Annotated in this window: 86 protein-coding genes and 3 pseudogenes; 47 read left to right on the top strand and 42 right to left on the bottom strand. The window is 41.2% G+C overall.

The features are described 5' to 3' along the window. Positions 1–96: pseudogene (locus ACE01T_RS02245) on the top strand (IS5/IS1182 family transposase); the annotation flags it as partial. 33 nt (positions 97–129) lie between these two features. Then, positions 130–591 (top strand): SRPBCC domain-containing protein, encoded by a 462-nt coding sequence (locus ACE01T_RS02240; protein ID WP_180043362.1) that lies wholly within the window; start codon positions 130–132, stop codon positions 589–591. Positions 592–739: 148 nt separating this feature from the next. Here the strand turns inward: ACE01T_RS02240 and ACE01T_RS02235 are convergent, their stop codons facing one another. Further along, on the bottom strand, positions 740–1273 hold the full coding sequence (locus ACE01T_RS02235; RefSeq protein WP_180043360.1) for a lecithin retinol acyltransferase family protein: 534 nt from the start codon (positions 1271–1273) through the stop codon (positions 740–742). 143 nt (positions 1274–1416) lie between these two features. On the opposite strand from ACE01T_RS02235, the gene ACE01T_RS02230 reads away from it, so the two are divergent. After that, positions 1417–2190, top strand: a complete 774-nt coding sequence (locus tag ACE01T_RS02230; protein ID WP_257221750.1) for a phosphodiester glycosidase family protein — start codon at positions 1417–1419, stop codon at positions 2188–2190. Between the two features lie 17 nt (positions 2191–2207). Here ACE01T_RS02230 and ACE01T_RS02225 read toward each other — a convergent pair whose 3' ends face one another. From ACE01T_RS02225 to putA, 4 genes are all read right to left on the bottom strand, one after another. Beyond that, entirely contained in the window at positions 2208–3452 is a 1245-nt protein-coding gene (locus ACE01T_RS02225; protein WP_180043357.1) for an OmpP1/FadL family transporter, read from the bottom strand. A 284-nt stretch (positions 3453–3736) separates the two neighbouring features. Then, entirely contained in the window at positions 3737–3967 is a 231-nt protein-coding gene (locus ACE01T_RS02220; RefSeq protein ID WP_086196359.1) for a hypothetical protein, read from the bottom strand. Between the two features lie 251 nt (positions 3968–4218). Next, the gene (gene trmA / locus ACE01T_RS02215) at positions 4219–5301 is read right to left on the bottom strand and encodes a tRNA (uridine(54)-C5)-methyltransferase TrmA (protein ID WP_180043356.1); all 1083 of its coding nucleotides are present in this window, start codon (positions 5299–5301) and stop codon (positions 4219–4221) included. A gap of 316 nt (positions 5302–5617) precedes the next feature. Next, positions 5618–9388 (bottom strand): trifunctional transcriptional regulator/proline dehydrogenase/L-glutamate gamma-semialdehyde dehydrogenase, encoded by a 3771-nt coding sequence (gene putA / locus ACE01T_RS02210; RefSeq protein WP_180043354.1) that lies wholly within the window; start codon positions 9386–9388, stop codon positions 5618–5620. A 118-nt stretch (positions 9389–9506) separates the two neighbouring features. Between putA and ACE01T_RS02205 the strand changes: the two genes are divergently transcribed. Beyond that, positions 9507–9992 (top strand): Lrp/AsnC ligand binding domain-containing protein, encoded by a 486-nt coding sequence (locus ACE01T_RS02205; RefSeq protein ID WP_086196356.1) that lies wholly within the window; start codon positions 9507–9509, stop codon positions 9990–9992. 64 nt (positions 9993–10056) lie between these two features. Here the strand turns inward: ACE01T_RS02205 and putP are convergent, their stop codons facing one another. Then, positions 10057–11595 carry a sodium/proline symporter PutP gene (putP, locus tag ACE01T_RS02200; protein WP_180043352.1) on the bottom strand — a complete coding sequence of 513 codons (1539 nt, stop codon included), beginning with the start codon at positions 11593–11595 and terminating at the stop codon, positions 10057–10059. Positions 11596–12056: 461 nt separating this feature from the next. On the opposite strand from putP, the gene aspA reads away from it, so the two are divergent. The 5 genes from aspA to ACE01T_RS02175 all read left to right on the top strand — a co-directional run bounded on the left by aspA (position 12057) and on the right by ACE01T_RS02175 (position 19803). Then, the gene (gene aspA, locus ACE01T_RS02195) at positions 12057–13505 is read left to right on the top strand and encodes an aspartate ammonia-lyase (protein WP_086196355.1); all 1449 of its coding nucleotides are present in this window, start codon (positions 12057–12059) and stop codon (positions 13503–13505) included. Positions 13506–13645: 140 nt separating this feature from the next. Continuing rightward, complete coding sequence (locus ACE01T_RS02190; RefSeq protein ID WP_180043350.1) at positions 13646–14017, top strand: hypothetical protein; 372 nt, start codon at positions 13646–13648, stop codon at positions 14015–14017. Positions 14018–14150: 133 nt separating this feature from the next. Next, positions 14151–17609: a transcription-repair coupling factor gene (gene mfd, locus ACE01T_RS02185; RefSeq protein WP_180081611.1), complete on the top strand. Its 3459-nt coding sequence runs from the start codon at positions 14151–14153 to the stop codon at positions 17607–17609. A gap of 233 nt (positions 17610–17842) precedes the next feature. Continuing rightward, the gene (locus ACE01T_RS02180) at positions 17843–18277 is read left to right on the top strand and encodes an HIT domain-containing protein (RefSeq protein WP_086196353.1); all 435 of its coding nucleotides are present in this window, start codon (positions 17843–17845) and stop codon (positions 18275–18277) included. A gap of 65 nt (positions 18278–18342) precedes the next feature. Beyond that, entirely contained in the window at positions 18343–19803 is a 1461-nt protein-coding gene (locus tag ACE01T_RS02175; RefSeq protein WP_180043345.1) for an adenylate/guanylate cyclase domain-containing protein, read from the top strand. 71 nt (positions 19804–19874) lie between these two features. Here ACE01T_RS02175 and fdx read toward each other — a convergent pair whose 3' ends face one another. From fdx to ACE01T_RS02135, 8 genes are all read right to left on the bottom strand, one after another. Further along, positions 19875–20213, bottom strand: a complete 339-nt coding sequence (gene fdx, locus ACE01T_RS02170) for an ISC system 2Fe-2S type ferredoxin (protein WP_086174266.1) — start codon at positions 20211–20213, stop codon at positions 19875–19877. Between the two features lie 13 nt (positions 20214–20226). Next, a complete protein-coding gene (gene hscA / locus ACE01T_RS02165; RefSeq protein ID WP_180043343.1) occupies positions 20227–22089 on the bottom strand; it encodes a Fe-S protein assembly chaperone HscA in 1863 nt (620 codons plus the stop codon). A gap of 48 nt (positions 22090–22137) precedes the next feature. Next, on the bottom strand, positions 22138–22653 hold the full coding sequence (gene hscB / locus ACE01T_RS02160) for a Fe-S protein assembly co-chaperone HscB (RefSeq protein ID WP_180043342.1): 516 nt from the start codon (positions 22651–22653) through the stop codon (positions 22138–22140). 105 nt (positions 22654–22758) lie between these two features. Further along, positions 22759–23079: an iron-sulfur cluster assembly protein IscA gene (iscA, locus tag ACE01T_RS02155; RefSeq protein WP_180043340.1), complete on the bottom strand. Its 321-nt coding sequence runs from the start codon at positions 23077–23079 to the stop codon at positions 22759–22761. 38 nt (positions 23080–23117) lie between these two features. Then, the gene (iscU, locus tag ACE01T_RS02150; protein ID WP_180043338.1) at positions 23118–23504 is read right to left on the bottom strand and encodes a Fe-S cluster assembly scaffold IscU; all 387 of its coding nucleotides are present in this window, start codon (positions 23502–23504) and stop codon (positions 23118–23120) included. 105 nt (positions 23505–23609) lie between these two features. Further along, on the bottom strand, positions 23610–24827 hold the full coding sequence (locus tag ACE01T_RS02145) for an IscS subfamily cysteine desulfurase (protein WP_086196348.1): 1218 nt from the start codon (positions 24825–24827) through the stop codon (positions 23610–23612). Position 24828: 1 nt separating this feature from the next. After that, positions 24829–25302, bottom strand: coding sequence for an Rrf2 family transcriptional regulator (locus ACE01T_RS02140; RefSeq protein ID WP_180043337.1), 474 nt, complete (start codon positions 25300–25302; stop codon positions 24829–24831). Between the two features lie 111 nt (positions 25303–25413). Beyond that, positions 25414–26061 carry a hypothetical protein gene (locus ACE01T_RS02135; protein WP_180043335.1) on the bottom strand — a complete coding sequence of 216 codons (648 nt, stop codon included), beginning with the start codon at positions 26059–26061 and terminating at the stop codon, positions 25414–25416. Positions 26062–26251: 190 nt separating this feature from the next. On the opposite strand from ACE01T_RS02135, the gene ACE01T_RS02130 reads away from it, so the two are divergent. From ACE01T_RS02130 to ACE01T_RS02120, 3 genes are all read left to right on the top strand, one after another. Beyond that, positions 26252–26719, top strand: coding sequence for a phasin family protein (locus tag ACE01T_RS02130; protein WP_180043333.1), 468 nt, complete (start codon positions 26252–26254; stop codon positions 26717–26719). 158 nt (positions 26720–26877) lie between these two features. Then, positions 26878–27150, top strand: coding sequence for an HU family DNA-binding protein (locus ACE01T_RS02125; protein ID WP_004651791.1), 273 nt, complete (start codon positions 26878–26880; stop codon positions 27148–27150). A gap of 132 nt (positions 27151–27282) precedes the next feature. Next, positions 27283–29151: a SurA N-terminal domain-containing protein gene (locus tag ACE01T_RS02120; protein WP_180043331.1), complete on the top strand. Its 1869-nt coding sequence runs from the start codon at positions 27283–27285 to the stop codon at positions 29149–29151. Positions 29152–29210: 59 nt separating this feature from the next. Here ACE01T_RS02120 and ACE01T_RS02115 read toward each other — a convergent pair whose 3' ends face one another. Then, complete coding sequence (locus ACE01T_RS02115) at positions 29211–30083, bottom strand: DUF2797 domain-containing protein (RefSeq protein ID WP_395518641.1); 873 nt, start codon at positions 30081–30083, stop codon at positions 29211–29213. Positions 30084–30117: 34 nt separating this feature from the next. Here ACE01T_RS02115 and ACE01T_RS02110 point away from each other — a divergent pair, with 34 nt between their 5' ends. After that, entirely contained in the window at positions 30118–30588 is a 471-nt protein-coding gene (locus ACE01T_RS02110) for a DUF6231 family protein (protein WP_180043327.1), read from the top strand. Between the two features lie 108 nt (positions 30589–30696). Here ACE01T_RS02110 and ACE01T_RS02105 read toward each other — a convergent pair whose 3' ends face one another. The 3 genes from ACE01T_RS02105 to ACE01T_RS02095 are packed head-to-tail and all read right to left on the bottom strand — an operon-like array spanning position 30697 to position 32662. Further along, positions 30697–31314, bottom strand: a complete 618-nt coding sequence (locus tag ACE01T_RS02105; RefSeq protein ID WP_180043325.1) for an OB-fold-containig protein — start codon at positions 31312–31314, stop codon at positions 30697–30699. A gap of 17 nt (positions 31315–31331) precedes the next feature. Further along, positions 31332–31643 carry a Rieske (2Fe-2S) protein gene (locus ACE01T_RS02100; protein ID WP_171521995.1) on the bottom strand — a complete coding sequence of 104 codons (312 nt, stop codon included), beginning with the start codon at positions 31641–31643 and terminating at the stop codon, positions 31332–31334. A 14-nt stretch (positions 31644–31657) separates the two neighbouring features. Beyond that, positions 31658–32662, bottom strand: a complete 1005-nt coding sequence (locus ACE01T_RS02095; protein WP_180043323.1) for an adenosine kinase — start codon at positions 32660–32662, stop codon at positions 31658–31660. A gap of 136 nt (positions 32663–32798) precedes the next feature. Between ACE01T_RS02095 and ACE01T_RS02090 the strand changes: the two genes are divergently transcribed. The 3 genes from ACE01T_RS02090 (at position 32799) to ACE01T_RS02080 (ending at position 37735) form a co-directional block, all read left to right on the top strand. Further along, positions 32799–33248, top strand: coding sequence for a GNAT family N-acetyltransferase (locus ACE01T_RS02090; protein WP_086196340.1), 450 nt, complete (start codon positions 32799–32801; stop codon positions 33246–33248). A gap of 368 nt (positions 33249–33616) precedes the next feature. Further along, a complete protein-coding gene (locus ACE01T_RS02085; protein WP_180043321.1) occupies positions 33617–36556 on the top strand; it encodes an insulinase family protein in 2940 nt (979 codons plus the stop codon). Positions 36557–36580: 24 nt separating this feature from the next. Next, complete coding sequence (locus ACE01T_RS02080) at positions 36581–37735, top strand: phospholipase A (RefSeq protein ID WP_180043319.1); 1155 nt, start codon at positions 36581–36583, stop codon at positions 37733–37735. Between the two features lie 59 nt (positions 37736–37794). On the opposite strand, the gene ACE01T_RS02075 is transcribed toward ACE01T_RS02080, so the two are convergent. The 3 genes from ACE01T_RS02075 to ilvA form a co-directional block, all read right to left on the bottom strand. Further along, positions 37795–39135: a TrkH family potassium uptake protein gene (locus ACE01T_RS02075; RefSeq protein WP_180043410.1), complete on the bottom strand. Its 1341-nt coding sequence runs from the start codon at positions 39133–39135 to the stop codon at positions 37795–37797. A gap of 3 nt (positions 39136–39138) precedes the next feature. Continuing rightward, complete coding sequence (locus ACE01T_RS02070; protein ID WP_395518640.1) at positions 39139–39792, bottom strand: potassium channel family protein; 654 nt, start codon at positions 39790–39792, stop codon at positions 39139–39141. Between the two features lie 276 nt (positions 39793–40068). After that, the gene (ilvA, locus tag ACE01T_RS02065) at positions 40069–41607 is read right to left on the bottom strand and encodes a threonine ammonia-lyase, biosynthetic (RefSeq protein WP_180043412.1); all 1539 of its coding nucleotides are present in this window, start codon (positions 41605–41607) and stop codon (positions 40069–40071) included. A gap of 107 nt (positions 41608–41714) precedes the next feature. Here ilvA and rpiA point away from each other — a divergent pair, with 107 nt between their 5' ends. The 7 genes from rpiA (at position 41715) to ACE01T_RS02030 (ending at position 48965) form a co-directional block, all read left to right on the top strand. Beyond that, entirely contained in the window at positions 41715–42386 is a 672-nt protein-coding gene (gene rpiA, locus ACE01T_RS02060; protein ID WP_166168347.1) for a ribose-5-phosphate isomerase RpiA, read from the top strand. Positions 42387–42490: 104 nt separating this feature from the next. Beyond that, positions 42491–43171: a M48 family metallopeptidase gene (locus ACE01T_RS02055; protein WP_180043414.1), complete on the top strand. Its 681-nt coding sequence runs from the start codon at positions 42491–42493 to the stop codon at positions 43169–43171. Between the two features lie 701 nt (positions 43172–43872). Continuing rightward, the gene (gene argC, locus ACE01T_RS02050) at positions 43873–44928 is read left to right on the top strand and encodes an N-acetyl-gamma-glutamyl-phosphate reductase (protein ID WP_180081603.1); all 1056 of its coding nucleotides are present in this window, start codon (positions 43873–43875) and stop codon (positions 44926–44928) included. A gap of 78 nt (positions 44929–45006) precedes the next feature. Then, a complete protein-coding gene (locus ACE01T_RS02045; RefSeq protein ID WP_086196331.1) occupies positions 45007–45762 on the top strand; it encodes a DUF6776 family protein in 756 nt (251 codons plus the stop codon). A gap of 18 nt (positions 45763–45780) precedes the next feature. Further along, positions 45781–46194: an ATP-dependent Clp protease adapter ClpS gene (gene clpS / locus ACE01T_RS02040; RefSeq protein WP_180043417.1), complete on the top strand. Its 414-nt coding sequence runs from the start codon at positions 45781–45783 to the stop codon at positions 46192–46194. Between the two features lie 9 nt (positions 46195–46203). After that, positions 46204–48480: an ATP-dependent Clp protease ATP-binding subunit ClpA gene (clpA, locus tag ACE01T_RS02035; protein ID WP_180043419.1), complete on the top strand. Its 2277-nt coding sequence runs from the start codon at positions 46204–46206 to the stop codon at positions 48478–48480. A 131-nt stretch (positions 48481–48611) separates the two neighbouring features. Beyond that, positions 48612–48965 carry a YnfA family protein gene (locus ACE01T_RS02030; RefSeq protein WP_180043421.1) on the top strand — a complete coding sequence of 118 codons (354 nt, stop codon included), beginning with the start codon at positions 48612–48614 and terminating at the stop codon, positions 48963–48965. A gap of 25 nt (positions 48966–48990) precedes the next feature. Here the strand turns inward: ACE01T_RS02030 and ACE01T_RS02025 are convergent, their stop codons facing one another. From ACE01T_RS02025 to ACE01T_RS02015, 3 genes are all read right to left on the bottom strand, one after another. After that, complete coding sequence (locus ACE01T_RS02025; RefSeq protein WP_180043423.1) at positions 48991–49461, bottom strand: hypothetical protein; 471 nt, start codon at positions 49459–49461, stop codon at positions 48991–48993. 100 nt (positions 49462–49561) lie between these two features. Further along, the gene (gene argF, locus ACE01T_RS02020; protein WP_180043425.1) at positions 49562–50482 is read right to left on the bottom strand and encodes an ornithine carbamoyltransferase; all 921 of its coding nucleotides are present in this window, start codon (positions 50480–50482) and stop codon (positions 49562–49564) included. Between the two features lie 114 nt (positions 50483–50596). Further along, positions 50597–51247: a TetR/AcrR family transcriptional regulator gene (locus tag ACE01T_RS02015; RefSeq protein WP_086196325.1), complete on the bottom strand. Its 651-nt coding sequence runs from the start codon at positions 51245–51247 to the stop codon at positions 50597–50599. A gap of 336 nt (positions 51248–51583) precedes the next feature. Between ACE01T_RS02015 and prpB the strand changes: the two genes are divergently transcribed. Together prpB and prpC are read left to right on the top strand one after the other, a co-directional pair. Beyond that, the gene (prpB, locus tag ACE01T_RS02010) at positions 51584–52459 is read left to right on the top strand and encodes a methylisocitrate lyase (RefSeq protein ID WP_086174234.1); all 876 of its coding nucleotides are present in this window, start codon (positions 51584–51586) and stop codon (positions 52457–52459) included. A gap of 37 nt (positions 52460–52496) precedes the next feature. Then, the gene (prpC, locus tag ACE01T_RS02005) at positions 52497–53633 is read left to right on the top strand and encodes a bifunctional 2-methylcitrate synthase/citrate synthase (RefSeq protein WP_180043427.1); all 1137 of its coding nucleotides are present in this window, start codon (positions 52497–52499) and stop codon (positions 53631–53633) included. A gap of 33 nt (positions 53634–53666) precedes the next feature. Here the strand turns inward: prpC and ACE01T_RS02000 are convergent, their stop codons facing one another. The 3 genes from ACE01T_RS02000 to ACE01T_RS01990 all read right to left on the bottom strand — a co-directional run bounded on the left by ACE01T_RS02000 (position 53667) and on the right by ACE01T_RS01990 (position 55447). Continuing rightward, positions 53667–54290 carry an aminotransferase gene (locus ACE01T_RS02000; RefSeq protein WP_180043429.1) on the bottom strand — a complete coding sequence of 208 codons (624 nt, stop codon included), beginning with the start codon at positions 54288–54290 and terminating at the stop codon, positions 53667–53669. 2 nt (positions 54291–54292) lie between these two features. After that, positions 54293–54769: a CinA family protein gene (locus tag ACE01T_RS01995; protein ID WP_180043431.1), complete on the bottom strand. Its 477-nt coding sequence runs from the start codon at positions 54767–54769 to the stop codon at positions 54293–54295. A gap of 258 nt (positions 54770–55027) precedes the next feature. Further along, positions 55028–55447, bottom strand: a complete 420-nt coding sequence (locus tag ACE01T_RS01990; protein WP_180043433.1) for a prolipoprotein diacylglyceryl transferase — start codon at positions 55445–55447, stop codon at positions 55028–55030. A gap of 226 nt (positions 55448–55673) precedes the next feature. On the opposite strand from ACE01T_RS01990, the gene pyrG reads away from it, so the two are divergent. The 7 genes from pyrG to ACE01T_RS01955 all read left to right on the top strand — a co-directional run bounded on the left by pyrG (position 55674) and on the right by ACE01T_RS01955 (position 62631). Beyond that, entirely contained in the window at positions 55674–57314 is a 1641-nt protein-coding gene (gene pyrG / locus ACE01T_RS01985; RefSeq protein WP_180043435.1) for a CTP synthase, read from the top strand. A 32-nt stretch (positions 57315–57346) separates the two neighbouring features. Next, on the top strand, positions 57347–58204 hold the full coding sequence (gene kdsA / locus ACE01T_RS01980) for a 3-deoxy-8-phosphooctulonate synthase (protein ID WP_086196319.1): 858 nt from the start codon (positions 57347–57349) through the stop codon (positions 58202–58204). A gap of 60 nt (positions 58205–58264) precedes the next feature. Beyond that, complete coding sequence (eno, locus tag ACE01T_RS01975) at positions 58265–59554, top strand: phosphopyruvate hydratase (protein ID WP_086196318.1); 1290 nt, start codon at positions 58265–58267, stop codon at positions 59552–59554. Positions 59555–59563: 9 nt separating this feature from the next. Continuing rightward, entirely contained in the window at positions 59564–59968 is a 405-nt protein-coding gene (locus ACE01T_RS01970) for a septum formation initiator family protein (protein ID WP_180043436.1), read from the top strand. Beyond that, positions 59958–60656, top strand: a complete 699-nt coding sequence (ispD, locus tag ACE01T_RS01965) for a 2-C-methyl-D-erythritol 4-phosphate cytidylyltransferase (protein ID WP_180043438.1) — start codon at positions 59958–59960, stop codon at positions 60654–60656. The genes ACE01T_RS01970 and ispD overlap by 11 nt, the downstream gene beginning before the upstream one ends. Before the next feature lie 101 nt (positions 60657–60757). Next, positions 60758–61894, top strand: a complete 1137-nt coding sequence (gene rodA / locus ACE01T_RS01960) for a rod shape-determining protein RodA (RefSeq protein WP_180043440.1) — start codon at positions 60758–60760, stop codon at positions 61892–61894. A 62-nt stretch (positions 61895–61956) separates the two neighbouring features. Further along, positions 61957–62631: a DUF6988 family protein gene (locus tag ACE01T_RS01955; RefSeq protein ID WP_180043441.1), complete on the top strand. Its 675-nt coding sequence runs from the start codon at positions 61957–61959 to the stop codon at positions 62629–62631. 46 nt (positions 62632–62677) lie between these two features. Here ACE01T_RS01955 and ACE01T_RS01950 read toward each other — a convergent pair whose 3' ends face one another. From ACE01T_RS01950 to ACE01T_RS01905, 10 genes are all read right to left on the bottom strand, one after another. Continuing rightward, complete coding sequence (locus ACE01T_RS01950; protein ID WP_086196312.1) at positions 62678–62974, bottom strand: cyd operon YbgE family protein; 297 nt, start codon at positions 62972–62974, stop codon at positions 62678–62680. 3 nt (positions 62975–62977) lie between these two features. Next, the gene (gene cydX, locus ACE01T_RS01945; RefSeq protein ID WP_002120988.1) at positions 62978–63079 is read right to left on the bottom strand and encodes a cytochrome bd-I oxidase subunit CydX; all 102 of its coding nucleotides are present in this window, start codon (positions 63077–63079) and stop codon (positions 62978–62980) included. Between the two features lie 24 nt (positions 63080–63103). After that, complete coding sequence (gene cydB, locus ACE01T_RS01940; RefSeq protein WP_086196311.1) at positions 63104–64249, bottom strand: cytochrome d ubiquinol oxidase subunit II; 1146 nt, start codon at positions 64247–64249, stop codon at positions 63104–63106. Further along, positions 64246–65832 carry a cytochrome ubiquinol oxidase subunit I gene (locus tag ACE01T_RS01935; protein ID WP_180043443.1) on the bottom strand — a complete coding sequence of 529 codons (1587 nt, stop codon included), beginning with the start codon at positions 65830–65832 and terminating at the stop codon, positions 64246–64248. Before ACE01T_RS01935 ends, cydB begins: the two co-directional genes overlap by 4 nt. After that, entirely contained in the window at positions 65832–66023 is a 192-nt protein-coding gene (cydP, locus tag ACE01T_RS01930; RefSeq protein WP_086196309.1) for a cytochrome oxidase putative small subunit CydP, read from the bottom strand. The genes ACE01T_RS01935 and cydP overlap by 1 nt, the downstream gene beginning before the upstream one ends. Before the next feature lie 446 nt (positions 66024–66469). Continuing rightward, complete coding sequence (locus ACE01T_RS01925; protein ID WP_180043445.1) at positions 66470–67561, bottom strand: porin; 1092 nt, start codon at positions 67559–67561, stop codon at positions 66470–66472. A 302-nt stretch (positions 67562–67863) separates the two neighbouring features. Beyond that, on the bottom strand, positions 67864–68277 hold the full coding sequence (locus ACE01T_RS01920) for an HIT family protein (RefSeq protein WP_086196307.1): 414 nt from the start codon (positions 68275–68277) through the stop codon (positions 67864–67866). Positions 68278–68309: 32 nt separating this feature from the next. Beyond that, entirely contained in the window at positions 68310–68579 is a 270-nt protein-coding gene (locus ACE01T_RS01915) for a YARHG domain-containing protein (protein WP_180043447.1), read from the bottom strand. Between the two features lie 81 nt (positions 68580–68660). After that, positions 68661–69533 carry an NAD(P)-dependent oxidoreductase gene (locus ACE01T_RS01910; RefSeq protein ID WP_180043449.1) on the bottom strand — a complete coding sequence of 291 codons (873 nt, stop codon included), beginning with the start codon at positions 69531–69533 and terminating at the stop codon, positions 68661–68663. Positions 69534–69543: 10 nt separating this feature from the next. Next, positions 69544–70635: an alpha/beta fold hydrolase gene (locus ACE01T_RS01905; RefSeq protein ID WP_180043451.1), complete on the bottom strand. Its 1092-nt coding sequence runs from the start codon at positions 70633–70635 to the stop codon at positions 69544–69546. Positions 70636–70769: 134 nt separating this feature from the next. On the opposite strand from ACE01T_RS01905, the gene ACE01T_RS01900 reads away from it, so the two are divergent. The 9 genes from ACE01T_RS01900 (at position 70770) to trpB (ending at position 78477) form a co-directional block, all read left to right on the top strand. After that, the gene (locus tag ACE01T_RS01900) at positions 70770–71957 is read left to right on the top strand and encodes an O-succinylhomoserine sulfhydrylase (RefSeq protein ID WP_180043453.1); all 1188 of its coding nucleotides are present in this window, start codon (positions 70770–70772) and stop codon (positions 71955–71957) included. A gap of 40 nt (positions 71958–71997) precedes the next feature. Then, positions 71998–72327, top strand: a complete 330-nt coding sequence (locus ACE01T_RS01895) for a YbaB/EbfC family nucleoid-associated protein (RefSeq protein WP_086196303.1) — start codon at positions 71998–72000, stop codon at positions 72325–72327. Positions 72328–72339: 12 nt separating this feature from the next. After that, positions 72340–72936, top strand: a complete 597-nt coding sequence (recR, locus tag ACE01T_RS01890; protein ID WP_092819481.1) for a recombination mediator RecR — start codon at positions 72340–72342, stop codon at positions 72934–72936. A 226-nt stretch (positions 72937–73162) separates the two neighbouring features. Next, the gene (locus tag ACE01T_RS01885; protein ID WP_166168416.1) at positions 73163–74305 is read left to right on the top strand and encodes a ribonuclease D; all 1143 of its coding nucleotides are present in this window, start codon (positions 73163–73165) and stop codon (positions 74303–74305) included. Positions 74306–74434: 129 nt separating this feature from the next. Further along, positions 74435–74743, top strand: a complete 309-nt coding sequence (locus tag ACE01T_RS01880; RefSeq protein WP_086196300.1) for a YcgL domain-containing protein — start codon at positions 74435–74437, stop codon at positions 74741–74743. A 22-nt stretch (positions 74744–74765) separates the two neighbouring features. Continuing rightward, positions 74766–75149: a hypothetical protein gene (locus tag ACE01T_RS01875; protein WP_086196299.1), complete on the top strand. Its 384-nt coding sequence runs from the start codon at positions 74766–74768 to the stop codon at positions 75147–75149. 21 nt (positions 75150–75170) lie between these two features. Further along, entirely contained in the window at positions 75171–76022 is an 852-nt protein-coding gene (locus ACE01T_RS01870; RefSeq protein ID WP_180044321.1) for an AAA family ATPase, read from the top strand. Positions 76023–76035: 13 nt separating this feature from the next. Then, positions 76036–77223: a vWA domain-containing protein gene (locus ACE01T_RS01865; protein ID WP_395518639.1), complete on the top strand. Its 1188-nt coding sequence runs from the start codon at positions 76036–76038 to the stop codon at positions 77221–77223. A 45-nt stretch (positions 77224–77268) separates the two neighbouring features. Further along, a complete protein-coding gene (trpB, locus tag ACE01T_RS01860; RefSeq protein WP_180044317.1) occupies positions 77269–78477 on the top strand; it encodes a tryptophan synthase subunit beta in 1209 nt (402 codons plus the stop codon). Between the two features lie 161 nt (positions 78478–78638). Here trpB and ACE01T_RS01855 read toward each other — a convergent pair whose 3' ends face one another. From ACE01T_RS01855 to ACE01T_RS01845, 3 genes are all read right to left on the bottom strand, one after another. After that, positions 78639–79070 carry a CBS domain-containing protein gene (locus tag ACE01T_RS01855; protein WP_180044315.1) on the bottom strand — a complete coding sequence of 144 codons (432 nt, stop codon included), beginning with the start codon at positions 79068–79070 and terminating at the stop codon, positions 78639–78641. A gap of 132 nt (positions 79071–79202) precedes the next feature. After that, complete coding sequence (locus ACE01T_RS01850; RefSeq protein WP_180044314.1) at positions 79203–79577, bottom strand: DUF2750 domain-containing protein; 375 nt, start codon at positions 79575–79577, stop codon at positions 79203–79205. A 139-nt stretch (positions 79578–79716) separates the two neighbouring features. Continuing rightward, positions 79717–79950, bottom strand: coding sequence for an SEL1-like repeat protein (locus ACE01T_RS01845; RefSeq protein ID WP_086196293.1), 234 nt, complete (start codon positions 79948–79950; stop codon positions 79717–79719). A 220-nt stretch (positions 79951–80170) separates the two neighbouring features. Here ACE01T_RS01845 and ACE01T_RS01840 point away from each other — a divergent pair, with 220 nt between their 5' ends. Continuing rightward, positions 80171–80530, top strand: coding sequence for a hypothetical protein (locus ACE01T_RS01840; protein WP_086196292.1), 360 nt, complete (start codon positions 80171–80173; stop codon positions 80528–80530). Positions 80531–80638: 108 nt separating this feature from the next. Then, positions 80639–80959, top strand: a complete 321-nt coding sequence (locus tag ACE01T_RS01835) for a hypothetical protein (protein WP_166168437.1) — start codon at positions 80639–80641, stop codon at positions 80957–80959. On the opposite strand, the pseudogene ACE01T_RS01830 reads toward ACE01T_RS01835, so the two are convergent. Together ACE01T_RS01830 and ACE01T_RS01825 are read right to left on the bottom strand one after the other, a co-directional pair. Then, a pseudogene (locus ACE01T_RS01830) lies at positions 80886–82455 on the bottom strand (M16 family metallopeptidase). The gene ACE01T_RS01835 and the pseudogene ACE01T_RS01830 sit on opposite strands and share 74 nt — an antisense overlap. 11 nt (positions 82456–82466) lie before the next feature. Then, positions 82467–83771: pseudogene (locus ACE01T_RS01825) on the bottom strand (M16 family metallopeptidase). 251 nt (positions 83772–84022) lie between these two features. On the opposite strand from ACE01T_RS01825, the gene ftsY reads away from it, so the two are divergent. The 4 genes from ftsY (at position 84023) to ACE01T_RS01805 (ending at position 87660) form a co-directional block, all read left to right on the top strand. Further along, positions 84023–85138, top strand: coding sequence for a signal recognition particle-docking protein FtsY (gene ftsY, locus ACE01T_RS01820; RefSeq protein ID WP_180044312.1), 1116 nt, complete (start codon positions 84023–84025; stop codon positions 85136–85138). 174 nt (positions 85139–85312) lie between these two features. Further along, positions 85313–85999, top strand: coding sequence for a nitroreductase family protein (locus ACE01T_RS01815; protein WP_180044310.1), 687 nt, complete (start codon positions 85313–85315; stop codon positions 85997–85999). 187 nt (positions 86000–86186) lie between these two features. Continuing rightward, positions 86187–86780, top strand: a complete 594-nt coding sequence (locus tag ACE01T_RS01810; protein ID WP_180082833.1) for a nitroreductase family protein — start codon at positions 86187–86189, stop codon at positions 86778–86780. 211 nt (positions 86781–86991) lie between these two features. Beyond that, positions 86992–87660 (top strand): DUF2057 family protein, encoded by a 669-nt coding sequence (locus ACE01T_RS01805; RefSeq protein WP_166168456.1) that lies wholly within the window; start codon positions 86992–86994, stop codon positions 87658–87660. Positions 87661–87987: the final 327 nt, after the last annotated feature.

Below are 87987 nucleotides of genomic sequence, written 5' to 3'. Positions count from 1 at the left end.
CTCTGGAAAAACTGTGAAAAGCACCTAAATACGAGCCTTCAGTTCATTAATTTAGCCTTTTTAAGGCTACTTTTGCATAGAAAATATTCTGGATAGGTTCTAAGAAGAAGAATAAAAAGGAAGAACGCAATGAGCGTAGTCATAGAAACCCAGATGTTAATTCGCAAACCGGTTGCAGAGGTGTTTAATGCCTTTATTGACCCCGAAATCACCAGCAAGTTTTGGTTTACTTCATCTACCGGACACTTGATAGAAAACAGAACGGTAGACTGGTATTGGGAAAAAGATGAAGTGACCCGCAGTGTTTATGTCGAACAGCTGATTCATAATGAACTGATCCAGTTTACTTGGGGAGAACCCAAGAGCACGGTAGATTTTATTTTTGAGAAGTTAACAGAACAAGAGACTTATCTTCGCATTCGCAATTATGATATTTCTCTGCAAGGCTCAGACTTAATTACTTTTGTGATTGAGCAAACAAGCGGTTTCACCACTGTGCTGGATGGCTGTAAGGCTTACCTGGAATATGGAGCGCAGTTAAATCTGGTCAATGACAAGTTTCCGCCATTTGTCGAAATGGGGGTGATTTAAATCTGAATATAAACTGTCATGGATCGGGGGTAAGCCTAGGAGCTACAGATAGAAAAAGCGTCATCCTGCAGCTCACTAAAACATCTCCTGTTCTGGTTGAGGCCACTTGGAATTTTATGGCTGCAATGGAAAAGACAGACCGGTTCGATCACTGCTTGGGATTCTGTTCTTTTAACCATAAATAATGCGGAATCTGTTTTTTTGCTTTATCACGTAACTTTTTCTTGATGTACAACACCAATGCAAAACAGGTGGTGGTGAGGGTCAGCAGCATGCTGTTCATAAAACTCATGAGAGAGCTGACATAACCAATAGTGGTTAAACGGTTCATCATGCGGATGACTTGAGGACTGCTTTCCACACCGGTAATGGCCCAGGTGCATAAATGTTCGCAGTTGTTAATAATCAGATGATACTGGTTTTCGTTCATTCGTGAACGCATACGCCGTACCACTTTGCGGCCGCGAAATTTAGGATTGTTATATTGCTGGATAATAATGGTTTTACCAAAGCTGAATTTTTCCAGTGAGGTAATCTCAATGGGACGTTTCTTAAATAAATGGGCAAAACCTGAATAATGAATAACCCGGCCACGTCCTGCATAAATGCCGTGATGAGAATATCCAAAATGTTTAACGATAAGATGCGTCCCTAAAGGAAATCGTATTTTCTGCTGTTGCATGTAGACGTTTAACCAATAAAGTTACAAATATATTTTAGTGACTTAGTTTACTGCTTCTTTATAAAAGAATCGACTATTTCACTGAGTTGACTAGCTTTTATGACACTACAGCGCATTAAAAATGTCAGGATTCAGCATACCTCATGAGCCATAGCAGCATGAAGAAAATATTGTTAATAAAATGTGCAGTTATCACCTTACTCAGTTTGACCAGTATCACCTATGCAGAGCTTTATACCCGGCGCTGGCAGACTGATATTGTAGATGTAGACATTGTTCAGATTGATCAGCCACAAAACTTGCGCCTGTTTTTAAATGATCGCCAGACCCATCAACCCTTAGGTAAATTTAAAGCTGTGGCAAAACAGCTGAAAGCATGTGAAAAGCTGCTCTTTGCCATGAATGCCGGGATGTATCATGCAGACTATTCTCCGGTCGGGTTATATATTGAAGCAGCTCGGCAACAGAAAAAACTGAACACGGTCAAACAGGCATATGGCAATTTTTATCTGCAACCCAATGGCGTATTGGCCTGGAATCGGCATCACAGCCTGATCGCAAAGACAGAAAGTTATCAAAAGCTCAAGTTTAATGCCGAATACGCGACGCAATCGGGGCCTATGCTGGTGATTGATGGGCAGATTAATCCCCAATTTTTAAAAGATTCAGATTCCTTTAAGATCAGAAATGCTGTCGGGATTAAAGATCAAAGCTTATATTTTGTGATCAGTCGAAATGCGTTGAGTTTTTATCAATTTGCACAATTTTTTCAACAACAGCTTAAAGTGCAAAATGCCTTGTATCTGGACGGCTCAATCTCTAGTGCCTATATTCCGCAGTTAAAACGTTCAGATTCATTGTTTAATCTGGGACCGATGGTGGCCTATATTGATCAACAGAACTGTGCTACTCAATAAATGAAGTTCGCCAGCCATTAAAACCTGTAGCCAATTTTTAAACCATAGCCTATCGCATGGTTGTTGTTAAATTCACCGACCTGTGAAGCTTCAGATACCCCGGGAAGAGGAAGATAATAAGTGCCATCTTGTGCGGTGGCATCACCAAGCCAATAGTATTTGATCCCCCCTGAAATAAAATAGTTGGATTCAGGATTAAACTGAAATCCCAAGCCTATATTTTTGTAACCCTTGGTAGGATTTAAAATTGATCTAGGATTACCCGTGCCTGAATCCCAGCCGAGATCAAAAGCAGCGGACCATTTCGTGGTTAATTGTCGTGCCATGCCTAAGGTCACACTCCATTGGTCTTTTTGATAATCATCCAGATTAAATCCTGCGCTATAACTGCCATTACTAAGGGTCGTGGTGGCAAGTGCCGATAATGCGCCGAACTGGGTAGGACGTATCACAAAATCTTTCCAGTTGACCCATCGTATGTTCGAGTACAGTAAAGTTCCGCTCATGATACTGGTCTGGAAATTCAGATTGACCGATTGTGGGGTAGAAATTTTGGTTTTGGCATTGTCTGTTAGGAGTAGAGGTGTGCCCAAAATGTTTTCTTCTACATTGATTTTATGATTTATTTTCGAGTGATAAGTCAAGGCAGCCTTTAGTGCGAGCTCGGGAAACTGATAGGCAAGACCCGCTTTCCAGCCGAGGCCAGCATCCTGTTTAAATTTGGCGTTATAACCATTAAATTGGGCATATACCAGCCCACGTAGCGCGACATGACCTTCCACGGTTTGATAGGCAGGACCGGCATACAGGTTAATATTTTTGACAGGTTGATAACCTAAAATAAAACTCAGGTTTTGGCTGTCGACATTGACCTGAGTACCTTGCTGGCTCAGTGCGGTATCGGAGAAACTGCCATTGTCTTTTAATGGATAGTGTAAATCTGAACCAAATGGCTGATCATAGAGAATGCCAAAAGAGAAATTTGGAACGAATTGCAGTTTCAGTGCGGCACTCTGGTACTGGAAAGTCTGGGCAATATTATCGGTTGTATTATCAGCACTGTCAGGATTAACCAGATCTGGACGTGAACCTAAGGTATGCCCGGACACTTCAGGATCGGCAGCAGTAATGGAGGCTTCAAAATAATGCCCTGATTCTAGAAAAGGCAACACGGATTGTCCTGATTGATCCATGGTTGCCGCCAGACTATGACTTGAGATTAGGCTGCATAATATTGCCAGTCCAGGATAATACCGTTTCATATATTTTCCTTTTTAGGCTTATTTTTATTTTTTGCTCTTGTTGTTTTTTATCTTGTATTCTTGCTTGCTTTTATTCTTACTTGCTTGGCTGTTCTATCGGTTTGTTAAAATTCTTATTCTAGTAGAGCACTTTTACATTGTGTGGCATAGCAGATTCTGGAAAAATGATGGGAACTATGTTTCGAAGTATTAAAATTTGGCCATAATGGGCTATATAACAATTTTCGGGGGCAAATAAAAAGGCATTTAGTTGACTAAATGCCTTCATATAGAGGGTTTAGACTCTATTGTCGCAGTGGTAGATGCTGTAATTCATTTAACTCTTTTCGGCTATAACCTCTTGAAATTAAAACTTTCTTAATTCCAATGATGACTTTTTCATCTGTTGTTTGAGTTAAAGCCTGGATCAATTGTTCATTTGATTTGCAAGAGCAATCATTTTCAACACACGAGATTTGATTCTTGTGTTCGTTTTGCTGTTGATGAGCAGAAAACAGCTTTTGCCAAAAACTCATAGAGCCTTCATACACAACCTAACATAGATCGAAATATATCCAGTTTTTTGAGGAATACAAGTCTACCAAAGCTATAAAAGAATCAATTGAACCTTTAATTTTCCGATAGTAATTGAACACTTTAACGATATTATGAGATTTTCTATTCAGAATTATTTATAAATGATTTATTTTCAATGAAATATAAATGAAGCTCAATTGAGCTTCATTGATGTAAATATATTTACAAACTTAACAAAGAAATAAATTGTTTAAATTTTTTCCAGTAACACACCCGACTCGACGTGATGGGTATAAGGGAACTGATCAAACAAGGCAAATTTGGTCACTTTATGCGTACTCGATAAAGTCTTTAAATTGTCCTGTAAAGTGTCCGGATTACATGAGATATAAATGATCCGTTCAAAACGCTGTAGCAGTTTTAATGTTTCATCATCAATACCTGCACGCGGTGGATCAACAAATACCGTATCGAAGTCATAGCTGGTGATGTCGATTTCTGCTTCCTGCAAGCGACGGAATTCACGTTCGCCATTATAGGCCTCGGTAAATTCTTCAGCCGATAAACGTGCCACCTGAATATTATCAATCTGGTTTTGTTCAATATTCCACTGCGCCGCGTAGACCGATGATTTGGCCAATTCGGTTGCCAGTACGCGATTGAACTTGGTGGACAGTGGCAGGGTAAAGTTGCCATTGCCACAGTACAATTCCAGTAAGTCTTTATCTGACTGTTTGGCCGCATTGCATGCCCATTCCAGCATTTTTTGGCAGACTTGTGCATTCGGCTGGGTAAAGCTGCTTTCGATTTGCTTATATTGATAAGTACGATCGAATACTTTTAACTCTTCCACCACATAATCATCTGTCAAAATGACACGTTGACCACGGCTACGACCATAAATTTTAATGTTGAGCTTATCAGACAGTGCTTTTGCTGCAACTTCCCATTCTGCATTGAGTGTGCAACGGTAAACCAGTGAAACCAGCATTTCACCTTTTAATGTTGCTAGAAAATGAACTTCAAATAAACGCTTGGATAGAATTTCTGTCGCTTTCAGTTCTTTTAACAGAACAGGCATTAAATCGTTAATGCTTTTATCGGCTATCGGGAATTCGTCAATGCGAATCACCTGTTTTTGATTATCTTCACTGCGTTCAAACATCGCATAAAACATATCGTCGTCAGTATGCCAAATCCGAAATTCTGCGCGCATACGGAAGTTTTGTTCAGGCGACTGAAATACTTCTAAAGAAGGGGGATTAAACTCGGCAAATTGAGCAGAAATACGTGCAATCTTGGCATCAAGTTGTAACTGATAAGCTGAAGTCATATGCAGTAAAAATCACAAACACATTGAAAACAGGGATGGTAACAAAGTTTGCCTAAGATGACTAAACTTATTCCCCAATCAGCAGCAGAAATATAGTGATTGAACTCAAATTCAAATGCGCTTTTTTGATATTAAGAATGATAAAGGCAGATTTTTATTCAAAGGAAAAAATCAGGATGGTTTAAATGATTTCAAAACCAAAAAGAAACCAAGTCAACCAGACCAGGGAGAAGTTGACTTGGCAAAGAGGAAACGATACGTCGTTATAGGGTTAAGCGCTGACGTATATTTTTAAGTTTGGGTTGAGGTTAAGGTTTTAATTTAAGGTCATCAGGCTGGCATTACCTCCTGCGGCTGCGGTATTGATACTGATGGCATGCTCAATCACCAATCGTTCTAAAGGAATATTATGATCCAGCGGTTTTAAATGCGTGATGCCAATAATCGCCCCGGAACGGGCAGCAATTTGAGTTTGCAAGTATTGCAGTTGTGCTTTACTGCCGTGATGCAGTACGGCATCAAAATCAGCGCTTTCAATGTTCTGGATTACGGCAAAACGCTGTTCAATTTCTTTGGGCATTTTAGAAAGATATTTGAGCACAAAGGTATTTTCAGCCAGAACCACAGGCTGGCTGCCAACCGCAAAAATTGCCGCCAATTGCTGAATCTGATCCTGTTCCTGCTCCGCTAAAGACAGCACGCGTTTTCTTGGCAACACTACATATTGATTGCTTTCACCGGTCGGACCTCGCAATTCATAATGATGGCCAGCACAGAATGCAGGGCACGGTTGCAATTGATATTGAGGGAAGGTTTTTTCTGCCCATTGATAAAACACGTCATATAAAGGCTGATGCGCTGGCTGTGTGGCTTGTGCCTGAGTTGCAAATGGTCGAGCCAGTTTTTTCGCAGAGCAGTGCTGCATCAAACGGTACAGATAAATCGGGCCGCCAGCTTTAGGGCCTGTACCGGACAAGCCTTCACCACCAAAAGGCTGAACACCGACCACCGCACCGACAATATTACGGTTGATATACAAATTGCCGACTTCTGCATGTGCAATGACAGTCTGAATGGTCTCATCAATACGGGTATGCAGTCCCATGGTCAGACCATAACCTTTGGCATTGATCTGCTCAAGCAGCTGTTCTAATTGACCATATTTGTAGCGGATCATATGTAAAACTGGACCAAATACTTCACGCTGCAAATCGTCCAGATTCGGCAATTCAATTAAAGTCGGCGGAATAAAAGTCCCTTGTGCTAGGCTTTGATCCTGTTCAGGATTTAACATCAGTTGATGTACGGAATGACCTTTACCACGCATCTGATCAATATGTTTCTGAATATTGTTTTGTGCTTCAAGATCAATTACCGGGCCGATATCGGTTTTTAATAGCGCGGGATTGCCAACACGCAGTTGTTGCATGGCACCTTTCAGCATATGGATAACACTATCGGCATTGTCTTCTTGCACGCAGAGCACACGCAGGGCAGAACAGCGTTGGCCGGCACTATCATAAGCCGAGCTCACCACATCCAGAATCACCTGTTCGGTCAATGCCGACGAGTCAACAATCATGGCATTTTGCCCACCTGTTTCCGCAATCAGTGGAATAGGATGACCTGATGGACTCAGTCTTTGCGCCAGGGTCTTTTGCAAAATTTTGGCGACTTCGGTTGACCCGGTAAACATGATGCCTTGAATACGCGTATCACTGCTTAATTGTGCACCGACTGTTTCACCTTGCCCCGGCAGTAGCTGTAGCACATCTTGAGGAATGCCGGCTTCCCACAAAATCTGAATCGCTTGCGCTGCAATCAGTGGCGTTTGTTCAGCCGGTTTGGCAATGACAGTATTTCCAGTAACCAGTGCCGCTGAGATTTGTCCGGTAAAAATCGCCAAAGGGAAATTCCATGGACTGATACATAATACCGTACCTAAGGGTTGAATCACGGTATCTCGATCCAGATCGATCATTTGCGCTGCGTAATAACGCAGGAAGTCGACTGCTTCGCGAACTTCGGCAATGGCATTGGCATAGGTTTTACCACTTTCACGGCATAACAGAATCATCAGTTCCTGCATGCGTGATTGCATGATATCTGCTGCACGCTGTAGGTAAGCGGCACGTGTGTCTTTAGCGGTATTGCTCCATTCAGCTTGTGCATTCACGGCATGATCTAGGGCTTGATTGACCTGATCAGCGCTTGCTTCCTGTACATGACCCACGATATCTAGATGATCGGCAGGATTGACAATAAGAAGTGACTGCGAACTTGCATCATTTGAGTCATTTTCAAGACCGAGGTTTTTACCCAAAACCTGCGCTTGCCATTGCTGCTGACTCAGGTTGTGTGCAGTCTGGTTGAGGTCGGTCAGGTCATGATCATTGGCTAAATCCAGACCCGCTGAGTTTGGACGGATATCACCGTACAAATCAGGTGCTAGGGGAATAGCCGGGTGCTTCTGACCCACCTGTGATTCTTTGGCTGCATTTTTCAAAATCTCTGCATGCGGATTTTCAATCAGATCTTCAATTTTTAGGCTTTTATCTGCAATGCGGTTGACGAAAGAGGTATTGGCGCCATTTTCCAGTAAACGTCTTACCAGATAAGCCAGTAAGGTTTCATGATTCCCTACAGGGGCATAGATACGGCACGGCACCCCCAGTTTGTTATCTGTTTTATTGCCCACCACCTGTTCATACAGTGGTTCACCCATGCCATGCAGGCACTGGAATTCATATTGGCCACTGTAGTATTGGTTCGGATCGGCCAAATGATAAATGGTTGCAAGAGTCTGGGCATTATGTGTCGCGAACTGCGGGTAAATCTGCTCTGGCGCAGCCAACAGTTTTTTCGCACAGGCAATATAAGACAGGTCGGTATGCACTTTACGGGTAAACACCGGGTAGTCCGTCATGCCTTCAATTTGGGCCTTCTTGATTTCACTGTCCCAGTAAGCACCTTTAACCAAACGGATCATCAGGCGTTTTTGACTGCGTGTGGCTAAGTCCACCACATAGTCCACCACGTAGAAGCAGCGTTTCTGATAGGCCTGAATCACAAAACCAATGCCTTTCCAGTCGGCAAGGCCCGGCTCAAAACATAAACGCTCTAATAGTTCTAAAGAAATTTCCAGACGTTCGGATTCTTCGGCATCAATGTTCAGGCCAATATTGTAGCGTTTTGCCAGTTCTGCCAATTGCAGTACTTTTGGATACAGCTCCTCATGTACGCGATGTATTTGTGCACGCTGATAACGTGGATGCAGGGCGGAAAGCTTGATGGAAATACCCGGGCCGTCATAGACATCTTTGTCTTTGGAGGCCTGACCAATGGCATGGATGGCATTGCTATAATCCTGGAAATAGCGTTCAGCATCATGTTCGGTCAGCGCGGCTTCACCGAGCATGTCATAAGAATAACGGAAACCTTTATCTTCTAGCGGTTCTGCATGTTCTAGCGCTTCCTGAATGGTTTCACCCGTAACAAACTGCTCGCCCATCATCCGCATGGCGACATCCACAGCTTTACGGATAATCCCGCGACCACTACGGGCTAAAAGCCCTGTGAGCACGCTGGATAAAGTCTTTTGTTTTGGGGTTTCCATCAGTTTTCCGGTCAGCATGAGCCCCCAGGCAGCCGCATTGACAAACATCAGGCTGCTTTGCCCTACATGTTCTTTCCAGTTGCCCTGATTGATTTTGTCGCGAATCAGCAAGTCCCGTGTCGCGCTGTCCGGAATTCGCAGCAAGGCTTCAGCCAGACACATCAGGGCAATACCTTCCTGAGAGGAAAGTGAAAACTCTTGCAATAATCCCTGTACGATCCCGGCTTTACCGTTCGAGCTTTTACGTTCCCGTAAGCTATGAGCAAGATCGAATGCCAGATCATAAATACGCTGGTTCAGCTGTTCAGAAATCTGGCTATGTTCCAGTAAATGTTCAACACAGTCAGGTTCAGCACGGCGCCAGGCAGTATTTACCTCAACTTCATAATCATTTTTTTCTTTGAATTCGGTAATATATCCAAAGTGAGGTTTTGTCTGGTCAAAGCGGGTTTCAGTGTCCATTATATTCATGCCAACATCCTGTGACTGCCAAATTTTTGTTGAGTAAAATGCTTTATATAATTTATGATTACAGAAAGAATGCCGAATAACTCACTATAATTTTGGTTCATTTTAGAGAATAATTCTGATGTACAGCCCGATTTTTACCCTGGACCGAACAGATATCAAAATTTTAGATATTCTGCAAAATGATGGCCGGATTTCGAATATAAAACTGGCCGAAGCAGTAAATTTATCCCCGACCGCGGCTTTGGCAAGGGTACAGAAACTGACCAAAGATGGGTTTATTCTGGGCTATGAAGCCAAGCTGAATCCTGACATGCTTAATGCCAGTTTCGTGGTGTTTGTCGAGATTTTACTGGATAAAACTACCCCCAATGTTTTGGAGGAATTTTCTGATGCGATCATGCAATATCCTGAAATTGTGGAATGTCACATGATCAGTGGCGGATTTGATTTTGTTGTGAAAATCCGCTGTGCCAATATGGAAGAATTCCGGAAAATTTCAGGGCAGGTCCTGTGGCGTCTTCCCGGAATTAAAGAGACACGAAGTTATCCGGTGATGGAAGTGATTAAGGAAAGTTCTAAAATTTATCTGAAAAATAAAGGATAAAAATAAAACAAGGGGCTTAATGCCCCTTGAAGTTTATCTGGTGAAAGAAAATATCCTCAAAGCTTTATCCTCCATTCTTAGATTGGGCGGGTAGCCCCTTTTGCAGTTCTGCCATTTCTTTCTTGTACAATTGATCAGCCTGCTCGAAACGCTGAAGTACTTCTTGCGAAGGAGCTTTTTCTAATAAGCTGACCACGACAATGCTCACAAATGACAGAATAAAACCGGGAATAATTTCATATAAACCGGTACTGGCCATGGTGTTTTTCCATAAAATAACGGTTACCGCACCGACAATAATCCCCATAATCGCGCCGTTTAAGGTCATGCGTTTCCAGAACAAGGACAGGATAATCAGCGGACCAAATGCAGCACCGAAACCGGCCCAGGCATAGGCAACCAGTCCTAGAACCTTACTGTTTGGATTGCTTGCCAGAATAATGGCAAGTACGGCAATCGCCAGTACCATCAAGCGTCCAACCCAAACCAGTTCCTTTTGCGAAGCATTTTTGCGTAAGAATGCTTTATACAAATCTTCCGTCAGGGTGCTGGAGCAGACCAGAAGCTGACAGCTCAGGGTACTCATCACCGCAGCTAAAATGGCGGCCAAAATTACGCCTGCAATCCAGGGGTTAAACAGAATTTTGGTCAGTTCCATAAAGATGGTTTCAGGATTCTGGGAAACCACGCCTGCAAGTTCTGCATGATGCTGGAAGTAGGCAATGCCAATAAAACCGGCTCCGACTGCACCCCCTAGACATAGAATCATCCAGCTCATGCCAATACGACGTGCTGCCGGAATGGTCTTGACTGAATCTGCTGCCATAAAACGCACCAGAATATGCGGCTGTCCAAAATAGCCTAAGCCCCACGCCAGTGATGATAAAATGGCGACCGTACTTAATCCTGAAAGCATATTGGTGGCATGCGGGCGAGCCGTTTCAATCATTGTGGCAAACTGCTGGCTATGATCACCGATGGCCATATAGGCCATGATCGGCGTCAGCAGCAGCGCGAAAATCATCAGTCCTGCCTGAAAGGTATCGGTCCAGCTAATCGCTAGAAAGCCACCGATACATACATAGCTGATGGTGGCAATTGCACTGATCCAGAGTGCCGTCGTGTAAGACATGCCAAAAATACTTTCGAATAATCGTGCACCTGCCACCATGCCTGACGCGCAGTAAATGGAGAAAAACACCAGAATCACCAGAGCCGAGATCATCCGTAATATACGCTTGCGATCCCCAAAACGACTGGTGAAATAGTCCGGCAGGGTTAAGGCATTGTTCTGTACTTCGGTATGCACCCGTAAGCGGCCGGCGACCAGCAGCCAGTTCAGCCATGCGCCAATAATCAGGCCAATTGCAATCCAGGCTTCCGACAAGCCTGAAAGATAGATTGCACCGGGTAAGCCCATGAGCAGCCATCCACTCATATCGGAAGCGCCTGCGGAAAGGGCGGTGACCACGCTGCCCAGACTGCGTCCGCCCAGAATGTAATCTGAAAAGTCGGAGGTGGATTTATAGGCATACAGTCCTATACCAACCATGGCAATAATATAAAAAATAAATGTGATGAGGGTGGGGTTAAGTTGACTCATGGGCGCATCCTTATGTCCTTATGAATAACATCTTTCCAAGATGATTTTTTGTGCAGGTTCACTCAGGCGCTGATTCAACCATAAAATTGAAATTACCTTCTGTAACATTTCTAAGGGATTTAATCACGTGTTATGTAGCGGAATGTATTTTTAGATACAATTGATAAAAATTTAATAAAATAAATAACTTATAATTGTGTAACTTAATGTCATTCATCTTGTTCGAATAATTATCTACTGTGAATTAGAAATAACGCTCAAAAATTTTTGCGCTTAATTTTTTAGTGATGAAAATTGGAAGTGCTAATATAGTTACAAATGCTTACATTCGCTACAGAGTCCATGTATTTGGTTAAAGAGCATTGCCAAATAAATATCTTTTTACAATATTTAAAATAGCGTAAAGCCTTAATATTTTTTCAATTGCACAATTCTAGTGCATACATGTGAGTATATTTAAAGTGACAACAGTTCAACCCGACAATACAAGAATAGAGCGTGATTTATTGGGAGCAAAAGAAGTTCCCGCCGAGTGTTATTATGGCATTCATACAGTAAGGGCTCTGGAGAATTTCCAGATTTCTAATCAGAAGGTGGGAAGTCAGCTTCACTTTATCCGTGCTTTGGCACAAGTCAAAAAAGCCTCTGCCCAAGCCAATTTAGAATTTGGCAAAATTTCAGAACAGGTCAGCCAAGCTATACAATTTGCCTGTAATGCCTTAATCGAATCGCCTGAACAATGGAGTGAAGCTTTTCCTTTAGATATTTATCAGGGGGGTGCAGGAACTTCCATTAATATGAACACCAATGAAGTGTTGGCCAATATTGCCTTGGAGCATTTGGGTTTTCATAAGGGGCAATATGAACACATTCATCCGAATGATCATGTGAATAAATCGCAATCCACCAATGATGTCTATCCTACAGCCTTACGTTTAGCGACTTATTATAGTCTGGACAATTTGTTGCTTCAGATTCAAAAAATAGTTGATAGCTTATATATCAAGGCGACAGAGTTTCAATTTGTGGTAAAAATGGGACGTACCCAGCTGCAAGATGCGGTTCCGATGACTTTGGGACAAGAGTTCCGTGCATTTGCTACCTTATTAAAGGAAGATATACGTCTGATTCAACGTACCCGTGAGCTTTTACTGGAAGTGAATCTGGGAGCCACAGCTATTGGAACAGGAGTGAATACACCCCAAGGTTATGCCCATGCAGCGATTCAATCCTTAAACAAAATTACCGGCTTGAATCTGGTGGGTGCAGAAGACTATGTCGAAGCTACCAGCGATTGCGGGGTATTTATTATTTTATCCAGTACCCTGAAACGTCTGGCGGTGAAACTTTCAAAAATCTGTAACGATTTGCGCCTATTAAGTTCGGGGCCTCGTGCAGGTTTGGGGGAAATTCGTTTACCCGAATTACAGGCGGGTTCATCCATTATGCCGGCCAAAATCAATCCGGTGATTCCTGAAGTGGTGAACCAGATTGCCTTTAAGGTCATTGGCAACGATTTAACCGTGACTCTGGCAGCAGAAGCCGGGCAATTACAACTCAATGTCATGGAACCGGTGATTGCTGTTGCAATTAATGAGTCGATTGAACTTCTCACCCAGGCGGTGGTCAGTCTTGACCGTAAATGTATTCAAGGTATTCAGGCCAATGAGCAGGTCTGTTATGACGCTGTAATGCGCAGTGTTGGCATTGTCACTTTGCTGGATCCGATTTTAGGACATGCCAAATGTGATGAAATTGGGAAACAGTGCATTGCTGAAAATAAAACTATTCAGCAGGTGGTTTTGGAAAGGGAATTACTGACTCAAGCACAGCTGGATGAAATTTTTGCTTTTAGTAATCTGGTTTCAGAAGTAAGCTTACAGCATGAACCTTTGGCACAGGTTGGCTAATTGCTGGCTACAAAAATTTAATCATGATCTGAATAAAAAAGATCGCAATTTAAACAGCGATCTTTTTTATGAAAAAATAGGGATGAAGATAATGCAGCTCAGGGTTAAAATAGCTGGGATTTTTTCTATATGCCATGCTCATGCTGAATAAACTTGCTGGACTATTTACAGGTTCAGGACTGCTTAAAAGTTCAAAACCTTCTCCTGAACAGCTGTATCTTCAAGAAAACAATATCCAGTTTGATCCGGAACAAGGCTATATTGTGGACGGAATCGTGGTCAATCAGCTGTCTGAACGTTTGGCTTATTTTTCCAATCGCAAATTGAACAACTTTGATGATTTAAAAACCCTATATTTTACTGCCATTCTGATTAATGAAAAAATTGATCTGGAAATTGCCAGTCAGCGTTTTGTTGCACGTTTGGGTAATACTGAAGAAAACCTGTTACAGTTCAAGCAGATCATTCAGAAACTGAATGATTACTATCGTAATTTCCTGCGCGAAAAATAATTGGACAAAGACTTATGTGCTCGGCATCTAAAAGGATTTAGATGCGATCATTTGCTGTATATAAAAATAACTCAACCAAGAAAAAACCCATGTTAATATACGGTCCATGTCATTTAGACCAAAAGCTATATACATGTTCCAACAAGAAATTTCTCAACTCCATCTGCAACAGTTAAAAGCAGGCGAAAAACGCTGGGTCGGTAATTTACAAGGCTCATCTGCCGCTTTACTCTTCAAAGAAATTGCCACACAAAGCAAGCAATTATTCATTTTGGTGGCCAAAAATAATCAGCATTTGGGACAGTTGGAAAGTGAACTGGAATTTTACGGGATTAAACCGACGATTTTCCCGGATTGGGAAATTTTGCCTTATGACCGTTTGTCTCCCCATCAGGATATTATGTCAGAGCGGCTTTCCATTTTATCCAATATGCCGAAGCAGGGCGTGCTGCTTTTATCTGCATCAACTTTGGCACAGCGTGTTGCACCGGCTTCATGGGTATTGGGCGAACATTTTGATATTCAAGTGGGACAGAAATTTGAACTGGAACAGCAAAAACTGCGTCTGATTCAGGCCGGTTATCATCTGGTCGATACCGTTTATGATCATGGTGAATTTGCTGTGCGTGGCAGCATTATGGATATTTACGCGTCCGGTCAAAGTGCACCCATTCGTATTGATCTGTTTGATGATGAAATTGAAAGCTTAAAGTTTTTTGATCCTGAAACTCAAAGAACAACCCAAACGCTACAACAGTTTTCTGTATTACCTGCCAAGGAGTTTCCGCTTAAAGAAGGACGCGCCACTTTCCGTGACCGTTATGCGGAAAAATTTCCCACAGCAAATCCGAAGAAAAATCCAATCTATCAAGATGCATTAGAAGGTATTGCCTCACCAGGACTGGAGTTTTATTTTCCCTTATTCTTTAGTAAAGAGGCGATGCAAACGCAAAGTACCCTCATGGCGTACTTACCTAAGAATGGCATTGTCATTACAGATAAGCATCTGGAGGAAGGGTTAACCAGTTTCTGGAAAGATGTGCTGCATCGTTATGAAGACCGCCGTCATAATGTCGAGCAGCCTATTTTGCCGCCGGAAGACATCTTTTTGCAGCCGAATCAGGTGCTGGAACAGCTGAATCAGTTTGCCAGAATTATTGCCTCAACAGAAACATTCGCTGAAAAAAGCGGTGTGATTAATTTCAATACGGAAATTCCACCGCGCTTACCAGTAGATCCAAAACAGGAAAAACCGTTTTCTGCGGTTAAAAAATATATTGATGCTGCCAATCATCCAGTCCTGCTGGTGGCTGAAAGTGCTGGCCGTCGTGAAACACTCAAGGATGCCTTGCGTCCAGCGCTGGGAGACATTCCCAATGTTGAAAATTATGCACAATTCAGAAGCTCTTTACATGCTATAGCCATTACCAGTGCACCGTTGGATCGGGGTCTGGTCATTCCTGATCAGCTTACCATCATCTCGGAAAACCAGCTCTATGAACATCGGGTGGTGCAGCGCCGCCGCAAGCGTCAGCAAGAAGTATCCGAAGAATTCCTGATTCGCAGTTTAACTGAACTGAGTATTGGTGCACCTGTGGTGCATATCGATCATGGTGTGGGACGTTATGCTGGCCTAGTCACTTTAAGTATTGACGACCAGGAACATGAATTTTTACAGCTGGATTATGCTGATGCTGCCAAGGTCTATGTTCCGGTCACCAATCTGCATTTAATCAGCCGTTATAGCGGCGGCGATCCGGATTTGGCCCCCTTGCATAAACTGGGAACTGATGCCTGGAGCAAGGCAAAACGTAAAGCGCTGGAGCAAATCCATGATGTTGCTGCTGAACTGCTGCATATTCAGGCACGCCGTCACTCTAAACCCGGTTTTAGCTTTGAACTGGAACAAAGTCCATATATGCAGTTTGCCAGCGGCTTTGCCTATGAAGAAACCTTGGATCAGGCCAATGCCATTGAAGCAACTTTGCACGACATGCAGCTGGCCAAACCGATGGATCGTCTGGTATGTGGCGATGTTGGTTTTGGTAAAACTGAAGTGGCGATGCGGGCAGCATTTGTTGCGGTACAAAACAACAAGCAGGTGGCTGTTTTGGTTCCCACCACCTTGCTGGCACAGCAGCATTATGAATCGTTTAAAGACCGTTTTGCCGACTGGCCGATCCGTATTGAAGTGCTGTCACGGTTTGGTTCAAGCAAATCCCATAGTAAAACCATTGAAGACCTGGCTGATGGTAAAGTCGATATTGTGATTGGTACGCATAAAATTTTGCAGCAGAATATCCAGTTTAAAAATCTGGGCCTGATGATTGTCGATGAAGAGCATCGTTTTGGGGTACGTGATAAAGAACGTATTAAAGCCATGCGTGCAGATGTCGATATGCTGACTCTCACCGCGACGCCAATTCCACGAACTTTAAATATGGCCTTTAGCGGGATGCGCGACCTTTCGATTATCGCTACACCGCCTGCACGTCGTCTGGCTGTGAAAACCTTTGTACAGGAACAGACCAGTGAGTCGGTTAAAGAAGCCATTCTGCGTGAATTGCTGCGCGGTGGACAGGTATATTTCCTGCATAATGAAGTGGATACCATTGAGCGCACTGCTGAAAATATTCGTGAACTGGTGCCTGAGGCCCGGGTGGCGGTTGCTCATGGCCAAATGCGGGAACGTGAACTGGAGCAGGTGATGCAGCAGTTCTATCATAAAGAATACAATGTGCTGGTCTGTTCAACCATTATTGAAACCGGGATTGACGTTCCCAATGCTAATACCATTTTAATTGAACGCGCTGATAAGCTGGGACTTGCCCAGTTGCACCAATTACGGGGCCGTGTCGGACGTTCACACCATCAAGCTTATGCCTACTTGCTGGTACCTTCAATCAAGGGGTTAAAGGGAGATGCAGAGAAACGTCTGGATGCGATTCAGCGCGCATCGAATTTAGGGGCCGGTTTCATGCTGGCGACGGAAGATCTGGAAATTCGTGGAGCTGGCGAGCTTTTAGGTGAGCAACAAAGTGGCTCCATGCAAGCGATTGGTTATAGCCTGTATATGGAAATGCTGGAAAAGGCCACCAAAGCCATCCAAAAAGGCAAAACCCCGAATTTCGATGCACCATTGTCCCTGATTGCGGAAATCAATCTACATATGCCAGCCTTGATTCCAGATGAATATCTGGGAGATGTGCATCAGCGCCTATTGTTCTATAAACGCATCAGTAATACCGATACCCAGGAAAAACTCGATAATATCCGCATGGAGCTGATTGACCGGTTTGGTGTGCCACCGCAGCCAGTGAAGCAGTTATTTGCTGTGCATCAGATTCGTTTGAAAGCTGAGCAGCTGGGCATTACCAAAATTGATATCAGTGCTAACGGTGGTCATATTGAATTTTCACCAGAAACACCAGTACAGGCCATCAGTATTATTCAAATGATGCAAAAACATCCGACCTTTTTCCGCATGGATGGCGGGCAACGCCTGAAAGTCATGGTCATGCTGGAAGATTATCAAAAACGTATCCAATTTATTATCGATTTATTGGACAGTTTATTGAAAGAAATTCATTGATTTGACAGGGAGTGCATAAGATTTATGCACTCGCTTTGCAATTTGTGCAGATTTTAAAAAATCGTGAGATGAAGCGCTTGATTTTTTAAAGAAATTTATTAAATTCGTGAATGTTCATGCGTTCATTGCAAATAGTGGTTTATTTGTAATGAAACACATTGCATAGAATATTCACGCCCCATTGGATGTGATAGTATTAGCCATCATTCTAATTTTGCATAATTTATAAAGATATGTTTAGTTTGCATCCACAACTTGCTCAAGATACTTTTTTTGTAGGCGACTTTCCACTGTCAACATGTCGTTTAATGAATGATATGCAATTTCCGTGGCTCATATTAATTCCACGCGTGCCGGGCGTGAGCGAATTATATGAATTAAGTCAGGCTGACCAGGAACAGTTCCTGCGTGAATCGAGCTGGTTATCGAGTCAGCTTGCACGCGTATTCCGCGCAGACAAAATGAATGTGGCCGCTCTTGGGAATATGGTTCCACAATTGCATTTTCATCATGTCGTGCGCTATCAAAATGACGTGGCTTGGCCAAAACCAGTATGGGGTACTCCAGCTATTCCTTATACCAATGAAGTTCTTGCACATATGCGTCAAACCTTGATGCTCGCATTGCGTGGTCAGGGTGATATGCCATTTGACTGGCGTATGGATTAATTCCAAGCCATTGAAAGCCATAGTATGGAATTTATGGTGTCAAGACTCGAATCAGGAGTGATTGAGTGTCATTAGACGACTGGATTAGAAAAGAACCCAGACAATTTGAGTATTTCCATCGTTTGATGGGATATATGATGTTGTCTTTACTCGTTACTGTCTACCATTACACGGCTTCTGACACCCAATACCAGATTTATATTCCTTTTTTCCTGTTGTTCATTTTTCTGATTACGCCAAGATTATCGACCTGGCTGCAGTATCGTTATAATTCCAATATAAAACGCAGTGTCTTGTTTATTACCGATGTAGTTGTTATTTCGGTTATTTTATCTGCTATTCATTTAAACCTGGTTCTGACTTTCATTTCACTGTTTGTCATTTTATATACCGCAATCACCAACAAGATTTCTTTTTTAGCTGTGTCATTGGCAAGCCTGATTGGAATCGCAAATTTTTATCTGTGTAATATTCTGATTTTTGGTTTTGGTGAGTATTTTGAACAAACCACTGGTGAGTTAACCGTTTTAGGTTTTATCTGTTTAATTACTTTTTTTGGTGTGGGTAGTTTTTATCAAAGCAGCCAGATTCAACATATCAGTAATCGTCGAACCTATTATTACGATCAAATGAATCGTTATATGGAGTTCGCAAATCAGCTGAGCCGATATGCACCTGTGCAGTTGTGGCAATCGATCATGAAAGGTGAGTCGGAAGCCAAAATTGAATACAAACGTAAGAAAATGACCATTTTCTTTTCAGATATTCAAGGTTTTACCGAACTTTCAGAAACGCTTATTCCAGATGATTTGGCATTCCTGCTCAATGACTATTTAAGTCATATGACTGAAATTGCCAAGCAGTATGAAGCGACTGTCGACAAGTTTATGGGTGATGCGATCCTGATTTTCTTTGGTGATCCAATCTCGCAAGGGGTGGAGCAAGATGCCAAAACTTGTCTAGACATGGCAATTGATATGCGTCAACAAATGAAACTGCTGCGTGAACGCTGGATCAAGATGGGCTATCCGGCTTTGCATATCCGTATGGGGATTAGTACTGGTTATTGTCACGTAGGGAACTATGGCGCAGCACATCGTATGGCATATACCATTGTTGGACGTGATGCCAATCTGGCAGCACGGCTGCAAAGTGCGGCAGCAGTCGATGAAATCCTGATTTCAGATGAAACCTATAATTTAATTAAAAATGACTATTTATGTGCGCCGAAAAAACCTATTACGCTTAAAGGGATTCACGGTCCGGTAAAGACCTGGCAAGTTATGGAAAAATATACCTCGCGTAAATTGGATTATCAGCGCTGGTTTGATTATGAGTACAAGGGTTTCCATTTGTTGCTGAATCTGGATGAGGTTCAAAATTATGAATATCCAGAGTTGATCCAAGTTTTGGAAAAGATGATTAAGCGGATTCAAAAACAGCAAAAATTGACCAACTCAGAAGGTATTGTTCGACTCAATCTGGAAGATGTGATTGAAGATGAGAAGGACGAGCAATACCACTAAAAATCATGATTGAGATGATGTTTACAGATAAAAAAACCACGCGATTGCGTGGTTTTTTATGAGCGAAAATCTTAATGATTTTCTGAGGCGTGATTGATGGTATATTTGGGAATTTCGACTTCCAAATCTTCATCGACAATTTTCACTTGGCATGAAAGGCGTGAATCCGGTTCCAGACCCCAGGCACGATCTAGTAAATCTGCTTCTACATCTGTCATTTCTTCGAGGCTGTCAAAACCTTTGCGAACTACGACATGACAGGTGGTACAAGCACAAGACATATCACATGCATGTTCAATCTTGATACCATTTTTTAACAGGCTTTCGCACAGGTTGGCATCCTGTTCAACTTCGAACTCGGCACCATTAGGGCAAATTTGCGCATGTGGAAGAACTTTAATACGTGGCATAATTTTTTCCTGTTTATTGGTCCGAGTTTGACCAGTCATCAAGTTTAGTGCCTTTCAAAGCTGCATCAATATGTTGGTTCATGCGTGCAGCAGCAAAAGCATCACTGTGTATTTTAAGCTGTTCTACAGCTTGTTCAATCGCTTTAATATCGGTGGTTTCGAGTTGAGCCTCAAGTTGAGCTTTGGCTTGATTTAACGATACTAACTGTTCAGCAGTTAATAGCTGGGCATCCACTTTTAGGGCTTGTTCCAGTGCTTCCAGCTCACGTTTTGCTTCAACCTTGGTTTCTTGCAAATGACGAAGATGTTTATCTTCTTCCGCATATTTGAAGCCATCAATCAGTAAGCGTTCGGTATCGGCATCAGATAAACCATAAGAAGGTTTAATGTCGATTTGAGCATGTACACCAGACGTGGTTTCCTTGGCAGCAACAGTTAACAGGCCATCGGCATCAACCTGAAAAGTGACTTCAATACGTGCCTGACCGGCAGTCATTGGCGGAATGCCATGCAAGACAAAGCGACCCAAACTACGGCAGTGTTCCACCAGATCACGTTCACCTTGTACCACATGAATCAACATGGCAGTCTGGCCATCCTGATAAGTAGTGAATTCCTGACGACGAGCCACAGGAATGGCCGTATTGCGTGAGATTAAACGCTCCACCAGACCACCCATGGTTTCCAGACCGAGTGATAAAGGGGTAACGTCTAATAACAATGAACCATCTTTGGAGTTGCCAATGAGCTGATTCGCTGTAATAGAGGCACCAATTGCGACCACCTCGTCCGGGTTGATGGTGCATAGCGGTTCCTGATTGAAGACTTCACGAACAGCCTTTTGCACCGCATAAGAGCGAGTAGAACCACCTACAAGCACGACATTTTTAATGTCATCCAGTTCAAGTTTGGCATCACGCATCACGCGTTTACATACGCTGATGGTTTTGTCTAAAGCAACTTTAATGATGTCTTCAAATGTAGCACGGTCTAAAGTCAGAGCCTGATCTAAAACTTTCAGTTCAACTGACTCGGCATCTGACAAGGCTTCTTTTGCTTTACGTGCAGAAACAATAAAATGTGCATATTCGGCATCATCTAAGGTTTCAATATTCAGTTGTTTTTTAGCCCATTTCACAATTAGGCGATCCAGGTCATCACCACCTAAAGCAGTATGTCCGCCAGTCGCTAAAACTTCGAATACACCTTGGGAAAAACGCAGGATAGATACGTCAAAAGTACCGCCACCCAGGTCATAAATCACATAATTTTGATCGTGAGCGAGATTGGTTTCCTGGTCTAGGCCATAAGCCACAGCCGCAGCAGTAGGCTCATTCAGTAGACGTAAAACATTTAAACCGGCCAGTTGGGCAGCATCACGTGTTGCCTGACGTTGTGCCTCATCAAAATAGGCTGGAACAGTGATTACCGCACCATTCACTTCATTTTTTAAACTGTCTTCAGCACGGTCTTTCAGCTGTTTTAGAATTTCTGCAGAAATCTCGACAGGAGTTTTACGGCCTTGTGCAGTTTCAAAAGCAGGCATCTGATTGTCTTCACCCACCAAAGTGTAAGGGTGCTGGAATTTGATGTCTGTTTTCGAGCGTCCCATAAAACGTTTCACGGAGACAATGGTGTTTTTAGGATCTGTAGTAGTAAACGGCTTGGCTTCATCACCATAATGGGTGGTGTTATGGCTGTAGTGAACAATAGAGGGAAGTAACACTCGGCCTTGTTCGTCGTTCAGAACTTTAGCTTTACCGGAAAGTACTGTGGCAACCAATGAATGCGTAGTACCCAAGTCGATACCAATTGCAATGCGGTGTTCATGCGGTGCACTTGATTGACCGGGTTCTGCAATTTGCAAGAGAGCCATTGTGTTACATCCTTAGAACTAAAAATTAAAAAATAAAATTAAAGCGAATTAAAAATCATCATCTAAATCAAAGCTGTCATCATCCAGAAAACGATCTTCAGCCTTGTCGATGTCAGCCATGACTTTAACAAAGAAACGCAATTTACGAACGGTATCGCGAGCTTCGCCCCAGTCTTCATCTTCATAGTCGATTTTGAATTCACGGACCAAACCGTCAATCCATTGCTGAACTTCATGCTTTAATGAAGTCAGTTCCTCAGCTGATGCAGCTTCATCCAGCTGTTCACGAATTTCCAGTGCAGACTGTAAAAACTCGAAATCTCCAATCGATTGATCCAGATGATAATCTTGTTTTTTAAGACTCAAGAGATAAGCAGCGCGGCTATCAACATTGGATAAAGCCTTAAATGCTTGGTTGATCTCGCTCGATTTAATCAGCGCTTGATCTTTGTCTTCGGCTTTATCTGGATGATATTGTTGCTGCAACTTTAAAAATTCAGTTTTTAACGCTGCCAAATCAATATCGAGTGCTACAGGGAGGTTGAACAGCTCAAAATGATTCATGGGAGATTGGATCCGCGATAGATATGCAAAAGTGACTGCTGTAAATGCAATTAAAACAGTGCATTTTACACTGTTTTAATCACAAAAAGAGAGGGAGTGGTGTGGTTAAACGGTGAAAGATTCACCACAGCCACATTCGCCTTTTTTATTCGGGTTGTTAAATTCGAAGCCTTCATTGAGACCGTTTTTCACGTAGTCCATCTCCATACCTTCAAGATAAACCAGGCTTTTCGGGTCAACAAAAACTTTAACACCAAACTGCTCGAACATCTGGTCATGGGTATCGATTTCATCGACGAATTCGAGTACATAAGCCAAACCAGAACAGCCTGAAGTTTTCACCCCAACGCGAATGCCTTCACCCTTACCGCGATTCTTTAGGTAATTGCTGATATGAGTTGCAGCATTTTCAGTTAAATGGATCATGAAAACTCCGTTAATCTTTGATCAAAAACTCGAAACACTTAAGCTTTTGTTTTTTTGCTGCGATAGTCTTCAACAGCAGCTTTAATCGCGTCTTCAGCCAGTACAGAACAGTGTACTTTTACTGGAGGTAAAGCAAGCTCGTTAGCAATATCAATATTTTTGATCGCCTGAGCTTCGTCCAGAGTTTTACCTTTTAGCCATTCAGTCACAAGCGAGCTAGATGCAATCGCAGAACCACAACCATAAGTTTTAAAGCGTGCTTCTTCAATCACACCGTCATCATTCACCTGAATCTGAAGACGCATGACATCACCACAAGCCGGTGCACCTACCATACCTGTACCAACATTTTCAGCATTTTTGTCTAAAACGCCAACATTACGAGGGTTTTCGTAATGATCAATTACTTTTTCGCTATAAGCCATGATGCTTCTCCAAACCTCGGGGTCAGCCTTAAGATTAATATGGGGATGAAATTACGTTTATCAATGAGATAGCTTTAAATTTTAAAGCTATCTCCATGTCATGAATCAGTGTTCAGCCCATTCAACAGTGGAAAGGTCGATACCTTCTTTATACATATCCCAAAGCGGAGAAAGTTCACGTAATTTCTCAACAGCAGCTTTAGTGATTTCAAGAACGTGATCGATATCCTCTTCAGTGGTATATTTACCGAAGCTGAAACGGATTGAACTGTGAGCAAGTTCGTCAGAAAGACCGAGCGCACGAAGTACGTAAGATGGCTCAAGTGTTGCAGAAGTACATGCTGAACCAGAAGATACAGCTGCATCTTTCAATGCCATCATCAATGATTCGCCTTCAACAAAGTTAAAGCTGACATTCAGATAGTTTGCAACGTTGTAAGTAGGATGACCGTTTAAGAATACTTGTTCCAGACCTTGTAAACCGTTCCATAATTTATCACGGAGGATACGTAAACGGGCTTGTTCAGCTTCCAGATTTTTGCCTGCAAGTTCAAATGCTTCACCCATACCTACGATTTGGTGGGTTGCAAGTGTACCTGAGCGCATACCTCGTTCATGACCGCCACCATGCATTTGCGCTTTAAGGCGTACACGTGGTGACCGACGAACGAATAACGCACCGATACCTTTAGGGCCATAAATTTTGTGAGCAGAGAAACTCATTAAATCAACTTTTAAAGTTGAAAGATCAATCTCTACTTTACCTGCAGCTTGAGCCGCATCAACGTGGAAGAAAATTTTCTTGGCACGGGTAATTTCACCGATAGCTGCAATGTCAGTGATGGTACCAATTTCGTTGTTGACCATCATCAGGGAAACAAGAATGGTATCTGGACGAATAGCTGCTTCAACCATCTCAGGCGTAATTAAACCTGTTTGTGGTTGTGGCTCAAGATAGGTGATTTCAAAACCTTCTTCTTCTAATTCACGGCAAGTATCTAAAATTGCTTTGTGTTCAATTTTACTGGTGATGATGTGTTTGCCTTTAGACGCGTAAAACTGAGCCACACCTTTGAGTGCCAGGTTATCAGATTCTGTGGCACCTGAAGTCCAAACAATCTCGCGTGGATCTGCTTTGACCAAGTTCGCAACTTGTTCACGTGCATATTCTACTTTTTCTTCAGCCTGCCAACCGTAAGCATGAGAACGAGATGCAGCATTACCGAAAGTACCGTCGAAAGTTAAGCACTCCATCATGCGTTCTGCAACTTGAGGGTCTACAGGAGTGGTTGCTGCATAATCAAGATAAATCGGACGTTTCATGTCAAATACCTGTAACCGATAAAAGGGCTGAATCAAATGATGCTGTATTTTGGCGAATGGAAACGGTTTGAACGTTGTCTCGTGCGACCAGGTCAGCAAGGCTGATTTTTGCTAAATAATCGGCAATGTGGTGGGAGAGTTCTTGCCATAAATCATGAGTCAAGCACATTGCACCATTCTGGCAGTTACCTTTATGATCACAACGTGTTGCATCAACTGCTTCGTTTACAGCTTCAATAATTTCTAATACTGTGATTTCTTCAGCGCTACGAGCCAGGTGATAACCACCGTTGGCCCCACGAACACTAGAAACTAAGCCGTGGCGCTTTAATTTCGCAAATAACTGCTCAAGATAAGCAACAGAAATACTTTGACGAGCTGCAATTTCAGCAAGCGTAATCGTTTGTTCAGTTGGCTGCAAAGCTAAATCAAGTAGAGCAGTCACTGCGTAACGACCGCGAGTAGTAAGACGCATGATTCGATACACATATTAAGACTAGATGAGTTGATTTTATGAATCCTGACTAAAATAGTCAAGTTTTTTATTGGTCTTTAAATTATTTTGTTTTATAGGAAAATTATATGTTTAAACAATCCAGTAATTATATACTAATAACGCTACTAATAGCACGATAATTAGACTAAAAGTGACATTCACTCTTTTTTGTTTTTGTTGCATACGTCGAATGCGATTCTTATATTGTTTGACTTCTACCTCTAAGGTATTGATCTTTGAACGTTGCTGGTCAATTTTTTCTAATAGGGGAGCAATACGCTTTTTGGAAGAAATAACTTCCTGTCCATCAGCGGGTTGGCTGAGCCACTGTTTCCAGTCGGATAAAACTTTTGGAAAGCTGAACAGCAAGCTTAAATCTCGAAACTCATCTTTTAAGGTGCTGTCACCATCAATACGCATTTTTTTTATACTGCGGCGATTGGCAAAGACAAATACTTTAATTAAATCCATGAGGGTAGTGCGGATATCCAGATCGACTACTTTCTCGGGAGCTTTGCTGTCAAAGAGTATGCCTTGTTCAGTGAAAACAACATAAAAATCGAAATAAGGCAAATAGCTGTTAATTTTAATGGTGATTTTTTGGTCTATAAATTTTTTAGCCTGCAAGCCAACGACCCGATCATGTTTTAAGATGAAGGTAAAGATTGTTTCTAAGACAATCATGGTCATTGTGAGCAACAAATGCGGTTGATTCTGACCTTGTTGCGATTCACTCATAAAACTTAATCCTTACCTGAAAGGAGCATCCCATGCTCGAAAATGTATTTCAGGACTTATAACAAATATATTAATCTTGCTTTGTAGAACAGTTTAGCAAATCGATCAAGTATTTAATTTGCTATTATAGCTGTATTTTTTGAGTAATTATATTTAAGTTGTATAGAAAGTAGGCTAGGAGATGGCAGGTATGCATAAATCAAAAACAGATCAAGAGATTGATCAACTAAAAAATGAAAATCCTGATAAAACAAAGAATAAATTACGTTCAGGCCGTAAGTCGGGTCTGGATTTTCGTAAATATACTCAACAAATATGGCTTGCGGGTTTGGGTGCTTTTTCACGTGCAGAAGAGGAAGGAAACAAACTCTTTGACTCTTTAGTCAAGGTGGGGGAGGAGCTGGAATCTAAGACCACTGAAATTGCCGATCAAACCGTAGAAAAAGTCTCGGAAAAAGCCAAAGAATCGGTCAATGATACCAAAGATAAGGTTGAAAAATTGCTCGACCATAGTGTTAACCATTCTTTAAACAGAATTGGTTTGGTCACGGTAAAAGATATTCAACATTTAGAAAGTCTCATATTACAATTACATAATAAGGTCGATTGTCTTATTGAAGAAAATAAAATACTCAAGGCACAAATATTAAAAAAATGAAACTTTTTGGCTTTTTCTGCATTTTTCAACAATTTTTTTCGCAATTATTTTCTAGAAAAGCCTATTCAGAGTATTGCGTTTTGCCCCAAAGCATTGATATAAAGGTGTTATGGAATCCTTAGACCTTAAATAAACGATATTAAGAGGACGTAATCTTCATGAATAAATCAGAATTAATCGATGCAATTGCAGAGAAAGGGGGATTGTCTAAGACTGATGCAGGTAAAGCCTTAGATGCAACTATTGCTTCAATTACTGAAGCACTTAAATCTGGTGATACTGTTACACTTGTTGGTTTTGGTACATTTAACGTTAAAGAACGTGCGGCACGTACAGGTCGTAACCCGCAAACTGGTGCAGCTTTAGAAATTAAAGCAAGCAAAGTACCAAGCTTTAAAGCAGGTAAAGGTTTAAAAGATTCTGTAGCTTAATCTTTTTGAAAGCCTATCAACGCGCCCTATATGGCGCGTTTTTTATTAATAATGCCGATTTACAGTCTGAACGCATTCATTCAAAGCAGGTTTTCGGGTAAAATCGCCCACAAATAAAATATTGGAATACTTATGGAATCTTTTCGTAAAGTTATTAAAGGTTGGTTGGGCAAAGCTTTGCTCATTTTGTTTTTGACCCCTTTAGCACTTGTAGGTATTGAAGGATATTTTAGCGGTGGAAAATCTGAAGACACGGCAAAATTGGTCAATGGCCAAGAAATTTCTAAAAAAGAATTAGAATCGCTGAGCAAAACATTTAAAGAACAATACCTGGCTTATGCCAATGGCGACGAAACTTTACTGAATCAATCTTTTATCGAAAATAAGGCGATGGAGAGTCTGGTTGCTCGTACCTTATTATTACAACAAGCGGAAGAGTTGGGTATTTCTTTGAGTGATGCACAAATTGAACAAATGATTGCCCAGCAACCGAGCTTTCAGGAAAGCGGTAAGTTTTCTGAAGCCTTATATTCAAATTATTTACGTTCAGTGGGTATGACCAGTCAGGCTCTGATTGCAAACTTGCGTAAAGACCATGCCTTAAAAATGGTGACGTCAACATTTATGGATTATGCATTGGTGAGCAAGCTTGATATTCAACAAATTGCCAATTTGCAAACTGAACAACGCACCTTGCATCTTGCCAGCATTAAACTGGATGAATACAAGAAAAATATCAAAGTCACACCTCAAGATATTGCTGCTTACTACAACAAGCATCAAAATGCATTTAAGCAGGTAGCCAGTGTGGACGTTGATTATGTTGTGCTCACACCAGCCAATGTTGCACCAGCGAATACTCAAGTGACAGATGCTGAATTGCAGCAAGCTTATAGTGCATTTGTTGATGCACAAAAGAAAAATGCTCAGCCATTGGTAAAACATATTTTAATTACCGTAGATACCCGTTCAGATGCTGAAGCGAAAAAATTGGCCACTGAAGTCGCTGCGAAAATTAAAGCAGGTATGTCTTTTGCCCAAGCGGCGGCACAGTATTCAGATGATACTGAATCGAAGACCAAGGGTGGTGTGGTAGAAGCTTATGCCAAAGGTGTGTTTGGTGATGCATTCGATCTAACTGTTGCTTCTTTAAAACCAGCCCAAGTTTCAGCACCGGTTAAAACCCAGTATGGTTATCATTTAATTGAAACAGAAGCAGCCGCTTTGAAGTTACCTTCATTTGAAACTGAAAAACCACGCCTGTTAGCAGAGTTGCAAAAGAACAAAACTGCGAATTCATTTTCAGATGCTGTAAATAGCCTGAATGAGTTGGTTGTAGGTAGCGATGCGCTGGATGTGGTGGCTCAGGAAGTTAAGGGTGTGACAGTTCAATCTGTGAAAGGTATGACCCTCTCTACACAGCATCCTGTACTGAGTGATGCCAATGTCAAAGTTAAGCTGTTTAATGATGATGTGAAAAATGGTGATCGCAATGCTTCTAGCAGCATTCAAATGGCAAATGGTAATACCGTTTGGGTGAAAGTGCGTAACTATCATGCAGCTGGAGTACAGACTTTGGCTGAAGCAACGCCACGTGTAAAAGCCAAACTGATTGAACAAAAAGCAGTTGATGCAGCTAAAGCGAAAATCCAGACAGCATTGAATAACTTTAAATCGCAACCGGCTGCTAGCGCTTTGGCACAAAGTCAGATTGCTTTTGAAAGTGCCGGTGTATTTACGCGTTCACAAGGTCTAAAACGTGAGATTGAACGTGCGGCATTCAGTGTTCCTACACCGAAAGCAGGAATGTGGTCGGTCACCACAGCTGCATTGCCTAATGAATTGGTGGTAGTGGCTGTGTCAAATGTGAATAAGGCTACTTCGAATGCATTAACCAATGGACAATTGGGTGAATTGTCCAAGCTGTATCAGCAGCTTCGCGGTCAGCAGGAACTGGATGATTACACGCAATATCTAAAATCACATGCGAAGATTAAGTAATCTTAAGTGAAATAAAAAAACCTGCATGAACGCAGGTTTTTTTATGGCTGAATTTAAAGTTATTCAGCACGGATTTTTAGTTCATAGCCTGAATATTTGCGGATATTAATGACACCGGTATCCAAGATTAGATATTGTCCTTTAATGCCCAGTAATTTGCCACGAATAATCGGTGTTTTATCCAGATTGTGCGACTTGATTTTTTCAGGATATTGCTCGACTGGATAGACAAACTCGCGTGGCAGCTCATCTTCCATGACTTCAATCGTTTCATTGAACTCGAGGTTCTGATTAAATTCATCACGAATGGTCTGAATTTTCGGTGCAAATTCTTCCAGTAGCTGTTCACGTACCTCAATTAAATTGAGCGGTTCAGCTTCGCCTTTTAGCAGTTTACGCCAATCGGTTTTGTCCGCCACCTGTGTTCCAAACATAATTTCCAGTTGGCCTGAGAGACGGCGCGAACCCACTTTCATAATGGGTAATGCCTGTGTTGCCCCCTGATCCAGCCAGCGTGTTGGCATTTGTCCAAGACGGGTAATGCCGACTTTTAATGCGCTTGAATTGGCCAGATAAACAATATGGGGCTGGAAACAGACCTCTTTGGCAAAGCTGTCTTCACGGCAAGTCCCGAGGTGATAATGACAGGTTTCCGGTTTCATAATACACATGTCACAAGACGCTTTGGTTTTGAAACATTTAAAGCAATGACCCTGCGAAAAGGATTTGCTGGTTTTGCTACAACAAGATACACAATAGATATTACCGGTCCATTCAATCTCAATTTCTTGGCCTAAATTGAATGGTAGATCAACTTCTGAACGATCTAGAATAAATTTATATTCAACATTTGCCTTGTGTGTATGTTGATCAGTTACACTAAGGTCCTTAAGACCTGCATGCATTTTATGGCAAATGCCTTGTAGTTCCATACAAAATACTCTCTTCAATAATAAGGATGCAGTTATGGCTGAACAAAATGTCATCACTTCAATGCTAGACGATTTATCCAACGAACAGCCTATCCAAACTGCATTATGTATTGGTCAAAATCTTGCGCAATACGACAATAATCAATCAATTCAATGGCACTATTTTAACGTAACTGAGTTTTTAAATCTGCCTTTTACCCGGCGATATGATCTGGGTTTTGTAGTGATGGATTCACAAGAGCTGGCGGTACTTTCTGATGTGCAGAAGTCTCAGCTGTTAGTGAGATTGCGAGACCTGATGGCAAAACGAATTGTTGTGGTGAGCCGGTTGCAAGATGAAAAATTATTGCGCGCTTTGGGCTTTACCCAGCTCATTGATAAAACCCGTCATGACAGTGATTTTGCATTGTGGCAATTCAATATTTTAACGTATAAGCATGTGCCTGACTGGTTTAACTCCAAATTCTGGGCAAATCCTGAAAACTGGAATAAATTTCGCTGGTAATGTATGGACTTTGATTCTTGCAAATCTTAACAGCAGGAGGAGAGAGTTAGTCGCTATGAGCGAATTCTAATGATTTAATGTCCAATTTGACGCTAGGGTAAGCCAAGATTATTGTGAATTTTCCATGTTAAATAAATTATTGGATTTGGAAATTTTTTTAGCAATATAGTGGGACTTCTTTAGACGGATTAAAATAATCTGCGATTGGAATTCCAGTTCGCCAAATTCAGGCTCGACCTGGACATAATGTAATTGACCAAAACTGTCTCGTACCCGTGCTTGTGCGGAAAATCCCGGACGTGCATTGCCACTGGAAATGGTCGCCAAACGTCCCAGCAGACTGACCTGTTGTTTAGTAAGCGTTGGCTTGATGACCTGGTCAAGACAATGAATCATAAATACAGTGAAAAACACCGCAATGATCAGTGCCGGGATCATCAGATAATAAGTAGGCAAGAATGCCTTCTGCTGTGCAAATACACAAAGTTGCAGAAAATAGCCTGCGAAACTGAAGTTCATCAGTAAAAACACCACAATCAGTGTTTTGGAGAATTTGACATTGAGTAGAGGGGAGTCGGTAAGTTTCTTTGGATAAAGGGTTTTTAGAAACTCAGTCGGACGAATATTAAAGTAATAGCCAATGGTTTCTGCCATGCTGAGTAAAATTAAAGCCAGTAAACTTAAATGAAACGGGATTAAGTTATAGTTTTGTAGAAACTCTAGCATGGCAAATTCCATAAGTTTTATTCTTCTTTCAGGTAAATTCCACCATCAGAATGCACATTAATCTTTACTTTTTCAAGTGATTGCCCTAAGCAGGGACCAGAAATACATTCACCGGTTTCAACCAGAAACAGGGCTCCATGAGTGGAGCATTCAATATATTCCTGATCACGGTCTAAAAACTGGTTTTCCAGAAATTCCAGTTCGACCTGTAAGTGAGGGCAGAGATTCTGATAGGCATAGAATGAACCATCACGCTGGGTAATGAAAATCGTGTCACCATTTGGCGTTTCGTATGAACGTGCTTCACGTTCAGGAATCTCTTCCATCATGGCAATTTTAATCATTATGCACATTCCTTGTGGAAGTTATTTAATAATTCTGCATAACTTTCTACACTCAGGCGTGGTCCAAATTGTGAAACCACTTCACTTGAAATCAAGATTGATAATTCAGCAGCCACTTTAAGGTTTAAACCTGCATTGAGTGCATACAGAAACGCACCTGCAAAGGCATCACCGGCGCCATTGGCATCTACCGCGGTTACCTTGCGGCCGGGAACTTTCAGGATTTGCTCAGAATCGGAAATCAAAGCACCTTCAGCTGATAATGTAATGACAGTGTATTTGCTTTTTAATTGCAATTTAGCCAAAGCTGCTTCAATTGAATCAGTTTCCGTATACATTAAAGCTTCATGATAATTACAAAGCAATAAATCGACACCATCATCCAAAAGTTCATCCAGCCCTTGACGTGCATATTGCACCATTGCTGGATCAGAAAGGGTCAAAGCAATTTTTACCCCATGTGCTTTTGCAATTTCACGGGCTTGTTTAACCGCTTGTCTTGCAGTGTCGCTAGTGGATAAATAGCCTTCAATATACAGCCATTTTGCAGTTTTTAAGGGTTCAAAATTGATTTGTGCTTCACTCAGTTCAGCGGTAATACCAAGGTAAGTTTGCATGGTACGTTCAGAATCCGGACTCACCAGAACCATACATGTTCCGGTCACACCTTCACTGACGGATTGTTCTGCAGTTTGAATGCCGGCATCATTTAAGCCTTTCAGGTAAATCTGACCAAGTTCGTCGTTACCCACGCGGCAAGCATAAAAGGCTGTGCTGCCTAAAGCACTAAATGCAACGGTGGTATTTGCAGCAGATCCACCTGATGCTTGACCTTTGTATACTTGCGTTTCTTTTAAATTATTATATAAATTTGCTTGCGTTTCACCATCAGTCAACTGCATAGTGCCTTTTTGCAAATTTTGTTGAATCAGGAAATCGTCAGAGACTTTAAATTCTTGGTCGATTAATGCATTACCAATTGCAAAAAGATCAACAGTTGTCATGTCTTTCATTCACATTTAAATTAAAACGCTAAGTTTACACCAATGCTCATGATTGCTGTAGATTGATGAATAAAATTCAATATAGAGTCAATTTATTCGTTCAAAATACTATATAGGACAGAATAAGGAAGGTTAGATGAATATCACGATTGATAAAGCTGAGCAATTACCTGAACAAATCAAGGAATTAGCCAAGCAGGCACAGAAAGAAGGATTTCAGTTTGTTGATCGATTGATTGAAGAGTTCGAAAGTGGCAAGAACCGGTTTGATCAACCGGGTGAATTTCTGCTGTTGGGCTATGATGATGACAAGCTTGTGGCTTGTGGCGGTTTAAACCAGCAGTGGAATGAAAATGAAATTGATGCGCGTATTGGGCGGGTGCGTCGTTTTTATGTATTACCGAAATACCGCAAGCATGGTGTGGGCAAGCAACTGTTACAACAGCTGGAAAAAGAGGCACGTGCCAACTTTTCAGCATTGTGCCTGAATACAGATACTAAAAATGCAGCGCATTTCTATCAAAAGCAAAACTATGTGTTTGTAGAAAATCATCCTAACTATAGTTATTTCAAATATTTGATCTAGTTTTTATTTTCACTTGTGACACCGTTAAGTCCGTGTAGGTTTGATGGTGTCATAATGAAGTTATTTTTTAAATGCTATTCATTATTCAGATATCAGTCTAAATTGATAATTAAAAATTATTTCAACACAATCCCTTATTTATTGCATTCATCGCTTTGTTTTCCACTATTTTTTGAATACCTGTCTGACCCTCATCTTGAATTCACTTTTGATAAAGTTACATTAAAAAATTCCGAAATCTGATTGAAATATTCCGTGATTTAAAATGGACCAAAATGCTTGGAATTTGGTAACTGTACAAATCCAAATAGTGCAATATTCAGGTATAATCAAAACCATCTTATAAATATTTAAATGTTGGAGATCACATGACTGTAGATGTCACTGAAACCATTTCTCAAACTGTTCATCCTGCGTTTCAGTTGATACGTCAACACCATGTTGAAGCCCTAGATATTCGGGTGTCTGAATATAAGCATAAAGCCACTGGTGCTATACATTATCATCTGGCCAGTGATCTGGATGAAAATGTCTTTCTTGTTGCGTTTCGTACCCAGCCCATGGATTCAAAAGGTGAGGCGCATATTTTAGAACATACTGCGCTTTGTGGTTCGGAAAAATTTCCGGTCCGTGACCCATTCTTTCTGATGATTCGTCGTTCGCTCAATACCTTTATGAATGCGTTTACTTCAGCAGACTGGACCGCCTATCCTTTTGCCACGCAAAATAAAAAAGACTTCCAGAACCTGCTGGAAGTGTATCTGGATGCTGCTTTTGCTGCCAATTTAAACGAACTTGATTTTGCTCAGGAAGGTATTCGCATTGAGCTGGAAAATGGCGAACCGGTTTATAAAGGCGTGGTCTTTAATGAAATGAAAGGGGCAATGAGTTCTCCTTCAGATCAGCTTTATCATCAATTGGCGCATCATTTATTCCCGCATACTACCTATCATTACAATTCCGGTGGCGATCCTAAAAATATTCCGGATTTAACTTACCCTGAGTTGGTTGATTTCTATAAGTCACATTACCATCCAAGTAATGCGGTATTTATGACTTTTGGCAATGAATCGGCTTATTACTTGCAGGAACAATTTGAAACTTTAGCCTTGTCTAAATTTGAAAAAGGTCAAACCTTACATTCAACACCCGAAACCCGTTTAACTGCACCGCTTGAAGTCACAGAAAGTTATGCTGTAGATGCAGAAGACCTGAAGGATAAAACCTATCACGTGATTTCATGGCTGTTGCCGCAAGCCAGTGATATTAAATTACGCTTGGGGATGCGTCTGGTTGAAGGTATTTTGCTGGAAGATTCAGCTTCGCCATTACGTCATTATCTGGAAACCTGTGGTTATGCCCAGTCTACCGGTCCAATTATGGGTGTGGATGATTCCAACTTTGAAATGACCTTCTTTTGTGGCGTACAGGGTTCAAATCCTGAACATGCCCAGGAATTTAAAGACGGTGTGTTTAAGGTTCTTGAAGAAGTTGCTTCGAAACCGGTTGATGCCGAAATGGTGGATGCGATTTTGCATCAAATCGAATTACATCAGCGTGAAATCAATGGCGATGGCATGCCTTACGGTTTAAGCCTGATTTTAAACGGTTTAAGCAGCGTCATTCATCACAGCGATCCGATTCAGGTCTGGGATGTAGACACGGCGATTGAACAGGTCAAAAAAGAACTTAAAGACCCAATGTGGTTGTCCAACCTGATTAAAGAATATCTGCTGGATAATCCGCATCGTGTACAGATGACTTTGCTGCCGGATGCAACCAAGTCGGCAAGAGAAGCTGAAGCGGAAAAAGCGCGTCTGGCTGAAATTGGTGCCCAACTGACGGATGAGCAAAAAGCAGAAATTCTCAAGCAAACCGAAGCATTAAAAGTCCGTCAGGATACGCCGGATGATTTGAACCTATTACCGAAAGTCGGTCTGGAAGACGTTCCTGCGGACTTGCACATCGTACAAGGTCAATTGCGTGAAATTATCAGCAATAATTTAGACACGCCTTTGAATCTGTATCATGCCGGAACCAATGGCATTTACTATCAACAGGTGTTGGTAAAAATTCCAGATCAGGTGGTTCAGTCGCCATATTTCAATTTACTTTCAATTTTGCTGGGTGAAGTCGGTGCGGGTGAATACGACTATCTGGAACTGCAACAACTGCAAACTGCAGTGAGTGGTGGCGTGGGGATGGGGGCATCTCTACGTTCAAAATATGATGATAAAAACAAGATTAGCGCATGGCTTACGTTGACTACCAAATCGCTGGTGAATAATTTTGAAGCTATCCGCCTGTTGAAACTGGCATTTGAACAACTACGTTTTGATGAAAAAGACCGTATTATTGAATTATTGCAACAGCGTAAAACCCGTTGGAATTCACGTATTTCCGGTTCGGGTCATAGTTATGCCATGCAAATTGCCGGACGTAACCACAGTGCTTTAGCACAACGTGACTATCAAAATACCGGTCTGGGTGCGCTGAACTGGTTAGGTGATTTGGTAAGTAAAATTGAAAGCGATGAAGCTGCTTATGATGCATTAATTGCAGAATTAAAAGCCATTCATCGTTTACTTTTACAGGCACCAAAACAATTCTTGTTGGTGTGTGAAGAACATCAGTCCGATCGTTTGATTGAAGAAGTGCAAGACGTTTGGGACAAGTTAGCTGTTGATAAAACTCCGGTAGAATTAACTCAAATCATCACAGAAAATAGCAATCATGACGAAGCCTGGCTGATTCAAGCCAATGTTCAATTCTGTGCTGCTGCTTATGCTGCAGTAGAGGTTTCTCATCCAGATGCTGCACCTCTCATGGTATTGGCTGCTTATTTGCGTAATGGCTTCTTGCACAGTGCGATTCGTGAAAAAGGCGGGGCGTACGGCGGTGGAGCAAGCTACGATGGTAATGCCTGTTCGTTCCGTTTTTATAGCTATCGTGATCCACGTTTGGCAGAAACTTTTAAAGATTTTGATGCCAGTATTAACTGGTTGCTGAATAGTGAACACAAACCGCATCAACTTGAAGAAGCAATCTTGGGCTTAATTGCAAGCATGGATAAACCGGGTTCTCCTGCCGGGGAAGCCATTACTGCCTGCTATGCATTATTGCATGCACGTACACCTGCAGTGCGCAAGCAATTACGTGCACGTTTACTTGCTGTAACTCTTGATGATTTAAAACGGGTTGCAGAACAATATTTGGTTCAGCAAAAACCGGTGAAGGCTGTGGTTGCACCCGTAGCTAAGCGTGAAGCGCTGCTTGAACTTGGTTTTGATATTAAGCAAGTGAACTAAAGATATCATTTGAGGTAAAACCCTATGGCGTTCAAAACGCTTGAACGCACTACATTGCAACTGAGCATGATCATGCTCAGTTCTTTGTATGCGGCGAGTATTCATGCACAAAAACCAGAATCTCTCATTACACCCGCAAGTCCGGAAGCATGCGTGGCATTAGAGTCCAATGCGGATCGTCTGGCCTGTTATGACACTTTGTTCAAGGTGCCTGAAACAGAAAAAACGGCACTGGTGTCTGAACGTCAGGCAGCCAATCAAATTGCACCTGCACCGACTGAGCCAGAAACGATCAAAGAAAAAATCAGTCATGGGATGAGTAATGTCTTTGCAGTTGAGGGGCCAAAAATTGATCCCAATACGTCTTTGCTGGACAAGCGTTGGGAGCTGTCTTCTGAAAGTAAACTTGGAACCTGGAATATTCGTGCGCACCAACCGGTTTATCTGCTTCCAGGATTCTGGACTTCGGATAAAAACGAACGTCCTTTCAGTCCGAATGAAAATAACACGGTACAGGTGGGTGATGAGCAAAACCTGAAATCGATGGAAGCGAAATTCCAGTTGTCTTTAAAAACCAAAGCAGTTGAAAACCTGTTTGGTGATAATGGAGATATCTGGCTGGGTTATACCCAGTCATCACACTGGCAGGTTTATAATGCAGATGCCTCGCGTCCTTTTCGTGAAACCAACTATGAACCTGAAGCCAGTCTGGTATTTCGGACCAATTATGAAATTTTGGGCTTAAATGCACGTTTACTAGGCGTGACCTTTAACCATCAGTCCAATGGCCGTGCCGATCCTTTATCGCGTAGTTGGAACCGTATTATTTTTAATGTCGGTTTAGAACGCGACAACTTTGCATTGATGCTACGTCCTTGGTATCGCATTGAAGAAGATGCAAAAGATGATAACAACCCGGATATTAAAAACTATATTGGTCGTGGTGATTTAACTGCATTCTACCGCAAGAATGATCATGAATTTTCCCTGATGCTGCGTCACTCGCTAAAAGGTGGCGATGATGCGCATGGGGCTATGCAGTTTGATTGGGCATTCCCGATTAGCGGTAAATTGCGTGGTCATTTTCAATTGTTTGATGGCTATGGTGAAAGCCTGATTGATTATAACCATCGGGCCACTTATGTCGGTTTAGGTGTATCCTTAATGAATTGGTATTAAAATTTATCCATGAATGATAAAAAACCACTCTGTATGAGTGGTTTTTTATTGAATCGGGTTTAACCAATTTGAATATCTGCCGGTGGATGTTTTAAACGGCTTTTTTTCGGAGTGGCAATCAGGTAGGCCAGAGTCAGTGGCCCCAAACGACCCGCAAACATCAGTAAGATTAATGCAAACAGACTTGCAGGCTGTAATTCACTGGTAATGCCACGTGATAATCCTACCGTACAGGTGGCAGAAACTGCTTCGAAGAGTAAATCCAGGAAGTTTTTGCTGGGCTCCAGAATAAGAAGCGTAAATAATCCTAAAAATATCAGTATGGCGGTAATGGAAACCACGGCTAAGGCTTTAAATGAGGTGGTTTTAGAAACTGAGTGATTGAATACGGTTAATTCTTCCGAGCGTCGTAAAAAAGTGATCACACTTAAGACCACAATAATAAAAGTACCCACCTTGATACCGCCAGCCGTACTGAGTGAACCGCCACCAATAAACATCAGGATCATGGTGACTAAGGTGGAAGCATCGGTCATGTTTGCCATCTCCAGGCTGTTAAAACCGGATGAGCGCGGAACTGTGGCATGGAACCAGGCATTTAGGGCTTGATCACCCAGGCTCATATTCGCCAGGGTTAGGGGATTGTTGGCTTCCAGTGCCCAAATTACGATAAAGGCAAACAGGTTTAAACCTGCAATGGTAGAGAGTATTAATTTGCTATTGGCACTTAATTTTTTCCAGCGACGAGTGCGCTGGATATCCATCAGCACGACAAAGCCAATTCCACCAATAATATAGAGCATACTAATGGTAAAAGTAATAAAGTAATGGTCTGCAAAACTCATCAAACTATTGGGAAATAGGGAAAAACCGCCGTTATTAAAAGCCGAAACACTATAAAAAGCCGCGTAAAAAAAGGCGCGGGAAAAATCGTATTCTGGCATCCAGGCAATAGTTAAAATCAATGTGCCAATCGCTTCAAAAAACAGGGAATATAACAGCACCCCTTTAATGGTGAATGACACTTTAGCCAGGCTGGTTTGACCAATGGTTTCCTGCGCCATCATTTGCTGTTTGAGCCTGATATTGGAAGAAAGGCTCAGTGCAGCCAGTATGGCAAAGGTCATAAAACCCAGGCCGCCGCTTTGCAATAACAGCATAATGACGACCTTGCCAAAGGTGGTATAGGCGTCTCCGACATTGACTACAGACAGCCCGGTAATGGTCACGGCAGACGTTGAAGTAAACAGGGCATTGAGCCAGCTTAATTCACCATGATGTGAAATCGGGAGTTTGAGCAATAAAGTTCCGACAACGATAAAGCTCAAGAAACCCAGTGCCAGTAAACTGGGTGGGCTTAGATTGACCGTATTGGGATTTTTGTTTTGCGCTTGATTCATATTTTATTTAAACCACCGGGCAGACAGTTTTCTTAATGGTTCAATTTCGCCTTCCACGACTAAGATATCACCTTCTTGCATAATTAAATTAGGATCAATGTTATATGAAACCTCTTTGCCGCGTTTGTGCAGAATCGTTTTAATTTCAGGAACATGACTCATAAGCTGATGAAAACGTTCGCCCTGCTGACTCTTTTTAATTTCAATTTTAACGATGAAATGATTGTCTTCTAAACCCATATAACGACTGACCATCGGGTAGCTTAATGACTGGGCAACCCGGTTACCCATATCTTCTTCAGGATGAATGATTTTATTCACGCCAAGATGGGTCAAAATCATGTGATGGGCTTGTGATTTGGCCTTAGCCCAAATTTTTTTAATCCCCATATTTTTTAGATGCAAAACACATAAGATGCTGGCTTCTATATCTTCGCCAATAGCCACCACCACGGCTTCACAGTTTTGAATATTCAGTTCTTTGAGTACATGTTCATCTGTGGCATCGGCAATGACTGCATGAGTCAGCTGATCAGAAAAGGTTTCTACATATTTTTTATTGCTGTCTATACCAATCACATCATGGTTTAACATGGCTAATTTGGTTGCGACGGTTGCACCAAAACTACCCAAACCAATCACTGCAAACTGTGCCATGTGTTTTTAATCCTAATTCGTTTTCAATTTTTACATCATATTTCAACGACTATGATGCCACTAAATTTTAGAGTTTGCGTGTTAAACTTTAGCTTAAGTATTGAATAACGTCATTCAACTGAATTCTAAACAGGGAATGATTAGCTCAAGATTATAAAACAGCCCATGTGCAGCTTTTGATTGATGTGATTTGTCTAACTATTTTTTTAATAACGAGAGTTAAATGCAAAAAAATAGCCTGTATTCATACAGGCTATTTCAAGTCATGCTAAAAAATTATTTCAAGAATCGTTGATAACCCAAATTGTTGGTAATTTCAGCATATGGATAAGTGATATTTTCCAATGTTTCAATTAAACCATCTGGATTTTGTTTCGCGTCGCTTGCTTCTAAGCCAACCAGTACACGACCTTCCGCCGCGCCGTGGTTGCGGTAGTGGAACAGGGTAATGTTGTGGGTAGGTCCTAAACGTTCCAGGAAAGTCAGTAATGCACCTGGACGTTCCGGGAACTCGACACGGAACAGACGTTCATTTTCAATGTCTGCGTGACCACCGACCAAATAACGAATATGCAGTTTTGCAACTTCATCATCAGACAAATCATCAACATCATATTGCGTCGTCAAGGTGTCATAAATGTCGTGACGTTCTTTTTCGCCACCTTTCAAGCTAATGCCGACAAATACTTGAGCAGCACTAGAAGAGCTGGCACGGTAGTTGAATTCCGTAATATTACGGCCTTGCAGGGCACGGCAGAAATTCAGGAATGAACCTTTTTCTTCTGGAATGGTCACGGCAAAAATGGCTTCTTTCCGTTCACCGAGCTCTGTACGTTCGGCAATATAGCGCAGACGGTCGAAGTTCATGTTGGCACCACAAACAATCGACACCATATTTTTATTTTCCAGACCATGTTCTGCCACATATTTCTTGATCCCGGCAAGTGCCATGGCACCGGAAGGTTCTACAATGCTGCGACATTCGTCATAGGTATCTTTAATTGCTGCACAGATCTCGTCTGTGTTCACCAGTACAACATCCGGTTCAACAATTGAACCCGAGTTGTCTGATTTTTGCAGGCGAATCACATCAAACGGTTTTTCACCAATTTGTGCAACCGCAGTACCGTCAGCAAATAAGCCTACAGAGGGTAGAATTACACGTTCATTGGCTTCAAAAGCCGCTTTTAAACATGCAGATTCATCATATTCCACCGGAATGACTTTGACATGCGGTGCAACATCGCCAAGGTAAGCGGCAACACCGGCAATTAAACCGCCACCGCCAACAGCAACAAATACATATTCCACATCACGCCATTGACGTAAAATTTCATTGGCAATAGTACCTTGACCGGCCATCACCAGTTCATCATCATAAGGCGGAATAAAGGTCATACCATCTTCGGTAGCACGTTGAATGGCATATTTGTTGGCAACATCGAAAGAATCGCCATGCAAGACTACCTCTCCACCCAAACGTTTTACTGCCTGAACTTTAATGTCAGGCGTGGTTTTCGGCATGACAATAATGGCGCGAATTCCCAGTTTTTTACCAGATAGGGCCACACCTTGTGCATGGTTACCTGCTGAAGCCGTAATAACGCCACGTTCCAACTGAGATTTCGGTAATTGACTAATACGGTTATAGGCACCGCGTAGTTTAAAGGAAAAGACAGGTTGTAAATCTTCGCGTTTAAAGCGAATGTTGTTGTTTAGCTTTTCACTAATTCGTGGCGCTGCTTCGAGTGGAGTTTCGATTGCAACGTCATACACCGTTGCTTGTAATATTTGTCGAACCAAACGAGACAGCATGTTAATTTTCCATCTAACAGTTTAAAATAGGTCTTTATTGTAACAAACCCCCGTACATTTGGGCTGTTAAATCAGCAACAAATGTCAAAAAATAGTTGAGCCAAGTTATGAGTCTGTATGCTACCCAAGATGAAAAGAAACAAGCTGCCGCAAAAGCTGCTTTAAAGCACTTGCCTAAAGGCGGGATTTTGGGTGTAGGTACAGGAAGTACTGTGAACTTCCTCATTGAATTATTGCCAGAATTGCAACTGGAAGCTGCGGTTGCCAGCTCTGAAGCAACAGCACAGCGCCTTAAAAAATTAGGTATTGAAGTGGTCGATATGAACTCTGTAGGCGGCTTGGATGCTTATGTCGATGGCGCGGACGAAATTGACCGTCATATGCATATGATCAAAGGCGGCGGTGCTGCATTGACTCGTGAAAAAATCGTGGCATCGATTGCAAAGAAATTTGTCTGTATCGTGGATGATTCGAAATGGGTAGAGCAATTGGGTCGTGATTTCCCGCTGCCTGTAGAAGTTATTCCAATGGCGCGTTCTGCGGTAGCACGTAAAATTGTAAGCTTGGGTGGCGATCCGGTTTATCGTGAAGGTGTAGTGACAGATAACGGCAATGTGATTTTAGATGTGCATAATTTGAATATCTTAAATGCGTTGGAACTTGAAAAAACCATTAACAACATTCCGGGTGTGGTGTGTAATGGTATTTTTGCTTTGAATAAAGCGGATATTGCTGTAGTTGCAACAGACAACGGTATTGAAGAGCGTACTGCGGTTTAATTAAACTTTCTAGAAAAATCCCTCTAAATCTCCATTTCTTAAAGGGAAACTTTAAAGCCCCTCTTTGTAAAAGAGGGGGGTTGGGGAGATTTTAAAAGAACAAAATGACCCTAAACGACCTACCTGAAATCCAGATTGTCCGTCATTCGCGAGCGAAGAATTTACGCTTACGTGTTGAACCGACTCAGATCCGTTTAACTGCGCCGGTACTTTGCAGCAAACGACAAATTCAAAATTTTATAGATCAGTCTGAGCAATGGCTCATTCAAACTTGGCAGAAACAGCAAGAAAAAATTGTTCAAATAGACAAAACTTTACCGAATGAATTACAGCTGTTTAATTTAGATCAGCCTTTACAGATCATTTATCAAAGCCAAAAGCATGGTTTTATTTTTGATGATGAAAATTTAAAACTTTTGATCAGTGATCGTCAGCCTGAACAATATTTAAAAGCGTTTGTAATCGCCTATGCAAAGCAGCATCTTCCGCTTTATTTGGGGGGTGTGAGCCAAGAAAGTAATTTGAGTTTTGGCAAATGTGCGATTCGGCAGCCTAAAACACGATGGGGAAGTTGTACATCGAAACATGACATTATGTTGAATAGTGCTCTGGTATTGTTTCCTAAAAATATCGTACGTTATGTTTGTGTGCATGAGTTGGCGCATACCCAGCATTTTGATCATAGTCCAAGATTTTGGGCGAAAGTTGCAAAGCATGATGCCAATTATCAGCAGCATCGCAAAATTTTAAAAACTAATCCAATGCTGTATTGGTGGTGCAATTAAACTAATTGGGTTGATATACAGCATCACTTAAACATTACTCGGGTCATATTTTTAAGACTGTTTTAAATAGATGATTTTGAATTTCTAAACTGCTGTGAGCTGTGAATAGCGGAATAGAGAAGAGTCTTTGAGAATTCATTTCAACATTTAGATAAAATTGAAGTTAAATATTTTTATCATTCTTACTCGGAAAATAGCCTAAGCGAATTAAATATTGCATATCTGTAAATTCAGTTAAAATAAACTATAAAAATTAGAATTTTGCTTAAACTAAATTGGAATAAATTTGCGCTAAGTTTGCTGATTTTGTATGTGTACTCCAGCATTATTCCTCTATTATTTAATTTTTATGCTGAGCATTCTCTACCCCATTTTATTGGATCGTTTTATTTGTTATTGCACTGTTTTGGAGTATGGAAGAACCAGTTTCAAAATTCTAGCGACTACAGGAGTAATACTTGGGGTGACTGGGCTATCTACTATTAGAGATGTGATTGTATTCTTGGCTTTTCCGGGATTTTTATTTGCTGTCTACCTGTGTTGCCGAAGCTGGAAAGAGCTAAGTTCACAAACTGGAAACAGGACTGAGGAGCTAATCCAAAATTTATAAAAAAACATCAATCCTTTGAGAAATGGTTTAGAAAACCAAAACTTCCTGTCATACTACGCAGTTACGAAATGGACACTTTAGATTTGAGGTAGTGATCGTGATTACTGTTGGTATTGTCGGTGGTACAGGTTATACAGGCGTTGAATTGTTGCGTCTTTTACTACGACACCCAAATGTACAGGTTAATGTACTGACATCACGTACCGAAAAAGGTCGCCGTGTCGATGACATGTTCCCAAGCTTGCGCGGTCATACCGATCTTGAATATTCAGATTTAAACATTGATGAACTGAAAAAATGCGATGTGGTTTTCTTTGCAACCCCTCATGGTGTAGCAATGAAACATGCAGCAGAACTTGTTGCAGCAAATACTAAAGTCATCGACTTGGCGGCGGATTTCCGTTTGCAAGACTTGGAACAATTTGAAAAATGGTATGGTCTTGAACATGCCTGCCCAGATATTTTAAAAGATTCAGTTTACGGTTTGTCCGAACTGAATCGTGACAAAATTAAACAAGCCAATGTAGTGGGTAACCCTGGGTGTTATCCAACTACAGTTCAGTTAGGCTTGGCACCATTATTTAAACAAACTGAAGCATTGGTGAAACCGGAAAGTATTATTATTGATGCAAAATCCGGCGTATCTGGTGCAGGGCGTAAAGCCAGCCTAGGTATGATTTATTCTGAAAATGCCGATAACTTTAAGGCTTATGGCGTTGCAGGTCATCGTCATCATCCTGAAATTGTGGAAGCATTGGAAAATATTTCCGGTCTTAAAGATGTATTTAATCACATTTTATTTGTACCGCATTTAGTTCCTATGATCCGCGGTATGCTGAGTACCATGTATGTGGACTTAACTGATGCAGGTGATGCTACCGATTTGCAAAGCTTGTATGAACAATTCTATGCCAATGAACAGTTTGTAGATGTAATGCCACCTAACAGCTCACCTGAAACACGTTCGGTACGCGGTGCCAACCAGCTTCGAATTGCCTTGTATAAACCACAGCCTAAAAAACTGGTTGTGCTCTCTGTACAAGACAATTTGGTGAAAGGTGCGGCAGGACAGGCGGTACAAAATATGAACCTGATGTTTGGCTTTGCTGAGAATGCAGGTCTTGCAGGTATTGGCTTATTACCATAAAAAACGTTTTTCGACTTCACACACATTTGGATTTGGATTTAAATGTGTGTTTTGAATGAATCAAAATAAGAGATGACGATGCCGAATTCTGACTCAAATACTCCGTCACAACTGAATTTCCTCAGTAAAAAACCTTTTCTAAAGGGTAATTTACCGCTGGCAATTGGTGCGGCCATTCTTGTTCTGGGAAGTGGTTTGCTGGGCTATTCAGTTGGGCATCGGCAAGGTTTGACTGTGGTTGGCTATGAGGCGGATGCCGAACAGCTGGTCGAAGTAGTGCAAAAGCAAAAAGCCAGCCTGGAAATGCTGAATAAAAATTTGAATCTGGCAGTACAGGAGCGTGATGTTGCGGTCAGTAATTCAAATGATTTGTTTACTGCTTTGAATCAGGCACGTGAAGATAAAAGTCAGGCTGAAGGTTTGAGTGCAATTTACCGTGAAGTGTTGCGTCAGCGTGGTGGTTTAAGCCTGACCATACAAAATATCGGCATTAAACCCTTACCAGAAAATGCCTATGAATATCAACTTGATCTGGTTCAAATCAGTCCGAATAGACGGGGTGTTTCAGGAACTGTGGAGTTGCGTTTAATTCAGGGTACTGAAGTTTTGGTGGTTCCTATGGAAGACAAAAACTTTAACTTTGAAGATTATGAACGTTTAACCGGACGCTGGACCATGCCTAACGGCTTTACACCACAATTCATTGAGGTTCGTTTAACCGGAGCAACAAGTACACCGTTAATTAAGCGCTTTAGTTGGGGACGTGGTAAACCTATAGAGAGTCAATCGGCATTTATTTCTGAAATTCCTCAAGCAGAAGCAAATGCACAATAAATGTGAATTAAAAATCCTATGCGAATGAATAAGCGTCATTATTGTTTAAACACCATCAAAAATTCTTTTCATCAATCGGGATATGTCGACTGGCATATTAGTCCACGCTTAAGTAATGACTCGCAGGATGACGCTGAAGGGGATGTTGCAGTACAAACGGCTCCCCCTGAATTAAAGCGTCCCCCCTTATATGCTGTTGTTTTGATGAATGACGATTACACCCCTATGGATTTTGTAATTGAAATTTTACAACAATACTTTGCTTTGAATCTTGACCAAGCGACCCAAGTAATGCTAACTGTACATTATGAAGGGAAAGGTGTTGCAGGCGTTTATCCACGAGACATTGCGGAAACGAAAGCGAACCAAGTCAATAATTATGCTCGGTCTCAAGGTCATCCATTACTTTGTCAGATTGAGCCAAAAGATTAAGGGGATTACATGCTCAGTCGTCAATTAGAAGTATCATTACGTTTGGCTGTAAGCATGGCTCGTCAAAAGAGACATGAGTTTCTCACGGTTGAACATTTATTGTTGGCTTTACTTGATAATGACTCTGCAGTAAATGCGTTAAAAGCATGTGGTGCGGACATTATCGTTCTTCGCAAGGAACTGGAAGAATATGTTGAGCAACACACCCCTAAATTAAGCGAACATAGTGATCAGGCACCACATCCGACGGAAAGCTTTGATCGTATTCTGCAACGTGCGATTTTCCATGTGCAATCAAGTGGTGGAGATCGAACTGTTGAAGGTGCAGACATTCTTGTTGCGATGTATTCTGAACGTGATTCTTTTGCGGTTTACTTGCTTAAACGTCATCAAATTAATCGTTTAACATTAACTCAATATTTATCGCATGGTACACGTAAAGAAGACGTACAGGCTGAAGAGGAAGTGGAAGAGCTGGATGGAGAAACATCGAGTTCTTCAAATGCAGGCCCACTCGATCTATATACCACTAACTTGAATGCAGAAGCGCAAAAAGGTAAAACCGATCCTTTGATCGGGCGTGAAAAAGAAATTGAACGTGCAGCACAGATTTTATGTCGTCGCCGTAAAAACAATCCTTTGCTGGTTGGTGATCCGGGGGTTGGTAAAACCTCGATTGCAGAAGGACTGGCTTGGCTGATTGTTAATGGTAAAGCACCGAAGCCATTAGCCCATGCAGAAATATATAGTCTGGATATTGGAGCTCTGGTTGCAGGAACCAAGTACCGTGGTGACTTTGAAAAACGCTTGAAACAACTCTTGAATGCGTTGAAAAAGAAACCAGAAGCCGTGTTATTTATTGATGAAATTCACATGATTATTGGGGCTGGTTCAAGCATGGGCAGCACCATGGATGCATCAAACTTAATTAAACCGGCTTTATCGAATGGTTCGTTACGTTGTATTGGTTCAACCACGTTCCAAGAGTATCGCCAAGTCTTTGAAAAAGATCATGCCTTGTCACGTCGTTTTCAGAAAATTGATGTCAATGAACCTTCAATTTCGGAAACCATTGATATTTTACGTGGCTTGAAATCGAAGTTTGAAGATTTTCATCATGTCAAATATGATGATAAAGCGCTGGTTTCAGCGGTAGAGCTATCAGCCAAGTTTATTAATGACCGTTTCTTGCCAGATAAAGCAATTGATGTAATTGATGAAGCAGGTGCTCAGCGCCGTTTGAAAGCCGAGCAAGACGATACGTTAATCACGGTTGAAAATATTGAAGATATCATCTCCAAGATTGCCCGTATTCCGCCGAAAACAGTATCGAAAGATGATAAAACGGTGCTTTCAAATCTGGAGCGTGATCTTAAACGTGTGGTCTTTGGTCAGGATGAAGCCATTGAAGCACTTGGTTCTGCAATTAAATTGTCGCGTGCTGGCTTGAAATCACCGGAGAAACCTGTGGGTAGCTTTGTGTTTGCAGGCCCAACCGGGGTAGGTAAAACCGAAGTCACCAAACAGTTGGCAAAATTACTGGGTGTGGAACTTGTCCGTTTCGATATGTCGGAATACATGGAACGTCATGCAGTTTCACGTTTAATTGGTGCACCTCCGGGTTATGTGGGGTTTGATCAGGGCGGTTTGCTGACCGATGCCATTCATAAAAATCCACATTGCGTATTGCTGTTGGATGAAATTGAAAAAGCGCATCCTGATGTGTTTAATTTATTATTGCAGATTATGGATCATGGCTCGTTAACAGATAATAATGGTCGCAAGTCAGATTTCCGTAATGTGATTCTGGTTCTTACCACCAATATTGGTGCAGAAAGTATTTCACGTGCCAGCATTGGTTTTAGAGAACAAGATAATAGTAATGACAATCAGGAAGCAATGAAACGCGCATTCTCTCCAGAATTCCGTAACCGTCTGGATGGAGTGATTCAATTCAAGGCATTGCCAACCACAATTATTGAAAATGTCGTGGATAAATTCCTGACTGAACTTCAGGCGCAGTTGGATGATAAAAAAGTCATTCTTGAAGTGGATCAAAGTGCACGTGAATGGATGGCCGAAAATGGCTATGACCGTTTGATGGGTGCTCGTCCAATGCAGCGTCTGATTCAGGAACACCTGAAAAAACCGCTTGCCGAGATGATTCTCTTTGGTGAATTGGCAGAACATGGCGGCAATGTTGCAGTTTCAGTGAAGAAAGAGAATGGCAAAGCAGTCGGTCTTAAACTGGAAGTGTTTGAAGATCAGACTGCGGAACCTGCGTAATTAAAAATAACTCATAAAAAACCCGTGTTCGCACGGGTTTTTATTTGCTTCAATCTAAATTTTTTGTGTTTTACCTCAAGTATGATTTTCAAAATCTTTAGAAAAATGAAATCGGATGTAACCTTTAATTTATGGATATTCAAATTACCAAAGTTTTAAACATGGTCTTTTTATTTCTTGTCACTGCTGTGATGGAAATTCTGGGGTGTTATTTTCCCTATCTTATTTTAAATCAGGGAAAAACTCAGTGGTTTTGGATTCCAGCGGTCCTGGCACTGGCTACATTTGTCTGGTTACTCACTCTACATCCTGCTGCATCGGGACGAATTTACGCAGCCTATGGTGGAATTTATATTTTTACCGCACTGATGTGGTTAAGATTTGTTGATCAGGTGGCATTAAGTCGCTGGGATTTACTGGGCGGAATTGTAGTGATGATTGGGGCAAGCATTATTATTTTACAACCGCAAGGTTTGATACGTTAGTTAGCCTAACGTATCAGACAGCTTTTTAAAAAGAACATTCACTGTTCTTAATCTTAAAGTCATAGTTTTTACTTTCGGATGACAGCTTTAATTCAACATGATAGGGATTTACACGTTGAAATTCATTTTCAAACAACAAGCTGCAGTTCTGCAAAATATTTTTTCTCAGCAGTTTTTTGACTTCCTTTTCACCAACATCTTGGGCAAACTGGGTAAAATCAGGCGTGGTGATAATGCCTTCAATTTTTACCCCATTCGCGCTCATTTGGTATTTTTCCATCAGCATGTTTTGATCGATCTGGAAAGGCAATGTGCGCGAATCTTCATCACTGATGACATCTAAAATCTCATTCAGCGCTTTATGGTCTTTAATTTTATAAGATGAATCCAGAATCTGCTTTTTAACAAAATATTGGTCGAGCTCGGTGGCTTTGGCATGTGCGGTATTAAATATAAGAAAAGTGCTTAAACATAAAAATATTGTTTTAAATGGCATGATCATCATCACTGAGAATACTTATGATTTAAATTAAACAATTTATAGGCATAAAAAAAGCACCCGAAGGTACTTTTTTAGAAAACTTGAGGCTGAAAATTTAATCTTTCTTTAAATTTTCATTAATTAAGAATTCAACCAGTGCTTTTTGTGCATGCAGGCGGTTTTCAGCTTCATCCCAAACCACAGCATTTTTGTGATCAAGCATGTTTTCTGAGATTTCTTCGCCACGGTGAGCTGGCAAGCAGTGCATGAATAAGCAATCTGGGTGAGCAAGGTCCATTAAGCGTTCATTGACCTGATAATCAGCAAAGGCTTGTTCACGGATTTTTTGCTCTTCTTCCTGTCCCATGCTTGCCCAGACATCAGTCACAATCAGATCGGCATTTACCGCAGCATCTTCAGCTGAATCGACAAGTTCGACGCAATGAGCAAACTCAGTCAGAAATTTTTCTTGTGGTTCATAGCCTTTAGGTGCAGCAATTTTTAATTTAAAGCCCCACATGTGTGCAGCTTCAATATAAGAGTTGCACATGTTGTTGCCATCACCAATCCAGGCAACGGTTTTACCTTCAATTGAACCACGGTGTTCAAGGTAAGTTTGCATGTCAGCCAATAGTTGGCAAGGGTGGTGATCATCTGTTAATGCATTGATTACAGGTACTTTTGAATAAGAAGCAAAACGCTCAACGATATCATGGCCGAAAGTACGGATCATTACGATATCCAGCATGCTTGATATTACGCGTGCCGAATCTTCAACTGGCTCACCGCGACCAAGTTGGGAGTCACGTGAAGAAAGAAAGATTGCGCTACCACCGAATTGACTCATGCCAGCTTCAAACGAAACACGTGTACGAGTACTCGATTTTTCAAAAATCATACCCATGACTTTACCAACGAAAGGTTGGAAAACTTCATTGTTATGCTGCTTACGCTTGAGTTCGATCCCGCGTTGCAAAATTTGGTTAAGTTCTAAAGTCGATAAATCACGTAAAGTTAGAAAGTGACGGAGAGCCATCATTTACTCCACAATAACCGCTGAAAATAAATTATCAGTAATTAGTTGCTGGTTGGTTAAGAAAAAAATACGGAATCGGCTAATATACTATATGCGAGACAAATTGCAAAAAATCTAACGGGGTTGATGGCCTTCCAGGAAGCGATCTACACAATAAGTAATGTAATTGATGGTTTCTTGATCATTTTCACGGATTGGCACACCCATAAGTACGCACCATTCAATATTGCGGATAATGCCAAAATACAGTTGAGCAGAATAAATCGGTTGTTTACAGTGAATAATCCCGATTTCATCGGCTTTGGTTAGCGCATTGGCTATGGCGATTTGAATATGCTTTGGACCCTGTTCGTGAATGTAAAGAGCAAGCTGTGGGCTGCGCTGTGTCTGTTCAATAATTAAACGAAGGAAGGCTACATTTTCTGGAAGCATCAAATGTTGCTTAACATTTATCAGGGTTTGGATTAAATAGACACGAAGATCATCTTTACCGTGTTCAAAAGGGATGCAGATATCTTTAAAAAACTGTTCCCGACGATAATCACAAATTGCTTTGAATAAGCCTTCTTTATTGCCAAAGTATTTATAGATTGAAGCCTTAGATCCGCCTGCGTGTTGCACAATATCATCCAGTGATACTGCATCGTAACCACGTTCTAAAAACAGGTCGGTTGCACTGACTAATAATGCCACACATCGCTCATGACCACGCTTGGTTGGTGGTATATCTTTACCTAAAGGAGCTAAATGGGCGATTTTATGCATATTGGATAAAAAACTAACAATTAAATAGGAGGGAGATTGTTATTATAACAAATATATGTAAAGCGTGCTGTGTAGAAGTGTACTCGCGTACGGCATGATTTGAACTGAAAAAGTCATTATTTTAGAAAATAGCTCAAATTTAGCTTATTTAGAATACAAAAAAGCTGTGTTTATCAAAAATAAATAATATCTAATATCACGAAAATTTATTGTGCAATAAATTTGAGAATTATTTGACTAAAGTTATAGAGTAAAAATTCTAAAGAGTCATGGCCAAACAGAGGTTTATGGATATACTCAAACTTCGATAAATAAAGTTAAACTGTGGAAAGGAAGATGACACAACAAATGTCTGCAGGCTTAAGATTTAGACAAGCACTGGAAGTTGAAAAGCCATTACAAATTATCGGCACAGTGAATGCCTATGCAGCCATGATGGCGAAAGAAGTGGGTTATAAAGCCATTTATGTATCGGGCGCAGGAGTTGCCAACTATTCTTACGGATTGCCTGACTTGGGTATGACCAGTTTGGACAATGTTCTGGAAGATGTACGTCGTATCACTGAGCGTGTCGATACGCCTTTACTTGTAGATATTGATACGGGATGGGGCGGAGCATTTAATATCGCCCGTACTGTTAAACAGATGATTGCGGCTGGTGCTGCAGCCGTTCATATTGAAGATCAGGTTGCACAAAAGCGTTGTGGTCACCGTCCAAACAAGGAAATTGTGACCCAGCAGGAAATGGTTGACCGTATTAAAGCAGCGGTGGATGCCAAGACTGATTCAAACTTTGTGGTGATGGCGCGTACCGATGCCTTGCAAAAAGAAGGTTTACAAGCGGTGATTGACCGTGCATGTGCATGTGTTGAAGCTGGTGCGGATGCAATCTTTGCTGAAGCGATGACTGACATTACCATGTATCGTACAGTGTGTGATGCTGTAGGTGTGCCTGTATTGGCAAATATTACCGAATTTGGTGATACGCCTTATTACACCGTAGATGAGTTGGGTGAACAAGGTATTCGTATGGTACTTTATCCACTGTCTGCGACACGTGCAATGCAGAAAGCGGCATTGGAAGTGATGCGTTCTATCCGTGAAAACGGTACGCAAGTGAATGTATTGGACAAGATGCAACAGCGTAAAGAGCTTTACGAGTTTCTTGATTATCATACGTTTGAGAACACTTTAGATAAATTGTTTAAATAAATTTTTTAAATAAATAATTCAAAATGGAGAATTAAAAATGGCTGAAGGAAAAGTACTGACAGGTGCAGGATTACGTGGACAGGTTGCAGGTAAAACCGCACTTTCTACTGTTGGTAAGAGTGGCGCAGGCTTAACCTATCGTGGTTATGATGTGCAGGATCTGGCGGAAAATTGCCAATTTGAAGAAGTGGCTTATCTTATCTTCTTTGGTGAATTGCCAACGACTGAACAGCTTGCGGCTTATAAGGCCAAATTGAAATCTTTACGTCAGCTTCCACAAGCGTTGAAAGAAGTGTTGGAACGCATTCCGGCAGATTCGCATCCGATGGATGTGATGCGTACCGGTGTGTCCATGCTAGGCAACTTGGAAACTGAAAAATCTTTTGATGAGCAGCAAGATGTTGCCGACCGTATTTTGGCGACTTTACCTGCAATTATTTGCTATTGGTATCGTTATAGCCACGATGGCGTGCGCATTGAAGAAAATACCGATGATGATTCAATTGGTGCACAATTCCTGCATTTACTGCGTGGTGAAAAACCGAATGAATTGCATGAACAGGTGATGAATGTGTCGCTGATTCTTTATGCAGAGCATGAATTCAACGCATCTACATTTACTGCGCGCGTGTGTGCATCTACGTTGTCTGATATGCACTCATGTATTACTGGTGCTATTGGTTCACTTCGTGGTCCATTACATGGCGGTGCCAATGAAGCAGCGATGGAAATGATTGAAAACTGGACCTCTCCAGAAGAAGCCGAACGCGAAATGCTGGGTAAGCTGGAGCGTAAAGAAAAGATCATGGGCTTTGGTCATGCAATCTATAAAGACAATGACCCACGTAATGGCATCATCAAAATCTGGTCTGAGCGTTTAGCTCAAGATGTCGGTGATACAGTACTTTACCCGGTATCAGTACGCTGTGAAGAGGTGATGTGGCGCGAGAAGAAATTGTTCTGTAATGCAGACTTCTTCCATGCATCTGCTTACCACTTCATGGGGATTGCAACCAAATTGTTCACACCAATCTTTGTAATGAGCCGTGTAACAGGCTGGGCAGCCCATGTAATGGAACAGCGTGCAGACAACCGTATTATTCGTCCAAGTGCGGATTATACCGGCCCTGAACTGCGTAAAGTGGTTCCAATTGCAGAGCGTACTGTAGCTTAAGATAAAAGCATGAATAAAGCCTCTTCGGAGGCTTTATTTTTTTGCAGTCAGTAAAACTGGATCTTCAATGGTGTAACCTGTTTCAAAAGGAATGCCCAGGTATTTAACCACCGCTAATATCTTCTGTTGCCGGGGAATCTTATAAGCTTGGGATATGCTTAATCCGTGGCGATAATCGATTGCCTGATGGATCTGGCTTTTCAAGCTTTGACTGCTGAGTTGGTATGTATAAGTATATTTCGGAATATATTCTTTCGGATCATAGCAAGATTTTTCTTTAGAGGTGATTTTCTTTAATACCTGAATCTTGATGCTTGATTTAGGTAGTGGTGCAAGAGGGTTAAGCCGCTTTTTAATTTTTACTATTTCCTTATCGAACTGCCGACTATCTTGGTCATAATCAATTTTCTTGGTTTTAGGATTAATATATAGCGAATTCACCTGAATCAGCTTTGCCGGTTGCTGGGTATTTTTAAATTGATAATAATAAAGTTGCGGTAGGCGACCACGACCATCAAGATAATGTTTAAGCAGATAGACTTTTTGCTCTTTGTTTTCATAGCCCAATACTTCGATATTTTGAGGACCACCTACGGTTGCAAAACTGCTGCATGGCAGCAGGATTAATCCGAATGTGAACATTTTGAGTTTAAACATCACTAAACACTCTGAATAAGTTTGATGATTTCATCTGCAATATATTGAGTTAAAACATCAAGGCGTTTTAATGCTGTACCCTCAATAAAATATTGAAAATTGTGTATTTTATTTAAATATAAAATTGAGGTGAAAAATGTGCCTTCAGGTTTATTTTCTGTTGCGCTACCGCCAGGTTTCAGTAAACCCGTGCAAGCAACAATAATATCGGCTTGAGTAAAGAGATTTTTTCCTTGCCTTGCCATTGCTTCTGTGACTTCAGCAGATTCTGCGGTGTATTTTTCTATCAGTTCAGCATCAATATGCAGGATATTGATCTTGATTGAGGGATCATAACTGACCAGCCCACCCAGTAAAATTTCTGCGCCACTGTTTTTGCAAATAGAAAACTGACTGGAAAGATAGCCAGAACTGGCACTTTCAATAAAAGCAATTTTTAACTGATGTGTTTCAAGCAAATCACAACATTGTTTTAGCATAGGTTTGTGTCTCAAAATCAATACTATTTAGTTCAAATTTTTTATCTTGGGTAGACTTCACTCAAAATATGGTGAAAGACAAAAAATCAGTTTTTCATTTTTCGGTTCATGTTTTTTAAATCTATGTTCTTTGTGCTTAACTTTATCTCGATCGTTTTTAAATAAAAATTTTATTTAGAATCTATAAATTATTTTCGATCTCTGGTAAACCACAATAAAAAACCCGCCATAAAGACGGGTCTTTAAAACTGACTGAATTTATTGATCCAATGCAGGTGTTGCCGCAGCAATGGCCGCAGCTACTGCATCATCTTCAGACTGAGCTTCATTATTTGATTTGGCTGGGGCTTCTGAAGCAGGTTTTGGTTGAGCTTTTGGTGCTTCAGCTTGAGCAGTTTCAGTTGTAGTCTGTTGAGGAGCTTCACGCACTTCACGACGAATGACTGTAGTTGTATTTGGCGTTTCTTCACGTTCAACTTCTACCTGCGCTGGAGCTTGAGCGTTGTTATCTTCCATAGCTTCCAAAGGTACAGCTTCTGCAGGCTGATTCATTTGTTCAGTTTGCTCGGTTGTTTCAACCTGTTCTTGCTCATCTTCTTTTGGAGTTTCTTTTTTTACACATGCTGTTAAAAGTAAACTTGCTGCAATAGCACCACAAAGTAAAAGTTTGTTATTCATAATCGCACAAAATAAAGCATTAATTGGATGTTGCTATTATAACAGCAAATACAAATATAAAAATCCTATCAGCTTACCCTAATTTTTTATCGGAAATGCTGATAGAATAACCAATTGTTTATTGTTCTATGAATTGATGCGGAATGACTTTGCTTTATTGGTACAGAGTAAAGTAAAATCGCACAACATTGTAGGCCAATTTAGGCTCCATTGTACGAGAAACTTAATGACCCATTTTATTTTCGTTACTGGTGGTGTTGTATCATCACTAGGTAAAGGTATTTCAGCTGCATCTGTGGCTGCGCTTTTAGAAGCCCGTGGTTTAAAAGTGACCATGGTCAAAATGGATCCATACATTAATGTCGATCCAGGAACGATGAGTCCGTTCCAACACGGTGAAGTTTTTGTCACAGAGGATGGTGCTGAAACTGACTTAGACTTGGGTTATTACGAACGTTTCTTACGTCGTGCGAAAATGACCAAACTGAACAACTTCACATCAGGTCGTGTTTATCAGGATGTTTTAAATAAAGAACGCCGTGGTGACTATCTGGGTGGTACTGTTCAGGTTATTCCACATATTACCGATAATATTAAAGAACGTGTGCTTCGCGCTGGCGAAGGCTATGACGTCGCAATTGTGGAAATTGGCGGAACAGTAGGTGACATCGAATCTCTCCCATTCATGGAATCTGTACGTCAGTTAATGGTAGAGCTTGGTCATAAACGTACCATGTTGATGCACTTGACTTTACTTCCATACATCAAGTCAGCAGCAGAACTGAAAACCAAACCGACTCAGCACTCAGTGAAAGAGTTGTTATCGATTGGTATTCAACCAGATATTTTAATCTGCCGTACCGAGCATGATGTTGATGCAGATACAACCCGTAAAATTGCATTATTCACTAACGTGGAAGCGCGTGCGGTTGTGGTCTGTAAAGATGCACGTACTATTTATCAAATCCCGCGTACGTTCTATGAACAGGATGTTGACGATTTAATTTGTGAACGTTTTGGTTATAACGACCTGCCTGAAGCGGATCTTTCAGACTGGGACAATGTTGTAGAAGCTTTATTAAACCCTGAATACACAGTACGTGTGGCGATGGTAGGTAAATACGTTGAGCTTCCAGATGCATATAAATCTGTAAACGAAGCACTTCTTCATGCGGGCATTAAAAACCGTGTCAAAGTCCAAATTGACTATGTCAATGCTGAAGATCTTGAAAGCCAAGATGTGAATGAAGCGCTTAAAGATGCAGATGCCATTCTGGTTCCGGGCGGTTTTGGTGAGCGTGGTACTGAAGGCAAAATGCTGGCAATTAAATATGCACGTGAAAACGGTGTGCCATTCCTTGGTATCTGTTTAGGTATGCAGTTGGCAGTGATCGAATACGCGCGTAACGTAGCGGGTATCACGGATGCGTCATCCACAGAATTCAACCGTTCAACCAAATCACCTTTAATTGGTTTGATTACCGAATGGCTGGATGAGCGTGGCGAAGTTCAACAGCGTTCTGTAGATTCTGATCTTGGCGGAACCATGCGTCTAGGTGCGCAAAAATCTGAGCTGGTTGCAGGTACAAAAACTGCAGAAGTGTATGGTTCGAATGAAATTATCGAACGTCACCGTCACCGTTATGAAATGAACAACCGTTTCATTCCTGCGCTAGAAGAGAAAGGTCTGAAGATTTCAGGTTATTCACCAGTACAACATTTGGTAGAAACAGTTGAAATTCCTCAACATCCTTGGTTTATTGCTGTACAATTCCACCCGGAATTTACAAGTTCACCACGTGATGGGCACCCATTATTTGCCAGCTTTATTGATGCTGCGAAAAAACAGTACCAAAAAACCAAATAATGGCTGGGCAAGACTAAACTAGGAAAGTTTAAATGTCGCAATTAAAACCACAAGAAATTGTACGTTTAGGCGATATACAAATGGCAAATCACTTGCCATTTGTATTATTCGGCGGAATGAATGTACTTGAGTCAAAAGACCTTGCTTTTGAAATTGCAGAAACTTATGTTGATATCTGCAAACGTCTGGAAATTCCTTACGTGTTTAAAGCAAGTTTTGATAAAGCCAACCGTTCAAGCTTGAACTCTTTCCGTGGCCCAGGCTTGGAAAAAGGGATCGAGTGGTTAGCAGACATTAAAAAACACTTCAATGTACCCATCATTACTGATGTACATGAACCTTATCAGGCTGCACCTGTTGCTGAAGTGGCGGATATTATCCAGCTTCCAGCATTCTTGAGCCGTCAGACTGATCTGGTTGAAGCTATGGCAAAAACCGATGCCATCATCAATATCAAAAAAGCACAATTCCTTGCGCCACACGAAATGCGCCATATTTTGCATAAGTGTCTGGAAGCCGGAAATGACAAGCTGATTCTTTGTGAACGTGGTTCGGCCTTTGGCTATAACAACCTGGTTGTAGATATGCTGGGCTTCGACATCATGAAAGAAATGAATGTGCCTGTATTCTTTGATGTCACCCACGCGCTGCAAACTCCAGGTGGGCGTGCAGATTCTGCGGGCGGTCGCCGTGCGCAAATTACCACTTTGGCTCGTGCGGGTATGGCCACTGGTCTGGCGGGTTTATTCTTGGAAGCTCATCCAGATCCTGAACATGCTAAATGTGATGGTCCTTGTGCACTTCGTATGTCGCAACTGGAGCCATTCTTGGCGCAGCTGAAAGAATTGGATACCTTGGTTAAAGGTTTCAAAAAGTTAGATACACACTAAATCATATACACCTTGATGCCTTCTAAAGCATCGCGTTATTCATCAACTGAGGAATTGTTCATGAGTCAAATCGTTGACATTCGTGCACGTGAAATTTTGGACTCTCGTGGTAACCCAACCATCGAAGCAGACGTAATCTTGGCATCTGGCGTAGTTGGCCGTGCATGTGCACCATCTGGTGCTTCAACTGGTTCTCGTGAAGCTTTAGAACTTCGTGACGGCGATAAAGCACGTTACTTGGGTAAAGGCGTTAAAACTGCAGTTAACAACGTTAACACAGTAATTCGTGACGCATTGTTGGGTAAATCAGTCTTTGAACAAAAAGATATTGATAACACAATGATCGCGCTTGACGGTACAGAAAACAAAGAAAAACTAGGTGCGAACGCAACTCTAGCGGTATCTTTGGCTGCTGCACGTGCTGCTGCTGACGAAAAGAAAATTCCTCTTTTCCAATACATCGCAGACCTTCGTAACAACAGCATTTTAACTATGCCCGTTCCAATGATGAACATCTTGAACGGTGGTTCACACGCAGATAACAACGTTGACATTCAAGAGTTTATGATTGAGCCAGTGGGCTTTACTTCATTCTCTGAAGCGTTACGTGCGGGTGCTGAAATCTTCCATTCTTTAAAATCAGTTTTAAAGAAACAAGGTTTGAATACTGCGGTGGGTGATGAAGGTGGTTTTGCACCAAACTTACGTTCAAATGAAGAAGCGATTACTGTAATCCTTTCTGCGATTGAGCAAACGGGTTATAAAGCGGGTTCTGACATCATGCTTGCACTTGACTGCGCATCTTCAGAATTCTACAAAGATGGTCAGTACATTCTTGCTGGCGAAGGCAACAAAGCATTCACAAGCAACCAGTTCTCTGACTACCTTGCGGGTCTTGTAAACCAATACCCAATCATCTCGATTGAAGATGGCCTGGATGAGTCTGACTGGGAAGGCTGGTCTTACCTGACTTCTATCCTTGGCGACAAGATCCAGTTGGTGGGTGATGACCTGTTCGTAACCAATCCAAAAATCCTTCAACGCGGTATCAATGAGAAAGTTGCTAACTCTATCTTGATCAAATACAACCAGATCGGTACCTTGACTGAAACTCTAGATGCTATCTATCTTGCGAAAGCAAATGGTTACTCTACAGTAATTTCTCACCGTTCAGGCGAAACTGAAGATTCGACTATTGCTGATCTTGCAGTAGGTACAGCAGCGGGTCAAATCAAGACAGGTTCACTTTGCCGTTCTGACCGTGTAGCAAAATATAACCAATTACTTCGTATCGAAGAATTGACTAAAGCTGCATATCGCGGTAAAGCTGAGTTCAAAGGTTTGAACTAAGCACATATCATGCTATCTCTATTCAATGTATTTGACTCCAAAGTGAGTAAAGCATTATTGGGCCTTGCGATCATTTTGATCGCAGGGTTTCAGTACTTATTCTGGTTTGGTGAAGGTGGTTACCATGACCATCAAAAACTGGCTGAAAAAATTCAACAACAAACAGAATTAAATACGGAACTTAAAGAACGTAACCGAGTTCTCGCTGCTGAAGTTTATGACTTGAAAAATGGTATTGAAGCCATTGAAGAGCATGCGCGTTTAGACTTGGGCTTGATCAAGCCGCATGAAACTTTTGTACAAATGAGTACTATTAGTACAAACTATAAGCCTATTTATATTGATCCAAATGCCAAAGCAGATTTAAGAACCAATGAAAATGAAACTGGAGCACCCGTAGAAAGTGCACCATAAAATTTGGGCAGTTATTCCTGCTGCTGGTTCCGGAAGTCGTTTTTCTAAAACTGAACTTAAACAATATCAACAGATTCAAGATCTAACCGTACTTGAGCATACCGTTGCACGTCTGAATCAGTTGCCTTTGGCAGGTTATGTTCTGGCTATTGGTACACAGGATGATGTTGCAAAAACCTTGACATTCTCCCATCCTGAAAAGGCTCATTTTTGTCCGGGTGGCGCAGAACGGGTGAATTCGGTTCTGAATGCCTTAAGCTATCTTGAAGCATTTGCAGCTGAAGAGGATTGGGTATTGGTACATGATGCCGCACGTCCTTGTGTGACCCAAGACTGCTTGCAGCTGTTGGTGAATACGGCTATTCAGGAAAATTGCAGTGCGATTTTGGCGATTCCCGTTCGTGACACCTTAAAATATGTTGCACATGCAAATACAATTGCCAAGACAGTTAGTCGAGACCATTTATGGCAAGCTCAGACACCCCAAATCTCAAGATTAGGTATCTTAAAACATGCCATTGAAAAAGCATTGCAGGATGGTATGACCATTACCGATGAAGCCAGTGCTCTGGAGTACGTGGGTGAACCAGTAAAAGTGGTACAGGGTCGATCAGATAATATTAAAATTACCTATGCCGATGATCTGGAGTTGGCGCGTTTAATCTTAGCCTCCCAGCAAGCAGTTTAAAGTCTACAAGATAAAAATGCAGAAATATGGGACTTAATGATGTTATTTAAACACTTTAAACTTATAATTTGCGCTGTCTCTAGCTTGTTCAAATATTTCAAATGATACCATCCCCCCAGTATCGTTTTTTACGTCACTCTTTACGTGATGGTAGAAGCATTAAACATGACTCATCCAGATGGGCCAAATTACACTTGGATCCATGGCTGCTTTCTTTTCTGGTATTGAATTCAATATTGGGATTGATGGTGGTTTATAGCGCAACTCTGCAAGATAGCAGTATGGTGATTCGTCAGGCCACCAGTTTTGGTGTCGGTTTCATCCTCATGTTTTTATGTGCCCAGGTTCCGCCAAAAGTTTATCAGGCGGTCAGTCCATATTTTTATATGCTGGGCATGGTGCTACTGGTGCTGGTTCTGGTGATTGGTGATACGCGTTTGGGGGCAAAGCGCTGGCTGACGGTTCCGGGCATTGGTAGTATGCAGCCCAGTGAAATCATGAAATTTGCCATGCCGCTGATGATGGCATGGTATTTTTCACGTCGTGTATTTCCACCTACCTTTTTGCAGATCGTGACTGGGCTCATCCTGATGATGATTCCGTTTGTACTGGTGGCACTACAACCAGATTTGAACATTGGTCTGATTATTCCCGGTGTTTTTGTCTTGTTTCTGTGTGGCATGTCTTGGCGTTTGATTTTGGGAGCTCTGACGGCTTTGGCTGTTGCAGCACCGGTTTTATGGATGTTTGTACTGCAAACCTATCAAAAGAAACGTATCTTGACCTTATTTGATCCTGAGTCCGATGCATTGGGTGCTGGCTGGAACATCATCCAGTCCAAAATTGCTATTGGTTCTGGGGGGTTAACCGGGAAAGGATATTTGACCGGTACTCAGTCGCATTTGGGTTACTTGCCTGAAAATCATACCGACTTCATTATGTCTGCCTATGCTGAAGAATATGGCTTTGTCGGGGTATTTTTATTATTTAGTCTGTTTGCTGCAATTATTATCCGTTGCTTGATGATTGGCTTGAATAGTTTTCATAATTTTGGACGCTTATATGCGGGTGCTATCGGGCTGACGTTCTTTTTCTTTGTATTTTTAAACTCAGGAATGGCCAGCGGAATTTTACCTGTAACTGGGGACCCTCTGCCACTGATGAGTTATGGTGGCTCGGCAGTAATTTCATTACTGGCGAGTATGGGGATTGTGATGTCGATCCATACCCATCGTTGATGTTGATATTAATATTAAAAAGCTAGATTTGATCTGGCTTTTTTATTTTTGGGGGAAAATAAATGGATTTATTTGAACAATCAATGACGATGGTTAATGAATTAAATCAAGAATTATCGCAGTCTGAATTTGTAGATGGCGGGCTACGTCTAGATTTAGTATATCAGTGTTGTGACATATCGATTGAACATGGATTAGCGGTTAAAACATTATTAGAAACTGAACTGTTTATATCGGCTCTTGCGTTGTTTCGTACACAATTTGAATCTTTAGTGCGTGCTTATTGGATATTATTTGTAGCAACGGATGAGCAAGTGTGTGAGTTGGGCGTGCTGGATTCAATAGAGCAGCTTACTTTAAAGGAACATAAAAGTATTAGCCGTTTTACTGCAACGCCGATGATTGAAGCTTTGAAGGAAATTCAGGAAATCAAGCATATTGTCGCTCAACTCGAAGAGTTCAAGTTATTCTCTTTGGATTATCTTAATTCAATTGTACATAGTGGGAAGCAAACATTTTTGCGTCACACCTTTGGTTTGGGTGATGAACACAAAAAATTGATTATTAAGCAATCTAACAATTTAACAATGATGAGTGCACAGATTTATTTAAAACATACTTTGCCTGATTGTCAAAAGCTTATTCAGATTTTTCTTCAAAAGTATCGTGAATGTTTTATGTTGCCTGAAGATATATCGAAAGAAGAGCGGGAAAAGATTTTAGCGCGTTATAAGTAGATGTAAAAAAGCCCACAAATGTGGGCTTTTTAGAACGTTTAAAGAATTAGGTGAGGAACCAGGTGTAATAACCCCAGATCATCAATGGCCATGCGATATATGGACTAAATAGCCATTTCCACAGCCAAAACTTAGGCAGAAATCCTACGCCGTAAATAAATCCACCTGAAATGCCAATCATGATCATCATCAAGGCTCTATGATTATAGTGACCATTGGCATCGAGCATGAGGGCTGGGTGAATTAGCAACACCGTAGCAAGAGGCAATGCCATCAAAAATGAAATGGCCATTACAAATTTATTTGGCTTGCTTCCTTCTGCTGTCATTGCGATCTCTGTCATTGTTTATTCCTCATCCAAATCTTGATGATGTTCGATATAAAGGGCACTTAATACGCCTGCAAAGCACGCCATTAAAATCCCGAGAATCCATGCGAAATACCACATAATTTTATCTCCTAAAACACAGCCTTAGTACAGGCTGTGTGAATTCTCTTGAATATGTTTTTTGGTAATTACGCCCCACATCTTATAGTAACACCAAGTGGTGTAACTCAAAATAATTGGAACAAAAATACAGGCAGCAACAGTCATTACAGTCAGTGTGTTTTTACTTGATACGGCATCCCACATGGTCAAGCTGGCAACAGGGTTGATGCTTGAAGGCATAAGGAATGGGAACAATGCAAAACCAGCTGTTAAAATTGCCCCAATTACCATCAGCGATGTACCCAGGAAGCTTAAACCTGCTTTGGCTTTCGCAGCAGCGGCAATTACAATCAGGCTTCCCAAGATTGCCATGATCGGTGCAATCATAGTGATTGGGTAAGTCGAGTAGTTATTCATCCAGCCATGGTTGCCATTGGTAATGACTTCTTTGGCAAGAGGGTTTGCAACTCCATTGGTATCAAATGGTTGCGCTAAAGTATAACCTTCAATATTACCGAAGTATAACCATGCTCCAGCGCCCAGGAAGCAAACCAAGAATACCACACCCATCAATTGAGTTGCTTTGGCAGAACGTGCATGCAAGTCGCCATCGGTACGAAGCATCAACCACGCACCACCATGCGCACTCAGCATGGATAAGCTGACAATACCACAAACCAGGGCAAATGGGTTGAGCAGGGCAAAGAAGCTACCAGTATAAGTTGAACGTACGGTTTCATCTAAAGTAAACGGCACACCCAGGAACATATTACCGAAGGCAACACCGAAGACTAAAGCAGGAACTGCACCACCAACAGCCAAACCCCAGTCCCAAGAGTTACGCCATTTTTTGTTCTCAAGTTTAGAGCGGTAGTCAAAACCTACAGGTCTTAAGAACAGGGCAAACAGTACCAGTAATAGTGCCCAGTACATGCCGGAGAATGCTGTTGCATAAACCATTGGCCATGCAGCAAACAGTGCACCACCAGCTGTAATGAACCAGACCTGGTTACCGTCCCAGTGCGGGGCAATGGTATTAATTGCCGCACGACGCTCTTCATCGTTTTTGCCCACGAATGGCATGATTGCCATAGAGCCCATATCGAAGCCATCGGTGAGGGCAAAGCCAATCAGTAGTACACCTACCAAAACCCACCAGATAATTTTGAGTAATTCATATTCGATCATGATTGAGCCTCCGCAGCAGCGTGGTTTTGATCAGCGCCTTTTTCAAAGTGGTATTTACCAGTATGTAAAGAACTTGGACCTAAGCGAGCGAATTTGATCATCAAGTACATTTCGATAATTAGAAGTACTGTATAGAACGCTGCAAGTGCCAGGATTGAACCCCAAATATCACCAGTGCTTAAGCTTGAAGCAGAGAGATGTGTAGGTAGAACCTCACCAATTGTCCATGGTTGACGACCACCTTCAGCCACATACCAGCCAGTTTGTGTAGCAATCCATGGTAATGGTAAGCCGTAAAGCGCAAATTTAAGTAACCAAGGTTTGCTTTCTGCATTGCGTTTAGCGACTGCAAAAGTTGCAAGGATAAACAGAAGCAGCATCAAGAAACCAGAAGCCACCATGGCACGGAACGAGAAGAACAGGGCAGTTACGTTAGGAACAGTATCCTTGGTCGCTGCTTTGATTTGCTCTTCAGAAGCATCTACTACATTTGGTGTATATTTTTTAAGAAGTAAGCCATAGCCCAAGTCTTTCTGATTTTCTTTGAACGAAGCCATCAGCGCTGGTGAGCGGTCGCCTGCACGAAGTTTTTCAAGTTCGGCATATGCAGTCATACCATTACGGATACGAAGCTCATGTTGAACCATCAGGTCTTTCAGGCCAGTCACTTCTTTATCAAGAGAACGTGTGGCAATGATACCCATCACATATGGAATTTTGATGGCGTAGTCAGTGCGTTGTTCTTCCCGATTTGGAATACCAAACAATGTAAATGGAGCAGGTGCTGGGTGAGTTTCCCATTCTGCTTCAATTGCAGCCAATTTGGTTTTTTGTACATCACCCAGTTCATAACCTGATTCATCACCCAGTAAAATAACTGAGAATGTAGAGGCTAAACCAAAGATTGCCGCAATAGCGAAAGAACGGCGTGCAAAAGGTAAATCACGTTTTTTCAGCATGTAGAAACTGGAAATCGCTAAAACGAAAACGGCACCAGTGACATAACCTGAAGATACTGTATGGACAAATTTAACCTGAGCCACCGGGTTGAAAATCAGTGCGCCGAAGTCAACCAGCTCCATACGCATGGTTTCAAAGTTGAACTCTGCGCCCACAGGGTTTTGCATCCAGCCATTGGCGACTAAAATCCAAAGTGCCGACATGTTGGAACCCAGTGCAACCAGCCAGGTCACGCCTAAATGCTGAACTTTGGAAAGCCGGTCCCAGCCGAAGAAGAATAGACCAATAAAAGTCGATTCCAAGAAAAATGCCATTAATCCTTCAATAGCGAGTGGCGCACCAAAAATGTCACCGACATAATGCGAATAGTACGCCCAGTTTGTACCAAACTGGAACTCCATGGTTAAACCTGTGGTAACACCTAAGGCAAAGTTAATACCAAAAAGTTTTCCCCAGAACTTAGTCATGTCCTTATAAATTTCTTTACCGGAAATCACATAGGTGGTTTCCATAATGGCAAGAATAAAAGCCAGACCAAGTGTAAGAGGTACAAATATAAAGTGATACAACGCGGTCATTGCAAATTGGAACCGCGAAAGATCGACCACGCTTTCAGAAATCATCAACGTGTCTCCTTGATTTGGGAAGGGCTGCCAGCAATATGCTCGGCAACTTGAGTGTCAAAATTTTGAGGAATAGTAGGGGCATCGAACCAGATGTGTTTAATCGTCAGTAGGAGAGCAACCTTGATTATTAATATGATTGCGATCTCTCGAACTAAACGTTGATTGTAATCTTTCGGTATTAAGCTCATACAAATAAGCCTATTTTTTTAAACTTGATCTATATTATTAAACAAAAAATAACTAAAAATAAATAGATGAAACAATTAAAATAAAAATATATTATATTTGTTTTTTAAAACAATAATTTATGTTAAGGTTGTGATAAAAAATATACTGATTTTTTGCGATTATTAAGTTGACTAAAACACTGCGTATTTAATTTTTAATTCTGACTAAAATACTTATATATACTTTTAACTCCAACTAAAACACTTGTATCTTTTTAGGGGATATAAATAATTAATTGATAATTATTCTTGTTTGAAATTCCATTTAATATGTTTTATATAAATCCAATTAAACACCTTGACTTAAAATGCAGGAGGAATGAGAGAGGAAGTTAAAATTCTTGCCTCAAAAAAAAGACCACACGAATGTGGTCTTTTTAATAGCTTTCTAAGTAAATGAAGAGGGCTTAGAAGTTATATTCCATACCCAGGCCAATCACAGTTTTCTTATCATCTTTTGTTAACCAGTCACGCTTCTGCTGACCTACAACACCGTAGAAACGTGCTTGTTTATTTAGGTTATAATCGACACCTACGCCGTACTGGTCGATTTGACGGTCAGTTTTATTGTCTACAGAAGTATTGGCAGATAGATATTCAGCCTTTAATTTCCATGGTGTAGATGGAATTGTATAGGCAGTAGTAATACCGTAAGCATCTTCTTGTAAACCTTTATAAGAAGTTGTTACAGAAGGAGTACCACTTGTCGTTGATACTGTATCATCTGTAGGTTGAGCTGTTTGCCATAGGGCACCAAATACCAGACCGTTTACACCCGCCTTAGTTAAATCAACAGAACCAGTCACACGAACTGCATCTGAATAAATACCTGTTAGGCTATAAGCGTTGTATTTACCTGCCACGCCAAAGTTACCTGCAATTGCTGCAGCTACACCATAGTCTTTGTTGTCGTAGCTAAGTGAAGTCGAGATGCTATCACCAAAGCCATTACGTGTGCCTGTTTGACCTTTGGTATTATTATCAGTCGCTGAATCTTCACCTTGCTGTGCCATAATGCTGAATTGCAGGCCGCCCAGTAATTTTTTATCAGTTTCAAAACCGATTGAGTTACTTAAACGATCTTCACCATATAGCATGCTGGTCATATCAAGGTGGTTGTGATCGTTAAAAATATCTTGGTTATTGCCTGCAGCAGTTTTGAAGTAAGAATCGTAGTTACCGGCTTTTAATGTACCGATATCGGCAAATTTAAGACCTAAGAAACGGTTACGCATTCCCCAGTCTTTATCTTTATTGCCATCAGTTGAAACTTCCCACTCAGCTAAATAAACTGCTGATAATTTATCAGTCAATTTTTCTTCGCCTTTTACCCCTAAGCGAGAAGCATTGGAGTTTACTTCTGTAACGTTTTTGCCATCAAACTTATTGTTGTCCACTTGGTCTACGGTAACGTTTAACTTACCGTACAAAGTTGGTGCTGCTTGCGCTGCACTTACGCTTAAGGTTGCTACTGTAGCAGCGAGAAGCAATTTTTTCATTGAAATTTCTCCAAAAACACTTTTATGGGGCGGTTGCCCTGTTGACTCTTTTTATAGTTTGCTTGTGTACAAAAATTTACAAAAGCTCACCAACTTGCTAAGCAGTATCTGCAAACTTTGTGACAGTGAAGTGAAAGCTATATGACAGTTTGATGACGAAGATGATTAAAAAAATAATATATTTTATTGTTTTTCAATAATTTAAATTTTTATTAAAATCTGTGAGATGAGTTGATTCAATCTCAAATATAAAAAAATGGAGCTTAAGCTCCATTTTTTACAAATTAAAATTCTAGTGAATTTTAAAGTTCAGCTTTAATCTTTTCAGCCAGTGCTTTAATTTTTTCCTGGTCACCCATATGTAATGCATGTTTTCCAAGCTCATGCACTGAACTTGGAATAAGGTGAAAATGTACATGTGGAACAGTTTGACCAGCAGATGCACCTGAAAGTTGCATCAGTACAATACCTTGAACATCAAGTGCTATTTTCATTGCCTGGGCAATTCTTTGCACAATCTGAATGGTATAGGCAGCGGCATCAGGTGGCAGATCGAGCAAGGTAATTGCAGGTGTTTTCGGGATGACCAACGTATGACCTTCTGCCTGGGGCATAATGTCCATAAAAGCCAGAACCTGTTCGTCCTCATACACTTTTATTGCAGGAAGTTCATTACGGATAATTCGTGCAAAAATATTTTGATCATCGTAAAGCATGTCTAGTCCTTGAAAGTGATTGGGTACTGTAATTATTTACAGTTCAATTCTTTCTGACGATCTTTGATGGCGTCAAGTCGTTGTTGCTCTTTTTCTGAAAATTTGGGCTTGGTTGTATAACAATTGTCATTGCCGAACTTGGCCTTGGCTTCCGGGTCTTTAAAGCAAAAACCTTTAGAGGCATAAATGACATCATGGTCATTTTTTAATTGTTGGCACTCTTGCTCTGCTGTCGCTGCAAAAACAGTTGCCCCAAAGAAAGTTGTAAAACTAGCCAAAACTGCAACACTAAGCTTGGTCATGAGGGTTTCCTCTGTGAGAATATTGTGTAGAGCACTTCTACACAATATTAGGTTTATTTATTATTATTCAATGGCGAGTAATTACTCAAGTGTAATTTTATTCCAAGATTCGTACATTTTCACAGCACTAGAAAAGTCACTGTCTTTTTCTGCTAAATTACTGGCTGCCTGAATCAGACTTTGAGTCAAGGCAATCACCGGTGCTGACAGTTTGGCATCACGAACCAGATCAAGTGCAATGCCGGTATCTTTTGCCAATAATGGCAGAGCAAAAGTCAGCGGGAAGGCACGATTTAAAATACGTTGTGGTAACACCATTTCCGTTACGCCACTTTTACCGCTTGACGCATTAATGCAGTCTAAAGCTTCATGCAGATTTACCCCATGCACTTTTAAGGTGGTAAAACCTTCGGCCACTGAACAAAGATTGACGGCTAAGAGCATATTGTTGACCGCTTTGACTGCGAAACCTGCACCTGATTCACCGACATGTTTAATCAGTTTGCCGAAGGCTTGAATTGCAGGAAGGGCTTTTTCAAAAGCAGCAGCTTCACCACCAATCATTACGGTTAATGTGCCATTTTCCGCACCAATGGTTTGCCCGCTGACTGGTGCATCCAGAAAATCTACATCCCATGCTTTTAACTGCTGGTTGAGCTTTTTCGCAGATTCAGGAACACCACTGGTGCAGTCGACCCATACTGCGCCCGATTTAATCTGAACCGTTGCAATGAGGTCTTCGACTTCCTGGCTGGTTGGCAGGCAAGAAAAAATGATATCTGCCTGAACAGCCTGTTTAAGTTCTACGGCTTGCGTGCCATATTCAGTTGCATGCTGTTTGGCTTTTTCGAAATTGCGGTTCCATACATACACCGTATCAAAATGTTGAGGTAAATGCGCTGCCATACGGTAACCCATTGCGCCTAAGCCGATAAATGCAACTGACTGAATCATGATGTTTCCTTTATATTTTGCTCGATCTCTGTTTTAGCCAGGTAGTCATGAAAGGCCAGAACTCGTTGGCACTGGACTGGCTAGACATGAGTCCCAAATGACCACCTGGGATAAGAGTAAACGTGACATCCTGACTATTTGTCAATTCAATTAAAGGTTTAACGGCCTCTTCTGAAACAATCCGATCGCTACGACCCGCGCCTATCAGTAAAGAGCAGGCTATATGTTTTAATTCGATATGCTTATCCTGTAATCTGATAACACCGTTTTTGAGCGGATTTTGTAGCCAGACATTAAAAATCATGTCCTGATTGATACCCCCCGGGTAATCAATCATCCGGTTCAGGAAATTACCCATGGTGGCGTGTTCATATAAGGCTTGCAGGTTATCGAGGTTGGCTAGAAGCTGTTTCTGGCTTTGTATCCATCCCACAGGATCAATCATTTTAAAACCGAGTGAGTTCAGTAGGCCTGGGCTATGAATCAGATGCTTGGGCACAGTTCCTGAGTAAATCTTGTTTTGCAGGGCTTTATTTTTGGCAATCAGCTGATTGACCTTTTGAAAAAGTTTACCGGTACGACCCGAGGCATGACTGTCCACCGGACTGCCCAATACAATTAAATTTTTAACGTGGTTTGGTTGATGTAGTGCGCAATACAACATGACAAATACGCCTGCCATGCTCCAGCCATGCAGTGAAATTTCATCGCTATTTGAATGCGTCCGGATCTGATCAATACAATGCGGAATCGCATCATCAATAAACGACATGAAATTGAGAAAGCGATCTTTATAATTATATCGGCCCCATTCAAGCAGATAGACATCAAAACCACTATGTTGAAAGTTTTTGACCAATGAGCGGTACGGGTACAGGTCGTAAATGGCCATATTGATTGCAAGGGGGGCAACAAAAACCAGGGGTTCTTTATATTGTCTATCCGGTGAGGCGTAGTAACGTACCCGTGTTTGTTTGTACTCTGCAATGACTTCATAGGGAGTGGCTTGCGATAAAACCAGTGATTTTGAGTTAAATAAAGTCTTTGACAGGTTTTTGAGTTTGCTTTTATGTTTGGCAATTTTATTTTTAACTTGAATCATTGCTGGGTGTGCTGACATATGGGGATTGATCGAAGTGTAGGCGATATTTATGCATTATACCTTGACCTTAAATGCCATAGACGCTCAAAATGTTGGCAATTATTAGCAATACAGTCCAGGACTGGGTAATACAAATGAGCCAACAAGACGACATTGAATACCAATTAGATACCTTAGCTATTCGTACAGGTCATACACGCAGTTTTGAAGGCGAGCATGGTGAACCAATTTTTCTCACTTCATCATTCGTCTATGAAAATGCAGCAGAAGCCGCAGCTAAGTTTTCTGGTCAGGAACCTGGCAACATTTATTCGCGCTTTACCAACCCGACAGTTGCGATGTTTGAAAAGCGCCTTGCCGCATTAGATGGTGCGGAACGTGCTGTTGCAACCAGTACTGGCATGGCAGCCATCATGGCTGTGGCTATGTCTTATTTGAAACTGGGCGATCACGTCATCTGTTCACGTGCGGTGTTTGGTTCAACGGTTTCTCTTTTTGAAAAATACGTGGCTAAATTTGGTATAGCAGTCGATTTTGTTGATTTAACCGATCTTGATGCGTGGAAAAATGCAATCAAACCTGAAACCAAATTACTGTTTGTTGAATCTCCATCCAATCCACTGGCTGAAATTGCCGATATTCAGGCTTTGGCTGATCTGGCTCATGCCAATGGTGCATTACTGGCGATTGATAACAGCTTCTGTACGCCGGCATTGCAACAGCCAATTAAATTAGGGGCTGACCTGGTTGTCTATTCAGCAACCAAATATCTGGATGGTCAAGGTCGCGCTTTGGGTGGTGCTGTGGTAGGTAATCACAAACTGCTTGAAGAAGTATTTGGTTATGTCCGCACCACTGGCCCGTCAATGAGTCCATTTAATGCCTGGGTTTTTTTGAAAGGTCTGGAAACTCTGCGTTTACGTATGCGTGAACATTCAGCAAATGCACAAAAACTGGCTGAATTTTTAAATCAGCACGACAAAGTAGAAAAAGTGTATTACGCTGGTTTGCCTTCACATATCGGTCATGAGCTTGCAGCCAAACAGCAAAGCGGTTTTGGCGGTATTGTGTCCTTTGAAGTCAAAGGTGGGCGTGAAGGGGCTTGGAAAGTTATCGACAATACCCAGTTTATTTCCATTACCGGTAACCTGGGCGATGTGAAATCAACTATTACTCATCCAGCAACTACAACTCACGGTAAGCTTTCACCAGAAGCCAAAGAAGCTGCAGGGATTCGTGAAGGATTAATCCGTGTATCTGTTGGTTTGGAAGATATTGATGATATTATTCGCGACATTAGTCGTGGTTTAGATTTAATTTAAATTTTTATCTTATTTTTAAGTTTTGTGTTCGGAGTATTTTATGAACATTAACATGTTGATGCAGCAAGCACAGCGCATGCAAAAAGATATGGAAGCCAATGTTAAAAAGGCCAAAGAACAGCTTGCGCAAACTGAAGTTCATGCTGAAGCAGGCGGCGGTCTGGTGAAAGTCACCATGACTTGCCGTAACGTGGTAAAACGTATCGAAATCAGCCCTGAATTGCTGCAAGACGATGCAGATATGATTGAAGACTTAATCGCAGCTGCAATGAATGATGCTGCACGTCAGGCCGAAGCCATTTCTGAAGAAAAAATGAAAGCGGCTAATTCTGGTATGGGCTTGCCACCAGGTCTTTCAGGTTTATTCTAAGGAATACGTCCAGTGTTTAGTGATCGATTTGATCAACTGGTTCAAGCCTTACGGATTCTGCCAAGTGTTGGGCCGAAATCGGCTCAGCGCATGGCATTACACCTGATCATGAAAAACAGGGAAGGTGCAGTCGGGTTGGCACATGCTTTAAATGAAGCAGCTACCTATATTCAGGAATGTAGCGTTTGTCATTCGCTCACTGAAAATGAAGTCTGCGATATCTGTCTTTCGCATGAACGTGATGATCAGCTGCTCTGTGTGGTGGAATCACCAGCAGATGTGATGGCGATTGAACAAAGTGGCAGTTTTCGGGGTAAATACCATGTGCTGGGTGGACATTTGTCTCCACTGGACGGAATTGGGCCAGAAGAAATCGGGATTCCCTATCTGATTCAGCGCCTGAGTCAGGGCACGGTTTCAGAAGTTATATTGGCAACCAATGCTACTGTAGAAGGTCAGGCGACAGCACATTATCTGGTTGAAGCAACCAAGCATTTACCGATTCAAATGACCCGGATTGCTCAAGGTGTTCCTCAAGGGGGAGAACTTGAATATGTGGATAGCCATACTTTAAGTCAGGCGGTGCATAATCGTATGCGTATGAAATAAGTACCAGGGTGCTTATTTCATTATTTTTAACAAGAATAAGAACAGGGTGGCATTTACGAGAAAAATAGTCTTAAACTTATACAAAAAAAATATAAAAAAATGTTGATTTTTTATTTAAAAATTAAAATATGGTGAATATATGCGCTAGATGTAGATTTTGTTATATCTAAATGTTATATATCGGTTAATATACTTTTCAAGAGAATCTGCTTTTAGACTCGGTAATATGTTTCAGTTCATTCATCAACAAAAAGATTTAGAAGATATTCTGCACTTGATGGGGCAGACATCCATTTATGGATTGGATACCGAATTCATCAAGGTGGATACTCTTTGGCCTAAACTCGGTGTATTTCAAATTAATGTTGCGGATCGGGTTTTTTTACTTGATGGCACAAGTTTAGACCTGTCGGCATTCTGGAAAAAATTGTTTCAGGCCCAGCAGAATATTTTCCATGCCTGCAGTGAAGATATTGATTTAATTTATCATTACTCACAGCAAAAAAGCCTAAGCAATGTTTTTGATACCCAGATTGGCATGTCTTTTTTAGGCCATGGGCTACAGGTAAGCTATCAAAATGCGTTAAAGCACATGCTGGATGTGGACATTGATAAAGACCAGACCCGATCTGACTGGTTGGCGCGTCCGTTAAGCTCGGAGCAACTCACCTATGCGGCGAATGACGTACTATATTTAATGAATCTATCGAATAAAATCCAGCAGGAATTAGGCGATAAGCACTTACTGGATTTTGCCCTGGAAGATTGCCGTCATCTGACCCATGAAATTGGTCAGGAAACACCGCTAGAGTTGCTTTATCACGATATTGGAAACTACCGGCATTCACGCCGTCAATTGATGCAGTTGCAACAACTGGCTGTGTGGCGCGAACAGATGGTCAAAGCCTTGAATTATCCTCGCAGCTTTATTCTGAAAAATTCTACCCTGATTGATCTGGTGGAAAAAAATCCGCGTAATCATTTCCAGTTGTCCAGCATTAAGGATATCCGTCAAAATATTGTGCGTGAATATGGTAAAACCATTCTGGACCTACTTAAATTTTTGCCTGAACAGGCAGAATGGCCACTGCGTATGGCACGTCCAATTCGTCACTCATCCAAAGAAATTGGTGAAAGAGTGGAGAATGTCATTCAGGCTGTGGTACAAGAAACTACTGTACCTAAAGAAGTATTGATGCGTAAAAAATGGCTTAATGCACTATATCAGCATGTGGTATTTCATAATGATGAACAGGATTTGCCCGCTTATCTGCTCGGTTGGCGCTATGATGTTCTGACCAAGCCACTGATTGATGTGTTACATGCAGATGAAAGTTATCTGTCTACGCAAATGAAAGTGATGGACTAATTTTTAACCATTTTGTTCAAAGAATTAACATTTACACACAATCACGACTGATGCGTTAATAATCACTAATGTATCGGTCTTTTTTTTAATGTATGCTTTGTGCTGAGTTTTATGAGTCCTGTTTCAACTATGCACTGTTCAATTTTTAAATCTAGCAAAAAAGATGAAATGTATCTTTACATCGCCCGTCCAGAAACTTCTGAGAATGAAGCTGAGGCAGTAAATCCGCTGGAAATCTTGCCAGAAGCGATGCGTGTTGCATTTGGTCGTGCAACTTTTGTTATGGATTTGGAGTTAACCGAAAGCCGTAAACTGGCGCGTGTCAATGTATTACATGTGATTGACTCTATTGAAACCAAAGGTTTCTTTATTCAAGTCCCTCCAGAAGGATTAATCAATCCGAATGCGGTTGCACCCGAAGGGCTGCGTGGTGCTTAAAGGCTAATCAGGAGTTGTAACGATGAATAGTTTTTTTTCACTACTAGATTCAATTCCTGAAGATAGCATTGCCGTCACGGTATATCTGCTAGGAAGCGTGATTATTCTTTGGGCCTGGTATGTTATTGCAAAACGTTTGCCTAAGCCGCTAGGTGGAATGACATGGCTCATCGGCTTTGCTATTTTACTCACGCCGACAGTTTCTGAAGGAAATAATGCTGCTATCGCTCCGGCTTTTTTTGGACTGCTATTTGGTCTTTTAACCAAAGAAAAAGCTTTGGTCTGGACCAATGCTTCTCTCATTCTCTTTGTGATCGGGCTTGGCCTGATCATTGGCGCTTTATGGTCAAAATATATGGCCAACAAAGCAAAGTTTGTCGCAAACAACAATAGTTCACCACTTTAAATAAAACAATAAGGTTAAATCATGTCTGTGGATACTCAACAATTTCTTGGTACAGATCAGTACATTGCGACTGATAGTTTAAAACTTGCCGTTAAAGCGGCACGTAGCTTGCAAAAGCCGCTTTTGGTTAAAGGTGAGCCGGGCACAGGTAAAACCCTACTTGCCGAACAAGTCGCAGAAAGCTTGGGACTGAAGCTGCTGACCTGGCATATCAAGTCCACCACGAAAGCCCAGCAAGGCCTGTATGAATACGATGCTGTATCCCGTTTGCGTGATAGCCAGTTAGGTGATGATCGTGTTTATGATATTAAAAACTACATCAAGCCTGGAAAATTGTGGGAAGCGTTCACCAGTGAACAACGCTGTGTCTTGTTGATTGATGAAATTGATAAAGCAGACATCGAGTTTCCGAATGACTTATTGCATGAACTCGACAAAATGTCGTTTTTTGTTTATGAAACAGGGGAAACCATCACGGCGACACAGCGTCCTATCGTGATTATTACTTCAAATAATGAAAAAGAACTGCCAGATGCATTCTTGCGCCGCTGTTTCTTCCATTATATTGAATTCCCTGATGAAGCGACCATGCGTGAAATTATTGACGTGCATTTCCCGCAAGTGTCTGCAGCTTTGGTCAATGAAGCTTTACAGGTCTTCTTCAAGCTTCGCCAGATTCCAGGCTTAAAGAAACCACCATCCACCTCTGAGTTGATTGACTGGTTAAGCTTGCTGATGGCAGATGACATGCCTGAAGATATTTTACGCAAGCATGACAAATCCAAGGCGATTCCCCCCCTATATGGTGCATTGATTAAAAACGAGCAAGATGTCCAGTTGCTTGAACGTTTAGCCTTTATGTCGCGTCGCTAAGGGAGAAACACGCATGTTTGTGCGATTGTTTTATACCTTACGCAAATACGGTGTGCCAGTATCAACCCGTGAACTGATTGATCTGAATGAAGCTGTAGCTTCAGGCTTGGTGTTTGCCAATCAGGAAGAGTTCTATGAACTCGCAAAAACGGTTATGGTTAAAGATGAGCGTTTCTTTGACAAGTTTGACCGAGCCATGAAAGATTACTTTGATGGCATCTCCACTTTTGATCTGGATGATTTGCTTAATCAGGTGCATAAGTTACCAAAAGACTGGTTTGATCTGGAACTTCTGGAAAAGCATCTCACGCCTGAGCAGCGGGAAGAACTGAAAAAAGCCGGCTCACTGGAAGAGCTGATGAAGATGCTGGAAGAGCGTCTTCGTGAGCAGCACAAGAAGCATCAAGGCGGTAACAAGATGATTGGTACCGGTGGCACTTCACCCTTTGGGGCGTATGGTGATCATCCTGAAGGTGTGCGTATTGGTGGGCCGGGACGTAAACGTTCTGCGGTTAAGGTTTGGGAACAGCGTAAATACCAAAACCTGGATGATGAACAGATTTTAGGTACACGGCAAATGCAAATGGCACTCCGCCGTTTACGCAAGTTTGCCCGTCAAGGCGCAGCTGAAGAGCTTGATATTAACAGCACGATTCGTGAAACCGCCAAGCAAGGGATTTTAGATGTACAGCTGGTTCCGGAACGTCGCAACCGTATTAAAGTGCTGATGTTGTTCGATGTTGGTGGGTCGATGGACTCGTATATCGCTGAATGTGAAAAACTGTTCAGCGCGGCCAAAACCGAATTTAAAACTTTAGAATATTTTTATTTTCATAACTGTTTGTATGACTATGTCTGGAAAGACAATATCCGCCGTTCTAATACCCGCATGAATACCTGGGATTTATTCAATACTTATGGGCGCGACTATCGGGTAATTGTGGTAGGGGATGCCAGTATGGCACCTTATGAGCTGAACTCAGTGGGTGGTTCTGTTGAATATATGAATGATGAAGCAGGTAATGTCTGGTTACAGCATTTACGTCAACATTTTGAAAAGACGGCCTGGCTTAATCCAGAACAAGACAGTTATTGGCATTACACCCATACCATTGGTCAGATCAAACAAATCTTTGAAGATCATATGTATCCCATGACCTTAAAGGGCGTGGAAGACATGACAAAATATTTGGCTCGTTAAACGCATTGAAATTAAATGCGTTCTTTTTAAATGAAGGAATTGAAAATGGATCATCAAATTAATGGCATCCCATTACCCAATGAAGAAGGTTTCTTTGGACAATATGGTGGTCAGTTTATTCCGCCTCATTTAAAAGAAGCGATGGATGAAATTAATGTCGCGTATGAGCAAATTCGCCATACTGCAGAATTCCAGAATGAACTAGCCGATTTATTTGCCAACTATGTGGGTCGTCCAAGTCCGCTGTTTCATGCCAAGCGTTTGTCTGACCAATTGGGTGGAGCGCAAATTTACCTGAAACGTGAAGATTTAAACCATACTGGTGCACATAAGATTAACCATTGCCTAGGCGAAGCTTTACTTGCCAAATACATGGGTAAGAAAAAAGTCATTGCTGAAACCGGTGCAGGCCAGCATGGTGTAGCTCTTGCAACTGCATGTGCCTTAGTCGGTATTCCATGTGAAATTCATATGGGACAGGTAGATATTGAAAAAGAACATCCGAACGTGGTGAAGATGAAGATCTTGGGTGCCAACCTGATTTCTGTTACCCGTGGTACGGCAACATTAAAAGATGCGGTAGACAGCGCGTTTGAAGAATATCTCAAAGATCCGAAAAACTTTATTTATGCGATTGGTTCAGTGGTTGGTCCACATCCATTCCCGAAAATGGTGCGTGACTTTCAGGCAATTATTGGTGATGAAATTAAAGTTCAGACCAATGACCGTTTTGGTTCAAACCCGGATTATATCGTAGCTTGTGTTGGTGGTGGCTCGAATGCCATGGGTGCCTTTTCTGCATTTTTAAACGATGCCGATGTAAAACTTGTTGGGGTGGAACCAGCAGGCCATGGTCTGGATACTACGATGCACTCAGCTACCCTGACTTTGGGTAAACCGAGCCAGCTTCACGGAATGGCATGTTATGTCCTTGAAGATGAACAAGGTGAGCCTTTGCCGGTACACTCGATTGCTTCAGGTCTGGATTATCCGGGCGTAGGTCCACAGCACAGCTTGTTGAAAGACTTGGGTCGTGTGGAATATACCACAGCAACAGACCAGGAATGCCTGGATGCTTTTATGACACTTTCACGTGTAGAGGGAATTGTTCCTGCACTTGAAAGTTCTCATGCAGTCGCCTGGGCTTTGCGTGAAGCACCCAAAATGGCAAAAGATGTGAAAATTGTCGTGAATGTTTCGGGTCGTGGCGATAAAGACTCGGATTATGTGGCAGAAAAATTAGGCTTGAACTAATTATAAAATCTCTCTCTTACATCATATGTGCTCATTTTTTTAAAGAAGGTTTCTTTTTCCATCTTTATAAGAGATAGCTAAAGTCTCTCTTTATGAAAGGGAGCTTTAAAGGGATTAAAAAAACCTCTCATTTCGAGAGGTTTTTTAATGTGCTTGAAATCTTAACTGGCGATATATTGCTGCAATTGATCGATGAGTTTGCGCTGATCTTCCATTACGGCTTTGACCAAATCACCAATCGAGATTAACCCTACCAGTTTTGAATTTTCAACTACAGGAAGATGACGTAAATGGCGATCAGTCATTAAACTTAAACAGTCTTCAACACTGGTGGATTTAGTCACGGTCAGTACTTTAGTAGTCATGATTTCACCGACTGTCGTTTCTTTAGAGGTCCGTTCCATCAACGTCACTTTACGCATGTAATCACGTTCAGAAAGAATACCGACCACTTTCTCTTGATCAGTCACGACCAGTGCACCAATGCCTTTATCTGCCATAAGCGAAATTGCTTCAAGTACCGTTGATTCTGGATCAATCGTAAAAATGGTTTTATCAATTTTATCGTGAATAACTTGTGCAACATTAGTCATTTATTATCATCCTTTTTGTTCCTTATTTGACATTAAACTTAGCGCGAAATCAGAAAAATGCAAATACTTTTCAGGTCATTAATAAAAATTTACATTTCTCTGAATTTCACTTTTAATATTTGCCGCAAACCCTCAAGCAGATTGTAAAGATTCAGCAAAAAAGAAATGCCGCATCTGTTGTGTGGTCAATTTAAATTTTTGGCTAGATGAATTACAAAGTGCAGGGGTAACATTTAAACGAGTGAGTGTTGGTAACAGCAAGTCCTGAAAATCCGCTGAAGTAATTTTACGCGGCATATAATTTGGCCAATGATGTTCGGCATATTTTTGTGCCTGTAGGCCGTTTAGCCAAAAGGGAAAAATAAAATCTTCATGATCAGACATCATGGCCCAACCCTGCTGATGATATAAACCCCACAGTACACCACAATACATCATAGATTTTAAAATCGTGATCTTAAAAAATAAGTCTTTAGGAATAGGCTGTAATGAATTAATTTGATTCATACCCGAATACATGTAGTGAATTCAGCAGTTATTGTAAGGAATGAAGATGAAAGTTCAGTGTAAGCTTTGAGAAACTATGTAAATAAATATGTATTTAGAAAGAGAAGGCATTAAAAAACGCCACCTTGGTGACGTTTTATTAGGCTTGCATCGTGGCCAGCTTCTGCCAATATTGTGCTTTGAGTGAGTCGCGTTCTACTCGGAAACCTTGATAATAAAGTTCTGCTAAAAATAAGGCAGCCTTACCATGTCCGGCACGAGCCACTTCTTCCAGTTTTTGAACTGCATCTGCAAAATTCATTTGAGACTGAATTGTATTGACTGCATCTGCATATGCATGTTCTAAGTCTTGATGAGAGATTTGTTGAATCATATTAAACTCCTTATTGTAATTATGATTGCTAGATAGACTAATAAGTTTGTCTTGATACCAATTTAACTAGCTATTGTTAAATTAATATTACATCGCACCTAAATTGTCAAACAATATCTATGGGCTATATTATTAAATTCAAGGTTACATGATTAAACAATATACAAAATGATTTTTGCTTAGTATGTTAATGAGAGTTTGAAAATATAAGGAGAATAATATGACAAAAACATTAGATGGTTTTACATTCGATTTGCCTCCTACTGTAGATCAAATCATTGAACTTGCACATCAGCATCGTAAAAATTTAGATGAAGCCATTTTCCATCAGGAAATTCACTTGGGTAATTATTGTTTGGCACAGCGTAAAAGAGTTTATGATTTTACTCGCCAGCTTGATATACAGCAACGTGAGGATTTTTATAGTATCTATAATGGTGAGTTGCTGCGCATAGCTGATGATGATGAACTGCATCCCGTGCATGCTGAAAGAGGAGTGGGGGCTTTTGCAATTCTAGTGGTATTAGTGATTATCGCACTGGTGCTTTACTTTGCAGTAATCCGGAATGTCATTGTCTAATCGCTGAATTGATTTGCTTGATTTCTGTGGTAAATATGGCGAAATTGAGCAAATCTGCTTGTACTTCTTTATGCTGCATCCTACACTACCTTGAATTCGAGGTAGGTTATGCATAGCGCTGTACAGAAAATTGTTCAATTAAAATCTCAAATAAAGCTGGAAGATATTTATAACGGATTTGTCGTTACAATCATTGCCATTATTCTGATTCTTGCTTTTATTGCCCTGCATCGTCCCATTACTGTTAAACAATTTGAAAATGTAGTACAACTTTCAGCTCAAGCCAATTATCCGGCGACCCAAGAAATGGCCCTGCTCTTGATACAGCAACCTCAGATTCCTTATGCACAATATTTCAAATTGATGCAAGCGCATCATCTGGAGATGACACAGGCTCATCAGTTACCTCCTTTGCAGGCGGAGCAATAATTGTTTTAGGGATTGGCTCAACCGAAGGCGTGTTTGAGTGAACTTGGGGACTTAAATCTTGTTTAAGTGTTGTCTCCAGCGCGGCTTTGTCTAATTTATCATTGACCACAATAATAGTGAGGCATTCAGGATGCAGATGTTTTTGAAGGGCATTCTGAACATCTTGCAAGGTAATTTTTTCTAATAATTTGGGATAATTGCTCAGGTAGTCAGCGGGCTGATTGTAAAATCCTAGCGAACCTAACTGTGCATTGATACTGGCATTACTACTATAATTATTTGGAAAAGCGCGTAACATCCCGGCCTTGGTTTCTTCCAGCTGTTTTGGGTTAATAGGTTGGCTGACAAAATTGATCAAGGTCTGATGAGCAACCTGTATGCTGTCGAGCAACTGGTCTTGTCGGGTGGAATAACTAAAACTAAAAGTTCCGGGAGCCTGACTAAATGAAAATGAACTATAAGCTCCATAGGTAAAACCGCGCTTAACCCGTAGTTCTTTCATTAAGATAGAATTAAAACCACTTCGCCCAAACATCTGGTTGGCCACTTCTAGGGCGAGTCGATCCGGATCAAAATGTGTAGGGCCCAGTTGTCCCATCATCACATGTGCCTGACTGGAGTTAAACTTGATATGGCGAATATCAAAACCTGAGTTATCGACTGGTTGAGCTAGAGGTCTAGCTTTTTCTCCGTGTTTTATGTTCAGCAAGTTGCTGTGCCTGTTTGGGACTGAGTTGACCGGTAATGGCAATATTCAGGTTCTGTGCTACCAAAAATTGTTCCTTAAACTGCTGTAATTGTGCCGGTGTGATTTTGCTAATACTGCGCTGAGTCCCGGTAATGGGTTCGGCATAGGCATGTTTTCCATATAAAGCACGGTAAAACAGGATATTCATCATGCGGCCAGGGCTTTCCTGGATCTGTTTCTGGCCTACTTGAGTATTGCTTAATACCAGATTGATACTGGATTTTTTAAAGGTGGAATGGTTGAGTACTTCCAGCAGCATGGCTATAGCCGGTTCAAGTTTTTTAGGCTCAGACAATACCCGTAATTTTACAATAAACATGTCCCGATACGCCTGAGCACTAAATCGTGCCCCTACATTTTCAAAAATATGGGCAATTTCATTGGCCGTATATTTTTCTGTTCCTTCATCAATTAATTTTGCTGCCATATTAGCAATACCAAATAAACCTGGTGCGATTTCTTCATCCCGGGCCGAGCCTGCATTAAAGGTCAGCTGAATATCAACCATAGGTAAATCCTGTGATTCTACAAATAGCGTACGAATTTGATATCTGTTTTTTAGCTCATGCACATAGGGGGCGTGGAATTGATTTTGTGGATGGGTGATTTTCAAGCTTTGTAACAGGGGGATTGATTTCAGCTGTGTTGAATAGTCATCGGGGAGAGTATTTAAATCAATTTCAGCACTTGCCGCTTGAACCCAGATCATCATAGAAACAAAGATAAGGCGAGAATGCAGCTTGAACATAGCAAATTCCACTATTGGGTTTTATTTTCAGGAAAAAGGTATAAGGTGCTCAAATTGTCACGGCTGAAATAAATATTCGCTATGCGTTGTATATCTTGCGGAGTGACAGTTTCAAAATGTTTGGGCAGTTCATCCATCAAGCGAAAACTTAAACCGTTAATCTCCAGATTGCCGATCATCTGGGCTTGTCCGGCAATGTCATCCTGACTATAGACTAAATTGGAGACATATCTAGCTGTCACTCGCTTGATTTCTGTGGGTTTGACCAGCTCCGTTTTGAGCAGCTCAATTTCAGCTTGAATGGCTTGTTCTGCCTCTGGCAAACTCAATCCGTCTATAGGCAAGGCTGAAATACTCAATAAGCTATCTCCGCGGCTATAAGGATCGTAAGATACACTGACCGAGGTTAATATTTTTTTGTCCCGCACCAGATTATCTTGCAGTCGTGAAGAAATTCCACTGTCCAAGATGTTCTTGATGATGGTTAAGGCATAAGCATCTTGCGGATTTTTGGCTGTGACCAGTGAGCGCACGTTCCAGGTCATAAACAGGTTGGGTACTTTCACAGGAAAATTCAATTCCATATGGCGATAACCGATATGGTCAAATTCTAATACGTCATTGCGTGGCGGGGTTTTTCTGACAGGGATATCGGCAAAATACTTTTGTACTTGCAGCAAGGTTTGTTCAGTGTCGACATCACCGACAATCACAAGGAGGGCATTATTGGGGCTATACCAGTCACGATACCATTTTTTGATATCTTCAAGCTGGATGTTTTGCAGATTTTTCATGTGGCCAATCACCGGTTGGCGATAATGGCTGGTTGGATAGGTGATCCATTTAAAACGTTCGAAAGCTAAAGATCTAGTGTACGTAAGCGCCGTTCTTCCATCACCACTTTAATTTCAGGGTCAAAATCCTGCTGGCGTAACAGCAAATTGCTCATCCGGTCTGCTTCAAGTTCTAAAGCCAGGGGGTAAATAGGTTTTAGGGTAAAGCTGGTAATAATTGGTGTAATTGGTAAAAGTTGAAGCATTGATGCGTCCACCATACATACGGCTTAAGCGGGTAAATTCATCATCGGGAACTTTTTGCATACCTTTAAACATCATATGTTCCAGTACATGCGAAATGCCTAATAAGTTCCCCGATTCATCGCTGCTGCCTACCCGGTACCAGATTTGCGTCATGACCATAGGAGAACGGTGATCTTTCCGAATAATTACTTTTAAACCATTTTTGAGTGTAGTTTCAAAGGTCGTAGGTGTCAGTTTACTGCGAGTCTCTGCATGTACCCAGCCACTTTGAAGCATCAATAAAGCCAATGTGAGCGTTAAAACTGGATTTTTAAAAAAAGACGGCTTTAAAAAAAGTGGGTAGCTGCTTTCGAGCACAAGCTTTACCCCCAGTCATAAATTATATTTATGATCATTTTCAGAGACTTTTGCTTGAAAGCAAAGGTTAAGTTGTTGGTTTTTGGTGTGTTCAGTGTCTATTGGAAAACGCAGGACAAAACTATGCTAGAATCCTTGTTTTTTAACGCTATGCTTTTCAAGGATTCGGCATGCAACAGCAATCTAATGGGCAAAATAAATTTTTGATTGATGCTGATATCGGGGATGACGATGTCACTTTACCGAATTTACCCGCGGTAAATATCCCTATTGTTGAAACTCAAAATAAACAAGCTACTGTTTCTGCGCCTGTAGCCACAGAAACCGAGCAAACAGAAATAGAGCAAGGCGCTACGTCTAAAGGTGGCTTTTTTAGCCGCATGAAAGAAGGCTTGACCAAAACCCGTAAAAACCTTGCCGATGGTATGGTCAACATTCTCATTGGTGGTAAAGAAATCGATGATGAATTGCTGGAAGAAGTGGAAGAGCAATTACTGGTTGCAGATATTGGTGTAGATGCAACCAAAACCATTATTGCTAACTTAACAGAGCGTACTGCGCGTGGTGATCTGATTTATTCACATTCGCTTTATAAAGCGTTGCAAGAAGAATTGGTGGCATTGCTTGCTCCGCGTGTTAAGCCTTTACATATTGATCCAAATAAAAAACCATTTGTGATTTTGGTGGTAGGGGTTAATGGCGTGGGTAAAACCACTACGATTGGTAAGTTGGCAAAACGTTTGCAAGGCGAAGGCAAAAAAGTCATGCTGGCTGCGGGCGATACCTTCCGTGCTGCAGCAACAGAACAATTACAAATTTGGGGCGAACGCAACAATATTTCAGTGGTTGCACAGGGTCATGGTGCAGACAGTGCATCCGTCATTTTTGATGCTTTTGAAAGTGCACGTGCCAAAGGCGTGGATGTGCTGATTGCTGATACTGCGGGTCGTTTGCATAACAAAGGTCATTTAATGCAAGAGTTGACCAAAGTAAAACGCGTGATGCAAAAAATTGATGCGACAGCACCGCATGAAATTATGCTGGTGGTGGATGCGGGTACTGGTCAAAATGCAATTAATCAGGTTGAAATGTTTGATGAAGCTGTTGGCTTGACAGGACTCACCATTACCAAGCTCGATGGCACGGCTAAAGGCGGGGTGCTATTTAATATTGCCAGCCGTACCCATGTACCTATCCGCTTTATTGGTGTGGGCGAGAAAATTGATGATTTACGTCCATTCTCGGCAAAAGCATTTGTTGCTGCACTCTTTGAAACTGAAAAGTAAAATGCGTTATATTTCACACAAACTCCGCTAAATGCGGAGTTTGTTATTTTAGTAGTAATTGTTTGATTTAAAAAACAACATTTAAAAATCCATGATCCAAAGAACTCTCTTATAAAACCGTTAGAATATGAAAAAATCTTAAAAGCTTTAGCATTCTTATTGGGGAGTACTGTTGTGGCATTATTAGAGAAAATTGGTCATGTCCTTACCACAGATATCACCAAAGAATTAAAATTTAAAAAAAGAGCTGTTGAAGAGGTGAATGAATTAACATTTGTTGATCAATTAAAAAAACGTCGCAGTATTTATGTTCTAGGAAGAAAGGTTCATTTTAGCCAGGCCTATTTGGCAGAGTTGATTCAAGAGGCTGTGCGAAGCTGTCCATCTGCATTAAATTGTCAAAGTTCTAGAATTGTGGTGTTGTTTGGTGATTCCCATAAGCAATTTTGGGAAATTGTCAAAGAAGTGCAACGTAAACTAGTCGCCGTACATGTATTCGCCGGTACAGCAATGAAAATAGATCAATGCATGGCAGGGTATGGAACGGTACTGTTCTATGAAGATCAGAACATTATTCAAAAATTGCAAAAGAAAATTCCTTTTAATGCTGATGATTTTCCAATCTGGTCAGAACAGACATCGGGTATGGCGCAATATGCAGTATGGACAGCCTTGGCTGATTCAGGCATCGGTGCCTGTTTGCAGCATTATAATCCGAGTATAGATACGGCAGTTGCGGAACATTTTCACATTAATGAATCTTGGTTGCTGCGAGCACAGCTGGTTTTTGGTTCCATTGAACAAGAGGTAGAGATTAAAAAAGAACCTCAAAATGCTGAACGATTTAGAATTCTGAATTAATCTGATCGTGATATCAATAAAGCATTTTTTATAGGTGCTTTATTGTTTTATATCGGTTGAAAATCAACTATAAAACTATTCTATAAATAAAACACAATGTCACTTTTTTAATTGCGGAATACTTCTAAAATTAACATAAGATCAATATATTCTAATTACGGTTATTAAAATTCCAAGAAGGTGAGCCATGTCATTTTTAGCCCATATGAAACAACGCCGTACTATTTATGCAATTGGTCAAAACGTTCCGATCGCAGCTGATCAAATCGAAGAGATTATTAAAGAGGTAGTACGAAATAGCCCTTCTGCTTTCAATTCACAAACTTCACGTATCGTGACCCTATATGGAGAATCACATGCGAAATTCTGGAGTATCGTACGTGAAACATTACGTAAAATTGTGCCAGAAGATTCATTTGCAAGTACTAATGCAAAAATTAACAGTTTTGCAGCCGGTTATGGCACGGTACTGTTTTTTGAAGATCAGGATGCGGTAAAATCTCTCCAAGAACAATTCCCCTTATATGCTGAGCATTTTCCAGCATGGTCAGAGCATTCGACTGGCATTGCACAGTTTGCTGTATGGGCATCATTGGCAGAACAGCATATTGGTGCTTCCTTGCAGCATTACAATCCCGTGATTGATGATGAAGTGGCAGCCACCTTCGATATCCCTGAAAACTGGAAATTACGTGCCGAATTGGTGTTTGGTTCAATTGAAGTACCAGCGGGAGAAAAAACATTTCTTGATGATAGTATCCGTTTCAAAAGATTTGACTGATCAATGTTTTACTTAAGTCAAGTTAAGAGAGTGCTGAAATGGCACTCTTTTTATTGATAAAGTGAATGATAGATAAATCAATTAAGCTGCAAAGCTTATCTCAACAAAGTCTTGAAAATACAGCTGTATTAAAAATAGCATTGTCATAAAATTGTCATTTGTTAATTGCATAGTGCAATTTATTTTTAATATTCAAAGAAGAGATAGTGGGATGAGCCTAAAATTAACTTTTGCTGCAGCTGCATTGATGGTAAGTAGTGCTGCATTTTCAGCCGTTACTATTTCAGCACCAGAAGAAATTAAAATTCTAGCGGTGAATGATCAGGAAGTTAATACGGGATTATTTCGTGCCAAGAACAATCAATACAAAGTTGATGCAGGTATTAGCAATATTAGTATGCGTTACACCCAGTATTTTGAACATTTGAATGGTGAACATGATATTGTGAAATCATCTGTGGTGACTGTCCGCACGCCCATTTTGCAAGATGGTGAAGAATATCGACTGGACCTGATCAATGCGCCAGCAAATTTTGAAGCTGCAAAAAAATATGCTGAACAACCTGTGGTGGCATTGTTTGATAAAAATAATCAGATGCTGGTGCAGCAAGTAGGTGCAAACACAGAACAAAAACCATGGTTAGGACAAGGTATATTTTCAAAAACTACAGATTTGACTCAAAAGAAAACAGCTTTGCAGAATCAGCCAGCACCTATATATACACAAGCAGCCGTGCAATCAAAAATGGTGGCAGCTACTTCTAGTGAGTCGTTAACTTCAGGAGTAACTGCTGATCAGCAACTGATTCAATTATGGCAAAAAGCAAATAAAGCAGAACGTCAGAAGTTTATGTCATGGCTAGCAGAGCATTCCAATTAATAAATCTCAATAAAACCAGCGTAAAGCTGGTTTTATTATTTTGAGAAGGACGAATAAAAATTAAAATGGTAAAAATTATCTAAAAAATGAATGTTGCAATGTGTAAAAAACACTCAAAATAGTCTTTAAATATGCTAAAAATACCTTATTGGGTTAAAAAACAAACACTCGAATGTAAAATTATAGAAAATTCTATAATAGAGGTTGTGTTGATTTAAAAACTCTATAGAATACGCTGCATCCCGACGCGATACAGCAAACGAACTTAGCTGAACAGGTTAAGTTGTTGAATGTTTATTGCGTTATATTTTCTACTGACGAGGTAGG

The organism is Acinetobacter uliginosus (assembly GCF_044130295.1).
In the GTDB taxonomy this organism is placed as follows: domain Bacteria; phylum Pseudomonadota; class Gammaproteobacteria; order Pseudomonadales; family Moraxellaceae; genus Acinetobacter.
The sequence above is the reverse complement of the archived record's forward strand: the minus strand, read 5'-3'. Positions and strand labels throughout refer to the sequence as shown.

Bases quoted from the DNA above. Each gene is read 5' to 3' on its own strand.
- fdx (WP_086174266.1), bottom strand. From the start codon at position 20,213: ATGCCACGTATTAAAGTTCTTCCACATGCGCAAATTTGCCCTAATGGT.
- ACE01T_RS02015 (WP_086196325.1), bottom strand. From the start codon at position 51,247: ATGCATAAAATCGCCCATTTAGCTCCTTTAGGTAAAGATATACCACCA.
- ACE01T_RS01925 (WP_180043445.1), bottom strand. From the start codon at position 67,561: ATGAAAAAATTGCTTCTCGCTGCTACAGTAGCAACCTTAAGCGTAAGT.
- ACE01T_RS01850 (WP_180044314.1), bottom strand. From the start codon at position 79,577: ATGAATCAAATTAATTCATTACAGCCTATTCCTAAAGACTTATTTTTT.
- ACE01T_RS01835 (WP_166168437.1), top strand. From the start codon at position 80,639: ATGCATAGCGCTGTACAGAAAATTGTTCAATTAAAATCTCAAATAAAG.
- ACE01T_RS01870 (WP_180044321.1), top strand. From the start codon at position 75,171: ATGTCTGTGGATACTCAACAATTTCTTGGTACAGATCAGTACATTGCG.
- ACE01T_RS02110 (WP_180043327.1), top strand. From the start codon at position 30,118: ATGGCTGAACAAAATGTCATCACTTCAATGCTAGACGATTTATCCAAC.
- ACE01T_RS02100 (WP_171521995.1), bottom strand. From the start codon at position 31,643: ATGATGGAAGAGATTCCTGAACGTGAAGCACGTTCATACGAAACGCCA.
- ACE01T_RS02055 (WP_180043414.1), top strand. From the start codon at position 42,491: ATGACCCTAAACGACCTACCTGAAATCCAGATTGTCCGTCATTCGCGA.
- ACE01T_RS02000 (WP_180043429.1), bottom strand. From the start codon at position 54,290: ATGTTTAAACTCAAAATGTTCACATTCGGATTAATCCTGCTGCCATGC.
- ACE01T_RS02235 (WP_180043360.1), bottom strand. From the start codon at position 1,273: ATGCAACAGCAGAAAATACGATTTCCTTTAGGGACGCATCTTATCGTT.
- ACE01T_RS01875 (WP_086196299.1), top strand. From the start codon at position 74,766: ATGAATAGTTTTTTTTCACTACTAGATTCAATTCCTGAAGATAGCATT.
- ACE01T_RS02230 (WP_257221750.1), top strand. From the start codon at position 1,417: ATGAGCCATAGCAGCATGAAGAAAATATTGTTAATAAAATGTGCAGTT.
- ACE01T_RS02220 (WP_086196359.1), bottom strand. From the start codon at position 3,967: ATGAGTTTTTGGCAAAAGCTGTTTTCTGCTCATCAACAGCAAAACGAA.
- ACE01T_RS01880 (WP_086196300.1), top strand. From the start codon at position 74,435: ATGCACTGTTCAATTTTTAAATCTAGCAAAAAAGATGAAATGTATCTT.
- ACE01T_RS01865 (WP_395518639.1), top strand. From the start codon at position 76,036: ATGTTTGTGCGATTGTTTTATACCTTACGCAAATACGGTGTGCCAGTA.
- argF (WP_180043425.1), bottom strand. From the start codon at position 50,482: ATGGCTCTCCGTCACTTTCTAACTTTACGTGATTTATCGACTTTAGAA.
- ACE01T_RS01855 (WP_180044315.1), bottom strand. From the start codon at position 79,070: ATGACTAATGTTGCACAAGTTATTCACGATAAAATTGATAAAACCATT.
- ACE01T_RS02080 (WP_180043319.1), top strand. From the start codon at position 36,581: ATGGCGTTCAAAACGCTTGAACGCACTACATTGCAACTGAGCATGATC.
- ACE01T_RS01950 (WP_086196312.1), bottom strand. From the start codon at position 62,974: ATGACAGAGATCGCAATGACAGCAGAAGGAAGCAAGCCAAATAAATTT.
- trmA (WP_180043356.1), bottom strand. From the start codon at position 5,301: ATGACTTCAGCTTATCAGTTACAACTTGATGCCAAGATTGCACGTATT.
- ilvA (WP_180043412.1), bottom strand. From the start codon at position 41,607: ATGCTGTCTCGTTTGGTTCGACAAATATTACAAGCAACGGTGTATGAC.
- iscU (WP_180043338.1), bottom strand. From the start codon at position 23,504: ATGGCTTATAGCGAAAAAGTAATTGATCATTACGAAAACCCTCGTAAT.
- ftsY (WP_180044312.1), top strand. From the start codon at position 84,023: ATGCAACAGCAATCTAATGGGCAAAATAAATTTTTGATTGATGCTGAT.
- trpB (WP_180044317.1), top strand. From the start codon at position 77,269: ATGGATCATCAAATTAATGGCATCCCATTACCCAATGAAGAAGGTTTC.
- ACE01T_RS02180 (WP_086196353.1), top strand. From the start codon at position 17,843: ATGTTTAGTTTGCATCCACAACTTGCTCAAGATACTTTTTTTGTAGGC.
- hscA (WP_180043343.1), bottom strand. From the start codon at position 22,089: ATGGCTCTCTTGCAAATTGCAGAACCCGGTCAATCAAGTGCACCGCAT.
- prpB (WP_086174234.1), top strand. From the start codon at position 51,584: ATGACACAACAAATGTCTGCAGGCTTAAGATTTAGACAAGCACTGGAA.
- ACE01T_RS01905 (WP_180043451.1), bottom strand. From the start codon at position 70,635: ATGATTCAAGTTAAAAATAAAATTGCCAAACATAAAAGCAAACTCAAA.
- hscB (WP_180043342.1), bottom strand. From the start codon at position 22,653: ATGAATCATTTTGAGCTGTTCAACCTCCCTGTAGCACTCGATATTGAT.
- ACE01T_RS01990 (WP_180043433.1), bottom strand. From the start codon at position 55,447: ATGAATAACAAACTTTTACTTTGTGGTGCTATTGCAGCAAGTTTACTT.
- ACE01T_RS02205 (WP_086196356.1), top strand. From the start codon at position 9,507: ATGTACAGCCCGATTTTTACCCTGGACCGAACAGATATCAAAATTTTA.
- ACE01T_RS01845 (WP_086196293.1), bottom strand. From the start codon at position 79,950: ATGATTCAACAAATCTCTCATCAAGACTTAGAACATGCATATGCAGAT.
- ACE01T_RS01970 (WP_180043436.1), top strand. From the start codon at position 59,564: ATGCTATCTCTATTCAATGTATTTGACTCCAAAGTGAGTAAAGCATTA.
- iscA (WP_180043340.1), bottom strand. From the start codon at position 23,079: ATGATCCATTTAACTGAAAATGCTGCAACTCATATCAGCAATTACCTA.
- ACE01T_RS01955 (WP_180043441.1), top strand. From the start codon at position 61,957: ATGGATTTATTTGAACAATCAATGACGATGGTTAATGAATTAAATCAA.
- ACE01T_RS02115 (WP_395518641.1), bottom strand. From the start codon at position 30,083: ATGGAACTACAAGGCATTTGCCATAAAATGCATGCAGGTCTTAAGGAC.
- pyrG (WP_180043435.1), top strand. From the start codon at position 55,674: ATGACCCATTTTATTTTCGTTACTGGTGGTGTTGTATCATCACTAGGT.
- ACE01T_RS02130 (WP_180043333.1), top strand. From the start codon at position 26,252: ATGCATAAATCAAAAACAGATCAAGAGATTGATCAACTAAAAAATGAA.
- ACE01T_RS02140 (WP_180043337.1), bottom strand. From the start codon at position 25,302: ATGCGTCTTACTACTCGCGGTCGTTACGCAGTGACTGCTCTACTTGAT.
- ACE01T_RS02105 (WP_180043325.1), bottom strand. From the start codon at position 31,314: ATGCTAGAGTTTCTACAAAACTATAACTTAATCCCGTTTCATTTAAGT.
- ACE01T_RS01810 (WP_180082833.1), top strand. From the start codon at position 86,187: ATGTCATTTTTAGCCCATATGAAACAACGCCGTACTATTTATGCAATT.
- ACE01T_RS02135 (WP_180043335.1), bottom strand. From the start codon at position 26,061: ATGAGTGAATCGCAACAAGGTCAGAATCAACCGCATTTGTTGCTCACA.
- clpS (WP_180043417.1), top strand. From the start codon at position 45,781: ATGCGAATGAATAAGCGTCATTATTGTTTAAACACCATCAAAAATTCT.
- ACE01T_RS02090 (WP_086196340.1), top strand. From the start codon at position 32,799: ATGAATATCACGATTGATAAAGCTGAGCAATTACCTGAACAAATCAAG.
- ACE01T_RS01900 (WP_180043453.1), top strand. From the start codon at position 70,770: ATGAGCCAACAAGACGACATTGAATACCAATTAGATACCTTAGCTATT.
- ACE01T_RS01920 (WP_086196307.1), bottom strand. From the start codon at position 68,277: ATGCTTTACGATGATCAAAATATTTTTGCACGAATTATCCGTAATGAA.
- ACE01T_RS01995 (WP_180043431.1), bottom strand. From the start codon at position 54,769: ATGCTAAAACAATGTTGTGATTTGCTTGAAACACATCAGTTAAAAATT.
- prpC (WP_180043427.1), top strand. From the start codon at position 52,497: ATGGCTGAAGGAAAAGTACTGACAGGTGCAGGATTACGTGGACAGGTT.
- ACE01T_RS02190 (WP_180043350.1), top strand. From the start codon at position 13,646: ATGCTGAATAAACTTGCTGGACTATTTACAGGTTCAGGACTGCTTAAA.
- ACE01T_RS02025 (WP_180043423.1), bottom strand. From the start codon at position 49,461: ATGCCATTTAAAACAATATTTTTATGTTTAAGCACTTTTCTTATATTT.
- ACE01T_RS01885 (WP_166168416.1), top strand. From the start codon at position 73,163: ATGTTTCAGTTCATTCATCAACAAAAAGATTTAGAAGATATTCTGCAC.
- ACE01T_RS02045 (WP_086196331.1), top strand. From the start codon at position 45,007: ATGCCGAATTCTGACTCAAATACTCCGTCACAACTGAATTTCCTCAGT.
- ACE01T_RS02225 (WP_180043357.1), bottom strand. From the start codon at position 3,452: ATGAAACGGTATTATCCTGGACTGGCAATATTATGCAGCCTAATCTCA.
- eno (WP_086196318.1), top strand. From the start codon at position 58,265: ATGAGTCAAATCGTTGACATTCGTGCACGTGAAATTTTGGACTCTCGT.
- kdsA (WP_086196319.1), top strand. From the start codon at position 57,347: ATGTCGCAATTAAAACCACAAGAAATTGTACGTTTAGGCGATATACAA.
- rpiA (WP_166168347.1), top strand. From the start codon at position 41,715: ATGAGTCTGTATGCTACCCAAGATGAAAAGAAACAAGCTGCCGCAAAA.
- ACE01T_RS02085 (WP_180043321.1), top strand. From the start codon at position 33,617: ATGACTGTAGATGTCACTGAAACCATTTCTCAAACTGTTCATCCTGCG.
- ACE01T_RS01895 (WP_086196303.1), top strand. From the start codon at position 71,998: ATGAACATTAACATGTTGATGCAGCAAGCACAGCGCATGCAAAAAGAT.
- putA (WP_180043354.1), bottom strand. From the start codon at position 9,388: ATGAATATAATGGACACTGAAACCCGCTTTGACCAGACAAAACCTCAC.
- rodA (WP_180043440.1), top strand. From the start codon at position 60,758: ATGATACCATCCCCCCAGTATCGTTTTTTACGTCACTCTTTACGTGAT.
- ACE01T_RS02120 (WP_180043331.1), top strand. From the start codon at position 27,283: ATGGAATCTTTTCGTAAAGTTATTAAAGGTTGGTTGGGCAAAGCTTTG.
- ACE01T_RS01935 (WP_180043443.1), bottom strand. From the start codon at position 65,832: ATGATTTCTGAAAGCGTGGTCGATCTTTCGCGGTTCCAATTTGCAATG.
- mfd (WP_180081611.1), top strand. From the start codon at position 14,151: ATGTTCCAACAAGAAATTTCTCAACTCCATCTGCAACAGTTAAAAGCA.
- ACE01T_RS02075 (WP_180043410.1), bottom strand. From the start codon at position 39,135: ATGAATCAAGCGCAAAACAAAAATCCCAATACGGTCAATCTAAGCCCA.
- ACE01T_RS02070 (WP_395518640.1), bottom strand. From the start codon at position 39,792: ATGGCACAGTTTGCAGTGATTGGTTTGGGTAGTTTTGGTGCAACCGTC.
- ACE01T_RS02240 (WP_180043362.1), top strand. From the start codon at position 130: ATGAGCGTAGTCATAGAAACCCAGATGTTAATTCGCAAACCGGTTGCA.
- ACE01T_RS02145 (WP_086196348.1), bottom strand. From the start codon at position 24,827: ATGAAACGTCCGATTTATCTTGATTATGCAGCAACCACTCCTGTAGAC.
- cydX (WP_002120988.1), bottom strand. From the start codon at position 63,079: ATGTGGTATTTCGCATGGATTCTCGGGATTTTAATGGCGTGCTTTGCA.
- ACE01T_RS01910 (WP_180043449.1), bottom strand. From the start codon at position 69,533: ATGATTCAGTCAGTTGCATTTATCGGCTTAGGCGCAATGGGTTACCGT.
- cydB (WP_086196311.1), bottom strand. From the start codon at position 64,249: ATGATCGAATATGAATTACTCAAAATTATCTGGTGGGTTTTGGTAGGT.
- ACE01T_RS01840 (WP_086196292.1), top strand. From the start codon at position 80,171: ATGACAAAAACATTAGATGGTTTTACATTCGATTTGCCTCCTACTGTA.
- ACE01T_RS02095 (WP_180043323.1), bottom strand. From the start codon at position 32,662: ATGACAACTGTTGATCTTTTTGCAATTGGTAATGCATTAATCGACCAA.
- ACE01T_RS02125 (WP_004651791.1), top strand. From the start codon at position 26,878: ATGAATAAATCAGAATTAATCGATGCAATTGCAGAGAAAGGGGGATTG.
- clpA (WP_180043419.1), top strand. From the start codon at position 46,204: ATGCTCAGTCGTCAATTAGAAGTATCATTACGTTTGGCTGTAAGCATG.
- ACE01T_RS01915 (WP_180043447.1), bottom strand. From the start codon at position 68,579: ATGACCAAGCTTAGTGTTGCAGTTTTGGCTAGTTTTACAACTTTCTTT.
- ACE01T_RS02030 (WP_180043421.1), top strand. From the start codon at position 48,612: ATGGATATTCAAATTACCAAAGTTTTAAACATGGTCTTTTTATTTCTT.
- putP (WP_180043352.1), bottom strand. From the start codon at position 11,595: ATGAGTCAACTTAACCCCACCCTCATCACATTTATTTTTTATATTATT.
- ACE01T_RS01805 (WP_166168456.1), top strand. From the start codon at position 86,992: ATGAGCCTAAAATTAACTTTTGCTGCAGCTGCATTGATGGTAAGTAGT.
- cydP (WP_086196309.1), bottom strand. From the start codon at position 66,023: ATGAGCTTAATACCGAAAGATTACAATCAACGTTTAGTTCGAGAGATC.